110 protein-coding genes (2 of these 110 running past the window's edge) are annotated in these 114,163 nt (G+C 70.2%); 26 read left to right on the top strand and 84 right to left on the bottom strand.

The annotated features are described in order from the left end of the window. The 3 genes from MZC64_RS03635 to MZC64_RS03625 form a co-directional block, all read right to left on the bottom strand. A protein-coding gene (locus tag MZC64_RS03635; protein ID WP_086781717.1) for a response regulator transcription factor crosses the window boundary here: on the bottom strand, positions 1-546 show its 5' portion. It extends 51 nt beyond the left edge of the window; only the first 546 of its 597 coding nucleotides appear in the window; it begins with the start codon at positions 544-546; its stop codon lies off the left edge, out of view. Between the two features lie 81 nt (positions 547-627). Next, positions 628-1,548, bottom strand: coding sequence for a hypothetical protein (locus MZC64_RS03630; protein WP_247755618.1), 921 nt, complete (start codon positions 1,546-1,548; stop codon positions 628-630). Then, the gene (locus tag MZC64_RS03625) at positions 1,545-2,396 is read right to left on the bottom strand and encodes a MerR family transcriptional regulator (protein WP_247755617.1); all 852 of its coding nucleotides are present in this window, start codon (positions 2,394-2,396) and stop codon (positions 1,545-1,547) included. The genes MZC64_RS03630 and MZC64_RS03625 overlap by 4 nt, the downstream gene beginning before the upstream one ends. Positions 2,397-2,723: 327 nt before the next feature. Between MZC64_RS03625 and MZC64_RS03620 the strand changes: the two genes are divergently transcribed. Continuing rightward, complete coding sequence (locus MZC64_RS03620; RefSeq protein WP_185000300.1) at positions 2,724-3,032, top strand: WhiB family transcriptional regulator; 309 nt, start codon at positions 2,724-2,726, stop codon at positions 3,030-3,032. Between the two features lie 132 nt (positions 3,033-3,164). Here the strand turns inward: MZC64_RS03620 and groL are convergent, their stop codons facing one another. From groL to MZC64_RS03605, 3 genes are all read right to left on the bottom strand, one after another. Beyond that, entirely contained in the window at positions 3,165-4,784 is a 1,620-nt protein-coding gene (gene groL / locus MZC64_RS03615) for a chaperonin GroEL (RefSeq protein WP_247755616.1), read from the bottom strand. A 95-nt stretch (positions 4,785-4,879) separates the two neighbouring features. Next, on the bottom strand, positions 4,880-5,176 hold the full coding sequence (gene groES, locus MZC64_RS03610; RefSeq protein ID WP_247755615.1) for a co-chaperone GroES: 297 nt from the start codon (positions 5,174-5,176) through the stop codon (positions 4,880-4,882). Between the two features lie 132 nt (positions 5,177-5,308). Then, positions 5,309-6,667, bottom strand: coding sequence for a tetratricopeptide repeat protein (locus tag MZC64_RS03605; RefSeq protein WP_247755614.1), 1,359 nt, complete (start codon positions 6,665-6,667; stop codon positions 5,309-5,311). Positions 6,668-6,828: 161 nt separating this feature from the next. On the opposite strand from MZC64_RS03605, the gene MZC64_RS03600 reads away from it, so the two are divergent. Together MZC64_RS03600 and MZC64_RS03595 are read left to right on the top strand one after the other, a co-directional pair. Beyond that, positions 6,829-8,349 (top strand): alkaline phosphatase, encoded by a 1,521-nt coding sequence (locus MZC64_RS03600; RefSeq protein ID WP_247755613.1) that lies wholly within the window; start codon positions 6,829-6,831, stop codon positions 8,347-8,349. Between the two features lie 39 nt (positions 8,350-8,388). Next, positions 8,389-9,111, top strand: a complete 723-nt coding sequence (locus tag MZC64_RS03595) for a M50 family metallopeptidase (protein WP_247755612.1) — start codon at positions 8,389-8,391, stop codon at positions 9,109-9,111. On the opposite strand, the gene MZC64_RS03590 is transcribed toward MZC64_RS03595, so the two are convergent. Next, a complete protein-coding gene (locus tag MZC64_RS03590; RefSeq protein WP_247755611.1) occupies positions 9,017-9,955 on the bottom strand; it encodes a hypothetical protein in 939 nt (312 codons plus the stop codon). The genes MZC64_RS03595 and MZC64_RS03590 overlap by 95 nt on opposite strands. A gap of 54 nt (positions 9,956-10,009) precedes the next feature. Here MZC64_RS03590 and MZC64_RS03585 point away from each other — a divergent pair, with 54 nt between their 5' ends. Further along, positions 10,010-10,669 carry a MerR family transcriptional regulator gene (locus MZC64_RS03585; RefSeq protein WP_247755610.1) on the top strand — a complete coding sequence of 220 codons (660 nt, stop codon included), beginning with the start codon at positions 10,010-10,012 and terminating at the stop codon, positions 10,667-10,669. On the opposite strand, the gene tsaD is transcribed toward MZC64_RS03585, so the two are convergent. The 3 genes from tsaD to tsaB are packed head-to-tail and all read right to left on the bottom strand — an operon-like array spanning position 10,657 to position 12,859. Then, a complete protein-coding gene (gene tsaD / locus MZC64_RS03580) occupies positions 10,657-11,694 on the bottom strand; it encodes a tRNA (adenosine(37)-N6)-threonylcarbamoyltransferase complex transferase subunit TsaD (protein ID WP_247755609.1) in 1,038 nt (345 codons plus the stop codon). The genes MZC64_RS03585 and tsaD overlap by 13 nt on opposite strands. Then, positions 11,691-12,179: a ribosomal protein S18-alanine N-acetyltransferase gene (rimI, locus tag MZC64_RS03575; protein ID WP_247755608.1), complete on the bottom strand. Its 489-nt coding sequence runs from the start codon at positions 12,177-12,179 to the stop codon at positions 11,691-11,693. Before rimI ends, tsaD begins: the two co-directional genes overlap by 4 nt. Beyond that, positions 12,176-12,859 (bottom strand): tRNA (adenosine(37)-N6)-threonylcarbamoyltransferase complex dimerization subunit type 1 TsaB, encoded by a 684-nt coding sequence (tsaB, locus tag MZC64_RS03570; protein ID WP_247755607.1) that lies wholly within the window; start codon positions 12,857-12,859, stop codon positions 12,176-12,178. Before tsaB ends, rimI begins: the two co-directional genes overlap by 4 nt. 137 nt (positions 12,860-12,996) lie before the next feature. Between tsaB and MZC64_RS03565 the strand changes: the two genes are divergently transcribed. Next, positions 12,997-15,537, top strand: a complete 2,541-nt coding sequence (locus tag MZC64_RS03565) for a M14 family zinc carboxypeptidase (protein ID WP_247755606.1) — start codon at positions 12,997-12,999, stop codon at positions 15,535-15,537. Positions 15,538-15,559: 22 nt separating this feature from the next. Here MZC64_RS03565 and tsaE read toward each other — a convergent pair whose 3' ends face one another. The 6 genes from tsaE to aceB all read right to left on the bottom strand — a co-directional run bounded on the left by tsaE (position 15,560) and on the right by aceB (position 22,507). Beyond that, positions 15,560-16,033 carry a tRNA (adenosine(37)-N6)-threonylcarbamoyltransferase complex ATPase subunit type 1 TsaE gene (gene tsaE / locus MZC64_RS03560; protein WP_247755605.1) on the bottom strand — a complete coding sequence of 158 codons (474 nt, stop codon included), beginning with the start codon at positions 16,031-16,033 and terminating at the stop codon, positions 15,560-15,562. Continuing rightward, a complete protein-coding gene (locus MZC64_RS03555) occupies positions 16,030-17,136 on the bottom strand; it encodes an alpha/beta fold hydrolase (protein WP_247755604.1) in 1,107 nt (368 codons plus the stop codon). Before MZC64_RS03555 ends, tsaE begins: the two co-directional genes overlap by 4 nt. Next, positions 17,133-18,275: an alanine racemase gene (alr, locus tag MZC64_RS03550; RefSeq protein ID WP_247755603.1), complete on the bottom strand. Its 1,143-nt coding sequence runs from the start codon at positions 18,273-18,275 to the stop codon at positions 17,133-17,135. Before alr ends, MZC64_RS03555 begins: the two co-directional genes overlap by 4 nt. 16 nt (positions 18,276-18,291) lie before the next feature. After that, positions 18,292-19,596 carry a C4-dicarboxylate transporter DctA gene (gene dctA, locus MZC64_RS03545; RefSeq protein WP_247755602.1) on the bottom strand — a complete coding sequence of 435 codons (1,305 nt, stop codon included), beginning with the start codon at positions 19,594-19,596 and terminating at the stop codon, positions 18,292-18,294. A 71-nt stretch (positions 19,597-19,667) separates the two neighbouring features. Next, entirely contained in the window at positions 19,668-20,909 is a 1,242-nt protein-coding gene (locus MZC64_RS03540) for an aldolase/citrate lyase family protein (RefSeq protein ID WP_247755601.1), read from the bottom strand. Between the two features lie 14 nt (positions 20,910-20,923). Further along, a complete protein-coding gene (gene aceB, locus MZC64_RS03535; protein ID WP_247755600.1) occupies positions 20,924-22,507 on the bottom strand; it encodes a malate synthase A in 1,584 nt (527 codons plus the stop codon). 220 nt (positions 22,508-22,727) lie between these two features. Here aceB and MZC64_RS03530 point away from each other — a divergent pair, with 220 nt between their 5' ends. Then, the gene (locus MZC64_RS03530) at positions 22,728-23,459 is read left to right on the top strand and encodes an NYN domain-containing protein (protein WP_247755599.1); all 732 of its coding nucleotides are present in this window, start codon (positions 22,728-22,730) and stop codon (positions 23,457-23,459) included. Positions 23,460-23,544: 85 nt separating this feature from the next. On the opposite strand, the gene MZC64_RS03525 is transcribed toward MZC64_RS03530, so the two are convergent. Both MZC64_RS03525 and glmS read right to left on the bottom strand, forming a co-directional pair. Beyond that, positions 23,545-24,987 (bottom strand): NAD(P)H-hydrate dehydratase, encoded by a 1,443-nt coding sequence (locus MZC64_RS03525; RefSeq protein ID WP_247755598.1) that lies wholly within the window; start codon positions 24,985-24,987, stop codon positions 23,545-23,547. After that, positions 24,984-26,846, bottom strand: coding sequence for a glutamine--fructose-6-phosphate transaminase (isomerizing) (glmS, locus tag MZC64_RS03520; RefSeq protein ID WP_247755597.1), 1,863 nt, complete (start codon positions 26,844-26,846; stop codon positions 24,984-24,986). Before glmS ends, MZC64_RS03525 begins: the two co-directional genes overlap by 4 nt. A 97-nt stretch (positions 26,847-26,943) precedes the next feature. On the opposite strand from glmS, the gene MZC64_RS03515 reads away from it, so the two are divergent. Then, a complete protein-coding gene (locus MZC64_RS03515) occupies positions 26,944-27,780 on the top strand; it encodes a dienelactone hydrolase family protein (RefSeq protein WP_247755596.1) in 837 nt (278 codons plus the stop codon). 1 nt (position 27,781) lies between these two features. Here the strand turns inward: MZC64_RS03515 and MZC64_RS03510 are convergent, their stop codons facing one another. The 4 genes from MZC64_RS03510 to MZC64_RS03495 all read right to left on the bottom strand — a co-directional run bounded on the left by MZC64_RS03510 (position 27,782) and on the right by MZC64_RS03495 (position 32,107). Continuing rightward, positions 27,782-28,363: a hypothetical protein gene (locus MZC64_RS03510; protein WP_247755595.1), complete on the bottom strand. Its 582-nt coding sequence runs from the start codon at positions 28,361-28,363 to the stop codon at positions 27,782-27,784. Further along, positions 28,360-31,311: a WXG100 family type VII secretion target gene (locus MZC64_RS47560; RefSeq protein WP_282104638.1), complete on the bottom strand. Its 2,952-nt coding sequence runs from the start codon at positions 31,309-31,311 to the stop codon at positions 28,360-28,362. Before MZC64_RS47560 ends, MZC64_RS03510 begins: the two co-directional genes overlap by 4 nt. Beyond that, a complete protein-coding gene (locus MZC64_RS03500) occupies positions 31,311-31,589 on the bottom strand; it encodes a hypothetical protein (protein WP_247755594.1) in 279 nt (92 codons plus the stop codon). Before MZC64_RS03500 ends, MZC64_RS47560 begins: the two co-directional genes overlap by 1 nt. Positions 31,590-31,834: 245 nt before the next feature. Continuing rightward, positions 31,835-32,107: a hypothetical protein gene (locus MZC64_RS03495; protein ID WP_247755593.1), complete on the bottom strand. Its 273-nt coding sequence runs from the start codon at positions 32,105-32,107 to the stop codon at positions 31,835-31,837. A gap of 109 nt (positions 32,108-32,216) precedes the next feature. Between MZC64_RS03495 and MZC64_RS03490 the strand changes: the two genes are divergently transcribed. The 3 genes from MZC64_RS03490 to MZC64_RS03480 are packed head-to-tail and all read left to right on the top strand — an operon-like array spanning position 32,217 to position 34,611. Next, positions 32,217-32,456 (top strand): phosphopantetheine-binding protein, encoded by a 240-nt coding sequence (locus MZC64_RS03490; RefSeq protein ID WP_247755592.1) that lies wholly within the window; start codon positions 32,217-32,219, stop codon positions 32,454-32,456. Next, positions 32,453-33,664, top strand: coding sequence for a beta-ketoacyl-[acyl-carrier-protein] synthase family protein (locus MZC64_RS03485; protein WP_247755591.1), 1,212 nt, complete (start codon positions 32,453-32,455; stop codon positions 33,662-33,664). The genes MZC64_RS03490 and MZC64_RS03485 overlap by 4 nt, the downstream gene beginning before the upstream one ends. Then, a complete protein-coding gene (locus MZC64_RS03480) occupies positions 33,661-34,611 on the top strand; it encodes a beta-ketoacyl synthase N-terminal-like domain-containing protein (RefSeq protein WP_247755590.1) in 951 nt (316 codons plus the stop codon). The genes MZC64_RS03485 and MZC64_RS03480 overlap by 4 nt, the downstream gene beginning before the upstream one ends. A 16-nt stretch (positions 34,612-34,627) precedes the next feature. Here MZC64_RS03480 and MZC64_RS03475 read toward each other — a convergent pair whose 3' ends face one another. The 8 genes from MZC64_RS03475 to MZC64_RS03440 form a co-directional block, all read right to left on the bottom strand. Next, positions 34,628-35,056 carry a hypothetical protein gene (locus MZC64_RS03475; protein ID WP_247755589.1) on the bottom strand — a complete coding sequence of 143 codons (429 nt, stop codon included), beginning with the start codon at positions 35,054-35,056 and terminating at the stop codon, positions 34,628-34,630. Positions 35,057-35,125: 69 nt separating this feature from the next. After that, complete coding sequence (locus MZC64_RS03470) at positions 35,126-35,338, bottom strand: hypothetical protein (protein ID WP_247755588.1); 213 nt, start codon at positions 35,336-35,338, stop codon at positions 35,126-35,128. A 25-nt stretch (positions 35,339-35,363) separates the two neighbouring features. Then, positions 35,364-36,701 carry a phosphoglucosamine mutase gene (glmM, locus tag MZC64_RS03465; RefSeq protein ID WP_247755587.1) on the bottom strand — a complete coding sequence of 446 codons (1,338 nt, stop codon included), beginning with the start codon at positions 36,699-36,701 and terminating at the stop codon, positions 35,364-35,366. A 103-nt stretch (positions 36,702-36,804) separates the two neighbouring features. Further along, positions 36,805-37,272 (bottom strand): 30S ribosomal protein S9, encoded by a 468-nt coding sequence (gene rpsI, locus MZC64_RS48515; RefSeq protein ID WP_374205636.1) that lies wholly within the window; start codon positions 37,270-37,272, stop codon positions 36,805-36,807. Positions 37,273-37,415: 143 nt separating this feature from the next. Further along, positions 37,416-37,859, bottom strand: a complete 444-nt coding sequence (gene rplM, locus MZC64_RS03455) for a 50S ribosomal protein L13 (protein ID WP_185000358.1) — start codon at positions 37,857-37,859, stop codon at positions 37,416-37,418. A 289-nt stretch (positions 37,860-38,148) separates the two neighbouring features. Beyond that, on the bottom strand, positions 38,149-39,246 hold the full coding sequence (locus MZC64_RS03450; RefSeq protein ID WP_247755585.1) for an MAB_1171c family putative transporter: 1,098 nt from the start codon (positions 39,244-39,246) through the stop codon (positions 38,149-38,151). 17 nt (positions 39,247-39,263) lie between these two features. Continuing rightward, on the bottom strand, positions 39,264-39,782 hold the full coding sequence (locus MZC64_RS03445) for a hypothetical protein (RefSeq protein WP_185000362.1): 519 nt from the start codon (positions 39,780-39,782) through the stop codon (positions 39,264-39,266). Between the two features lie 13 nt (positions 39,783-39,795). Beyond that, positions 39,796-40,248 carry a helix-turn-helix domain-containing protein gene (locus tag MZC64_RS03440; protein ID WP_247755584.1) on the bottom strand — a complete coding sequence of 151 codons (453 nt, stop codon included), beginning with the start codon at positions 40,246-40,248 and terminating at the stop codon, positions 39,796-39,798. Between the two features lie 168 nt (positions 40,249-40,416). On the opposite strand from MZC64_RS03440, the gene MZC64_RS03435 reads away from it, so the two are divergent. Next, positions 40,417-41,034 carry a GGDEF domain-containing protein gene (locus tag MZC64_RS03435; protein WP_308300952.1) on the top strand — a complete coding sequence of 206 codons (618 nt, stop codon included), beginning with the start codon at positions 40,417-40,419 and terminating at the stop codon, positions 41,032-41,034. Between the two features lie 60 nt (positions 41,035-41,094). Further along, on the top strand, positions 41,095-44,304 hold the full coding sequence (locus tag MZC64_RS03430; protein WP_247755582.1) for a BTAD domain-containing putative transcriptional regulator: 3,210 nt from the start codon (positions 41,095-41,097) through the stop codon (positions 44,302-44,304). A gap of 66 nt (positions 44,305-44,370) precedes the next feature. Here MZC64_RS03430 and MZC64_RS03425 read toward each other — a convergent pair whose 3' ends face one another. The 5 genes from MZC64_RS03425 to eccCa all read right to left on the bottom strand — a co-directional run bounded on the left by MZC64_RS03425 (position 44,371) and on the right by eccCa (position 51,381). After that, positions 44,371-44,652, bottom strand: a complete 282-nt coding sequence (locus tag MZC64_RS03425; RefSeq protein ID WP_247755581.1) for a WXG100 family type VII secretion target — start codon at positions 44,650-44,652, stop codon at positions 44,371-44,373. Between the two features lie 64 nt (positions 44,653-44,716). Further along, complete coding sequence (locus MZC64_RS03420) at positions 44,717-45,070, bottom strand: WXG100 family type VII secretion target (protein WP_247755580.1); 354 nt, start codon at positions 45,068-45,070, stop codon at positions 44,717-44,719. A 95-nt stretch (positions 45,071-45,165) separates the two neighbouring features. Next, a complete protein-coding gene (locus MZC64_RS03415) occupies positions 45,166-45,579 on the bottom strand; it encodes a hypothetical protein (RefSeq protein ID WP_247755579.1) in 414 nt (137 codons plus the stop codon). Between the two features lie 26 nt (positions 45,580-45,605). Next, positions 45,606-47,351 carry a type VII secretion-associated protein gene (locus MZC64_RS03410; RefSeq protein ID WP_247755578.1) on the bottom strand — a complete coding sequence of 582 codons (1,746 nt, stop codon included), beginning with the start codon at positions 47,349-47,351 and terminating at the stop codon, positions 45,606-45,608. 13 nt (positions 47,352-47,364) lie between these two features. Then, the gene (gene eccCa, locus MZC64_RS03405; protein ID WP_247755577.1) at positions 47,365-51,381 is read right to left on the bottom strand and encodes a type VII secretion protein EccCa; all 4,017 of its coding nucleotides are present in this window, start codon (positions 51,379-51,381) and stop codon (positions 47,365-47,367) included. A gap of 243 nt (positions 51,382-51,624) precedes the next feature. Here eccCa and eccD point away from each other — a divergent pair, with 243 nt between their 5' ends. Together eccD and mycP are read left to right on the top strand one after the other, a co-directional pair. After that, complete coding sequence (eccD, locus tag MZC64_RS03400; protein WP_247755576.1) at positions 51,625-53,001, top strand: type VII secretion integral membrane protein EccD; 1,377 nt, start codon at positions 51,625-51,627, stop codon at positions 52,999-53,001. 11 nt (positions 53,002-53,012) lie between these two features. Then, positions 53,013-54,443 (top strand): type VII secretion-associated serine protease mycosin, encoded by a 1,431-nt coding sequence (mycP, locus tag MZC64_RS03395; protein WP_247755575.1) that lies wholly within the window; start codon positions 53,013-53,015, stop codon positions 54,441-54,443. A 97-nt stretch (positions 54,444-54,540) separates the two neighbouring features. Here the strand turns inward: mycP and MZC64_RS03390 are convergent, their stop codons facing one another. The 3 genes from MZC64_RS03390 to eccB all read right to left on the bottom strand — a co-directional run bounded on the left by MZC64_RS03390 (position 54,541) and on the right by eccB (position 57,609). Then, complete coding sequence (locus MZC64_RS03390; RefSeq protein WP_247755574.1) at positions 54,541-55,647, bottom strand: hypothetical protein; 1,107 nt, start codon at positions 55,645-55,647, stop codon at positions 54,541-54,543. Further along, entirely contained in the window at positions 55,644-55,964 is a 321-nt protein-coding gene (locus MZC64_RS03385; RefSeq protein WP_247755573.1) for a hypothetical protein, read from the bottom strand. Before MZC64_RS03385 ends, MZC64_RS03390 begins: the two co-directional genes overlap by 4 nt. A gap of 82 nt (positions 55,965-56,046) precedes the next feature. Further along, entirely contained in the window at positions 56,047-57,609 is a 1,563-nt protein-coding gene (eccB, locus tag MZC64_RS03380) for a type VII secretion protein EccB (RefSeq protein WP_282104634.1), read from the bottom strand. 328 nt (positions 57,610-57,937) lie between these two features. Here eccB and eccE point away from each other — a divergent pair, with 328 nt between their 5' ends. Then, positions 57,938-59,119, top strand: coding sequence for a type VII secretion protein EccE (gene eccE, locus MZC64_RS03375; RefSeq protein ID WP_247756244.1), 1,182 nt, complete (start codon positions 57,938-57,940; stop codon positions 59,117-59,119). Beyond that, positions 59,116-59,841 (top strand): hypothetical protein, encoded by a 726-nt coding sequence (locus tag MZC64_RS03370; RefSeq protein WP_247755571.1) that lies wholly within the window; start codon positions 59,116-59,118, stop codon positions 59,839-59,841. The genes eccE and MZC64_RS03370 overlap by 4 nt, the downstream gene beginning before the upstream one ends. A 27-nt stretch (positions 59,842-59,868) precedes the next feature. Here the strand turns inward: MZC64_RS03370 and truA are convergent, their stop codons facing one another. The 10 genes from truA to MZC64_RS03320 form a co-directional block, all read right to left on the bottom strand. After that, complete coding sequence (truA, locus tag MZC64_RS03365) at positions 59,869-60,729, bottom strand: tRNA pseudouridine(38-40) synthase TruA (RefSeq protein ID WP_247797657.1); 861 nt, start codon at positions 60,727-60,729, stop codon at positions 59,869-59,871. Beyond that, entirely contained in the window at positions 60,726-61,319 is a 594-nt protein-coding gene (gene rplQ / locus MZC64_RS03360) for a 50S ribosomal protein L17 (RefSeq protein ID WP_247755569.1), read from the bottom strand. Before rplQ ends, truA begins: the two co-directional genes overlap by 4 nt. Positions 61,320-61,382: 63 nt before the next feature. After that, the gene (locus MZC64_RS03355; RefSeq protein WP_185000394.1) at positions 61,383-62,435 is read right to left on the bottom strand and encodes a DNA-directed RNA polymerase subunit alpha; all 1,053 of its coding nucleotides are present in this window, start codon (positions 62,433-62,435) and stop codon (positions 61,383-61,385) included. A gap of 130 nt (positions 62,436-62,565) precedes the next feature. Continuing rightward, the gene (gene rpsD / locus MZC64_RS03350) at positions 62,566-63,171 is read right to left on the bottom strand and encodes a 30S ribosomal protein S4 (RefSeq protein ID WP_185000396.1); all 606 of its coding nucleotides are present in this window, start codon (positions 63,169-63,171) and stop codon (positions 62,566-62,568) included. A gap of 22 nt (positions 63,172-63,193) precedes the next feature. After that, complete coding sequence (gene rpsK / locus MZC64_RS03345) at positions 63,194-63,601, bottom strand: 30S ribosomal protein S11 (protein WP_185000398.1); 408 nt, start codon at positions 63,599-63,601, stop codon at positions 63,194-63,196. A gap of 29 nt (positions 63,602-63,630) precedes the next feature. After that, positions 63,631-64,011: a 30S ribosomal protein S13 gene (rpsM, locus tag MZC64_RS03340; RefSeq protein WP_185000400.1), complete on the bottom strand. Its 381-nt coding sequence runs from the start codon at positions 64,009-64,011 to the stop codon at positions 63,631-63,633. 183 nt (positions 64,012-64,194) lie between these two features. Next, a complete protein-coding gene (gene rpmJ / locus MZC64_RS03335; protein WP_010148647.1) occupies positions 64,195-64,308 on the bottom strand; it encodes a 50S ribosomal protein L36 in 114 nt (37 codons plus the stop codon). 55 nt (positions 64,309-64,363) lie between these two features. Further along, entirely contained in the window at positions 64,364-64,585 is a 222-nt protein-coding gene (gene infA, locus MZC64_RS03330; RefSeq protein ID WP_029136093.1) for a translation initiation factor IF-1, read from the bottom strand. A 257-nt stretch (positions 64,586-64,842) separates the two neighbouring features. Next, a complete protein-coding gene (locus tag MZC64_RS03325) occupies positions 64,843-65,022 on the bottom strand; it encodes a hypothetical protein (protein ID WP_247755568.1) in 180 nt (59 codons plus the stop codon). 88 nt (positions 65,023-65,110) lie between these two features. After that, a complete protein-coding gene (locus MZC64_RS03320; protein WP_247755567.1) occupies positions 65,111-65,539 on the bottom strand; it encodes a DUF1707 domain-containing protein in 429 nt (142 codons plus the stop codon). An 82-nt stretch (positions 65,540-65,621) separates the two neighbouring features. Here MZC64_RS03320 and MZC64_RS03315 point away from each other — a divergent pair, with 82 nt between their 5' ends. Continuing rightward, entirely contained in the window at positions 65,622-66,149 is a 528-nt protein-coding gene (locus tag MZC64_RS03315; RefSeq protein WP_247755566.1) for an RNA polymerase sigma factor, read from the top strand. Continuing rightward, a complete protein-coding gene (locus tag MZC64_RS03310; protein WP_247755565.1) occupies positions 66,146-67,150 on the top strand; it encodes a hypothetical protein in 1,005 nt (334 codons plus the stop codon). Before MZC64_RS03315 ends, MZC64_RS03310 begins: the two co-directional genes overlap by 4 nt. Positions 67,151-67,205: 55 nt before the next feature. On the opposite strand, the gene map is transcribed toward MZC64_RS03310, so the two are convergent. The 28 genes from map to rpsL form a co-directional block, all read right to left on the bottom strand. Then, positions 67,206-67,997 (bottom strand): type I methionyl aminopeptidase, encoded by a 792-nt coding sequence (map, locus tag MZC64_RS03305; protein ID WP_308300951.1) that lies wholly within the window; start codon positions 67,995-67,997, stop codon positions 67,206-67,208. A 13-nt stretch (positions 67,998-68,010) separates the two neighbouring features. Beyond that, the gene (locus MZC64_RS03300; RefSeq protein ID WP_247755564.1) at positions 68,011-68,562 is read right to left on the bottom strand and encodes an adenylate kinase; all 552 of its coding nucleotides are present in this window, start codon (positions 68,560-68,562) and stop codon (positions 68,011-68,013) included. Further along, positions 68,562-69,875: a preprotein translocase subunit SecY gene (gene secY, locus MZC64_RS03295; protein ID WP_247755563.1), complete on the bottom strand. Its 1,314-nt coding sequence runs from the start codon at positions 69,873-69,875 to the stop codon at positions 68,562-68,564. The genes MZC64_RS03300 and secY overlap by 1 nt, the downstream gene beginning before the upstream one ends. A 299-nt stretch (positions 69,876-70,174) precedes the next feature. Further along, complete coding sequence (gene rplO / locus MZC64_RS03290; protein WP_185009984.1) at positions 70,175-70,621, bottom strand: 50S ribosomal protein L15; 447 nt, start codon at positions 70,619-70,621, stop codon at positions 70,175-70,177. Continuing rightward, positions 70,618-70,803: a 50S ribosomal protein L30 gene (rpmD, locus tag MZC64_RS03285; protein ID WP_247755562.1), complete on the bottom strand. Its 186-nt coding sequence runs from the start codon at positions 70,801-70,803 to the stop codon at positions 70,618-70,620. Before rpmD ends, rplO begins: the two co-directional genes overlap by 4 nt. 5 nt (positions 70,804-70,808) lie before the next feature. Next, positions 70,809-71,450 (bottom strand): 30S ribosomal protein S5, encoded by a 642-nt coding sequence (gene rpsE / locus MZC64_RS03280; protein ID WP_247755561.1) that lies wholly within the window; start codon positions 71,448-71,450, stop codon positions 70,809-70,811. A 34-nt stretch (positions 71,451-71,484) separates the two neighbouring features. Continuing rightward, positions 71,485-71,892 carry a 50S ribosomal protein L18 gene (rplR, locus tag MZC64_RS03275; protein ID WP_247755560.1) on the bottom strand — a complete coding sequence of 136 codons (408 nt, stop codon included), beginning with the start codon at positions 71,890-71,892 and terminating at the stop codon, positions 71,485-71,487. After that, the gene (rplF, locus tag MZC64_RS03270; RefSeq protein WP_247755559.1) at positions 71,889-72,428 is read right to left on the bottom strand and encodes a 50S ribosomal protein L6; all 540 of its coding nucleotides are present in this window, start codon (positions 72,426-72,428) and stop codon (positions 71,889-71,891) included. The genes rplR and rplF overlap by 4 nt, the downstream gene beginning before the upstream one ends. A gap of 15 nt (positions 72,429-72,443) precedes the next feature. Continuing rightward, positions 72,444-72,842, bottom strand: a complete 399-nt coding sequence (rpsH, locus tag MZC64_RS03265; protein WP_247755558.1) for a 30S ribosomal protein S8 — start codon at positions 72,840-72,842, stop codon at positions 72,444-72,446. Between the two features lie 88 nt (positions 72,843-72,930). Further along, a complete protein-coding gene (locus tag MZC64_RS03260; protein ID WP_185000420.1) occupies positions 72,931-73,116 on the bottom strand; it encodes a type Z 30S ribosomal protein S14 in 186 nt (61 codons plus the stop codon). A 3-nt stretch (positions 73,117-73,119) separates the two neighbouring features. Further along, complete coding sequence (rplE, locus tag MZC64_RS03255; RefSeq protein WP_185000422.1) at positions 73,120-73,683, bottom strand: 50S ribosomal protein L5; 564 nt, start codon at positions 73,681-73,683, stop codon at positions 73,120-73,122. Positions 73,684-73,685: 2 nt separating this feature from the next. Next, positions 73,686-74,000 carry a 50S ribosomal protein L24 gene (gene rplX, locus MZC64_RS03250; protein ID WP_247755557.1) on the bottom strand — a complete coding sequence of 105 codons (315 nt, stop codon included), beginning with the start codon at positions 73,998-74,000 and terminating at the stop codon, positions 73,686-73,688. A gap of 1 nt (position 74,001) precedes the next feature. Beyond that, positions 74,002-74,370 carry a 50S ribosomal protein L14 gene (gene rplN, locus MZC64_RS03245; RefSeq protein ID WP_185000426.1) on the bottom strand — a complete coding sequence of 123 codons (369 nt, stop codon included), beginning with the start codon at positions 74,368-74,370 and terminating at the stop codon, positions 74,002-74,004. An 84-nt stretch (positions 74,371-74,454) separates the two neighbouring features. Beyond that, positions 74,455-74,733, bottom strand: coding sequence for a 30S ribosomal protein S17 (gene rpsQ, locus MZC64_RS03240; protein ID WP_247755556.1), 279 nt, complete (start codon positions 74,731-74,733; stop codon positions 74,455-74,457). After that, positions 74,730-74,987 carry a 50S ribosomal protein L29 gene (gene rpmC, locus MZC64_RS03235; RefSeq protein WP_185000428.1) on the bottom strand — a complete coding sequence of 86 codons (258 nt, stop codon included), beginning with the start codon at positions 74,985-74,987 and terminating at the stop codon, positions 74,730-74,732. Before rpmC ends, rpsQ begins: the two co-directional genes overlap by 4 nt. After that, positions 74,987-75,406 (bottom strand): 50S ribosomal protein L16, encoded by a 420-nt coding sequence (gene rplP / locus MZC64_RS03230; protein ID WP_185000430.1) that lies wholly within the window; start codon positions 75,404-75,406, stop codon positions 74,987-74,989. The genes rpmC and rplP overlap by 1 nt, the downstream gene beginning before the upstream one ends. Before the next feature lie 3 nt (positions 75,407-75,409). Further along, positions 75,410-76,246, bottom strand: coding sequence for a 30S ribosomal protein S3 (gene rpsC, locus MZC64_RS03225; protein ID WP_185000432.1), 837 nt, complete (start codon positions 76,244-76,246; stop codon positions 75,410-75,412). After that, positions 76,246-76,662 carry a 50S ribosomal protein L22 gene (gene rplV / locus MZC64_RS03220; RefSeq protein WP_185000434.1) on the bottom strand — a complete coding sequence of 139 codons (417 nt, stop codon included), beginning with the start codon at positions 76,660-76,662 and terminating at the stop codon, positions 76,246-76,248. The genes rpsC and rplV overlap by 1 nt, the downstream gene beginning before the upstream one ends. 41 nt (positions 76,663-76,703) lie before the next feature. Next, the gene (gene rpsS, locus MZC64_RS03215; RefSeq protein WP_086785072.1) at positions 76,704-76,985 is read right to left on the bottom strand and encodes a 30S ribosomal protein S19; all 282 of its coding nucleotides are present in this window, start codon (positions 76,983-76,985) and stop codon (positions 76,704-76,706) included. Between the two features lie 18 nt (positions 76,986-77,003). Then, entirely contained in the window at positions 77,004-77,837 is an 834-nt protein-coding gene (gene rplB / locus MZC64_RS03210; RefSeq protein ID WP_247755555.1) for a 50S ribosomal protein L2, read from the bottom strand. Positions 77,838-77,858: 21 nt separating this feature from the next. Further along, positions 77,859-78,158: a 50S ribosomal protein L23 gene (gene rplW, locus MZC64_RS03205; protein ID WP_185000438.1), complete on the bottom strand. Its 300-nt coding sequence runs from the start codon at positions 78,156-78,158 to the stop codon at positions 77,859-77,861. Continuing rightward, positions 78,155-78,847, bottom strand: a complete 693-nt coding sequence (gene rplD / locus MZC64_RS03200) for a 50S ribosomal protein L4 (RefSeq protein ID WP_185000440.1) — start codon at positions 78,845-78,847, stop codon at positions 78,155-78,157. The genes rplW and rplD overlap by 4 nt, the downstream gene beginning before the upstream one ends. Beyond that, positions 78,847-79,497 (bottom strand): 50S ribosomal protein L3, encoded by a 651-nt coding sequence (gene rplC / locus MZC64_RS03195; protein ID WP_185000442.1) that lies wholly within the window; start codon positions 79,495-79,497, stop codon positions 78,847-78,849. Before rplC ends, rplD begins: the two co-directional genes overlap by 1 nt. Before the next feature lie 48 nt (positions 79,498-79,545). Then, positions 79,546-79,851 carry a 30S ribosomal protein S10 gene (gene rpsJ, locus MZC64_RS03190; RefSeq protein WP_003938093.1) on the bottom strand — a complete coding sequence of 102 codons (306 nt, stop codon included), beginning with the start codon at positions 79,849-79,851 and terminating at the stop codon, positions 79,546-79,548. 397 nt (positions 79,852-80,248) lie between these two features. Beyond that, positions 80,249-81,442 carry an elongation factor Tu gene (gene tuf / locus MZC64_RS03185; protein WP_185000444.1) on the bottom strand — a complete coding sequence of 398 codons (1,194 nt, stop codon included), beginning with the start codon at positions 81,440-81,442 and terminating at the stop codon, positions 80,249-80,251. 179 nt (positions 81,443-81,621) lie between these two features. Continuing rightward, positions 81,622-83,721 (bottom strand): elongation factor G, encoded by a 2,100-nt coding sequence (gene fusA, locus MZC64_RS03180; protein WP_247755554.1) that lies wholly within the window; start codon positions 83,719-83,721, stop codon positions 81,622-81,624. A gap of 89 nt (positions 83,722-83,810) precedes the next feature. Then, positions 83,811-84,281: a 30S ribosomal protein S7 gene (rpsG, locus tag MZC64_RS03175; protein ID WP_185000447.1), complete on the bottom strand. Its 471-nt coding sequence runs from the start codon at positions 84,279-84,281 to the stop codon at positions 83,811-83,813. Beyond that, positions 84,281-84,655: a 30S ribosomal protein S12 gene (gene rpsL, locus MZC64_RS03170; protein ID WP_086785056.1), complete on the bottom strand. Its 375-nt coding sequence runs from the start codon at positions 84,653-84,655 to the stop codon at positions 84,281-84,283. The genes rpsG and rpsL overlap by 1 nt, the downstream gene beginning before the upstream one ends. Before the next feature lie 408 nt (positions 84,656-85,063). Between rpsL and MZC64_RS03165 the strand changes: the two genes are divergently transcribed. The 8 genes from MZC64_RS03165 to MZC64_RS03125 are packed head-to-tail and all read left to right on the top strand — an operon-like array spanning position 85,064 to position 99,094. Then, positions 85,064-85,582, top strand: coding sequence for a YbaB/EbfC family nucleoid-associated protein (locus MZC64_RS03165; RefSeq protein WP_247755553.1), 519 nt, complete (start codon positions 85,064-85,066; stop codon positions 85,580-85,582). Next, complete coding sequence (locus tag MZC64_RS03160; RefSeq protein WP_247755552.1) at positions 85,582-85,899, top strand: WXG100 family type VII secretion target; 318 nt, start codon at positions 85,582-85,584, stop codon at positions 85,897-85,899. The genes MZC64_RS03165 and MZC64_RS03160 overlap by 1 nt, the downstream gene beginning before the upstream one ends. A gap of 44 nt (positions 85,900-85,943) precedes the next feature. Further along, positions 85,944-93,746 carry a hypothetical protein gene (locus tag MZC64_RS47550; protein ID WP_282104632.1) on the top strand — a complete coding sequence of 2,601 codons (7,803 nt, stop codon included), beginning with the start codon at positions 85,944-85,946 and terminating at the stop codon, positions 93,744-93,746. Beyond that, entirely contained in the window at positions 93,743-94,042 is a 300-nt protein-coding gene (locus MZC64_RS03145) for a hypothetical protein (RefSeq protein ID WP_247755551.1), read from the top strand. The genes MZC64_RS47550 and MZC64_RS03145 overlap by 4 nt, the downstream gene beginning before the upstream one ends. 43 nt (positions 94,043-94,085) lie before the next feature. After that, positions 94,086-94,970, top strand: coding sequence for a nucleoside hydrolase (locus MZC64_RS03140; protein WP_247755550.1), 885 nt, complete (start codon positions 94,086-94,088; stop codon positions 94,968-94,970). A gap of 2 nt (positions 94,971-94,972) precedes the next feature. Further along, positions 94,973-95,953 carry a type VII secretion system-associated protein gene (locus MZC64_RS03135; protein WP_247755549.1) on the top strand — a complete coding sequence of 327 codons (981 nt, stop codon included), beginning with the start codon at positions 94,973-94,975 and terminating at the stop codon, positions 95,951-95,953. 4 nt (positions 95,954-95,957) lie between these two features. Continuing rightward, positions 95,958-97,982, top strand: coding sequence for a TNT domain-containing protein (locus tag MZC64_RS03130; protein ID WP_247755548.1), 2,025 nt, complete (start codon positions 95,958-95,960; stop codon positions 97,980-97,982). Beyond that, the gene (locus MZC64_RS03125; RefSeq protein ID WP_247755547.1) at positions 97,979-99,094 is read left to right on the top strand and encodes an ADP-ribosylglycohydrolase family protein; all 1,116 of its coding nucleotides are present in this window, start codon (positions 97,979-97,981) and stop codon (positions 99,092-99,094) included. The genes MZC64_RS03130 and MZC64_RS03125 overlap by 4 nt, the downstream gene beginning before the upstream one ends. Before the next feature lie 70 nt (positions 99,095-99,164). Here the strand turns inward: MZC64_RS03125 and MZC64_RS03120 are convergent, their stop codons facing one another. From MZC64_RS03120 to MZC64_RS03080, 8 genes are all read right to left on the bottom strand, one after another. After that, on the bottom strand, positions 99,165-103,076 hold the full coding sequence (locus tag MZC64_RS03120; RefSeq protein WP_247755546.1) for a DNA-directed RNA polymerase subunit beta': 3,912 nt from the start codon (positions 103,074-103,076) through the stop codon (positions 99,165-99,167). Between the two features lie 99 nt (positions 103,077-103,175). Beyond that, positions 103,176-106,661: a DNA-directed RNA polymerase subunit beta gene (rpoB, locus tag MZC64_RS03115; protein WP_247755545.1), complete on the bottom strand. Its 3,486-nt coding sequence runs from the start codon at positions 106,659-106,661 to the stop codon at positions 103,176-103,178. 865 nt (positions 106,662-107,526) lie between these two features. Then, positions 107,527-110,358 carry a helicase-associated domain-containing protein gene (locus MZC64_RS47545; RefSeq protein WP_282104631.1) on the bottom strand — a complete coding sequence of 944 codons (2,832 nt, stop codon included), beginning with the start codon at positions 110,356-110,358 and terminating at the stop codon, positions 107,527-107,529. A gap of 28 nt (positions 110,359-110,386) precedes the next feature. Then, positions 110,387-110,752 (bottom strand): hypothetical protein, encoded by a 366-nt coding sequence (locus MZC64_RS03105; RefSeq protein WP_247755544.1) that lies wholly within the window; start codon positions 110,750-110,752, stop codon positions 110,387-110,389. Positions 110,753-111,188: 436 nt separating this feature from the next. Next, positions 111,189-112,085, bottom strand: a complete 897-nt coding sequence (locus MZC64_RS47540) for a hypothetical protein (RefSeq protein ID WP_282104630.1) — start codon at positions 112,083-112,085, stop codon at positions 111,189-111,191. A 16-nt stretch (positions 112,086-112,101) separates the two neighbouring features. Beyond that, positions 112,102-112,665: a hypothetical protein gene (locus tag MZC64_RS03090; protein ID WP_247755542.1), complete on the bottom strand. Its 564-nt coding sequence runs from the start codon at positions 112,663-112,665 to the stop codon at positions 112,102-112,104. Between the two features lie 18 nt (positions 112,666-112,683). Then, positions 112,684-113,940 carry an MCE family protein gene (locus MZC64_RS03085; protein ID WP_247755541.1) on the bottom strand — a complete coding sequence of 419 codons (1,257 nt, stop codon included), beginning with the start codon at positions 113,938-113,940 and terminating at the stop codon, positions 112,684-112,686. Continuing rightward, positions 113,940-114,163 carry the 3' end of an MCE family protein gene (locus MZC64_RS03080; protein ID WP_247755540.1) on the bottom strand. It continues 958 nt past the right edge of the window, so 224 of the gene's 1,182 nt are visible here — the last part of the coding sequence; its start codon lies off the right edge, out of view; the stop codon is at positions 113,940-113,942. Before MZC64_RS03080 ends, MZC64_RS03085 begins: the two co-directional genes overlap by 1 nt.

The following is a 114,163-nucleotide window of genomic DNA, read 5'->3' as shown; positions in this document are numbered from 1 at the left end:
CCGGACGCCGAGCTTGCGGAAGAGCCGCCGTGCGTGCGTCTTCACCGTGTCCTCGGACAGGTACAGCTCGCGACCGATCTGTCCGTTGCTCTTGCCCTGGCTCATGCCCCGCAGCACCTGGAGTTCACGCTCGGTGAGCTGAACGCCGGGGTCGGAGGGCTGCCGGGGAGCGGGCACCGAGGTGCTCGCCAGGGTGTGCGCCAGCGCGGCGACAAGTTCGGGCCGCGAGGCGTCCCAGCGCAGGTAGCCGCGGGCGCCGCCGGCGATGGCCGCGGCGATGCTGCCCGCGTCGTCCGGAGCGCCGAACACGATCACGTTGGCCTGCGGGTGCGCCGAGACGAGACGCCGAGTGGCCTCCACCCCGGTCGGCACCGCGCGCTGGGTTCCCACCAGGACGACGTCGACCGCCTGCCGGGAGAAGCGCGCGAGCAGCTCGTCGCCGTGACCGACACAGTCGATGCGGCTGACCCCAGGGACGGCCGACATCACGCGAGTGAGACCCTCCCGGACGCTTCGCCGGTCATCACAGATCAAGACCGTCGTCACCGGGGACTCCTTCCTACAGCTGAGTGACGTTCCAACTCCCCTATCGGACGCTGACGGCGGAACCTTGACACGATCTGGTGCTTAATCCGTCAAGAAATTCATCCGGCTGGCCGCATCCCCCGGTTCACTAGAACGGAGCAACCACGAGGGTAACCACGCTGATCGGGCGGCCAACCGCCGTCCGGACGCGTCAGTCCGGCCTAACACCGTGGTCAGAGCCTCGCGAGCGCCATTCCGGTGATATCCGACCCGATCGGGTTCTGCCTCCGAGAGCAGTAACGCAGAGGGCCAGACGAGCGGCAGCAGGCCGTGCCGACCCCCGTTTTTGATCACCCTGCGTAGAAAATCCACTCCGGTGGGTAACCCGAGGACCTGCTGCGTCACGCCCAGGACCAGCCCTGACTTGGTTTGATGTCGCACCGAAGACGTGGTGTGAGCTAGGTCACATGCATGTTTACTCGCTGGTAGGGCCTGGTGCGGCGCCCCTTGGGCGAGGGCGATCTCGGCCGCCACCCACCCGATCCGGACCCGTGGCCGCCAGCCGGGGTCACTTCCGAGAGTCAAAACCGCTTCGCCGTGCAGCCGGGCCGCCGCGCTCAGTCGGCCGCGGCCGATCGCGTCGGCCGCCAGACCGAGCAGGACGTCCACCACCACCGAGCGCAGCGACTCGGGCGAGGGCGGCGCGATCGTGTCCTGGGTGAGCGGGTAGAGCCCCGCCTGGGCCAGCCTGCGCAGCGCCTCCCCGTCGTGGCCGGCGGCCGCGGTGTGCGCGCCGAGCTGGCGGCGGTGCGAGGCCAGCGCGGTCCAGGCGGCCGCGGCCAGCACCGGGTCCCGGCCCTGCCCCAGCCGGGTGAGCGTGGTCAGCGCGGCGGCGTAGTAGCCCTGGCCGCCGAGGGCGACCGCGGCGTACCAGGCGGCCCAGCCCCCGGCGGCGGCCTCGGCGAAGACGTTGTCGGCCGGGCGGTCGCCGAAGGCGGCCGCCCGCACCCGATCCAGGTTCACCCCAGCGATGCTGCCAGTCGTTGCACCGCGTCACCCGGGCCGCCCACCCGGCGCACCTGCGGCGGCAGATCGATCTCGGCCCAGCCCGGTCCGGCCGCGAACAGCGGGACCCGGCCCCTGGTCCGGTGGAAGAAACGGGGTTCGGCCTGCTCCGGGCAGCCGGCCCAGAACAGGATCGCGGCCGGGGACAGCCTGCGCACCAGCGCGGCCAGCGCCTCGGCCGGGAAGGCGGCCAGCAGCACCGTGCGCGGGATGCCGCGCTGGGCCAGCGCGGCGGCCAGCACCCGCGGCGGCAGCGCGCCGGGGTCGGCGCAGAACAGCAGCACCGGGTTGTCGGTGGCCGGCAGCGGGGAGCCCACCTCGGCGGCGGCCAGCGCGGCCCGCACGCACTGCCCGGCCAGGTGGCTCACCAGCGGCAGCCCGCGCTCGGCCAGCGCGGCCAGCACCGGCCCGGCCAGCAGCTCCCAGGTGCGGGTCACCCCGTCCTCGGCAATCGCCTCGGCCAGCACCTCCTGCGCGGCGGCGGCGTCCATGGCCAGCAGCGCCCGGCCCAGCCCGCGGGCCCGGCGGCTCGCTCCCGGCAGCCGCAGGCCGCGGCCGATCCGGTGCGCCGAACTCCGCGGCGGCTCGGCGGGTGGCTCGATGTCCTCGACGGTGCTGCGGGCGTAGCGGGCGGCCTCGGCCGGGGCGGCCCCGCGCAGCAGCGCGCGGTGCATCCGCTCCAGCCGGGCGATGTCGGCCGGGCCGTAGCGGCGGTGCCGTCCGGTGGTGTGCCCGCCGGGGCCGAGGCCGTAGCGGCGGTCCCAGGTGCGCAGGGTGGCCGGGGCCACGCCGAGCCTGGCGGCCATCGCGGCCACGGTCAGCCGGAGGGAGGACTCCTCGTCGCCAGTTCTCGGGACGAGTTCGGGCGACGTGGCATTTTGCCGCGTCGGCCGGGGTATACCCGGACCTGTCGATCTCGTCACGTGTTCAGTTTCAGGTCGGGGTCACCCGGTCGGCAACCTGAGTCAGGTGGCGCAGGCCGCTGACATGCCGTTTTGATCACCCGGCGTTGAACTAGGTCTGACGAGCCGAGCGATTGAACAAGTATTGGCGCGGTTCTACGGTTGATCAAGGTTAGATCCGGGCACCCCACGGCACGACGACACATCAACTCCGGCAAGAAGGTGGTCGCGATGGCTGACACCCGGCGACTCCCCGGCCCGAACGCGGACCTGTGGGACTGGCAATTGCGCGGCTCCTGCCGCGGTATGGACAGTGCGTTCTTCTTCCACCCCGACGGTGAGCGGGGACCAGCAAGGGCACGGCGCGAGGCCAAGGCCAAAGCGGTGTGCGAGGCGTGCCCAGTGCTCGCCCAGTGTCGTCGGCACGCCCTCGCCGTCCAGGAGCCGTATGGCATCTGGGGCGGCATGTCGGAGGCCGAACGAGAGTCGATCATCAGCAACCGCCGGCGCAAGCTGGCCCTGACCCCAGCTTCGGCCTGATACCGCCGAAGTCCGCCGCCGCAACCAGCGCAGCCACCGCTCAACCCCTCTTGACGACTTAGGGCGACACCCCCGGATCCGGGAGGTGCCGCCCTTGTCGTTTGTCAGCCGTGCTTCGTTACCCCGTGAAGGTCAGTGGCCGTGCCCGTGACCGTGGCCGTGGCCACCGGCGGGCTCGTCGTCCTTCTTCTCCACCACGGACGCCTCGGTGGTGAGCACCATCCGGGCGATGGAGGCGGCGTTGGCCACCGCGGAGCGGGTGACCTTGACCGGGTCGACCACACCGGCGGCGAGCAGGTCGCCGTAGGTGAGGGTGGCCGCGTTGAAGCCCTGGCCCCACTCGCCTTCCTGGACCTTGTGCACCACGACCGAGCCTTCCAGCCCGCCGTTGGCCGCGATCCAGTACAGCGGCGCGTTCAGCGCCTCGCGCACGATGGCCACACCGGTGGCCTCGTCGCCGGTCAGGCCGAGGTTGCCGGCCAGCTCCTTGGCCGCGTGCACCAGGGCGGAACCGCCGCCGGGCACGATGCCCTCCTCGACCGCGGCCTTGGTGGCGGCGACCGCGTCCTCGATGCGGTGCTTGCGCTCCTTCAGCTCGGTCTCGGTGGCCGCGCCGACCTTGATCACCGCGACGCCACCGGCCAGCTTGGCCAGCCGCTCTTCGAGCTTCTCGCGGTCCCAGTCGGAGTCGGATGCCTCGATCTCGCGGCGGATCTGCTCGACCCGCGCCTCGAGGTCAGCCTTCTCGCCACCACCGTCGACGATGGTGGTGGTGTCCTTGGTGACCACGACCCGGCGCACCTTGCCGAGCACCTCGAGACCGACCTCGGACAGCTTCAGGCCGACCTCGGGGGCCACGACCTGACCACCGGTGACGGCGGCGAGGTCGTCCAGGAACGCCTTGCGGCGGTCGCCGAAGTACGGCGCCTTGACCGCGGTGACCCGCAGCGTCTTGCGCAGGGAGTTGACCACCAGGGTGGACAGCGCCTCGCCCTCGACGTCCTCGGCCACGATCAGCAGCGGCTTGCCGGCCTCGACGGTCTTCTCCAGCACCGGCAGCAGATCGGCCAGCGCGGAGATCTTGTCGCGGTGCAGCAGGACGAAGGCGTCCTCCAGCACGGCCTCCTGCGCCTCCGGGTCGGTGGCGAAGTAGGCGGAGATGTAGCCCTTGTCGAACTGCACCCCCTCGGTGACCTCAAGCTCGGTGAGCAGGCTGGAGGACTCCTCGACGGTGATCACACCGTCCTCGCCGACCCGCTCGATGGCCTCGCCGAGCAGCGCGCCGATGGACTCGTCGCGGGAGGCGACGGTGCCGACCTGGGCGATGTTGTCGCGGCCCTTGACCGGGGTGGCGCGCGCCTTGAGCGCCTCCACCACGGCGTCGGAGGCGGCCTGGATGCCGCGGCCCAGCGAGGCCGGGTTCGCGCCAGCGGCCACGTTGCGCAGACCCACCCGGACCATGGCCTGGGCGAGCACGGTGGCGGTGGTGGTGCCGTCGCCAGCCACGTCGTTGGTCTTGGTGGCGACGGTCTTGGCCAGCTGCGCGCCCAGGTTCTCGAACGCGTCCGGCAGGTCGATCTCGCGCGCGATGGTCACGCCGTCGTTGGTGACGGTGGGCCCACCGAACTTCTTGTCCAGCACGACGTGCCTGCCACGCGGGCCAAGGGTGACCTTGACCGCGTCGGCCAGCTGGTTCACCCCGCGCTCGAGCGCGCGGCGAGCCTGCTCGTCGAAGCTGATGTGCTTAGCCATCTTCTTCCCATCTCCTTCTCGTGCCCTGCACGTAGAACCGCCCCGTGACCCCGGAAGGGGCCGCCGGGGCGGATCACATGCTCAGCAGCAGGTCGTCACTTCTGGATGACGGCCAGCACGTCGCGGGCGGAGAGGATCAGGTACTCCTCGCCGTTGTACTTGACCTCGGTGCCACCGTACTTGGAGTAGATGACGACATCACCGACCTCCACGTCCACCGGGACGCGGTTGCCCTTGTCGTCCACGCGACCCGGCCCAACGGCCAGGACGGAGCCCTCCTGGGGCTTCTCCTTGGCGGTGTCCGGGATGACGATGCCGGACGCGGTCGTCGTCTCGGCCTCGCTCGCCTGGACGAGGATCTTGTCCTCGAGCGGCTTGATGTTCACGCTCACCGGTTTGACCTCCGTAGGTCTTCGAAAGCGTTGGCAGGTAGTTGAGTTACGGCTCCTACCATCCCGTCGTCGCGGGTGCCGGGGCGGTGAAGCGCCGTTCGATTGGCACTCTACCCCTGAGAGTGCCAACGCTCAACGACGGCCCCTGGGAATGAGTGAGCGGTATCTCTCCGCCTCGGCTGCCAGCCCCATGGCCGTGGCGAGTTCCGCGAGGTCACGATACGCACCCGGCTCACCCGCCGTGACCAGACCCAGCAGTTCGGTCTCGGCCTCGGCCAGCCTGCCGTCGGCCCAGAGCAGGTGCGCCAGGTTGTACCGGGCCAGGTCGTCCCCGTCGGCGATGGCGGTGCGGTAGATCTCCTCGGCCGCGGCGGAGTCGCCGAGGTGCTCGCTGTAGTAGTTGCCGAGGGAGTTGACCGCCTCGCTCTCCCCGGCGGCGATGCCCGCGCGCAGCAGTTCCACCCCGGCGGGCTCGCGGCCGGTGTCGATGAGCTGGTCGGCCAGCTGCACCCGGGCCATGGCCAGGTCGCCGGGGTGGGTCAGCTCGGCCATCGCCCGCCACAGGATCTGCTCGGCCTCGGTGCGCCGGTCGTCCAGTTCGGCGATCTCGGCCGCCTCGAAGAAGGTCTCCGCGTCGCCCAGGCCCATGCCCAGGTCCAGGGCGGCGAACATCTCCTGGCGTTCGCCCAGGTCGCGGTGGGCGCGGGCGAGCTGGGCGTAGGCCTCGGACAGCCCGGCCGTGGCGGCCTCGGCGAAGACCGCGACCGCGTCCCTGGCCCGGTGGTTGCGGCGGAGCAGGCGGCCGAGCTTGAGCAGGGCCTGCCGCTCACCCAGGTCGATGGCCCGGCGGAAGGCGGGTTCGGCCCGGTCCGCGGCGTGCCAGTCCTCGTCCAGCAACAGCGCGTACTGGTAGGCGGAGTGCCGCTGGCCACGGGCAGCGCCTTCGGCGAGCAGGGTCTCGGCCTCGGCGGCGCGGGTGTCGAAGCGCAGCACGATGCCCAGTTCGGCGCGGGCGCAGTCGGCCAGCACCGGGTCCTCGTCGGCGAGCAGCTCGCGCAGCAGCCGCTCCTGCTCGCCGGGTTCGCCGTCGGCCTCGGCGAGCTGGGCCTGGCCCATCACCGCCCACTTGTCGCCGAGCCGGGCGGCCACGGCGAGCTGTTCGCGGGCCTCCTCGGTGTACTGGCCCAGTTCGATCAGCGCCATGCCCAGCGCCTGATGCGCCTCCAGGCAGCCGGCCACCACGGCCTTGCGGTAGCTGTGCACGGCCGCGCGCAGCAGGTCCCGGTCGCGGCCGGGCAGGTAGCGCTGGCGCAGCACGTTGCCGAGGTTGTAGTGGGCGTGCTCGCCACCGGCGGCGATGGCCCGGCGGAAGCAGTCCTCCGCGGCGGGCCAGCGCTTCTGGTCGGCCAGCGCCATGCCCAGCTCGTTCCACTGCATGGCGGTGGCCCCGTCGCGCTCTGCCCGGCGCAGCCGGTCATCCAGCCAGCTCATGGTTCAACCGTAGGCCCGGAGTTGCCGGAAATTAACCTCGCCGTGCCGATGTGGCTACCGATCGTGGCTGGCGGATGTCATCGGCACAGGCATGGGATCAAAGAGTTCCCTGCTGATTCATTGTCGACCCTGACAAGCAGGTCTCCGGAGAGGTTCCCACCATGCGAGTGACCCGACGCACCGCCCTGCTGGGCGGCGCGGCAACCCTGGCATTGACCACCGCCCTGCCCGCCGTCGCCGCCCCGTCCCGCAAGCTGATCGACCCGTTCACCCTGGGCATCGCCTCGGGCGATCCGACCCCTGACGGTGTGGTGCTGTGGACCCGGCTGGCGGTGTCCCCGCTCAACGAGGACGGGCTGGGCGGCATGCCGGACCGGGTGGTCCCGGTGCACTGGGAGGTGGCCGAGGACGAGCGGTTCCGCCGGATCGCCCGGCGCGGGGTGGCGCATGCCCGGCCGGAGTCCGCGCACACCGTGCACGTGGAGGTCGGCGGCCTGCGCGCGGGCCGGGAGTACTGGTACCGGTTCCGCACCGGCGGCGAGATCTCCCCGGTCGGCCGGACCCGCACCGCGCCCGGCCCCGAGGTGCTGCGCTCGGAGCTGACCATGTGCTTCGCCTCCTGCTCGCACTACGGCCAGGGCTACTTCACCGCCTACCGCCGCCTGGCCGAGGACCACCCGGACCTGATCCTGCACCTGGGCGACTACCAGTACGAGTACGCCGCCGGGGCCAACGAGGTGCGCAAGGTGCTCGGCCCGGAAACCCGCACCCTGGCCAACTACCGGCTGCGGCACGCCCAGTACAAGACCGACCCTGACCTCCAGCTCGCGCACGCCACCGCACCCTGGGCGGTCATCTGGGATGATCATGAAACAGAAAACAATTGGGCGGACGAGATCCCCGAGCAGCCGGACCCGGACTTCCTGGCCCGCCGCGCGGCCGCGTTCCAGGCCTACTACGAAAACATGCCGCTGCGCCGGACCTCCAAGCCCAACGGCATCGACCTCCAGCTCTACCGGCGGATCCGCTGGGGCGGGCTGGTCGACTTCCACCTGCTGGACACCCGCCAGTACCGCAGCGACCAGGCCTGCGGCGACGGGGTGAAGGCGGGCTGCGAGGCCCGGCTGGACCCGGCCCGCTCGATCACCGGCGCGGACCAGGAGCGCTGGCTGCTGGACGGCCTGCACCGGTCCAGGGCCCGCTGGAATGTGCTGGGCCAGCAGGTCTTCTTCGCCCAGATCGACCTCACCCCCGGCACCCCCGAGGGCTTCAACATGGACGCCTGGGACGGGTACAAGGTCAACCGGGACAAGATCGCCGCCGGGCTCGGCCAGACCCGCAACGCGGTGGTGCTCACCGGCGACGTGCACCGGCACTGGGCGGCCGACATCAAGGCCGCCTACGGGGACCCGGCCTCGAAGACGGTGGGCGTTGAGCTGGTCACCACCTCGATCACCAGCGGCCGGGACGGCAACGACGATCCGAACGCGGCGGTGCTCGCGGAGAACCCGCACGTGAAGTTCCACAAGAACCGGCGCGGGTACGTGCGGACCAAGTTCACCGCGGGTGAGCTGCGCGCGGACTACCGGACCCTGCCCTACGTGACCAGGCCGGACGCCCCGGCGGAGACCGCGGCCAGCTTCGTGGTCCAGGACCGGCAGCCGGGACTGCACCGCGCCTGATCACGGGATTTTTGGGTCGCGTCTGGTAGCAGTGGGGGCGTGGACTTCTGGGAACGGCTGATCAGCGTGCAACCGGCGCCGCCGCAGTGGGTCGTGCTGGTGACGGCGCTGGTGGCGCTGATCGTGGTGCTGGCCAACGGGCCGTGGCTGCTGGCGCGCAACGTGGTGACGATCGTGCACGAGGCCGGGCATGGGCTGATCGCGGTGCTGGTCGGACGGCGGTTGAGTGGCATCCGGCTGCACTCGGACACCTCGGGGGTGACCACCTCCCGGGGCAAGCCGACCGGCCTCGGCATGATCCTCACCGTCCTTGCCGGGTACATCGCGCCGTCTCTGCTCGGGCTTGGCCTGGCCGCACTGCTCGGCGCGGGCATGATCACGCTGCTGCTGTGGGTGTGCACCGCGTTGCTGCTGCTGGTGCTGATCATGATCCGCAATGTCTACGGCGCGCTGTTGCTGCTGGTCACCGGCGGTGCACTGGTGGCGGTCTCGGTACTGGCGGACAGTGCGGTGCAGGCCGGGTTCGCCTACCTGGTGACCTGGTTCCTGCTCATCGGCGGGGTGCGGCCGGTGCCGGAGCTGCAGCGCAAGCGGCGGCGGGGCCGGGCCAGGGACTCCGACGCGGACCAGCTCGCCCGGCTCACCGGCCTGCCCGGGATCCTCTGGGTCACCGTGTTCGGACTGGTGGCGCTGGGTGCGCTGGCGCTGGGCGGGAACTGGCTACTGGCCGAGGTGCTGGACGGCTGGTCGCTGCGGCCGTGACCGCAGCGGCGAGCACGCCGAGCACCAGCACCGCCAGCGCGGTCAGGGTCAGCGCGTCCGGGCGCAGCAGCGGCTGGCCGCGCAGGGCCTGCCAGGTCACCAGGGCGAGCAGGCCGAAGTAACCGGCCCCGGCGATGATCACCAGCCGGGCCCGCAGCAGCGCGGGCAGGCGCAGTGCGGTGAGCAGCAACAGGAACAGCGGCAGCACCTGCAGCGCGTGCATGCCGAGGAAGTGCGGGATGCGCAGGTCGCCGCCGGTGCTGCTCCAGCCGGTGAGCGCCAGCCCAGGGTCGCCGTCGGGCGCGCCGACGCTGTGCGCGCCGATCACCGGGCCAGGCACGGGCTGGCCCGCTGTGGGCAGCACCATCAGGCCGCCCAGGGCCAGGCCGAGCAGGGAGATGCCGGTGCCCAGCCGCAGTGCCCAGCGCCGCGCGGCATCGGCGATCGGCGTGCGCAGCACCCGCAGGGTCAGCGCGGCCGTGCCCAGCCACAGCACCACCACCGCGATCCCCATGGCCAGGTAGAGCACGGTGTCCAGCGGGGTGGCCAGGTTGAAGTGGCTGGGCCGCCCGCGCAGCGCCTGGCCGAGGATGATCGCGAAGTCGAAGACCATGATCACCGCGGCCAGCACGCACCAGCGATGCGCGCCCCTGCCCAGCAGCGAGGCCAGCCAGGCCCAGGTCACGCCGTAGAGCGCGTTGGACACCGCGAACTTGAACGGTTTGAGCCACAGCGGCGCGCCGAGCACGGTCCGCTCGTCCAGAGCCAGCCCGGCCAGGCAGACCAGCGCCAGCACCGCCATCGCGGCCGAGCAGATCAGTAACGGGCGATGCCAGTCGGTCATATCTCCTCCAAATGGAAAGTCATACTTTCCGTTTTGGAAAGCTACGCTATCCATATGGCGCTGACAAGTAGGTTGACCGGCATGCGGATGGCGGAGCTGAGCGCCGAATCGGGCGTCCCGGTCGGGACGATCAAGTTCTACCTGCGCGAACAGCTGCTGCCGCCGGGTGAGCGAACCAGCCCGAACCAGGCCCGCTACTCCGCCGATCATGTGCGGCGGCTCAAGCTGGTCCGGGCGCTGATGGAGACCGGTGGCTTCTCGGTGGCCGAGGTGCGCCGGGTGGTCGACTCGCTGGACAACCGCGCCGGGCTGTTCGACACCCTGGCGGTGACCCAGTACGGCCTGACCCACCCGGCCGCCGAGGACGCGGACTGGGCCTATGACCGGCTGCGCGCGGCAGCCGCCGACCGGGGCTGGGTGATCGATCCGGCCGATCCGGCCGGGCGCACCGCAGCCGGGCTGCTGAACACCTTCCGCGAACTCGGCCACGAGCGGTTGCTGGACAAGCTGGAGCGTTACGTCGAGCTGGCCGAGGGCGTGGCCAAGGCCGACCTGGACCAGCTGGACGGGCTGGCCAGTCCGGAGGCGGTGGTGGAGACCGCGGTGGTGGGCACTGTGCTCGGCGACGCGCTCTTCGCCGCGCTGCGCCGCCTCGCCCAGCAGCAGGAGGCGGCCAGGCGGTTCGGCTCAGGCGAGTCGGCTCAGGAGCCGTAGACCAGCGGCAGCGACGGGTCGGCGGACAGCGTCAGCGGCGAGGGGGCCGCGCCGGCGGCCACCACGTGCGCGCCGAGCGCGGCGATCATCGCGCCGTTGTCGGTGCACAGCCGGGGCCGGGGCACCCGCAGTTCGATACCCGCGGCGGCACAGCGTTCGCGGGCCAGTTCGCCGAGGCGGGAGTTGGCCGCGACACCACCGGAGATCACCAGCGTGCCCACGCCCAGTTCCTTGGCCGCACGCACCGCCTTCATGGTGAGCACGTCGGCGACCGCCTCCTGGAAGCTGGCCGCCACATCGGCCACCGGCACCGGCTCGCCCGCGCGCTCGCGCTTCTCCACCCAGCGGGCGACCGAGGTTTTGAGGCCGGAGAAGGAGAACCCGTGCCGGGCGTCCCGGGGTCCGGTGAGTCCGCGCGGGAAATCGATCGCCTTGGGGTTGCCGGTCCTGGCCAGCTTGTCGATGGGCGGACCGCCGGGGTAGGGCAGGTCGAGCAGCCGGGCCACCTTGTCGTAGGCCTCGCCCGCGGCGTCGTCGATGGTGGAGCCGATCTCGGTGATCTTGCGGACCAGGTCGTCCACCAGCAGCAGCTGGCTGTGTCCGCCGGAGACCAGCAGGGCCAGGCAGGAGCTGGGCAGCGGACCGTGGTCCAGGGTGTCCGCGGCCACGTGCCCGGCCAGGTGGTTGACGCCGTAGAGCGGTTTGCCCGCCGCGCTGGCGTAGGCCTTGGCCGCGGAGACGCCCACCATCAGCGCCCCGGCCAGGCCCGGCCCGGCGGTGACCGCGATGGCGTCCACATCGGACAGTGACAGCTTCGCGGTGTCCAGGGCCCGGCGCATGGTCGGCACCATGGCCTGCAGGTGCGCGCGGCTGGCGATCTCGGGCACCACACCGCCGAAGCGGGCGTGCTCCTCGACGCTGGAGGCGACCTCGTCGGCCAGCAGTTCCAGGTGACCGTCCGGACTCCGGCGCACGATGCCGACGCCGGTCTCGTCGCAGGAGGTCTCGATGCCGAGCACGATCATGCGGTCCTCCCTGCGCTGGTCCTGGTCTCGACGGGAGCCAGCCGCCGCATGGTGAAGGCGTCCGCGCCGGAGGGCTGGTAGTAGCGCCTGCGCACGCCGAGCTTCTCGAAGCCCTGCCGCTCATACAGCGCGATGGCCGGCTCGTTGTCGGTGCGCACCTCCAGGAACACGGTGGCGTTGACCTGCGCCACGTGTGCCAGCAGGTCCAGTAACAACGCCTTGCCGATGCCGTTGCCCTGCCAGTCCGGGTGCACCGCGATGGTGTGCACCTCGGCCTCGGCCTGCGGCGGGCCGACCAGCAGCGCGATGCCCGCGTAGCCGATCAGTTCGTCCCCGGCGTAGGCGCCGATGTAGTGGTGCCCGCCGTCGAGTTCGGTGGCGAAGGCGGCTGCCGACCAGGGGTCGTCCCCGGCGAACAGCTCCGCCTCCATTTCCGCGCAGCGCTTGAGATCCCGCTTGCGCAACGGTCCAATGTGGACGGTCATGCCGGGCTCACCCGCTTGCGCGCGGCGGGTTCCACCGCGTCGGGGCGGCGCAGGTAGAGCGGGATCAGCGGAGCTGGTTCACCGCCGAGCGCGGACTCGGCGGCACGGAGCAGTCCGAGCGGAGTCGGGTAGTCCGCGTCCAGGGGCTTGAGCCCGAACAGGTCCGCGTGCTGGGCGGCGACGTGCCCGGCGACCTGGGTGATGCCCAGTCCGGCCAGTTCCCCGGCGAGTAGTTCGGCGATCACGTCGGGGCGTTCCACCCGGGGGCCGGTGACGTTGCGGCCGTCGGCGTCGTAGGCGGAGAAGTACAGCTCGCGGCGGCGGGCGTCGGTGACCACCAGCAGCCCGGCCTCGGCCCGCACCCCGGCGGCGATCGCGTCCAGGGTGCTCACCGGGTGCACCGGCTTGTCCAGGGCGTGCCCGAACGCGGCCGCGGTGACCATGCCGGCCCGCAGGCTGGTGAACGGGCCGGGCCCGACCCCGGTGACGATCGCGGACAGCTCGCTCAGCGCGATCCCGGCGGCCTCGGCGGCCTGGTGGATCTGCGGGGTGAGCAGCTCCCCGGCGGCCCTCGGGTCGACGGTCACCCGCTCGGCGAGCAGCCGCGGACCGGAGCCGGTCAGCGCGAGCACCCCCGCGGTGATGGCGGGGGTGGCGGTGTCCAGGGCGAGCACGAGCACGCGAACAAGCCTACGACCACCTGGGTGCCACGGGTCGTCCGAGGTCTTGACCAGCCGATCGGCCAGCGGCTAAGCACGACCCGACATCCGGACTCTGGGGAGGCACACTCGTGCTGACAAGCCGTAGAAGACACCGTGTGACGGTGTTTGCCGCCGCGGTGCTCACCGCGGGCACCGCCCTTTTGGGCACACCTGCCGTCAACGCCGCCCCCGCCCAGCCGGAGCGGGTGACCAAGGGCGAGGACCCGGCCAACGGGCCGGAGCGCAACGAAATCGCGGCCACCGACACCGCGACCGGGCGCAGCGGGCTGCTGCGGGCCTTCGGCGAGAACAAGGTCACCAAGAAGGACGGGTACCCGCGGCAGACCCAGCTCCGGGTCTACCCCGAGGACCCCAGCGACTCCTCGATCAAGCTGGGCCTGGCCCCGTACCACGCGATCGCGCCCAAGCTGAACGAGATCCAGCAGCGCAGCGACCGGGTGTCGGTGGAGGTGATCGGCCAGTCCGGTCTCGGCCGGGACCTGTACCTGGTCACGCTGACCGCGCCGGAGCGCGCGCACGAGACCCGGCAGCAGGACGCCTGGCGCGAGGAGATCGAGAACAACCCGCGCTCGGCGGCCAGGGACAACCGGCTGCGCCGCGAGTACAAGGCGCCGGTGTGGATCAACGGAAATATTCACGGCGACGAGTACGAGGGCACCGACGGCGCCCTGCGGATGATCGACTACCTGGCCACCACCGGCGATCGCAAGGCCCTGGATCTGCTGAAGCAGCACCGGGTCTACTTCAACGTGACCGCGAACCCGGACGGCCGGGTGACCGGGGTGCGGCCGAACGCGAACAACTTCGACCTCAACCGCGACTTCGTCACCTCCGCCCAGCCCGAGGGCCGGGCCATGCGGGACATCGCGATCCGCACCCAGCCGGTGGCCATGCTGGACGAGCACGGCTACGTCGGCGGCACCCTGATCGAGCCGACCGGCCCGCCGCACGGCCAGAACTACGACTTCGACCTCTACATCAAGCACGGCTACGCCAACGGCCTGAAGATGGAGCAGGGCGTCAAGGCGCTCGGCCACGCCGAGGCGCAGAACGTGCAGATCCCGTTCCGGGACTACCCGGTCGGCGAGTGGGACGGCTGGGCGCCGGTGTTCACCGCGCAGTACGCCATGTTCCACGGCGCGGTCTCCTACACCATCGAGATCCCGTTGCAGGTCAACCGGGGCGCGTACCAGAGCCTGCCGGTGAGCGAGCTGCGCCGCCGGTCCTCGATCAACACCGACGTGGTCGAGTCGACCATCCGCAGCACCCTGGACTACGTCTCGGCCAACCGCGCCGACCTGGTGGCCAACCAGATCGAGATCTTCCGCCGCGGCGCGGCCGGTGAGGCACTGCGGCCCATCCCGGACGGGTTCGTGCCCGGCTTCGGCCCGGAGGACCGCTACAGCACCAAGTTCCCGCGCGCCTACGTCATCCCGGCCGGTGGCACCCAGCGCTCCGGCTCGGCCGCGGCCCGGCTGGTGGACCACCTGGTCGCGCACGACGTCAAGGTGACCAGGGCCGAGCGGGCCTTCCAGCTCAACGGCCGCGGCTACCCGGCGGGCTCCTACGTGGTGGACATGCACCAGCCGAAGCGGGCGCTGGCCAACGTGATGCTGGAGCAGGGCGGGGACGTCTCCGAACGCGCGCCGCTGATGTACGACATCTCCGGCTGGAGCCACCGCCTGCTCTGGGGCGCCTCGGTGGACGTGGCGGTCTCCGGCGACCTGCGGGTGCAGGGCAAGCCGGTGGTCGCGGCCGCGCCGACCGGTGGGGTGGACGCCGCGCCGGGCAAGGACCTCACGCTGACCGTGCGGGACGGCAAGGACGCCGGCGCGATCAACGATCTGCTCGGCCGGGGCATCGAACTGCGCCGCCGCGCGGACGGTTCGATCATCGTGCCCGCCGCCGCGCGGGTGGACGCGATCCAGGTGGCCGACCGTTACGGCGTGCGCTTCGGCCTGGCCGCCGCCGGTGAGCCGGGCAGCCCGCTGCGCAGGCTGACCATTGCCGCCGCGGTGGGTCCGGACGAGCTGTTCGCGTTGCGGGACATGGGCTTCGACGTGCGACCGGTGTCCACCACGGTGCTCAACAACGGCTTCGACCTGAGCCGGGTGGACGTGCTGTTCGCCTCCTCCGGCCTGTCCTTCACCGGCCTCAACCCGGCCGCGAAGACCGCGCTGCAGACGTTCCTGGTCAAGGGCGGCGTGGTCACCCGCGGCGCCACCGGCAGCGCGTTCAACACCCAGGCCGGGCTGCTGCCGGTCAAGGCGGTGCAGGGCAAGGGCGATGCCAACGGCGTGGTCACGGTGGCCAACAACGCGGCCGGCGTGGTCGGCGCCGAGGCGCTGCCCAACTCCTTCGTCTACTCGCCGCAGTGGTTCACCGAGATCGGCGCCGGAGTGACCGTGGAACAGCGCTACGGCACCGGGAACCCGCTCGCCTCGGGGCACTGGACGTCCAATGAGGACGGTTCGGGTGGCCCGTTGGCGGCCGGTGGCCAGGCCGCGGTGGTCTCGGGCACCGACGAGTCCGGCGCGCGGGTGGTGCTCTTCGGCACCGAGCCGCTGTTCCGGGCGCACCCGAAGGGCCTGTACAGCCAGGTCGCCAACGCCCTCTACTGGGCGGCGACCCGCTGAGTGATCCAGGCTCCGGTGGGGCTCAGCCCTGCCGGAGTCCGGCCAGCAGCCGGGGTGTGCCGGAGACGGTGGCCACCCGGGTCTCGTCCTCGCGCCGTTCCAGCCGGATGAGCAGGTGCTGCTCGGCCAGGCCCTCGGCCACGCCCTCGCCCCACTCGACCACGACCGCCGAGGTGCTCAGGTCGGTCTCCAGGTCGAGGTCCTCCATTTCGTCGAAACCGCTGAGCCGGTAGGCGTCCACGTGCACCAGCGGGATGCCGCGCTCGCCCGGCTTGTGCGCCCTGGCGATCACGAAGGTCGGCGAGCTGACCTGCCCGCGCACGCCGAGTCCGGCGCCGATTCCCCTGGTCAGCGCGGTTTTCCCGGCGCCGAGCGGCCCGGCCAGCAGCACCAGGTCGCCCGGGGTCAGCAGCGCGCCCAGCCGGGCGCCGAACGCCTCGGTATCGGCGACCTCCGGCAGCTCGATCGTCCACAGTGCACTGTCCACAGTGGTCATGCCCTTCGCCACCAACGCTTTCCGCCGCCGCTGCTGGCGCAGCGCCGGATGAGTTCGGTCAGTTTCCCGGTCACCAGGTCGGCCTGTTCCAGCATCACCATGTGCCCGGCCCCGGATGCCCGCACCAGTTCGGCGTCGGGCAGTTCGGCCGCGATGGCCTCGGAGTGCGAGAACGGGGTCAGCCGGTCCGCGTCGCCGCCCAGCACCAGCACCGTGCAGTGCCGCAGCCCGGCCAGTGCCGCGTACCGGTTGTGCGTTTCCAGGGTGGGCAGGAAGTCGGTCATCACCTCGACCGGGGTGTCGTCGATCATCCGGTCCATGAAGTCGACCAGCGAGGGGCTCACCGCGCGGTCGCCGAAGGCCAGCCTGCGCACCACGCTCCAGGTGATCTCGCCGCCCACCCGGCGCACCCACTCGACCATGCCGGGCAGCGTGCCGGCGATCTTGCCGACGCCCAGGGTCACCGGGTTGTACCGGGACAGCACCGGGCGGGGCAGGCCGGAGCTGCCGATCTTCCCGGCCGCGGTGCCGATCAGCGCGACCCCGCGCACCCGCTGCACGAACAGCTCCGGCTGCTGCTCGGCCAGCGCCATGATGGTCATGCCGCCCATGGAATGGCCGACAAGCACCAGCGGACCGCTCGGCGCGATCGCGCGCAGCACCGCGTCCAGGTCCTTGCCGAGCTGCTCGATGGTGGCCAGGTCCCGGCCGGACCGACCCGAGTGGCCGTGCGAACGCTGGTCGTACAGCACCAGCCGGACCCGTGGATCCACCAGTTCGGGCAGGTCGCGGCGCTGGAAGTGCCAGCAGCGGCGGTCCAGGGTGTAGCCGTGCACCAGCACCACGGTCAGCTCGGCCTTGCCGCCGTCGGCCGGGTCGATCTCCTCGACCACGATCGGCGTGCCGTCGTCGGCGGCCACCGTGGACTGCCGGTCCGGCCGCAACTCGCCCAGCGGCTCGTCGGCGAACGGGTCAGCCTCGGCGCCGTCCTCGCGCTGGGCCTTGATCCGGCGGGTCTGGGTGGCCGCGCCGACCGCGCCCGCGCCCACGGCCGCGCCGATCACGCCGCCCGCGATGCCGACGGCGCGCCAGATCCGGTTCATCCGCGGCCCCGGTAGCTGCGTTTCACCCGCGGCCGGTACATGCCGGTGACGATCTCGTAGTGGATGGTGCCGATCTTGTCCGCCCACTCCTGCGCGGTGGGTTCGCCCTGGTCGCCGGGGCCGAACAGGATGACCTCGTCGCCCTCGGCCACCTTGGCCTCCCCGCAGTCGACCACGATCTGGTCCATGCAGACCCGGCCCACCACCGGCAGCCGGCTGCCGTTGATCTGCACGTCCATCCGCCCGGACAGCGCCCTGGGCACGCCGTCGGCGTAACCCACCGGCACCAGGGCCAGGCTGGTCTCCACCGGCGCGGTCCAGGTCAGGCCGTAGGACACGCCGGTGCCCGCGGGCACCCGCTTCACCCTGGCCACGCTGGAGCGGAAGGTCATCGCCGGGCGCAGTTGTTCGCCGCCGTGGCCGGGCACCGGGTTGAGGCCGTAGCCCGCGATGCCCACCCGGACCAGGTCGAAGTGCAGGTCGTCGCGCAGCAGGGTGGCCGCGGAGTTGGCCAGGTGGCGCAGCGGGGTCAGGCCCAGCTCGACCGCGAGCCGGTAGGCGTGCAGGAAGATCTGGTACTGCGCACCGGTGGCCTCGCTGGCCGGTTCGTCCGCGCTGGCCAGGTGCGACCACAGGCCGATCACCTTGAGCACGCCGTCGGCCTGGGCCTTGGCCGCGGCCTCGAACAGGCCCCGCCAGCGGCCGGGCTCGGCCCCGTTGCGGGACAGGCCGGTGTCGACCTTGAGGTGGATCCGGGCGATCCGCCCGGTCGCCTCGGCGCCGGCCAGCACCCTGGTCAGCTCGGCCATCGAGGAGACCGACAGGTCGATGTCAGCGGCGATGGCCTCGGTGAAGTCCTGCTCGGCCGGGTACAGCCAGCACAGCAGCGGTGCGGTGATCCCGGCGGCCCGCAGTTCCAGGGCCTCCTCGATGGCGGCCGTGCCCAGCCAGGTGACCCCGGCGGTGAGCGCGACCCTGGCCACCTCGACCGCACCGTGCCCATAGCCGTCGGCCTTGACCACGGCCATGGTGGCCGCCTCGGACTCGGCGGCGAGCGCGGACAGGTAGGCGTAGTTGTGCCGCAGCGCGTCCGTGTCGATCACGGTCTCGGCGCGGGCGGCGCGCGTCTGGTCAGCCATAACACCCTCAATGGTGTCACAAGGAGCGGTCGGGCTTCCCGGCGAAGGCGGCCCGCGCGGCCTGGGTGTCGAGTCCGTCCTCCCATTTGGCGACGACGAAGGTGGCCACGCAGTTGCCGAGCAGGTTGGTCACCACCCGCATGGTGTCCATGATCCGGTCCGCGCCGAGCAGCAGTGCGACCGCGCCTGCCGGGATCACCCCGACCGAGGCGGCGGTGGCCGAGAGCGCCAGGAAGGCCGAGCCGGGGATGCCCGCCATGCCCTTGGAGGTCAGCATCAGCACCAGCAGCACGGTGAGCTGCTGTCCGATGGTCAGCTCGATGCCCACCGCCTGGGCCATGAACAGGGTGGCCAGGGAGAGGTAGATGGAGGCGCCGTCGAGGTTGAAGGAGTAGCCGGTGGGCAGCACCAGCCCGACCGCCTCCGGTTTGCAGCCCGCCGCGCGCAGTTTGTCCATCATCCGCGGCATCACCGACTCGCTGGAGGCGGTGCCGATGGCCAGCACGAACTCCGCGCGGGTGTAGCGCACGAAGGCCCACAGGCTCAGCCCGGTGAGCACCCGCAGCAGCAGCGCGAGCAGCACGATGAACAACGCGGCCGCGCCGTAGCTGACCCCGATCAGCTTGCCGTAGGTGACCAGCGAGGACAGCCCGTACTGGCCGATCAGGTAGGCCAGCGAGCCGAACACCGCGATCGGGGCCAGCCGCATCACGTAGCCGACGATCTTGAAGATCACTTCGCCGGCCTGCTCGACGAAGCCGAGCACCAGCGGCGCCCTGGCCGGCCCGAGGTGCACCAGCGCCGCGCCGAAGAGCACCGCGAACAGCAGCACCTGGAGCAGCTGGTTGTCCGCGAACGCGCCGATCACGCTCTCCGGCACCACGTGCAGCAGGAACCCGCCGACGCCGGGCAGTGCCGCGCCACCGGTCTTCTTCTCCACCGCCGCGGAGTCCAGGGTGGCCGGGTCCACGTTGAGGCCGTCACCTGGCCGGACCAGGTTGCCCAGCACCAGGCCGAGCACCAGGGCCAGGGTGCTGACCACCTCGAAGTAGATCAGCGCCTTGAGCCCGATCCGGCCCACCGAGCGCAGGTCGCCCGCCTTGGCGATCCCGGTGACCACCACGCAGAACACCAGCGGCGCGATGATCATCTTGATCGCCCGGATGAAGGCGTCGCCGAGCAGTTTCAGCGCCGCGCCGAACTCCGGCCACAGCACCCCGACCAGGATGCCCAGCACCGCGGCCACCAGCACCTGGAGGAATAACGAGGACAGGATCCGCTGAGTGCGGGAAGCGGTTTCCGGGCCGGTTTCAGTGACCATGGCGGGACCCTGCCTTCCCCACGTTGCGCCCAGGTTTCGACTGCGAGAACCAGCCGGTCGGCCGGAGTGGCTCAGCCCACCCGGCGGCGGGCCAGCGCGTCCAGCTCGGCCCGGTCCGCACCAACCGCCGCGGTCACCTCTGCGGCTTCCAGCGCCCCGCAGTCCAGGCCGCGGACCAGCGCGATCGCCATCGCCTGCGCGGTGGCGGGTTCGTCCAGCACGGTCCCGGCGATCCGCTCCCGGTAGCCGCGCAGCCGCGCGGCGGCGGCCGGGAATGCCTCCCGGTAGAAGGCGTAGGTGGCCAGGAACCGGGTCGGCAGCTGGTGCGGGTGCAGGTCCCAGCCCTGGTAGTAGGCGCTGTCCAGGGAACGGCGGATCAGCCGGGCGTGCAGCCGCCAGCCCGCGTGCACCTCGGCCGCCCCGCCCACCGGCAGGATGTTGGTGGATCCGTCCGAGAGCCGGACCCCGGTGCCCGCGGCGGCCAGCAGCATCACCATCTTGGCGTGGTCGGCCACCGGGTGCGCCATGCTCTGCAGCGCCGCGGTGACCCCGCAGGCCGCGCTGTAGTCGTAGGTGCCGTAGTGCAGACCGACGCAGCGGCGTTCGCTGGCGTGCACCATCTCCGCGACGGTGGCCCGCCCGTCCGGCCCGAGGATGGCCTGGGTGGTCTCGATCTGCAGCTCGAACTTCAGCTCGCCCTCAGCCAGCCCGAACTCGCGTTCCAGTCGCTCGCACAGCCACACCGCGGCCGAGACCTGGCTGACCGAGGTGACCTTGGGGAAGGTGATCACGAATCCGGGCAGTCCGGATCCGTCCAGCAGCTCGGTCAGGAACAACGCCAGGCTGCGCAGCCCGCGCCGGCGCAACGCCGGTTCCAGGCCCTTGGGCCGCACGCCGAAGAACGGCGGTGCGGTGCCCGCCGCCAGGTCCGCGCGCAGCGCCCGCCCGGCCGAGCGGGCCGCCGCGTCCTCCTCGGCCTCGCCGGGCGCGCCGAAGCCGTCCTCCAGGTCCACCCGCAGGTCCTCGACCGGCTCCGCGCTCAGCTTGGCCAGCACCCGGCCGCGCAGCTCCGCCGCGCCGTCCACGCCGGTGGCCGCGGCCAGCGCGGCCCCGTCCGGCGCGTGCTCGGCCAGCACCGCCCTGGCCTGGGCGCCCCAGGCGGCGGCGAGGCCGGGCCGGACCCGGTCGGCGGGCACGTAGACGGTGTGCACCGGCTGCCGCCCGCCGGGATCGCCGGGAAAGGCCAGTTCCCGCTCGTAGTCCACAGTGGACAGTTGCTGGTCCAGCTCGCCGGCGATCCCGTCCAGATCCACTGTGGACTCTCTCCCTAGCTGGTCACGATGCGCTGGTAGGCAGGCAAGGTCAGGAAGTCCGGGTAGTCCTTGGCCAGGGTGACCTGCTCGAACAGATCGGCCGCGGCGTCCAGGTTGGGCAGGTGCTCGCCGCGCAGGTGCGCGGTGATCTCGGCGAGCACCCGGCGCACCAGGTCCGCGGTGACCGGCTCGCCGGTGTCCAGGCCGACGTCGTTGTAGATCCACTGCCAGAGCTGGGACCGGGAGATCTCCGCGGTGGCCGCGTCCTCCATCAGGTTATGGATGGCCGCCGCGCCGTTGCCCGCCAGCCAGGAGGCGATGTAGCGCACCCCGACGTCCACCGCGCTGCGCAGCCCGGCCAGCGTCGCCGACCCCTCGGCCGAGGCCACGTCCAGCAGCTGCTCCGCCTTGACCTGCACATCGTCCCTGGTCCGGGCGAGCTGGTTGGGGGCATCGCCCAGCTTGGCGTCGAAGACCTCGCGGCAGACCGGCACCAGGTCCGGATGCGCCACCCAGGACCCGTCGAAGCCGTCCTCGGCCTCCCGCTGCTTGTCCTCCCGCACCTTGGCCAGCGCGGTCGCGGTGACCTCCGGATCGCGCCGGTTCGGGATGAACGCGGCCATCCCGCCCATGGCGAACGCACCGCGGCGGTGGCAGGTGCGCACCAGCAGTTCGGTGTAGGCGCGCATGAACGGCGCGGTCATGGTGACGCTGTTGCGGTCGGGCAGCACGAACTCGGGCCCGGCGTCCCGGAAGGTCTTGATGATGCTGAACAGGTAGTCCCAGCGGCCCGCGTTCAGCCCGGAGGCGTGGTCCCGCAGCTCGTAGAGGATCTCGTCCATCTCGAAGGCGGCCGGGATGGTCTCGATCAGCACGGTGGCCCGCACGGTGCCCAGCGGGATGTCCAGCTCGGCCTGGGCCTGGGTGAACACGTCATTCCACAGCCGGGCCTCGAGGTGGCTCTCCAGCTTGGGCAGATAGAAGTAGGGGCCGCTGCCACGGGCGATCAGCTCGGCGGCGTTGTGGAAGAAGTACAGCCCGAAGTCCACCAGCGCGCCGGCCACCGGCTCGTCGTCGACCAGCAGGTGCGCCTCGTCCAGGTGCCAGCCCCGCGGCCGCACCACGATCACCGCGTGCTCGACGTCCGGGCTCAGCGCGTACCGCTTGCCCTCCGGCGTGCTCAGCTCGATCTTCTTGCGCACCGCGTCGGCCAGGTTGACCTGCCCGGAGACCACGTTGCGCCAGTGCGGGGTGTTCGCGTCCTCCAGATCGGCCAGCCACACCTTGGCCCCGGAGTTGAGCGCGTTGATCGCCATCTTCCGCTCGGTCGGCCCGGTGATCTCCACCCGCCGGTCCCGCAGATCAGCGGGCGCCTCGGCGACCCGCCACTCCGACTCGCGGATCTCCCGCGTCTCCGGCAGGAAGTCCAGCCGCCGGTCCCCGGCGGCCAGCGCCCGCCGCTCGGCCCGCCGGGCGAGCAACTCGGCCCGCCGCGCCCCGAACGCCCGGTGCAACCCGGCCACGAACTCCAATGCGGCCGGGGTGAGCACCTCCTCGCCCCGCTCCACCGACTCGCCCAAGACGCGGACCTGACTCATCCACTCACCCCGCTGTGTCCGAAGCCGCACACCTGGGCTCACCCTATGGACATCGGGGGGCTGTCGGCACCCTCAAATGGTCATCGAACTGCCGGTTTTCTACCTGAATCCAGCCGCTACCCACGGCTTTCCGGGTGACAATTGCCAGCAGCCAGCTCTCGGTTGTGGATAAGTGGGCCAAACCCCGAAGAGGGCCTGGCCAGGTCGCTACGGTCGCCTGATGAGGGTGGGGATCTACGTCGACGGGTACAACCTCTACTACGGCGGCCGGAAACGCTGTGGCCGGGGAACCCCGGGCTGGCGCTGGCTGAACGTGCGCGGGCTGGCCCGCACCACGGTCGCCGAACAAGGGCAGCGGTGGCCGGCGGCGACGGTCACCCGGGTGGTCTACTGCACAGCCCGGATCGACGGCGCCACCAACCCCAGCGGCTCCGCTGACCAGGACGTGTATCTCAGAGCACTGCGTGCCTCCGGCAGTGTCGACCACATCGAGTACGGCAACTACATCAGCAAGGTCATCAAGCGCCCGCTGGCCGTCGCGGGCAACCGCAGGCGCCCGGTCCTGGTCGAGCCCGACTGGCCGGTGAAGATCCAGCGGCACGGTAGGCCGGTGCCTGACGCGAAGTTCATCGCCTCGGTGGCCACCTGGGAGGAGAAGGGTTCCGACGTCAACGTCGCCACCCACCTGCTGGTCGACGTCCTCTCCCAGGCCGTCGACGCCGCGGTCGTGATCAGCAATGACAGCGACCTACGCCTACCTGTCCGAGAAGCGTGGCATCGAGTGCCGGTCGGCGTCGTCAACCCCGGCAGCGGCTACACCGCGGGCGACCTGTCCGCCGACGCGAACATCGGCGTCGGCCGCCACTGGTGGCGCACTCTCACCGCGGCCGACTACACCTCGCACCAGCTCCCGGACCCCGTGCGTGCCTACCACCGGCCACCCGGCTGGTAGTCCAGTTGTCTCCCCCTCCGCCAGGGGGTACTGTGGCCTCATACCCGCCCGGCCCCTTGTGGGCCGGGTTTTTCTTTGGGCCAGATCACCTGAATCCAGCCGCTACCCGCAGGGTTCGAATAGCTTGCGGCAGCACCTCGACCAGCACCGAGGCCGAAGTGGGCGCATCGCGTGCGGCCAGCTGACCGGCCAGCTCGTGCGCGCGCACCGCGCAGCCCGCGGCCAGCCAGGGGTCCAGCCCGCTCGCCAGCAGCGCGCCGATCAGGCCGGAGAGCACGTCACCCGATCCGGCGGTGGCCAGCCAGGCCGAGCGGGCCGGGTTGACCAGCACCCGGCCGTCCGGGGCGGCGACGATGGTGGCGTGGCCCTTGAGCAGCACCACCGCGCCGGTCCGTTGGGCGGCGCGGCGGGCCGCGGCGATCCGGTCCGCGCCGACGGCGCCGGCGAAGCGGGCGAACTCGCGGTCGTGCGGGGTGAGCACCATGGGGGTGTCCGGATCGCGCTCGTCCCACCGCGACTCCTCGGCCGCCAGCAGGGTGATCGCGTCCGCGTCCGCGCACACCGGGACTCCGGCGGCCAGTACCCGGCGCAGCGCCTCGGCGCCCGCCTTGCCGGTGCCCAGGCCGGGACCGACCACCCAGGACTGCACCCGGCCGGCGTCGGTGACCGAGCCGGTGGCCACCACCTCGGGCCAGCGGTCGCGCACCGGGTCGGCGGCCTCGCCGGCGTAGCGGACCATGCCGGAGGTGGCCCGGATGGCCGCGCCGACGGCCAGCACCGCCGCGCCCGGGTAGACCGCGGAACCGGCCGCGATGCCGGTGACGCCCTGGGTGTACTTGTCGTCGGTGGGGCCGGGCACCGGCCAGCGGGCGCCGACCTCCGCGTCGGAGAGCACCACCAACTCGGGTTCGCCCAGGTCAGGGCCGATGCCGATATCGACCAGGTGGATCTCGCCGCAGTGCCCGGCGGCCAGCACGTGCACCGGCTTGAGACAGCCGAAGGTGACCGTGGCGGCCGCGTGCACCGCCGCTCCGGCGACCACGCCGGTGTCCGGGTCGACGCCGCTGGGCAGGTCCACGGCCAGGATCGGGGCCTCGACCTGCTCGACCAACTCGGCCGCGGCGGGGCGCAGCGGGCCGCGGGCGGACAGGCCGACGATGCCGTCGAGCACCAGGTCCGCCGAGCGCACCGCGGTCAGGTGATCAGCCGCGATCCGGCCGCCGGAGCGGCGCAGCGCGGCCAGTCCGGCCGGGTGCGCGCGATCCGGGTTGAGCAGCACGGCTTCCACCGCGACCCCGCGCCGCCGCAGGAAGTGCCCGGCCCACAACGCGTCCCCGCCGTTGTTGCCCGCGCCCACCAGCAGCGTCACCCGCCGCCCGGCCACCCCGCCGGTCAGCTCGGCCAGCATGGTCATGGCGTAGCCGGCCAGGCCGAAGGCGGCCCGGCGCATCAGCGCGCCCTCGGGGACCCGCTTGAACACCTCGTGCTCGGCCGCCCGGACCCGGTCGGCGCCCCAGACCCCGCTCACTCGACGGTGACCGACTTGGCCAGGTTGCGCGGCTTGTCCACGTCGTAGCCGCGGGCGCGGGCGATCTCGGCCGCCAGCACCTGCAGCGGGATGGTGGAGACCAGCGGCTGCAACAGGGTGGGCACCGCGGGCAGTTCGATCAGGTCGTTGGCGAAGGGCCGCACCGTCTCATCGCCCTCCTCGGCGATCACGATGGTGCGCGCGCCGCGGGCCCTGATCTCCTGGATGTTGGACAGCAGCTTGCTGTGCAGCACCGCCCGGCCCTTCGGCGAGGGCATGACCACCACGACCGGCAGCCCCTCCTCGATCAGCGCGATCGGCCCGTGCTTCAGCTCACCGGCGGCGAAGCCCTCGGCGTGCATGTAGGCCAGCTCCTTGAGCTTGAGCGCGCCCTCCAGCGCCACCGGGTAACCCACGTGGCGGCCAAGGAACAGCACCGCCTTGGAGTCGGCCAGCTCCCTGGCCAGCTCGCGCATCTTGTCCACAGTGGACAGAACCTGGGCGACCGCGGCCGGCATCGCCTCCAGCTCGTGGAACTCGCGCGCGACCTCGTCCGGGTACTTGGTGCCGCGGGCCTGCGCCAGGGCCAGGCCGACCAGGTAGTTGGCCGCGATCTGGGCCAGGAACGCCTTGGTGGAGGCGACCCCGATCTCCGGTCCGGCGTGGGTGTAGAGCACCGCGTCGGACTCGCGCGGGATCTGCGCGCCGTTGGTGTTGCAGACCGCCAGCACCCTGGCCTTCTGCTCGCGAGCGTGCCGCACCGCCTCCAGGGTGTCCGCGGTCTCGCCGGACTGGGAAACCGCCACCACCAGGGTGGAGCGGTCCAGCACCGCGTCCCGGTAGCGGAACTCGCTGGCCAGCTCGACCTCGACGGGCAGCCGGGTCCAGTGCTCGATGGCGTACTTGGCGACCAGCCCGGAGTGGTAGGCCGAACCGCAGGCCACCACGAACACCTTGTCCACGTCCCGCAGGTCCTGGTCGGACAGCCGCTGCTCGTCGAGCACGATCCGGCCGTCCTGGAAGTGCCCGCGCAGCGTGTTGGCCAGCGCGTCGGGCTGCTCCTCGATCTCCTTGAGCATGAAGTACTCGTGGCCGCCCTTCTCCGCGGCCGCGAGGTCCCAGTCCACGTGGAACGGCGTGCTCGGCGCGTCCTCGCCGTGGAAGTCGGTGACCCGGTACCCGGCGCGGGTCAGCTCGACCACCTGGTCCTGGCCCAGCTCGACCGCGTCGCGGGTGTGCTCGATAAAGGCGGCCACATCGGAGGCGACGAAGTTCTCCCCGTCGCCGACCCCGACCACCAGCGGCGAGGACCGGCGGGCGGCGATGATCAGGTCCGGGTGGTCGGCATGCGTGACGACCAGGGTGAAGGCGCCCTCCAGCCGGCGGCAGACCAGGCGCACCGAGGCGGCCAGGTCACCGGCGGCCGGGCCGTCGAGGTAGGCGGCGGCGATCAGGTGCGCCGCGGTCTCGCTGTCGGTGTCGCTGGCCGGTTCGATCCCGGCGGCCTCCAGCTCGGCGCGCAGCGCGATGAAGTTCTCGATGATGCCGTTGTGCACCACGGCGAGCCTGCCGCTGGTGTCCTGGTGCGGGTGCGCGTTGCGGTCGGTCGGCGCGCCGTGCGTGGCCCACCGGGTGTGGCCCATGCCACTGGTCCCGGCGAACCCGTCCCGGCCGACCTCGTCCAGCCTGGTCTCCAGGTTGACCAGCGGCCCGGCCTTGCGCTCCACGGCCAATCCGCCGTCGCCGTCGAGCACGGCCACGCCCGCCGAGTCATAACCCCGGTACTCCAGCCGCCGCAACCCGTCCAGCACGACGGTCAGGGCCGGCCGATGACCTACGTATCCCACGATCCCACACACTCGGGACAGGGTAGGCGCTGCTGCCGGAGGAGTCGGATTGGTCCAAACCTCGGGCCGACGCCAGCCCGGCGGGCCGGTATCCACTACCTTTCGGGGCATGGCACGCGCGGTCAAGGCCCTGACGGCCAAGCAGGCGCTGGTGACGTTGTCCCGCCCCGGTCCGCACAAGGTGCTACGCGGGGACCTCGGCCTGATCGGCCTGCCCGGCGTGATCGTCACCCCGGCGCGGGGACTCGGCCTGCCTGCCGTCGCCTTCGGCCACGGCTGGCTGCAGCCCACCCGCCGCTACCTCGGCCTGCTCAAACACCTGGCGAGCTGGGGCATCGTGGTCGCCGCCCCCGGCACGCACACCGGCGCGCTGCCCAGTCACCGCCTCTTCGCCGCCGACCTGCGCACCACGCTGGACGTCTGCACCGGCGTTCGCCTTGGCGAGGGCCAGATCAGCGTGCACCCGGAACGGCTGGCCCTGGCCGGTCACTCGATGGGCGCTGGCGCCGCGGTGCTGGCCGCGGCCGAGGACGAGCGGATCCGCGCCGTGGTCACCCTGGCGCTGGCCGAGACCCGGCCCTCCGCGCTGGACGCCGCGCACCAGTGCGCCATGCCCGGCCTGCACCTGTCCGCGGCGCAGGACCTGGTCGCCCCCACCGTCGGCCACGTGGAGCCGGTCGCCCAGGCCTGGGCCGGACCGGTGCAGCTGCGCGGCATCACCAAGGCCACCCACCTGGCCTTCACCGAGGGCAGACACTGGAGCGACCTGCTGTTGGACGGCCGCTCCCACCACACCACCCAGCGCCTGACCAAGGCCCTGGCCACCGCGTTCCTGCTGCGCATCCTCACCGGCACCCGCGCCTACAGCGCACTGCTGGAGGAGGAGGTCCGCGGCTGCACCATCGACTACACCCGCGGCCCGCTGCCCACGCCCGCGCGCCGCTGACTCAGCCCGGCGGCCGGCCCTGGTGGCCGCCCTGCTGCTGCGGCGGCGCGCCCCAGCCCGGCTGCCCGCCGAACTGCTGTGCCGGGAAGCCCATCGGCCGCGGCTTGCCCAGCGCCCGGTTCACCGGCGGCAGCAGGTACAGCAGCAGTCCGATCAGCCAGAACAGCACGAACCAGATCCGGGTGACCAGCTCCAGCACGTCCAGCCCGCGCGGCAGCATCTCGATCAGCCGCCACAGGTGCACACCCGCGAAGACCAGACAGGGCCCGAGCAGGACGAACCTGGCCCAGTTCTGCCGGAACAGGGTCAGCACCGCCAGGAGCACGGTCAGCAGCATCGCGCCAGGGATCGCGTAGTACCCCAGGATGTCGTTCTTGACCTGACCGACGCCGAGGTGGAACCCGCCCTGGCGGCTACCGCCGGCCGCGCTGAGCCCGAAGCCGACCTCGACCCCGGCGCTGACCAGCACCCAGACGAACGCGATCACCACCGCGACCAGCGACGGCTTCCGCGGGCCAGGGGCGAGGCCGGGCGGCGGATAACCGCCCGGCGCCTGTCCCCACTGCGGGGCCGGTCCGGTCACCGGTCGCGGAACCCGTCATCCCCGAGCACGGGGTTGACCCACTTCCGCTCGCCCTCCTCGTCAATGGAGAAGTACTGGCCCTGCGTGCGCCAGTTGCTGGCCTGCCGCTCCTGGTCGCCGCCCTGGCCGCCACCGGCGCCCGCGCCGCCGCCCATCGGCATGCCGCCACCCATCGGCGCACCGGCCGGGGGCTGACCGCCCATCTGCTGCTGGTTCCACGCGCCGCCGTCGGGCACCGAGGCCAGCCCGGCGCCACCGGAACCGGTGGCCTGCGGGCTGTTGGTGTCCGACAGGCCCGCGCCACCGGAGGCAGGCTGGCCCGGTCCGCCGCCGAAGGCACTGCCCGCGGACGGGCTGCCCGGGTTGCCGCCCGCCGAGGTCGTGGTGTGGCCCAGGTCGTAGCTGCCCGAGGCGGCCGAGGCCGTCCCGGTGCCGTCGATGAAGCCCTGCGGCGGCGGGAACGGCCCGCCGGCGAAGCCGGGCTGCGGCCCACCCCAGTTCGGCGGCGGCGGGGGCGGCGGCTGCCACCCCGGCGGAGGCGGCGGGCTGCCCTGCGGCGGCCCGCCCTGCCAGCCCTGCTCGTGGCCGAACTGCGGCGGCGGCATGTGCTGCGGTGGTGGCGGCGGCTGCCAGCCGGGCGGCGGAGGCGGCGGACCGCCGTGCTGCATCGACATCGGCTCCTGCTGCCAGTGCGGCATCCCTGGCGGCGGACCCATCGGCGGACCCTGCGGCGGGAACCCGGGCGGCGGACCGCCCTGCCAGCCAGGCGGGGGCCCACCCTGCCAACCGGGCGGCGGACCCTGCGGCGGGCCGCCCTGCCAGCCGGGCGGCGGACCGCCCTGGGCGCCCTGCGGCATCATCGGCTCGCCGCCACGCCCGAAGGCGGGCTCCGGCTGCATGTGCTGTCCCGGCGGCAGGTGCTGACCGGGCTCCATCCGCCCGAAGGCGGGTTCGGTCTGGTACGGCCCCTGCTGCTGGAACGGCATCGGCTCGGCCCGCATCGGCCCGCCCTGGCGGATGTCGCCAGGCTCGCCGCCGATCAACGGCATCGGCCGCGGCATCCCGCCCTGGCCACCCTGACCGCCGGGACCGCCCTGGCTGCCCGGCCCCTGGCCAGGCCCGCCCTTGGGACCCTCGTCCTCGAAGTTCACCGTGTACGTGGTCGGCGGCTTGCCGTCCATGTTGTCGATGGTGACCTTCATCTGGTCACTCGACCCCGGCACCAGCTGGGTGGTGATCAGCGAGTTGCCGTCCCGGAAGGAGGCGGTGCCATCCGGTCCGGGCTTGATCTGGGTCGGCTGCTCGCCACCGGGCTTGCCGGAGACGTCCAGCCGCTCGTGCGGCGCCCCAGGCATGCCACCCTGCTGACCGGGTCCGCCGGGCTGTCCGGGCATTCCCGGCTGACCGGGCTGGCCGGTCTTCTCACCCGGCAGCTGGAAGTCGATCTCGTATGGCTTGGGCTTGCCGTCCGGCCCGGTGACCATCAGCTTGACCTTGCCGTCATCGGTCGGCTCGGTCACCTGGATCTTGCGCCCGCTGCCGTCGTCGATGGTGACGGTCTGCTGGTCGTTGGGCACCGGCACCTTGGACGGGTCGGTCTGGTCCAGCAGCTTGGACGGATCCTGCGCGCCCGGGATCTCCGGCTTGGGCAGCTCCGGCATGGACGGCGGCTTGGGCATGCCGCCCCCACCGCCGGAACCCGTGCCGCCCCCACCGCCACCACCGGAGCCAGAGCCGCCACCGCCGTTGCCGCCGGTGTCACCCCCGCCGCCGGTGCCGTCCTTGGGGAACTTCGGCTCGTAGCCCTTGAGGAAGTTGTTGATCGAGTCCCACTGGGCGTTGACCGTGGTCAGCGCGGCGTTGCAGGAGTTCTCGAACTGGGTGATCTTGCCGCCGAACTCCTTGTCGAAGGGACCGTCGGCCCACTTCTTGCAGGTGTCGCGCACCATCGTCTTGGTGGATTCCTCAAGGTCTCCACAGTCGTCGTCGTCCAGCGCGCGCGAGGTGGCGCTGCCGGTCGTGCGGTCCAGCCAGCTCGCCACCTCCTTGATCTGGTTGCGCTGCGCGTCGTCGTCGCCGGTGAGGCCCTGCATCGCGATGGTGACGATCTTCTTGGCCATCTCCGGCGGCGCGCCGCCGATGTTCAGGGTGAAGGCGTTGGTCAGTTCCTCGCACTTGAGCTTGCACGCCCGGTAGATCTCGCCGACCGCCTTGGACAGCGTCTCGCCCGCGCCGCCGAGCTGCTTGACCAGCTGGTCCAGCTGCGGGCGCACCGCACCGCTGTAGTGCTGGCTGGAGGCGCTGGCGGCCTTGCCGTCCCAGGCGCCGTAGAGGCTGATCAGCTGGCCGTCGACATCGTCCATGTACTGGTCGACCGCGGCCTTGGCCTTGGTGAACTCATCGGCCTCGGTGAGGAACTTCTGGAAGTCGATGCCCTTCTGCTCTTCCCACCGGAGCTGGATCCCGGTCTGGAAGTCGACGTGCTTGACGCCGCGCATGTTCCAGGCGGGCAGGTAGCGCTTGAACATCTCCAGGTTGCTGGCCGCACCGTCGAACAGCTCGTTGGAGTTCTTGGTGCCGCCACCGCCGAGCGCGGGTGGCTGGGCCTTGCCGATCTTGTCCTTCGCCTGGTTGTTGGCGTCGTTGGCCTTCTTGTCGCTGCCCTCTTTGTTGTCAGCGTCAGAGGCTTCCTGCTTGCCCTTGGCGACGGCCTCGTCGAGTTCCTGTTCCTCGTCCTCGTCGTCATCGTCGCCGTCGAACTCGCCCTCGTCCTCATCGTCGAGGTCGTGGCCAGGCGAGTAATCCTTGATGTACTTCTTGTGCTCATCGTCAATCCGGTCGTCCTCGCGCGTGTCGAGGTATTCGTCGAGAATCTCGCGCTTGGTGTCCGGATTGACGTTGGGGTTGTCAAGGATCGCCTTGACTTCGTTCCAGTCAGCCTTGGCCATCACTTGCCCCCGGAGCTACGCACATTGCCCGCGTTGGTCGACTCGGAACCGCGATAGGTGCCCGCCGACTGCTTGACCTTGTTGGAGAAGGCGGTCATCGACTCGACCATGCCCTTGACCCCGTCGGCCAGCTTCTGCACGCCGTCGCGGTACGGGCCGCCCTTTTCCTGGTGCTTCGTGCCGAAGTCAGCCGGATTGGCCTGGCTGGCCACGAAGTCCTTGACCCCGTCACTGGTCTTGGTCGCGCCGTCTGCGATGGAGCCGGCGACCCTGTTCATCGTCGCCGGATCAGATCCGTAACCTGCCACGGTCCCTTCCTCCCCATTGGAGTGTTCACAACGCAGACGTCGCCGTTCCGCCCGCCGTTCCCGGCCGCGGTCAACGGTTTGCGCGCGCACACCGCACGCGGCGCCTGGCCCGCCTGGGGCCAACGCTCACTGTGGCACACCGGCCTGCCCGGCACACACGGTTCAACGGTTCCGCCGACCGGGCGAGTACTCCGGGTAGGGAGCCGGGGTTCGACTCAGCCCTGCGGCTGACCCCATCCGGGTGGGGGCTGCTGGCCGGGGTGGGCCTGCGGCTGCGGCGGGAAGGGCTGTCCCACCGGTCCGGGCGGCCCGGGCGGCGGCCCGAAGGACACGGGCGGCTGACCCACTCGCCCGGACTTGCCGAGCTTGACCAGCACCATGATCGAGATCACCAGCGCGGCCAGCGCGGCGGCCGTGGTCACCATCAGCAGCACATCCGACACGTCGGTGGGCAGCACCCTGGCCAGCACCTGCGTTGTCCTCGGCATCTCATCCCCACCCCGGTTGATGTCAGCGCGGGCACCCTACCGCGCGAACGCGTGGGTCGTAGTTGAATGGGCCCGGACGTCAGCGCATCGGAGGAAGGCGGCACACCCCGTGGAGGACCAGGTCGAACGCATCCGCGCGGTGATCAGCAGGGTGCTCGGGGTCGAACCGGAACGGGTCGGGCCGGACACCTCGTTCCTGGCCGAGCTGGGCGCGGACTCGATGATGCTGATCGAGCTGCTGGCCAACCTGGAGATCGAGTACGACATCGAGGTGGACGAGTCCGAGCTGGCGCACCTGGTCGACCTCCAGTCGGTGCTGGACGTGCTGGCCAGGGCGCGCCAGGCGTGACCGGGCGGCGGGTCGCGATCACCGGGATCGGCGTGGTCTCCAGCATCGGGATCGGCGCCGGGGCCTTCCGGGACGGCCTGCGGGCCGGCCGCAGCGGGGCCAGGCCGATCACCGCCTTCGACACCACCGGCTTCGACCGCACGATGGGCTGCGAGGTCACCGGCTTCGAGGCGGCGGACTGGCTGCGGGTGGTGGATCCGGCCGCGCTGGGCCGGGCCGGGCAGTTCGCCGCGGCCGCCGCGACCATGGCCGTGCGCGACGCGGGCGCGGACCTCGACCGGCTGCGCGCCGGGCACGGGCTGATCTCGATGGGCACCACCGACGGCGGCGCGCCCACCCTGGAACGGCTGGTGGCCGCGGACCTGGCGGCCGAGCACGGGCACCGGGACCCGCTGCTGGCGGCCCAGGTGCCCGCCGCCCGGCTGGGCCTGGACATCGCCACCGAACTCGGCCTGCGCGAGGTCGAACTGTGCACCCTGGGCACGGCCTGCTCGGCGGGCAACTACGCGATCGGCAACGGCTTCGACGCGATCCGCTCCGGCGAGGCGGACTTCGCGCTGTGCGGCGGCGCGGACGCGATGTGCCGGCTGACCTTCACCAGCTTCTACCGCCTTGGCACCATCTCTCCCGACGTGTGCCGCCCCTTCGACGCCGACCGCCAGGGCATCCTGACCGGCGAGGGCGCCGCGGTGCTGCTGCTGGAACCGTGGGAGTCCGCGGTGGCCAGGGGCGCGCGAATCTATGCCGAACTGCTCGGCTACGGCCTGAGCTGCGACGCCTACCACCAGGTCGCGCCGGAGCGCGCCGGCATCGCCCTCGGCATGACCCGCGCGCTGGCCAACGCGGGCATCGCGCCGGCCCAGGTCGACCTGATCTCCGCGCACGGCACCGGCACCAAGGCCAACGACGTCACCGAGACCGCCGCCATCCGCGAGGTCTTCGGCGAGCACCCGCCCCGCACCGTCTCGCTCAAGTCGATGCTCGGGCACACCATGGGCGCGGCCACCGCGTTGTCGGTGGCCGCCTGCGCGCTGGCCATCACCGAGGGCTTCATCCCGCCGACGATCAACCACCGGGTCACCGATCCGGAGTGCCCGATCGACTGCGTGCCCAACACCGCGGTGCCCGCCCGGCTGCGAGTGGTGCAGAGCAACGGACTCGCCTTCGGCGGCAACAACGCGATCGTGCTGCTCGGGGCCGCCGCGTGAGCGGCCTCGCGCTCACCGCGCACACCGCCGCCTCGGCCTACGGCCTGGCCACCGAGTCCCTGCTGGCCGGTCTGCGCACCGGCCGGGCGCCCGACGGCCGCGCCGTGCCGGACCTGGACATCCAGGCGTTGCTCGGACTCAAGGGCACCGCCTCGATGGACCGGGCCGCCGCACTGGCCGTGCTCACCGTCGGCGAACTGCTCGCCGCGCATCCGGACCTGGCCGATCCGGACACCGCGCTGGTGCTGGGCACCACCAGCGGCAGCGCGGGCACCCAGGCCAACGTGGTGCGCGGTTCGCTGACCCGGCGCAGGCCCTACTTCATCGAGCCCTCGCTGGTGCCGTTCGCGCTGATGAACGGACCCGCCTCGATCTGCGCCATCCGGCACGGGCTGCGCGGCCCGAACGCGACCGTGGCCGGCGGCCGGGCCGCGGTGCTCGGCGCGTTGCGCTACGCGAGCAGGCTGATCGGCGGCGGCCAATGCGCGCGGGCCCTGGTCGGCGGCACCGAGGAGCTGACCCCGGAACGCGAGTGGCTGGAAGGCCAGTACCCGGTGCAGGCCGGGCCGCTGGGCGAGGGTGCCGGAGTGCTGCTGCTGGAGCCGCCGGGTCCGCGGCCGGTGCTGGCCGAGGTGCTCGGCTTCGGCTCCCGGCTGGTGGCCGGGGACCAGGTCCAGGACGCGGTGACCGACTGCGTGCGCGGGCTGCTGACCCGGCACCGGATCAAGCCCGGCGAGGTCGGCCTGGTCAGCACACCGGTCGAGCTGTCCGGCCTGCTCAGCGCGGCCAGCGCGGTCAACCCGGCCGGGTTGCTCGGCGACACCGGCGCGGCGGCCGGGCTGTTCCAGCTGATCAGCGTGCTCACCGCCGGGATCAGCGGCGCGGCCGTGGTGGTCTCGGTCGATCAGGGCCACACGGTGGTCGCGGCCCTGCTCCGCCTGCCCTGACCCAGCCTGCCCTGGGTCAGCTCAGCCAGGACTGCTGTTCATAGTCGTCATCGTCGTCCGCGGGCCGCCGGGCGGGTGCCCGCCTGGCCACCGGCGGCGGGGCCACCGGCGGCGGGGGCGGAGGCGGCGGCGGTGTGGGCGCGGAGTAGGCAGGCGCGGGCCGGTAGCCCTCTTCCTCTTCCTCCCCGCCGAAGCGGAACTGACCGTCCCCGCGATCCATCACCGAACTGGTGGCCCAGCCGCCGCCCTTGCGCTGGCGCTTGGCCAGTTCGGTGATGTGCGCGGTGACCCGGTCGGTGACCTTGCCCTGCTGGTCCAGCTCCTCCTTGGCCGAGGCGGTGGCCTTGGCCACCTGCGACTCGCGCATGTCCCGGAGCAGCTCGTTCTCCCGGGTGGCCTCGTACTGCTGTCGCAGCGCGGCGGCCAGCCTGTCCTCAACACTCATCTCACGGCCCCCAGGGTCTTTCCACGTCTGGGAGAGAAATGTACCTGGCCACCGGTTGAGCGGGGGCCGCTACTGAGGTCCGGGGCCGTTGGGCGGGTACTGGCCGGGCGGCGGCTGGTGTCCGTTGGGCGGGTACTGACCAGGCTGCTGGTAGTAGCCAGGCGGCGGGTACCCGGTCGCCTGGCGCTTCTTCCGGCGCGCGGCCAGCACGGCCACCAGCACCACCGCGCCCATCACCAGCACGAAGAGCAGCACCATCATCTGCGGCACACCGATCATCACACCCGCACCCTAGCGCGGCGGCTGATCAGCGGACCGCGGAAACCACCCCGGCCAGCCGCTGGGCCGCGTCCTGGGCGGCGTCCTGGCTGGGCGCCTCCACCATCACCCGGACCAGCTGCTCGGTGCCGGAGGGGCGCAGCAGCACCCGGCCGTTGCCCGCCAGCTCGGCCTCGACCGCGGCCACCGCCTCGGCCACCGAGACAGCGTTGGCGACCGCGGCCTTGTCGGTGACCTTGACGTTGATCAGCACCTGCGGCAGCCGGCGCATCACGCCCGCCAGGTCGGCCAGGGACTTGCCGGTCAGGGCCATCCGGGCCATCAGGCGCAGCGCGGTGAGCAGGCCGTCGCCGGTGGTGGCGTGTCCGGGCAGCACCACGTGGCCGGACTGCTCGCCGCCCAGGGTGTAGCCGTTGGCGCGCAGCTCCTCCAGCACGTACCGGTCGCCGACCGCGGTGGTACGCAGGTGCACGCCGTGCTCGCGCATGGCCAGGTGCAGGCCCAGGTTGCTCATCACGGTGGCGACCAGGGTGTCCTCGGCCAGCTCGCCCGCGTCCTTCATGGCCAGTGCCAGCACGGCCAGGATCTGGTCGCCGTCGACGATGTTGCCGTCGGCGTCCACGGCCAGGCAGCGGTCGGCGTCGCCGTCGTGCGCGATGCCCAGGTCGGCGCCGTGCTCCAGCACGATCTTGCCGAGGCCGTCGATGTGGGTGGAGCCGCAGTTCTCGTTGATGTTGAGGCCGTCCGGGTCCGCGTGCACCGCGATGACCTCGGCGCCCGCCCGGCGGTAGGCGTCCGGGGCGACCGCGGCCGCGGCGCCGTTGGCGCAGTCCACCACGACCTTGATGCCTTCCAGCGGCTGACCGGTGGCCAGCAGCAGGTGGTCCACGTACCGCTGACCGGCGTCGGCGATGTCCCGCACCCGGCCGACCCCGGCGCCGGTGGGCCTGCCAGCCGTGGTGTCGGCGAGCTTGGCCTCGATCTCGTCCTCGACGGTGTCCGGCAGCTTCAGCCCGCCCGCGGCGAACAGCTTGATCCCGTTGTCCGGCATCGCGTTGTGCGAGGCGGAGATCATCACGCCCAGGTCCGCGCCCAGCTCGGCGATCAGGAAGGCCACCGCGGGGGTGGGCAGCACGCCGACCCGCAGCACGTCCGCGCCCGCCGCGGCCAGGCCCGCGGTGACCGCAGCCTCCAGCATCTCGCCGCTGGCCCTGGGGTCACGGCCGACCACCGCGATCGGGCGGTGCGAGCGGTCGTGTTCGGCCAGGACCTGCGCCGCCGCGGCGGCGATGGAGAGCGCTAGCTCCGGGGTCAGGTCAGCGTTGGCGAGTCCGCGAACGCCGTCGGTGCCGAACAGTCGAGCCATGACGGGGGGTCCTCCGGGAACTGGGGGCGGCGGATGACAAAAAAGCGGGAGCAGCTCTCCGTATACGGATAGCTGCTCCCGCTGGTTGCCTTGCGGCGGTAAATCAGCGCTTGCTGTACTGAGGCGCCTTACGGGCCTTCTTCAGACCGTACTTCTTGCGCTCCTTGACCCGCGGGTCACGAGTGAGGAAGCCGGCCTTCTTCAGCGGCGGGCGGTCCTCGCTGTCGACCTCGATCAGGGCGCGGGCGATCGCCAGGCGCAGCGCGCCTGCCTGGCCGGAGGGGCCACCGCCACGCAGGTTCCCGAAGATGTCGAAGGCCTCGACCTTCTCCAGGGTCACCAGCGGCTCCTTGATGAGCTGCTGGTGCACCTTGTTCGGGAAGTAGTCCTCAAGGGTCTTGCCGTTGAGGAGGAACTTGCCGCTGCCCGGCACCAGGCGGACCCGGACCACGGCTTCCTTGCGGCGGCCGACGGTCTGGACCGGCTTGGACAGCACGGGGATCGTGCGGACCGGTGCGGCGTCCTCGTCGGTGTCGCTCTCCTCGGCGGCAGCCTCGTCGGTGGCGGTCACCTCGGCGGCGACCTCCTCCGCGGACTCCTCGACCTCGGGCGCGACGGCGTCCTCGACGACCTCGGCGGCAGCGTCGAATTCCTCGACGGCTGCGGTCTCTTCAGTGCTCACGCTGGCTTCCTCGAAGTTCTCGTCGGCCGCGGTCACTGGGCGACCTTCTTGATCTCAAACGGCTGCGGCTGCTGGGCCGCGTGCGGGTGCTCCGGGCCGGCGTAGACCTTGAGCTTCTTGCCCATCGCGTTGCCGAGCTTGTTCTTCGGCAGCATGCCCTTGATGGTCTTCTCGACCAGCTTGGTGGGGTGCTTGTCGATCATCTCGCCGAACGAGCGCTTGCGCAGACCGCCCGGGTAACCGCTGTGGCGGTACACGAACTCCTGGTCGCGCTTCTGGCCGGTGAGGGCCACCTTGTCCGCGTTGATCACGATGACGAAGTCGCCGGTGTCGATGTGCGGAGCGAAAATGGGCTTGTGCTTGCCGCGCAGCAGAGTCGCGGCGTGGGTGGCGAGCCGGCCGAGCACCAGGTCCTGGGCGTCAATGACGTGCCAGGTGCGCTTCACCTCGCCGGGCTTCGGGCTGTACGTGCGCACGGGTCTACCTCGTCGTCCTCACATCACGGGATGTCACTGCGGTGATGCGTTTGAGCTGGAGGACCAACTCGAAAACGCGCGGCGGACCCTAGTCGCACCGTATACCGCACAACAGCGGATCAGGTTACCCGCTGGCCCTGCGTAGGGTCAAAACGGCCGCTAACGGGCGTCGTGATCCGGACTGCACAGGTGTGACCGGGCCCGACCAGTGTAGATGACGCCGGAGATGATCCTGACGGGTGGGGGCGCTCCGGCCGGTGAGCAGCGTCACCGGCCGTTCACCGCCGGTTCAGACGGTGGCGGGGGCCCGGCGCAGCTCGGTGGCGAGCGCGAGCAGCTCGCGCACGTCGTCGTCCAGCCCGTCCCCGGCCGGCAGCGCCAGCGACATCGCCTGCGGGGCCACCTCGGTGCCCTCGGCGTGCGCGCGCAACCCGGCCCGCAACGCCTCGGCCAGCGAGAGCGCCTCGGACTCGGCGCGCACGTGCGCGAGGTAGGGGCTGATCCGCACCAGCCCGTCCCGGCACTCGATGACCCGCCGGTAGTAGCGGCGGTGCACCCCGCGCAGGCTCAGCGCGTCCCGCACCGGCCGCACCGGGCCGCGGGTCAGCGAGTCCTGCGGGAAGGCCCGGTGCAGGGTGGTCCACAGCGGCCGGAGCTGGTGGTAGACGCGCAGGTGCTGCCACCACACCCGCAGCGCGGCCAGCCGCATCAGCACACCCGGGTAGCTCACGCCGATGATGAACATCAGGATGCCGGGGAAGAGGATGAAGGTGGACAGCGTGCGGGTCCAGTCCGGCATCGGCACGCCGGCCCACATCAGCGCGACGGTCAGGCAGGTGCCGCCTGCCGCGGCGATCAGCAGCACCTCGCCGATCGAGGTGATCAGCAACCCGGTGCGCAGCCTGCCGGTGGCGCCGCGGGCGTAGCGGCGGGTCCAGCGCAGCGCCACGGCCACGCCGTAGGCCAGGTAGGCGTCGGCGAAGAGGTAGAACCCGGCCACGGTGGCGATCGAGTAGCCGCCGGGCCCTGGGTCGGCCGGCGCGGAGAAGGTGACCGCGGCCAGCCCGGCCAGGCAGACCAGCAGCGGCAGCGCCTGCCACCAGGCCCGCACCCTGGCCCGCGCCGGGTCCAGCGCGGTGAACATGAAGAACAGCACCAGGGTGTAGATCACCGTCATCAGCAGGCTGTACTGCGCCCAGCTGTAGAAGATGACCGCGATGGTCGGTTCCGCGGTGCTGCCGGCGAGCAGGCCCAGTGGGTAGGCGAACCCGGCGGCGACCAGGCAGACCGTCACGATCCGCAGCGAGCGGTCGTGCGGGGCCCGGCTGAACTGGTAGAGCTTCCAGAACAGGGCGCCGTAGAGCAGCACGCCCTGGAGCACGGTCATGACGATGGTGGTCGGGTTCACAACCAGCCCAGCCGGTCGCCGAGCGCGTTCTCGATCCGCTTGGTTGGCACGTCGGCGGAGTCACCGGGCGCGACCCGGTCCAGCACCGAGGCCCATTCCAGGATGATCGTCGCGACGGTTTCCGCCTCGAGTTCCTGCGAGTCGTCATAGCTGGTGCGGCGCAGCGCCCTGCGCACCGCGTCCGGCTCGATGTCCGGGTAGAGCGCGGTCAGCATCGGGTCGTCATGCCCCTCACCACTGCGGTGACCGGCCAGGAGATGGCCGAGTTCGTGCAGGATGATGTGGTTCTGGTGCGATTTGGTGGTGCGCTCCTGGTACAGGATGTAGTCGGCCGTCTCGGTGGCGATCCACACCCCGAAGGGCCCCGGCACCGGGATCGGGTGCGCCACCAGCCGGATCGGTTTGCCGCGCCGCTCACCCACACGACGGCACAGCTCGGTGACGTCCAGCGGTGGGCGGATGTCCAGTTCGTTGAGCAACCGCCGGCACCGACGTCGTAGATCGCGTTCCCGCACGGGACCGCCCCTTTCACCCGCCCGCGTTCTCGCCCCGCTCGGCCTGTTCGAGCCGGTAGACGACGTCGAGCAGGTCCATGACCTGTCGGCGTCCCTGTGGAGAAAGTTCTCCAGCGCGCATGGCCATGAGCTGCGCCTCACTGCTGCCCGCGAGCTGGCGAAGCCTGGTCCGCTCTTCCTTCAGATCGGCCAACTGGCGATCGACCCTATCCGTAACCTCGTCATCAAAGAAGTAGCTGACAGGAACTCCGAAGAAACCTGCCAGAGCTTGCAGATGTTTGAAGGTCGGATTGTCCTTGTTTCCCTTGCGCAGCTGCCAGATGTAACTCTGCGAGATCGTCACACCACTGGCCGTGATGGCAGCAGCTACATGCTCGTTGCTGTACTCCTGCCCCGCCCTCGGCGCCGACACGGCGAAGAGGTGGTTCAGCTTGCCGGCCAGGCTCTGACCTGCCCGCTCAGCCATGGGGCCTCCCCTAGACCACTTCGAATATTTTACTGATAGAAAGGGCCATACGGGTGACGGCCTTTTCCTCAGTTGAAACCCTGGTACACCAACCATAGACTTCGGAAGTGACCAAGCTCAACCGTCATCCAGCAGGTTGACGACCGCAACAGGTGCCCGGCATACGAGATGAACTCGGTGGGGGTCGATCCGGCGATGTACTCAGGAACCACTGCTGACACAGCCCACGGCCTCAGCTGTCACGCCTGCGGCCAGCCCTACGGTTACTGGGCGACGGATCCGCTCACCGGTTTGCTCGACCGCAGGGGCTGGGCCGAGCAGGCGCCCGCCGCGTTGCACCACGCGGGACAACGGGAAAGCGTCCTGCTGGTGGTGGACCTGGACCGGTTCAAACTGGTCAACGACGAACACGGACACCTGGCCGGGGACTCGGTGCTCCAGGCAGTCGGTCAGGTCTTACGGTCTGTCGCCCACGACAGCGGTATCGCGGCGCGATACGGCGGTCACGGCGGCGATGAGTTCCTGGTCTTGTTCCCGGCGAGCGACCGGCAACGGGCGATAAGGGCAGCGCGCCGGATCCGGGCCAAGATCAGGGAAATGGCCGTCCCGGTGATCTCTACCGACGGGAGGCCGGTAGTGATCACTGGGATGGCCGCCTCAATAGGCGTCGCGGTACACACCCCCGACTCAGGCCACGACCTGATGTCCCTGGTCCGCCGCGCCGACGCCGCGGTCCTCCAGGCCAAACGCAGCGGCCGCGACCAGATCGCCCTGGCAGGCGACTGACCCAGGCCACCCGGCACCAACTCTGGTTAGCATCACAGCATCTCGACAGGGGGGCTGTTGATGAAGCCGATATTCGGCGTGCTCGGACCACTGCTGACCCCAGCCGGAACAATCGGCGCGGCCAAACACCGGATCCTGCTGGCCGGTCTGCTGCTCCGCACCGGCGAACCCGTCTCGGTCGAAGAACTGACCGGGCAACTCTGGGAGTTCGACCCGCCGGCACAGCCACGGGCGGCGATCCAGACCTACGTGCGTCGCCTGCGCCAGTCGCTCGGGGCGTCGGTGATCCGGACTTCAGGACGTGGGTACCTGGCGGAAGTGCCGCCGGAGTCGGTGGATGTGTTCCGGTTCCGGGAGCTGGTCCGGTCGGCGGAGGCGGCGGGCGCGGCGGAACGGTCGCGATTGCTCGGCGAGGCGCTGCGGTTGTGGCGGGGGCAGCCGCTCGCGGACGTGCCATCGCAGCTCCTGCGTGAGCGCCATGTCGCCCGGCTGACTGACGGACGAATCAGGGCCATGGAGCTGCGGTTCGCAGTGGAGCTGGAAACCAGCGGAAGCGGAGAACTGGTCGCCGGTCTGCGAGCGGCGACCGCAGAGTTCCCGCTGCACGAGGAGTTCTGGGCTCAGCTGATGACCGCGTTGTACCGCAGCGATCGCCAGGCGGAGGCCCTGGAGGCATTCGCCGAGGCCGCAGAGATCCTCAAGGTAGAACTGGGAGTCGGCACCGGCCCGCGGCTCCGCGAACTGCATCAAATGATCCTGACCCAGGATGGCTCGATTGGTTCACCTAGACCGCTCGCTCCTGCCCATCCCACGGTGCTCCCAGCTCAGCTACCTTTGGATATTCCGGACTTCGTCGGACGAACCGAGGCAAGCGCCAAGATCATCTCGTTGCTGCGCAAGTCCGTTCCAGTGATTATCTCCGGACCTCCGGGCGTAGGGAAGACCGCGCTGGCCATCCGGATCGGGCACACCCTGCGCCGAGACTTCCCCGACGGCCAGCTTCACGTGAATCTCCGTGGATTCGATGTCCGCGTGCCCATGTCACCGGCACAGGTACTTTCTCGTTTCCTCCGCGGCCTCGGTGTCGCCGCAGAGCAGATCCCGGTCGAACAGCAAGAGCTGGCAGCTCGCTACCAGGAGTGCGTGCGCAACCGCCGGATTCTGGTCGTCCTGGACAACGCTGCTTCCATCGAGCAGGTTCACGACCTCCTGCCTACCGGTCCAGGTTGCGGGGCGATCATCACCAGTCGCAACAAGCTGTCCGAGCTGACCGAGGCCCATCATCAGCAACTCGACGTGCTGACCCTCAGCGAATCAAAGACGTTGTTGTCCTCAACCCTTGGCTCTGCAGTGGTGGCGGCGGAGCCACAAAAAATCGACACACTCGCCAACCTGTGTTCCTTCCTGCCCCTCGCCCTTCGGATCGCTGCGGCCAACATCGCGAGTTCCCGGCGACCGAACCTGCACGGCTTCATAGCAGAGCTACAGAGCAGTAACCGGCTCAACAATCTGTCCATCAGCGGCGACGAGCAATCTGCAGTGCAAACCGCCTTTGATCTATCCTATCTAGCCCTTGGTTCCGAGGAACAAAAACTGTTCGCACGACTGAGCCTTGTCCCAGGAAGCGACTTCACCCTGGCGGAGGCCGCAGTACTGATGCAAATGTCGCCCGATCAGGTCGAACCTGCATTGAACCACCTTAGCTCCGCCCACCTGATACAGAAGCAGCACGAAAACCGTTACAGCCTACACGACCTGCTGCGCCTGTACTCATCCCACCAACTCCGCGAGTCCGCCCATGAGAATCAGTCCAGGGACCTCAAATCTGCCCTGTACGGCCACTATTTGACATCAGCAAGAGCAGCCTGCGCCACACTCTACCCAGGAATTTTTCACCTATATCCAGAGGAATTCCCCACCTCTTCGGGCAGCGTGTTCACCAGTGTCGAACTAGCGCGATCATGGCTGGAATCCGAGGTCGCTAACCTAGCGGCAGTAATCACCAGAGCACTCGAAGAACAGTTCACTGAAACCGCCTGGGGAATTGCCGACGCTATCCGCAGATACATTCAGTCAGCTGGGATGCACCTGGAGCAATTGGCCATCGGATCATCTTGCCTGGAATCGGCCCAGGAGGTTGGCAATCGCCCGGCCGAGGCATACATGTTGGCAACCATATCCCAGAGCTACTTCAAAAGCGCCAACTACGAGAAGTCCAGGAAAGCAGCACTCGAAGCCCAGGTGATCTACCGCGAATTGCGATCTGACACAGGAATGCTGCACACCTCAAACATGCTCGGCTTGATCGACAACAAGACAGGGGACATCGATTCGGCAATCAGACACTACGAGTCTTCACTTAGTCTGTCGAACGCCTCCGGCAACCGAGTCGGCGGGGCAATTGCACTGAACAACCTCAGCTCCGCATACTGGATGACTGCGCGACTGGACGACTTTTACACAGCAGCCGAGGCCACCGCAGAAAGCGCCCAGGAATTGGGGATTTCGGAGCTTCTTATGGTCGCCCAGGTGAACATGGCGGCCGCACTCAACAGTATTGGACAATTTTCCAAGGCAATCCCGGTGGCAGAGAAATCACTACTAGACTCCAAGAGAGTGGGCGCCAAAGAGAATCAGATCCTAGCCTACAACGAGGCCGCAATTGCCCATTATAATCTCGGACAGTATGCGGCCGCCCTCAAAGAAACCGAGGGAGCACTCGAAGTCTCCCACAGTATGACCCTATACTTCGCCGAAGCCTACAGCCTCTCGCTCAGGTCACTTATTCTCAACAAGGTCGACGATGCGGACGCGGCCATCGAGTTCAGCAATCGAGCAGTAAGACTGAGCGAAGAGAAAGGGCTTCCAGAGAATCTTTCCTTCGCCTTGAATTGCAGGAGCAATATCCGGCGGACAGGCGCGCTCGAGTCCGCGATCCAGGATGCGAGCCGGGCCGTCACCATCTCGCGTGAGCATGGCCATCTGCTTCGCGAACATCAGGGACTGACCACCCTGGCGTCCGCCTGCACGCTGGCGGGAGAACTCAAAACAGCGCAAGAAACCGCGACCGCGGCGCTCAACTGCCATGTAGCCACCGGCCATGTGCCGGGCCAGGCACACACACTCCACGTACTCGGCGACGTAGCGCAGAAAGCCGGCGAGACCACTGCCGCGCTGTCCTACTGGCAAGAGGCACACAAGCTTTTCTGCTCGATGCGAATGATGGAGGCTGCCGAGGTTGGCGCGAGTATCGCTGCCGCTCGCGATTAGATTGAACATGACTTGGCCCCGAGGCGATATCGCCTCGGGGCCAGAAGTCGTCAGGTCAGAGCCTGGTCACCAGGAGCCGGCGGACTTCGACTCGTTCTGCTGGTAGGCCTCGGTGGCGGTGCCCAGCGCGATGCCGATCTTGGCCAGGATCTCCTGCAGCTTGACCGCGGACTGGTCCCATGCCTTCTGGTGGACCTGGTACGCCTCGGCAGCGCCACCGGTCCAGGTCGAGATCAGCGGCTGGAGGTTGGACTTCAGGTCGTCGAGCTTGGTCTGCATGTTGCCCGCGGCACGCTGGCAGCCGGACTGACCCTCCTGGAGGGCACCGAAGTCAATGTTGATTTCCACGTTCAAACCCCTTTGGCAAGTCTTACGAAGAATGTGTGCGAATCAGCGAGACTGGAGCAGCAGGTCAGCCGTCGAGGCCAGCGGCAATGCCGGAGATGTTCGACGAGGCTTCCTCTTCCTGGAGCATGTAGCCGCCGGACTGCTCCTTCAGGGTGGAGGCAATGCCGCCGAGAGCCTGGTTCAGCTTCTCGGTCTCGGCGCCCCACTGCTCCATCAGCTTGCCGAAGGAGGTGGCGGCCGAGCCCTTCCAGATGCCGATCAGGGGCTCGAGGCCGCTGCGCAGCGAGCGGAGCTCGGAGGTGATCTCGTTGTTCACCTTGTCGACGTCGTTGGCAGCCTTCGCCATGCCTTCGGCGTCAAGACCGTATCCACTTGCCATTTTGAGGAACCCCCTAGTTGGGTCGTTCTTGTCGGACATCGTTGTGACGCTGACCCTGCCATGGTCGGTTCCATCGCGTTGTCAGGTTTCCGGAAGCCGTTGCGACAGTAAACGTCGCGGGGCGGAACCCGGGGTCAGTAGAGGATTTGCTCCTGGGAAAAGTCCTCGTCATCGCCGGTGCGGCGAGGGTTTTGCATTCGGGACGGCCAGGCGTTGGCGCCCTTTGTTTGCTTTTGCGTTCCCCGTTCGGGGGATGGTTCTGGGGGTGGGGCGAGTAATTGTTCGCCATCGGGAAGGTCTTCGACCGGGAGGCGCTGGGCGGTGCGGAAGTCGGTGGCCTGGGTGCGGGCTCCCGGCTTGGTGAGGTCCTCGCGGGCCGGGGTGAGCTGGCCCTTGCGGATCTGCTCGGTCAGGTCGCGGGTCTGGCCGCGGAAGGTGTCGCTGTGTTCCCTGGCCTCGGCGGCGGCGCGGCCGCCCCGGTCGACGGCGGCGTTCACCTCGGCCCGGAAGCGGGCGATGACGTCGTGCACCGGTACCTGATCCCCCATGACGCTGTTGCCCTTCCGAACCGCTCTCAACCTGTGATCGACAGGGTGGCGACCACCTGTTCGCAGCCGGCGCGCACCCGTTCCCGTCCTCCGGCCGAGGACTGGCAACCGACCGTGACCTGGGCCCTGCCCTGGAAGACCACGTAGAAGTCCACTGTCGCATCACCGGCGGTGCGCCGGTAGTAAACGACGTCCTTTCCCGCGAAGCGGTGACTCTGGTTGAACCCGGAGTAACCGTCGGCCTCGACCTTCTGGTACTCCGACCGGAGTTCGCTCAGCGCGCGGTTACGGTCCGTGGTGCTGTCGTAGGTCAGCGCGCGTTCCTCCACCGCCACCACGTCCGGGCCGGTGGTCTCGCCGTCCGGGCGGAGCTGGACCTTGCGGGTCGGGCCGTCGCCGCCTGCCTGGTACCAGCCCTCGGGCAGGCTGAACCGGTAGCTGTACTGGGCGATCTGCTGGCCGGACGGGGTCTGGCTGGTCGGGGTGGGGGTGCCGCTGGTGCTCGCATGGGGGTTGCCGGTGGTGGTCAGGGCGACGGTGATGGCCACCGCGGCCACCGCCGCGACCACCGCGCCGCCGATCAGCCAGGGGGTCTTGGACGTCTTGGCCGGTGCGGGAGGCGGGGGTGGGGGCGGGGTGTAGTGCGACGGTGGGGGCAGGCGTGGGGGTGGGGGTGGCTGGGGTGGGAGGTTGGCGGTGCGGTGCGGGTCGGCGGCCACGGCACGCAGGGCGCCGCGGGCGACCACGGTTTCCGGCTGGTCCAGGGTCGTGGGGACTATTCCGGTGGCTTCGTGTACCAGGCGGGCCACCAGCGGGATCCGGCTGGAGCCGCCGACCAGGAAGACCGCGCTGAGCTGGGCCGCGGTCAGGCCGGCGGTGTGCACCGTGGCCTGGACCAGTTCGGCGGCCCTGGCCAGCGGGGTGTGGATCAGGCGTTCCAGATCCGCCCTGGTGACGTGCGCGTCCGGGAACGGGGGCGGCAGCGGCACGTCGGTGTAGGCGTGCCGGGACAGGGTTTCCTTGGCGCCGCGGACGTCCTGGCGCAGCACCCGCCTGCGCCGCCGGTCGGCCAGCTCCCTGCCCTCGACCAGCGAGCGCCAGCCGTCCGGGTCGACCGCGCTGACCAGCACGCCGACGTGTTCGAGCAGCAGCTGGTCGATGTCCGCGCCGCCGAAACCGGGATCGCCCCTGGTGGCCAGCACCTGGAAGGACTCGCCCTGCCTGCGCACCACGCTGGCGTCCACCGTGCCGCCGCCCAGATCGAGCACGGCCAGCGCCGCGCCGTCGGAGAGCACGTGGCCCGCCGAGTGGAACACCGCCGCGGCCACCGGTTCCGGCACCAGCACCAGTTCGCTGGCCAGCCGGTTGCCCGCCTGGCGCAGCACCCTGGTGCGGATGGCGCCCCAGTCCGCGGGGTGGGTGAGCACCAGCAGGTCCACCGGGGCCCCGCCGGCCAGCCGCCTGGCCTCGGTGACCGCCCTGGCCAGCACCGCGCGCACCACGTCCAGCACCGGCAGCACCGCGCTGCCCAGCAGCAGCTCGCCCTCGTCGATCCGGCGCTTCGGGTTCGGCTCGTAGCGCGAAGGGTCGACCGCGGCCTGCCGTTCAGCCTCGTGACCGACGAACAGGGTGCCGTCCGCGGCGGCGTACACCGCGGACGGCATCACCGAGTCGGCGCCGTCCACCACCACGAGCTGCGGTTCCCGCCCGTCGACGGACACCGCGACACAGGTGCTGGACGTCCCGAAGTCGATCGCGACGCGCAGGCTCAACGAGCCCTCACTCTCAGTCTCCTGGCAGGTAGGCGACCTGAACGAGCGCCTGACCGGCCTTGCGGCTGACCAGGGTGCCGCGTCCCGGCGGCATCTGGGACGGTTTCACGTTGCCCAGCAGCGCGCCCTCGTCCCGGTTTCCGCTCATCACGATGCCCGGGCTGGCCTGCTCGCGCATCTTGCCGATGATCGGGTCGAACATCGCCCGGCTGGCGCCGCCGGAGTTGCGCGCCAGGATCACGTGCAGGCCGACATCCTTGGCCTGTGGCAGGAACTCCGAGAGCGGGGCCAGCGGGTTGTTGCCCTGCGGGGCGACCAGGTCGTAGTCGTCGACGATCAGGAACAGCTCCGGGCCGGTCCACCAGGACCGGTTCTTCAGCTGCTCCTGGGTGACGTCCGGACCGGGCAGTCGCTTGGTCATCGACGCCTTGATGTCGTTGACCATGCCGCCGAGCTGGTTGGACGAGGCCGCGTAGGCCAGCAGCAGCTCGTCCGGGACGAACCCGAGCATGGTGCGCCGGTAGTCGACCATGATGATCCGGGCCTGCTTGGGCGTGTACCGGTCGCAGATGCCCTTGGTGATCGCGCGCAGCAGCGCGGTCTTGCCGGTCTCCCGCTCGGCGAAGGCCAGGAAGTGCGGCTCCGCGTCGAAGTCCAGGTACATCGTGGCCAGCTCGTCCTCGTTGATGCCGATCGGCACCATGTGCCGCGGCAGCTCCGGGTTGACCTGGAGTTCCTCGTAGTGGAGCACGTCGGGCAGCATGCGCACCCGCGGTGCGACCGGACCCCGCCAGGCGGCGGTGACCTTCTGCGCCGCGTCCGCGATGCCGGCGCCGACATCCTCGGTGGAGGGCATCGCGTCGATCCGCGGCAGCGCCACCAGGAAGTGCAGCTTCTCCACGGACAGACCGCGGCCGGGCCGGTTCTGCGGGATGTTCACCGCGACCCGGCGGTCCACCTCGGACTCACTCGGGTCACCCAGGCGCAGCTCGAACCGGGTGCCGAGCAGGTCCTTGAGCGCGGGCCGGATCTCCGCCCAGCGGGTCGCGCCGATCACCACGTGCACGCCGAAGGACAGACCCTGGGAGGCGATGCTGACGACCTGCATCTCCAGGTTCTCGAACTCCTGCTTGAAGTTCAGCCAGCCGTCGATGACCAGGAAGACGTCGCCGTAGAGGTCGCCGGGGATCTCCCCGCGCCGCTTGCGGTTGCGGAACTCCACCATCGAGTCGATGCCGAGGTCGCGGAAGCGCTGCTCGCGCTCGTTCATCAGCGAGGTGACCTCGGCGATGGTCCGGCGCACCTTGTCCGGGTCCAGTCGCCCGGCCACGCCACCCACGTGCGGCAGGCCCTGCAGCGAACCCATGGTGCCGCCACCGAAGTCGAGGCAGTAGAACTGCGCCTCCTGCGGGGTGTGCGTGAGCGCCATGGACATCACCAGGGTGCGCAGCACCATCGACTTGCCCGACTGCGGGCCACCGGCCACCGCCATGTGTCCGGCGCCGCCGGACAGGTCGGCCCACAGCAGGTCCCGGCGCTGCTCGTACGGCTTGTCCACCACGCCGATCGGCACCGTCAGCCGCCCGTTGCCGAAGAAGCCGGGCGAGGTGAGCCCGCGGTCCTCGGTCGGGGCCAGCATCGGCAGCAACTGGTCCAGGGTGGGCGGTTCCACCAACGGCGGCAGCCACACCTGGTGCGGTTTGGGGCCCTGGTTCTTGGTGCGCTGCACCACGATGTCCAGTTCGGAGGGCTCCACCGGGGCGTCCGGCTTCTTCTCCTCCTTGGGCTTGTCCACCGTGACCGGCCGCACCGGCTCCTTCGGGATCTCCACGAAGTCCGGCACGAACAGCTTCGGCCTGCGGTCGCCGCCGACCGGTGCGGAGGTCTGCACGGCCTGCATGCCCGGCGGACGGTACGGGCCGGAGACGTAACAGGCCTTGAACCGGATCATCGGTTCGGTCGCGCCGTACTTGAGGTAGCCCGAGCCCGGGATGGACGGCAGCTCGTAGGCGTCCGGGACGCCGAGCACCGCGCGGGATTCGGAGGCGGAGAAGGTCTTGAGGCCGACCCGGTAGGACAGGTGGGTGTCCAGACCGCGCAGCTTGCCCTCCTCCAGCCGCTGCGAGGCGAGCAGCAGGTGGATCTGCAGCGAGCGGCCCAGCCGGCCGATCGCGACGAACAGGTCGATGAAGTCCGGCTTGGCCGAGAGCAGCTCGGAGAACTCGTCGATGACGATGAACAGCGCGGGCAGCGGGTCGAGGTCGGCGCCCTTCTCGCGGGCGGCCTCGTAGTCCCAGACGTTCTTGAAGTTGCCGCCGTTCTTCAGCGACTCCTGCCGCCGGTTCATCTCACCGGCGATGGCATCGCGCATCCGGTCGACCATGGTGAGGTCGTCCGCCAGGTTGGTGATGACCGCCGCGACGTGCGCCGCGCCGTCCAGGCCGGCGAAGGTCGCGCCACCCTTGAAGTCGATCAGGATCAGGTTGAGCTGCGCCGAGGAGTGCGTGGCCATCAGGCCCAGCACCAGCGTGCGCAGGAACTCCGACTTACCCGAACCGGTCGCGCCGATGCACAGGCCGTGCGGGCCCATGCCGCCGACCGCGGCCTCCTTGATGTCCAGCTCGACCGGCTGACCGAACTCGCCGACGCCGAAGGGCACCTTGAACCGGTCGCTGATCGGCTTGGGCCGCCAGGCCTGGGCGATGTCGAAGGTCATCGGGTCACGCAGGCCGAGCAGCTCGAACAGGCCAACGTTGGAGCTGAGCAACGGCTCGTCCTCGTTGGCCTCGCCGCCGCCGGTGGCGGTGCGGTACGGGGACAACCGCCGGGCCAGCGCCTCGGCCTCGGCCACGCTCAGCGCGTCCGGCGCGCCGAACCACTCCACCCCGCTGGCACTGCGCGCGCCGAGCCGGGTGGGCTCGACGACCAGGCGCAGGCCGCGCCGGGAGGCCAGCGAGCCGAGGCTGTCGGAAAGATCCAGCAGCGTGACGCCGGTGAACCCCTCCGTCATCAGGATGTTCTCTTCCCTGGTGACGTCGCCGTCGTCGATGACGATCACGATGTGCGGCTCGTCGGTGCTCGGCGGCGCGTTGCGGGTGAACCGCTGGCGGTCCCGCAGCGGCTGCTCGAGCTGGTCCAGCCACTCCTCGATCTGGGCCAGCGAGCCTGCCATCATGCGCAGCTGGCCGATGCCGTCGACCAGCTTGGGGTGCTGGGCGTGCGGCAGCCACTTCGCCCATTCCCACTCGGCCTTGGTCTTGCCCGCGGTGACCACCGCGATGAGCAGGTCCTCCGGGGTGTGGAAGGTGGCCAGCTGGGCCAGCATGGCCCTGGCCAGCGGCCGGGTCAGCTCCCGCTCCCCGTGCAGGCTGATCGCGGCGAACCCGCGCATGGTGATCGAGATCGGCAGGTCCGGCACCAGCGAGTGCGCGCGCACGAAGCGGCGCAGGGCCAGCGTGGAGATCGGCTCCAGCTCGTCGACCGGGCCGGTCTGCGGCGGGACCAGGCGGGTGGCCAGCCGCTGGGTGCCGACGCAGATGCGCACGTGCACGAAGTCCGGGTCGTTGGCCCGGCGCTCCCACATCCGGCGGCTCTTCTTGGCCGTGAGCGACCACAGCATCTTCGGGTCCGGGTGCACCCACTCGCGCTCGGCGCGCTGTTCGGCGATGGCCTCCCTGGCCCGCTGCCGCATCTGACCGAGGTAGCGCAGGTAGTCCTTGCGGTCCTCGTTCATCTCGGCCTTCTTCTGGCCCTTGCCGCCCCCGCCCATCCCGCCGCCGGCCATCATGCCGATGGTCGAGATCAGGAACATGCCGCCGAAGAGCAGCGACTGGGGGTTCTTGCCCCCGGTCTGGAACATGAAGATCATCATGCCGACCGAGGCGACGATCATCACGAACGGCAGCACCTTCATGAAGATGTTGCCGGGGATGACCCTGGGCACCTCGGGCGGCGGCTCCAGGTGGACCTCGCCGCCGGGGGGTCGCGGCGGGCTGAGCCGCGGCGAACGCTTGAACTGAAGCGTGCTCACCGAACGGATACCTCTTAGTCGCTCGTCATCGGCCAAACCGGTGCACCCGCCACCCAGACGGGGGCCCAGGGAGACTTTCCTACCCCATTCCGCCCGAACCCGGGGTGCCGGGAACATCGGTGCGGCCATACTAGGGGCGCTCACCGACCGCTAGGGCCAGTTCGGGCAATGCGCCCCGAACCGGGTACGAATGACGCGGCACGAGCCGAGACCGACCCAAGTACACGAGCAAGGGGGCGCCTGGTGGCGACCGGGACGACGGTGTTCAGCCGAGTGACCGTGGTGGCACCGCGAACGCGCATCGACGTCGCGCTTCCCGCGGATGTCGCGGTGGCCGACCTGCTGCCGATGCTGCTGGAGATGGCCCAGGAGAACAGCCCGGACGGTGGCGTGCGCCACGGTGGCTGGTGCCTGGCCAAGATCGGCCAGGATCCGCTGGAGCCGGGCCGCACACTGGCCTCGCTGGCCGTGGTCGACGGCGACATCCTGCAGCTGCGCCGGCGGGTGGAGAACCCGCCCAAGGCGCTCTACGACGACGTGGTCGACGCCATCGCCGACGCCGACCCGGACAGCTTCCGGGCCTGGGACGCCGACACCGCGCGCCGCCTCGGACACTGGGCCGGTGGCCTGGCCTTCATCGCCGCCGCGGCCACCGTGTGGCTGGCCGGCGGCGCCTTCTCGCTGGCCGCCGCGATCACCGCGGGCGTGGCCGCGGTGGTGTCGGTGATCGTCGGCGCGGTGGTCGTGCGCTCCTACGCCGCGCCCACCACCGGCATCATCATCGCCGCCACCGGCGGACTGCCGATGGCCTTCGTGGCCGGGCTCTACGCGGTGCCGGGGGTGCCCGGCGCGGCCAACCTGCTGCTGGCCTTCGCGCTGGTCGCGGTGGTCGGCGGCGCGGCGCTGATGGTGATCGGCGCGGGCGTGTCGGTGTTCATCGCCGCGGTCACCGTCGGCGTGATCGGCCTGCTGACCTCCACCGTGGCCATGTTCGTGGACTACCCGCCGCACGGCTTCGGCGCGGGCGCGGCGGCGGCCGCGCTGGTGGTGCTGTCCACGCTGCCGCAGATGACCATCAAGATGGCCAAGATCCCGCTGCCGCACGTGCCGAGCAACGCCGAGGACCTCAAGGAGGACCAGGGGTTCCCGGATTACGAGGTGATCGAGCGGCGCGCGGGCCTTGCCCACGAGTACATGACCGGCATGATCATCGGCTGCGGCCTGATCGCCGCCGGTGGCGCGACGCTGGCCAGCACGATGCCGAAGTTCTGGGGCCCGATCTTCGGCGCGGTGGTCACCGCGGTGCTGCTGCTGCGCGCCCGCACCTACGCCAATGGCAGCCAGGCGGTGGCGCTGCTGTCCACCGGCATCCTGTCCGCGGGCGGTCTGCTGGTCGGCTGGATGCTCACCGCCAGCCCGTTCGGCCAGCTGCTGTGGGTGTTCGGCACCCTGGTCGTGCTCGCCGCGCTGAGCCTGGTGCTCGGCGTGGTGTTCCCGACGCAGCGATTCTCGCCGCCGATGCGCCGCTCGGTCGACGTCGCCGAGGCGATCTTCATCGCCGCGGTGCTGCCGCTGGCGCTGGCCGTCATGGAGCTGTACTCCGCGATCCGGCACATGTGATGGCGCGGCGGATGCGTTGTGCCGCGGCGCTGACCGGCGTCACGGCCACCTTGCTCGCGCTCAGCCCGTTCTCGGTGGCGCAGGCCCAGCAGCCGACGACCTCGGCCGCGTCCCAGCCGGATGACGTGTTCCCGAAGCCCCCGCCTCCGGGCGCGCCCGCCGGACTCGCGCCCGCGGTGAAGGACATGCCGTACGAGCAGAAGCAGAACTGCATCGTGCCCGGCAACAACGGGCTGACCGTGGAACCCCGGCCGTGGGGCCAGATGGTGCTGCAGTTCGAGAAGGCCTGGCGCTTCGCCACCGGCAAGAAGCAGAAGGTCGCGGTCATCGACACCGGCGTCAACCCGCATCCGCGGCTCAAGGGGCGGCTTGAGGGCGGCGGCGACTACGTCCAGGACGGCAAGAACGGCACCGAGGACTGCAACGGTCACGGCACCCTGGTGGCCGGGATCATCGCCGCGGACAACGACGACAGCACCGAGGGCTTCAAGGGCGTCGCGCCGGACGCGAAGATCCTGGCCTTCCGGCAGACCGACCCGTTCTGGAAGGCCAAGGACACCAGGACCGGGCAGGAACGCTCCGCGGGCCGGCTGGACACGCTGGCCCAGGCCATCCGCCGGGCGGCCGACGACCCCGAGGTCACGGTGATCAACATCTCCGAGACCATCTGCGGCCCGGTCGGTTCACTGGCCGACCAGGCCACGCTGCGCGGCACCGTGCGGTACGCGGTGAAGACCAAGAACAAGGTCATCGTGGTCGCGGCCGGGAACACCTCCGAGGGCGACGAGTCCAGCAGCTGCAAGCAGAACAACTCGCCGGGCCGGGCGAACGTGGTGGCCAGCCCCGCCTTCTTCGACGACGACGTGCTCACCGTCGGCGCGGTCACCTTCGAGGGTGAGCGGGCCACCTTCTCCATCGGCGGCCCGTGGGTGGACATCGCCGGGCCGGGCACCAAGATCACCTCGCTGGACCCTGGCAGGGGCGCGACCAAGCTGGCCAACCGGATGCTGGACAACAGCGGCAAGCCCACCGAGATCCAGGGCACCAGCTTCGCCGCGCCGTACGTGGCAGGCGTGGCCGCGCTGGTCCGGGAGCGGTACCCGGACCTCAGCGCCTACCAGGTGATGTCTCGGTTGCAGCAGACCGCGCAGCACCCGGCGGGCAAGGGCGGCCGGGACTTCTACCTCGGCTACGGCATGGTCGACCCGATCGCGGCGCTGACCGCGGTGCTGCCGGAGGAGGCGGGCGTGACGCCCATGCCGCCGGTGCGGGACACCATGCCGCTGAGCCCGCCGGTGGAGAAGAACTGGACGCCCATCGTGGTCGCGCTCGCGGGCGCGGGCGGCGGGCTCGGGTTGCTGTTGCTGACGCTGTTCATCGTGCGCACGGTGCAGCGGGACAAGAGGGCCGAGGAGGAGTCCGCGCTGCGGCCTCTGCACTAGCCCCGGAAACGACAAATGACGGTGGCCGTCCCCCAGGTTCGCGGGGGACGGCCACCGTCGTGTGTGGACTGTGGTGTGTGGACTGTGGTGTGTGGACTCAGTCCTCGCCGATGACCGGCGGCGCGGCCTTCTTCGGCTTGCCGAACAGCTCGCTGGAGCTGGCCGTGACCCTGGTCTTGGACTTGTGCTCCTGGTCGCCGCCCTGACCGCCGCCACCGCCGCCCATCATGCCGCCCATCGGCATCATCCCGCCCATGCCACCGGCGGCAGGCGCGCCCGCGCCAGGACCGATCGGACCGGCCGCGGCCGCCGCGGCCATCGGACTGGCCGCCGGGCCCTGCACCGCCGCCGCGGCGCCACCGGGAGCCAGCGGCGCGGCGGGCGCGGCGCCGGCGCCACCGCCGACCGAACCTCCGCCGCCCAGGCCACCACCACCGCCGCCGAAGCCGCCGCCTCCACCGCCGGCCCCGCCGCCGCCCTTGGCAGCCTTGGTGCCGTCCTCGGTGCCGGTAGGCGGTTTCGGGGCCTCGAAGGACCAGTTGGCGGTCGGCATGGTGTGGCTGAGCTTGAGCGTGGCGAAGGCGTCCGCCTGCTCGAAGCCGTCGCACAGGCCGACCAGGGCGGAGAGCACCTGGCGGGCCGCCTCGAAGAGTTCCTTGGTCGGGCGCTGCTGGTCGTCCAGGTACTTCTTGGCCCTGGCCTCGCCCTGCACCGGCACGATCATCGCGCCCGAGATGTTCTCCGCGCTGTCGGCGAGCACCTCGACCAGGTCGCGCACGATCTGGCGCAGGCCGTCCGCGGTGGCGTCCAGCGCGTCGGCCAGCGCGACCATCGCGTCGGAGACGCCGGCGCCGGCCAGGCCAACCTTGCGCATGTGGTCCAGGAAGGCGTCGGAGTCCGCGCCGTCCCACACCGAGTCCAGCCCGCCCAGCGGCCCGGTCACCCGAGCCGAGACGTCCTCCAGGCCGCGGGCCGCGGTGCGCCAGCGGACGGCCTCGGCGTGCATGTCGTTCCACTGACCGACCACCGGGCCGAAATATTCCTCGACCGGGTCGGGCACGCCGAGCTGGCGGGCGGTGCTGGACAGGTAGTTCAGGTGGTCGTCCAGGCCACGGGCGACCGCCCGGCCGTCCGGCCCGCTGGTGGGCGCGGAGACGGTGAGCGGTTCGGGGTGCGCGCGCAACGAGTTGAAGTCCACGGTCACCGCCCGCCCTCGGTGCGGCGCAGGCCGGCGGTGCTGTCGAACTCGCCGCCCTTGTAGTGCGTGACCACCTCGCCCAGCTCGACCCCGGCCGAGCGCAGCACCTCGCCTGCCCGGTTGAGCTGACCGCGCAACAACTCCGCGGCCCTGGCGTAGGACTCCGCGCTGCCCACCTCCCGGCCCAGCTCGCCGAAGGCGGCCGGGCCGAGCGGGCTGGTGTTGAGCGAGCCTGCGGCCCGGCCCAGTTCGTCACCGGCCGCCGCGACCTGCTTGGCGTACCCGTTCAGCCAGTCGGTGTCGACCCTGACCTTGCCTGCCATTCCAGCCCCCATTCCCGGTGCTCGTCCGCACCGGTTCGGACGGCGCGCCCGCGTGCCCGGTTCCCGTCCGGGCGAAAGCGGCTCAGCCGCCCGAGGCCGGATTGGGCGTGGGAATCACCCGGCGCTTGCCGCCGGTCTCGTCCAGCTCCACCGCGTCGAACATCCGGGCGGCTTCCTTCGGGTCCAGGATGGGCCCGGTCGGCAGCGTGCGCAGGATGACCTCGGGCGCCGGCGCGTAGTTGGCGCCAAGGCCCAGGCCCTCCGCGGTCTTCTTGTCCGGGATGCCGAAGCGCACGCCGCGGTCGGAGACCAGGAAGATCGGGCCGGAGTTGAAGTTGTTCTCCGAGGTCGCGCTGCGCACCACCGCGGCCTTGCCCGGCGGCATGAAGAACTTGTCGACCTTGTCCCCGCTGCCATCGGCCTGGGCCAGTTCGACCGGCCTCAGGTTGGGATCCGAGGTGGGCGTGGCGTTGGCCAGGCCGACCCAGGTGACCGGCTTGTTGTTCTGCACGCCCCAGTTCAGGCAGGTGGTGGTCTGCTCGGAGATCGGCACGACAGTCGGGACGATCTTCGGGAAGTCCTTCATCTCGACCGGGTTCTGGGTGTTCGGCGCGTTGTTCACATCGGCCAGCGACACCGACGGCCAGCCGCCGCTGGCGCTGGAGGCGGTCTGCATGAGGTCGGCCACGGCCTGCTGGATCTGCTGCACGCCGTCCTTGAGCAGCAGGTAGTAGGCGTAGCTGGAATCCGCGCGCTGGGTGCGCACCACATCGCCGACCTTGCGGCCACCGGTCATGGTGTACGCGCTGATGCTGCTGCCCTTGTCCGGGACCTCCAGCGCCTTCAGCTCGTTCACCTCGGGGATCGAGTTGATCAGCGCGGTGGAGGCCAGTCGCGGCGTCGGGTTGCTGATCCGCAGCGCGCTGGTGATCACCTTGTTGGTCAGGTCGATCCTGGCGCGCACCGCGCCCGCGCCGGGCAGGCCCTTCTCCGGATCGCTGGCGAAGACCAGGTAGGTGTTCCCGTTGGGGGCCTTCAGCAGCAGCCCCTCGCTCTCCTTGAGCTTGCGGCCCAGGTTGGTCACGCCGCCGAAGACGGTGGTGTCCACCGCGGGCTTCTCGTCCCCGCGCACCGCGCTCTGGTCCACGGTCAGCTGATCGCAGACTCCCCAATCGGGTGAAACAATCTGCTCGCCGGTGGGCAGCAACTCGGGCGCGCCGGGGATGCCGGTGAAAGCGCCCCTGGAGATTCCGGTCAGCGCGGACTCATCCACCGTGCTGGGCGCGGCGCCCGCTCCGGCGCTGCCGCCCTTGGCCACCAGCAAGAGCTTGGCCGAGGCCAGGTTCGGCGTCGCGACCAGCATCCTCGTCGGGCTGTTCATCACCACATACACGGCGCCCGACTGCTTGCTGATCACGATGCCGTCCTCGTTCGGCAACGTGCCCTTGGGGCTGAGGAGACTGAATACGTAGAAACCCAGCATGCAGACCACGGCGAGGATCGCCCCGACCACGGTCGCGCGTGTCTGGGTTCGGGTGGGTTCGTGCAACATCACCGCGTCCTTGCGGACCAGCGCGGATTCCATCCTGCGAATCACGAACTGGTACGCGTGAACCTGGGACTTGGTGGTAGGTGTTGAGGGCATTCTCGGCCTGCTGCTCTCCCGGTCGCGGTACGGTTCGGCACGATAGCCGGTTCGGCGGGTCGCGTGGGTGCTGTTGGGGGAACCCGACACTCCTTCGGCGGAGCCCGGCGCACGTATATCGTCCACCGGCTGCCACATGCCAGGTCCATCAGGGGAGCGTTTTCGTGCCCACGAGGGGAACTACAGAGGGCGGATGTCCGTGACCACACCTCAGTCAGCCCAGCAGCGTCCGCCCGCGCCGCCGAACCCGGCGGCCATGGCCGGCGCCGTGCGCACCGTGATGCGGGCCCGGCGGCGCGAGGTCGGCGCCACCCTCGGGGCGCTGCCGGTGGCCAACCTCATCGTGCTCGAGGTCGGCGTCGCGCTCGGGCTGGTCGTGCTGGCCGTCAACACCAGTCTGCTGCCGGTGGGCGCGGGCGTGGCCGGGCTGGCGCTCATCCTCGCGCTGACCCGCTGGCGCGGGCGCTGGCTCACCCAGTGGATCAGACTCACCACCAGTTTCCGGTTCCGCTCGCACACCAGGGTCGCGCACCCGGTGCCGCCGGAGCGGGCCGTCTCGGCCGCCGACACCGACGCCAAGGTCACCGGCACCGAGGACGTCCGGGTCGGGCTGCTGCGGCTGGCCTTCCCGGACCTGGTGGTCGCGCACAGCAAGGACCACGAGGACCGGCCGATCGGGCTGGCCTGGCACGAGGGCACCTGGACCGCGCTGCTGCTGGTCGACCCGGCGCCGCAGATGGTCTCGCACGTGGGCGCCACCCCGCCGCTGCCGCTGAGCGCGCTCGCGCCCTGCCTGGAGGACCGGGGCGTGGTGCTGGACTCGATCCAGGTCATCACGCACTGCTACCCGGGCAGCGCGGCGCTGCCGCCGTCCTCGCCCGCGCTGGCCTCCTACCTGGAGGTGCTGGGCCCGCTGCCCGCGGCCGCCCGGCGCACCACCTGGATCGCGGTCCGGCTGGACCCCAAGCGCTGCCCCGCCGCGGTGCGGGAACGCGGTGGCGGCGTGGTCGGCGCGCACCGGGCGCTGATCGGCGCGGTCTCCCGGGTGCGCAACGCGCTGGAGTCGCGGGGCGTGCCGATCCGGCCACTGGACGCCGACGAGCTGCTGCGCTCGGCGACCTCCGCGGCCGAGCTGAGCAGTGCCACCGGCACCGGCAAGCCGGTCAGCCTGGTCGAGGGCTGGACCGGGGTCACCGCGGCCGGTATCGGGCACGCCAGCTACGCGATCACCAGCTGGTCCAACAAGGGTGTGGCGCAGAGCCTGAACGTGCTCACCGGCATCCGCGCGCTGTCCTCCACGGTGTCCGTGGCGATCGCGCCGAGCGGGGAGAGCGGTCAGGTCGGCCTGCGCGGGCTGGTGCGGGTCAGTGCCCGCAACCCCGCCGAACTGGAGACGGCCGACGCGCGGTTGCAGCAGGTCAGCAACCACATCGGCATCACCCTCACCCCGCTGCGGGGCCAGCAGCTGGACGCCTTCGCCGCCTCGTTGCCGCTGGGAGGGAACACATGAGCAGCCGCATGATGGAGAACAAGGCGGCCGACCTCGGGGTCGCGCCGGAGTTCCTGGTCGCCCCCGAGATGCTGGACGCGATCAGCCCCTCCGGCGACCGCGGCGGCATGGTGCTCGGCTCAGGCGTCAAGGGCGAGCCGCTGACCGTCTCGGTGCTGCGCAACCAGCCCACCCGGATCGTCTCGGTGGGCGGGCTCTACCTGGCCCGCCAGGTGGCGCTGCGGGCGATGGCGATCGGCGCCTGGGTGGTCATCGCCACCGGCCGTCCGCAGGCCTGGCAGATGCTCACCAGGGCCGCCGGACAGGGCCCGGAGGCACAGCAGATGCCGCTGGTGCAGATCCGCAGGCTGTCCCCGATCGAACTGCCGAGGGCCTCGGAGGACGGGCCGCTGCTGGTGGTGCACGACGGTGGCGCGGTGCCGCAGGAGATGTTCCCGCCCCGCTCGGCCTGGCAGACCACGCTCTACGTGCTGCCGTACCTGCACCCGCAGGCCTCGGCCACCGCGAACAACGCCGACCTGGTGCTCATGCAGCGCCTGCCGGTGGGTCAGGCCCAGCTGGCCGGGCGGATCTGGCGGCTGCCACCGCCGATGGTGAACCAGCTGACCCAGCTCAAGGACGACGGCGTGGTGGCGCTGGGCGCGAACCTGTGGCGTCCGCTGCGACTGGTGACCACCCCGAAGGAACAGCAGATCCTCGGCCCGGTCCGCCGCGGCGACTGACGTGGGAAGACCGGCTGCCGCGGGAACTCAGCGGCAGCCGGGCAGCACGCGCACGTTGCGGGTGATCTCGGCCCTGGCAGCCAGGTCGGCGTCGGCCGGGTAGTCGACCCGGACCAGCACCAGCCCATGCGCGGGGGCCACTGTGACGCCGTTGGCGCGTTCGGTGGACCGGAGCAGTTCGGCCGGCCAGCTCACCGGCTTGCGGCCCTCGCCGACCGCGAGCAGCGCGCCGACCAGGCTGCGCACCATGGAGTGGCAGAAGGCGTCCGCGGAGACGGCCGCGACCAGCACGTGCTCGCTCTCCACCCGCCATTCCAGCCGTTGCAGTTCCCGGACGGTGGTGGCGCCCTCGCGGCGCTTGCAGAAGGCGGCGAAATCGCGTTCGCCGAGCAGCAGCGCGGCGGCCTCGTTCATCGCGGCCAGGTCCAGCTGCCGCGGCACCGAGACGATCCGGCGAGCGTCCAGCGGCGGCACGCCGTAGGGCGCGGTGCCCACCCGGTACTCGTAGTGCCTGCGCAGCGCGGAGAACCGCGCGTCGAAGTCCGGGGTCAGCACCCTGGCGGCGAAGACCCGCACATCGGCCGGCAGCAACCTGGCCAGCCTGCGCGGCAGGCCGGGCACGTCGTACTCGGCGGGCAGGTCGAGGTGGGCCACCTGGCCGGTGGCGTGCACCCCGGCGTCGGTGCGCCCGGCCACGGTCAGCGTGATCTCCCGGCGCAGCACCCGGGAGATGGCCTCCTCCAGCACCCCGCACACGGTGCGGCGGGCGGGCTGCTTGGCCCAGCCGGAGAAGTCGGTGCCGTCGTAGCCCAGGTCGAGGCGGACGCGCACGAGCCCGCCATCCCCAGTGGGAATGGCGGGCTCGGCGGACTGAAGTTCAGTCGTCACTTCTCGGACTTGGCGTCCTTGGCCTCGGTGTCCTCAGCCTTGACCTCGGTGACATTTTCGGCCTTGGGGGCCTCCTCGGCCTCGGCCTTGGTGTCCTCGGTGGTCTCGGCCTTGGTCTCCGCGGCTTCCTCGGCCGTGGTGTCCACGACCTCGGCGCCGGTGGTGGCGTCGACCTTGGCGGCGTCCTTGGCGAACTTGGTGCCGCGGGCCTTCTCCGCCTCAGCGGTGACGGTCTTCTCCCCGACCAGTTCGATGATCGCCATCTGGGCGTTGTCGCCCTTGCGCGGCATCGACTTGATGATCCGGGTGTAGCCACCGGGACGCTCCGCGAAGTGCGGACCGATCTCGGCGAACAGCTTGTGCACAACGTCCTTGTCGCGGACGGTGCGCATGACCTCGCGGCGGTTGTGCAGGTCGCCGCGCTTGGCCTTGGTGATCAGCTTCTCGGCGAGCGGACGCAGCCGCCGCGCCTTGGCCTCGGTGGTGGTGATCCGACCGTGCTGGAACAGCTGAGTGGCCAGGTTGGCCAGCAGCAGCCGCTCGTGGGCCGGGGACCCACCGAGCCGGGCTCCCTTGGTGGGCGTGGGCATCGGTTACTCCTCTAGATCAAGCTCAACGCTGTGACGTGTCAGCGTCCACAGTGGACGGACAGCTCAGAGCTGTTCCGTCTCCGCGTAGTCCTGGCCATCGTCGTGGCCCGTGTCAACGTGCCCACTCGCCCAGCCCTCACCGGTGTACTCCGAGGCCGCCGCGGACGGGTCGAACCCAGGCGGGCTGTCCTTGAGCGCGAGCCCAAGGCCGGCCAGCTTCAGCTTGACCTCGTCGATCGACTTGGCACCGAAGTTGCGGATGTCGAGCAGGTCCGCCTCGCTGCGCGAGACCAGCTCGCCAACGGTGTGGATGCCCTCGCGCTTGAGGCAGTTGTAGGACCGGACGGTGAGGTCCAGGTCCTCGATCGGCATCGCGAAAGCCGCGATGGTGTCCGCCTCGGCTGGCGAGGGGCCGATCTCGATGCCTTCGGCGTCGACGTTGAGCTCACGGGCCAAGCCGAACAGCTCGACGAGGGTCTTACCGGCCGATGCCACCGCGTCGCGGGGGGTGATCGACGGCTTGGTCTCCACGTCCAGGATCAGCTTGTCGAAGTCCGTGCGCTGCTCGACACGGGTGGCCTCGACCTTGTACGTCACCTTCAGCACCGGCGAGTAGATCGAGTCGACCGGAATCCGGCCGATCTCGGCGCCGGCCTGCTTGTTCTGCATGGCCGGGACGTAGCCGCGACCGCGCTCGACAACGAGCTCGATCTCCAGCTTGCCCTTGCCATTCAGGGTGGCGATGTGCAGGTCGGGGTTGTGCACGGTGACACCGGCCGGCGGCACGATGTCGCCAGCGGTGACCTCACCGGGGCCCTGCTTGCGCAGGTACATGGTGACCGGCTCGTCCTCTTCGGAGCTGACGACCAGCTCCTTGAGGTTCAGGATGATGTCGGTGACATCCTCCTTCACGCCGGGCACCGTGGTGAACTCGTGGAGCACGCCGTCGATGCGGATGCTGGTCACGGCCGCCCCCGGAATGGAGGACAGCAGCGTGCGCCGCAGCGAGTTGCCGAGGGTGTAGCCGAAGCCCGGCTCCAGTGGTTCGATGACGAACCGGGAGCGGGTCTCATTGACCGTGTCCTCGGCCAGCGTGGGCCGCTGGGAGATAAGCACTGTGGAACTCCTTTACCTGTCGGCGCCCGCTATTTGACGCCGTACTGGGCTTGCACCGCAGGCACACCATTCGTGCCGACGGTCAGACGCAGTACCGGGGCGACCGTCGAAACGGTCGCCCCGGGTCACGTCACTTCGAGTAGAGCTCGACGATGAGCTGCTCCTGGACCGGCGTGTCAATCTGCGCGCGGACCGGGAGCGAGTGCACGAGCACACGCAGCGTCGACGGAACAACCTGGAGCCAGGCCGGCACCCCGCGGTCGCCGAGGGCTTCCTTCGCGGCCAGGAACGGCAGCGTCGGCAGCGACTTCGGCTTCACGTCGATGATGTCGTACTGGGACACCCGGAAGCTCGGGATGTTGACCTTCTTGCCGTTGACCAGGAAGTGGCCGTGGTTCACCAGCTGGCGCGCCTGGCGCCGGGTGCGAGCCAGGCCGGCCCGGTAAACGACGTTGTCCAGCCGCGACTCGAGGATGATCAGCAGGGCCTCACCGGTCTTGCCGGTGACGCGCCGAGCTTCCTCGAAGTAACGACGGAACTGCTTCTCCAGCACGCCGTAGGTGAAGCGAGCCTTCTGCTTCTCCTGCGACTGCAGCAGGTACTCGGACTCCTTGATGCGAGTCCGTCCGTGCTGACCCGGGGGGTACGGACGGCGCTCGAAGGAGCGGTCGCCGCCGATGAGGTCAACCTTGAGCCGACGAGACTTACGAGTCGCGGGACCGGTGTAACGAGCCATCGTGAATTACTCCTTCCCGCGCTTAGACCCGGCGCCGCTTGGGCGGGCGGCAGCCGTTGTGCGGCTGCGGGGTCACGTCCTGGATAGTGCCGACCTCAAGGCCGGCGGCCTGCAGCGAACGGATCGCGGTCTCCCGGCCGGAGCCAGGACCCTTCACGAACACGTCGACCTTGCGCATGCCGTGCTCGGCGGCCTTGCGGGCCGCGTTCTCGGCGGCCATCTGGGCGGCGAACGGCGTCGACTTCCGGGAGCCCTTGAAGCCGACGTGGCCTGCGGACGCCCAGCTGATCACGTTCCCGGCCGGGTCCGTGATCGAGACGATCGTGTTGTTGAACGTGCTCTTGATGTGGGCGAACCCATGAGAGACGTTCTTCTTTTCCTTGCGCCGGATTTTCTTGACCCCGGCGCCCGTACGGGACTTCGGTGGCATGTTGCGGTGATCTCCTAGCTAGCGCGAGGTTACTTCTTTCCGGCCTTCTTCTTGCCGGCGACCGTCTTCTTCGGGCCCTTGCGGGTGCGCGCGTTGGTCTTGGTGCGCTGGCCTCGCACGGGCAGGTTGCGGCGATGCCGCAGCCCCTCGTAGCAGCCGATCTCGATCTTCCGGCGAATGTCGGCCTGAACCTCGCGGCGGAGGTCACCCTCGACCTTGAAGTGGTTCTCGATGTACTCGCGCAGCTTGACGACGTCGTCGTCAGTCAGTTCGCGAACACGCAGGTCGGCGCTCAGGCCGGTGGCGCCCAGGATCTCCCGGGAGCGGGTCCGGCCAATACCGAAAATGTAGGTCAGCGCGATCTCCAACCGCTTCTCGCGGGGAAGATCGACGCCAGAGAGTCGTGCCATTCGGCGACTTTCTCCTTCGTCGTAGCTCCAGGTCTTCTCCCCGACCGCCCCGCGAGTCGACTCAACTGCTCGCGGGCCCCGGCCTGAAGTCCGGGGGTCAGTCGCGGTACCGCGGTACCGGACAGGTTCGGGAAGGCTTGTGGTTGCTTGTCGTCCGGGATCAGCGAACGAAAGTGCGGGTGATCAGCCCTGACGCTGCTTGTGACGCAGGTTCTCGCAAATCACCATGACCCGCCCGTGACGGCGGATCACCTTGCACTTGTCGCAGATCTTCTTGACGCTCGGCTGGACCTTCACGGTCGTGCACTCCTGCTTGGCCGCGTGTCCTGGGGGCACCAGGACACCGTGGAGGTCACTTGTAGCGGTAGACGATGCGGCCACGGGACAGGTCGTAGGGCGAAAGCTCCACGACTACCCGGTCCTCGGGCAGGATGCGGATGTAGTGCTGCCGCATCTTGCCGCTGATGTGTGCAAGGACCCTGTGGCCGTTCTCCAGCTCGACGCGAAACATCGCGTTGGGGAGCGGCTCGACTACGCGGCCCTCGACTTCAATGGCCCCGTCCTTCTTGCCCATGTCCTCCGCGTTTCGTGACGGTGATGATCTGGCAAACCCGACCAGGGCGGAAAAACCCCTGATCAGGCGGTTCACGGGCACCGGAGGAACCCGCTACCTTCGAGACCCTGGATGACCGCCGGATGCGCACTGAAGTGCGGAGAACCGGTCGCCAGGCGGCTGAAGAACAGCCACGGGCACGTCGGAACGGGCACAACCAGATGCGCCGTCGCTCCAGTGTAGGCGCAGTATGCGCTGGTCTCCAAACCGGGGCCGGTTCAGCCGGGCCGCCGGCCGTCCCGCTTGCTCATCCAGCTGAACAACTCGATGGCCCCCCAGATGCCGATCGGCCAGAGGAACCAGGGGTAGACCGCGGCGGCGGACAGCAGCGAGGTGCCCGCCCACACCGCGATCATGACCGCGCTGGCGATGAGCCAGACCCGCACTGATTCACTCACGCCGGCCAGCGTGCCAGCGTGATCGGTCCCCGGTCGTCATCCGCGATGCGGATTCGAGGGGGTCCCGTGGGCGTAGGCCACTCGCGCGTCAACGCCCGTCCGGCGGAGGTCGCCCGAGCAGGTACAGCGTGAGCACCACCACCCCGGGCGGCCCGGCCACCCAGAGGAACCACGGGTAGGCCAGCTCCAGCTCGGTCACGCTGACCAGGCCCCAGATCACCAGGTTGATCAGCACCGCGAACAGGTACACCCCGAGCACCGCCCGGAAGAACCGTCGCGGCCGGGGCTCCGGGGCCGGGACGGCGGGCACCGGGGACTGGGTGGCCAGGTCCGGCAGATCGCCGGTGACCGCGGCCAGCTCGCCGTAGGTGCGACTGGCCCAGACCAGCCGGACCCGTTCGTCGAACTCGCCGAGGGTGAGCCGCCCCTCGCCCTGGGCCTGGCGTAGCCGCCCGGCCACCGCCTCCCGGTCGGCGTCGGAGATCCGCATCCGCTCGTACGGCATCGGCTCACTCACACCGGTGATGTTCGCAGATCCGGTGGATGGGGTGTTATGGCCGGGGCCGGGCCGGACACAGACCGCGGTGAAAGGGGGTGCGATGAACGAGCCCGAACAACGCTTCACCGCGCTGTACCAGCTGCACTACGAGGACATCGCCCGGTACGTGCGCCGCCGGGCGCCGGAACTGGACTGCCGGGACACGGCGGCCGAGGTCTTCCTGACCGCCTGGCGCCGCTTCGCCGAGCTGGAACGCAGTCCGCTGCCGCTGCCCTGGTTGTACGGGGTGGCCCGGCGGGTGCTGGCCAACACCTTCCGCGGCGCCCAGCGAGCGAACGCGCTGGTAGAGCGGGTAGCCGCGCACGCCGGTCCGGGCCAGGCGCCGGACCACGCCGAGCAGACCGAGACCCGGCTGGCCGTGGCCCGGCTGTTCGACCAGCTGCCCGAACCCGACCGCGAGGCGGTGCGGCTGATCGCCTGGGAGGGCCTGACCAGCCGCGAGGCCGCGGCGGTGCTGGGCTGCAACCCGGCCGCGCTGGCCATGCGCCTTCTCCGGCTGCGGCGGCGGCTGCGCGCCCGGCACATCGAACTGATCCCGGCCCTGCCGGGGACTGGAGGAATCCGATGAGGGGCGTCGAGGACGAGCTGCGCCTGCACTACCAGGCACTGGACCCGGCAGCGGGGGACGGACTGCCCACGCTGGAACAGCGGGCGGCGGACCTGCGCCGCATCCTGGCCGAGCCGGCCGGCGTCACCCAGCTGCCCGTGCGGCCCGCGGCTCGCCCCAGGTCGTTGCCCCGGCGGCGGCTGCTGGCGGTGGGACTGGTTGCGGCGACCGTGGTCGCCGGGACCGCGATCGGGGTGACCCTGCTGGACTCCGGCCTCCAGTCCGCGGGGGGCCAGCAGTTCAACCCACTGGTGGTCGAGCCCATCGGGCCCGGTCAACCACCGGCCGCGGACCTGCTGCGCCAACTCGCCGCGAAGGTCGAGGCCATCCCGGACTCGGTGGGGCTGGGCGCCTGGGAGGAAGTGCGGTCGGTGACCTGGGTCCTGGACCGCCCGGTCGATCGCTCCACCGCGACCCAGCAGCGCACCATCGACTTGGAGGTGGTGACCGAACCGGATGGCACCCGCCTGCTCGGCCGCCCCCACGGCAGTGGCCCGCCCACGTTCGAGCACTACCGGCCGGGCGGCAAGGACGACAACTACCTGGGAGCCATTCCCCAGGACGAGGCCGCCTTCGGCCCGTGGCTGTGGCAAGGTCCGGTGCTGCGCGGCCACACCTTCTACCGGGTCGCCGAACTGTTCGGCACCCGGGCGCTCAACCCGCGCCAGCGGGCTTGGGTGCTGCGCCAGCTGGCGACCGTGACCGATCTGAACAGCCCCGGCCGGGCCACCGATCACGCCGGTCGGCGGGGCCTCGCGATCACCATCGACGACGTGGATGCCCCCGGTGGCTTCGGCAAGCCCGTCCGGATCACCCTGGTGCTCGACGAGACCGACGGCAGCCTGCTGGCCAGGGAGACGGTGCTGACCAAGGATCCCGGCCACTTCGACGACGTGCCGCTCCCGGCGGTCTGGGTCTACCAGGAGTTCCGGCCAGTGGTGCGCCGGATCCCCGCCAAGTGAACGACGAAGGGCGCCCCGGAGCCGAAGCTCCGGGGCGCCCTTCACGCGTGCTTGCTCAGTCCTCCAGGGCGGTGAGCACCCAGGGGCCGTTCTCGGTGACCGCGACGCTGTGCTCCCAGTGCGCGGCCCGGGAACCGTCGTCGGTGATGACGGTCCAGCCGTCCTCGAGTTCGACGGTGTCGTCGCTGCCCAGGGTGACCATCGGTTCGACCGCGATGGCCATGCCCACCTTGAGCTTGGGCCCCTTGCCCGGCTTGCCGCGGTTGGGCAGGAAGGGCTCCATGTGCATCTGGCTGCCGATGCCGTGGCCGCCGTAGTCGGCGACGATCGCGTAGTCCAGGCCGTCGCGCTTGGCCGCGGCCAGCACTGCGGTCTCGATGGCGTGGCTGATGTCGCTGAGCCGGTTGTCCGGGCGCACCGCGGCGATGCCGGCCAGCATCGACTCGCGGCAGGCGTTGGACAGCTTCACTTCCTGCTCGGTCACCGTGCCGATGGCCAGGGTCACCGCGGAGTCGCCGTGCCAGCCGTCCAGGATGGCGCCGCAGTCCACCGACAGCAGATCGCCCTCGGCCAGCACCTGCTCCCGGTTCGGGATGCCGTGCACGACCTGCTCGTTCACCGAGGCGCAGATCGAGGCCGGGAAGCCGTGGTAGCCCTTGAACGAGGGCACCGCGCCGGCGTCCCGGATGGTCTGCTCGGCCAGCTCGTCCAGCTCACCGGTGCTCACCCCGGCCTTGGCCGCCGTGGCGACCGCGGCCAGGGTGCGGGCCACCACCAGGCCGGCGGCCCGCATGGCCTCCAGCTCGGTGTGCGTCTTGATCTCGATTCCGCGTCCGCGCCTGAGCACGGGCCCCGCCCTTCTACCTACGGTTGTTGAGCGCGTCCAGCGCGCGGCCGGTGATCTCCTCGACCGTGCCCACCGCGTCCACCTTCAGCAGGATGTTGCTGTAGTAGTCGAGCAGCGGGGCGGTCTCCGAGCGGTACACCTGCTGGCGCCGCCGGATCACGTCCTCGTTGTCGTCGGACCGGCCGCGGGCGAGCAGGCGCTCGACCACGACGTCCTCCGGCACCGCGAACTCCAGCACCGCGTCCAGGCCCTCGTCGTTCTCCTTGAGGATCTGGCCCAGCACGTCGGCCTGCGCGGTGTTGCGCGGGAAGCCGTCGAGCAGGAAGCCGTTCACCGCGTCCGCCTCGGCCAGCCGCTCCCGGACCATGGAGTTGGTGACCGAGTCCGGCACCAGCTCACCGGCGTCCAGGTAGCGCTTGGCTTCCTTGCCCAGAGCGGTCTCCTGGCCGACGTTGTACCGGAACAGCTCGCCGGTGGAGATGTGCGGCACGCCGAGCTTCTGGCTGAGCACGGTGGCCTGGGTACCCTTGCCCGCTCCGGGCGGGCCGACAAGAACGAGTCGCACTAGCGGAGGAACCCTTCGTAGTTACGCTGCATGAGCTGGCTCTCGATCTGCTTCACCGTGTCCAGGCCGACGCCGACCATGATCAGCACCGCGGTGCCGCCGAACGGGAAGTTCTGGTTCTGCCCATCGCCGGTGACACCGAGGAAGAAGTTCGGCAACACGGCGATGATGCCCAGATAGAGCGAGCCCGGCAGGGTGATCCGGCTCAGTACGAACTGCAGGTACTCCGCCGTCGGACGGCCGGGGCGGATACCGGGGATGAAGCCGCCGAACTTCTTCATCTCGTCCGCGCGCTCGTCCGGGTTGAACGTGATCGCGACGTAGAAGTACGTGAAGAAGATGATCAGCATGAAGTACAGCGCGATGTGCACCCAGCTGCGCTGGTTGACCACCTGGTCGCGCAGGAAGATCTGCCACCAGCTCGGGTCACCGGTGGAGGCGGTGAGGCGGGTGATCAGGTCCGGCAGGTACAGCAGCGAGGAGGCGAAGATGACCGGGATGACACCGGCCTGGTTCACCTTCAGCGGCAGGTAGGTCGAGGTGCCGCCGTACATCCGGCGACCGATCATGCGCTTGGCGTACTGCACCGGGATCCGGCGCTGCGCCTGCTCCACGAAGATGACGCTGGCGATGATCACCAGGCCGAACACGCAGATGATGGTGAAGGTGACGCCACCCTGGCGCAGGATGTTGGCGCCCTCGGCCGGGATCCGGGCCGCGATCATGGTGAAGATCAGCAGGGACATGCCGTTGCCGATGCCGCGCTCGGTGATCAGCTCACCCAGCCACATGATCACTGCGGTGCCCGCGGTCATCGTGATCACGATGACGATCAGGCCGAAGATGCCCTTGTCCGGGATGATGTCCAGGGTGCAGTTCTGGAAGAGCTGACCCCGCACGGCGAGCGCGGTGAACGCGGTGGCCTGCAGGATGGCCAGCGCGATGGTGAGGTACCGGGTGTACTGGGTCAGCTTGCCCTGACCGGCCTGACCCTCCTTGCGCAGCTGCTCGAACCGCGGGATGACCACGGTGAGCAGCTGGATGATGATGCTCGCGGTGATGTACGGCATGATGCCCAGCGCGAAGATCGACAACTGCAACAGCGCACCACCGCTGAACAGGTTCAGCAGGGTGTAGATGTTGTTGGCGTTGTCACCCTCTGCCTCGCGGATGCACTGCTGGATGTTCGGGTACGACACCCCGGGCGAAGGCAGAGTCGCGCCAAGGCGGTAGACCGCGATGAGCGCGAGGGTGAAGAGGATCTTGCGGCGTAGGTCAGGCGTCGCAAGAGCCGAGCGGAAGGCGCTGAGCACGCAAGACCTCCTCGGCGTGGCCGGCCCGGTTGGCCGACTACTGACGGACCCGGCCTCGCTGGCCGGCTGTGCACCACCTGGCGAGCGAACTCGCGCAGTCCAGGGACGCATCGCACCACCACAGTACGAAGCGTGCTGACGACTCTAACAGCCGGGATCTCCGTGCCCACCCCTACCGTCGGATTGACCTTGGGAATGGGTGAAACGGAGTATCAACCGTCTATCCGCGAATCCGCTTGCCGTGTAAAGCAGGAACGGGCCGGCAGGTCGCCCTGCCGGCCCGTCCACGAGCTAACAGCTCACAGCTCGGTGACCGAGCCGCCAGCCGCGTTGATCTTGTCCATCGCGCTCTGCGAGAACTTGTGCGCGGTGATGTCGAGCTTCACCCCGCCGAGGTCCCCGTTGCCGAGCACCTTGACCAGCTTGCCCTTACGGACCAGACCGGCGTTGACGATGTCCTCGACGCCGATGCTGCCCCCCTCGGGGAACAGCCGGGCCAGGTCGGTCACGTTGACCGGCTGGTACTCGGTGCGGAAGGGGTTCTTGAAGCCCTTGAGCTTCGGCAGCCGCATGTGGATGGGCATCTGCCCACCCTCGAGGCGCGCGGGGACGTTCTTGCGCGCCTTGGTGCCCTTGGTACCACGACCGGCGGTCTTGCCCTTGGAACCCTCACCACGACCCACGCGGGTCTTCGGGGTGTTGGAGCCAGGGGCCGGACGCAGGTGGTGCAGCTTGATAGTCATCAGTCAGCGACCTCCTCGACCGCCACCAGGTGCCGCACGGTGTGGATGAGTCCACGAACCTGCGGAGTGTCCTCGCGGACCACCGACTGGCGGATCTTGCGCAGACCCAGGGTGCGAATGGTGTCGCGCTGGTTCTGCTTGCAGCCAATAATGCTGCGCAGCTGGGTGACCTTGAGCTTGGCCATGGGGATCAGGCCCCCTGTCCAGCACGGGCCCGCAGCATGCCGGCCGGAGCAACGTCCTCCAGCGGCAGGCCACGACGCGCGGCGACCTCTTCAGGGCGCTGCAGCATCTTCAGCGCGGCGACGGTGGCACGCACGATGTTGATCGCGTTGTCGCTACCCAGCGACTTGCTCAGCACATCGTGGATACCCACGCACTCCAGCACGGCGCGCACCGGACCACCGGCGATAACACCGGTACCGGGGCTCGCCGGACGCAGGAGGACGACGCCAGCGGCGTCCTCGCCCTGCACCGGGTGCGGGATGGTGCCGGCGATACGAGGGACGCGGAAGAAGCTCTTCTTCGCCTCCTCGACGCCCTTGGCGATGGCGGCCGGAACTTCCTTGGCCTTGCCGTAGCCGACGCCGACCATTCCGTCGCCGTCACCCACGATCACCAGCGCGGTGAAGCTGAAACGACGACCACCCTTGACCACCTTCGCGACGCGGTTGATCGCAACCACGCGCTCGATGTGCAGGCTCTTCTCCTGGGGAGCTCCGCCACGACCGGAGTCGCGACGGTCGCGGCGGTCACGCCGCTCGCCACGCTCGTTGCCCTGGCCACCCGGACCGCCCTGGCCGCCGCCGAATTGCCGTGTACGTCCCGGCATCAGGCGTTCCTTCCTTCAGTGCTCTGCATGACTCTCAGAACTCCAGCCCGTGCTCGCGCGCGGCGTCGGCCAGCGCGGCGATGCGGCCGTGGTAGTCGTAGCCACCCCGGTCGAAAACGACCTTGGCGACGCCGGCTTCCTTGGCCCTGGCCGCGACCAGCTCGCCCACCTTGGCGGCGCGAGCCTTCTTGTCGCCGTCCAGCGCACGGATGTCCGCTTCCAGCGTGGAGGCGGAGGCCAGGGTGTGACCGGCGAGGTCGTCGATGACCTGCGCGACAACGTGCCGCGAGGACCGGGTGACCACCAGACGCGGGCGCTCCGGGGTTCCGCTGATCTTCTTGCGGAGCCGGAAGTGCCGACGCGTACGGGCCACGCGACGCAGGGTGGAGACGTCCTTGCCTGCGCGCTTGCGCTTGACGGTTGCTGTCTCGCTCATGCTCACTTACCCGTCTTTCCGACCTTGCGGCGGATGATCTCGCCCGCGTAGCGCACGCCCTTACCCTTGTACGGGTCCGGCTTGCGCAGCTTGCGGATGTTCGCCGCAACCTCGCCGACCTGCTGCTTGTCGATGCCCGCGACCGAGAACCGGGTGGGCGACTCGACGACGAAGGTGATGCCCTCGGGCGGAGTCACCTTCACCGGGTGGCTGTAGCCGAGCGCGAACTCCAGCTCGGAGCCCTTCAGCGCCACGCGGTAACCGACGCCGTGGATCTCGAGCTTCTTCTCGTAGCCCGCGGTCACACCGACGACCATGTTGTGCACCAGGGTGCGCGACAGACCGTGCAGCGCGCGGCTGCGACGCTCGTCGTTCGGGCGCTTCACCTGGAGCACGCCGTCCTCGTCCCGCTCGACCAGGATCGGCTCGACGAGGGTGTGCGCGAGAGTGCCCTTGGGGCCCTTCACGGTGATGCTGGGGCCGTCGATCTTGACGTCCACACCGGCGGGCACGGGGATCGGGAGCTTACCGATACGCGACATGTGTACTCCCCTCCCTTACCAGACGTAGGCGAGGACTTCCCCGCCCACACCCTGCTTGTTGGCCTGCCGGTCGGTCAGCAGACCGGTCGACGTGGAGATGATGGCAACGCCCAGTCCGCCGAGCACCTTCGGCAGGTTGGTGGACTTGGCGTAAACCCGCAGACCGGGCTTGGAGACGCGCCGGAGGCCGGCGATGCTCCGCTCACGGTTGGGGCCGTACTTGAGCTCGACGACGAGATGCTGGCTCTTCTCGCCCTGCTCGGTCCGGTGGCCGGAGATGTAGCCCTCGCGCTGCAGGATGTCGGCGATCGACGCCTTCAGCTTCGAGTGCGGCATCACGACCTGGTCGTGGTACGCCGAGTTGGCGTTGCGCAGACGGGTGAGCATGTCTGCGATCGGATCGGTCATCGTCATGGTGACCTTGTCAACCTTTCTCGCCGGGGTTCCCGCACGGGCCTACGGCGAAGTGGAAATCAGCGGGGCGTGGGCCAGTAAGCCTGGATCACCAGGAGGACTTGCTCACGCCGGGAAGCTCGCCCCGGTGGGCCATCTCGCGGAGGCACACCCGGCACAAGCCGAACTTACGGAAGACCGAGTGCGGACGGCCGCAGCGCTGGCAGCGGGTGTAACCCCGAACCTTGAACTTCGGCTTGCGCGCGGCCTTCTGGACAAGCGCCTTCTTCGCCATGGATCAGTTCTCCTTGAACGGGAAGCCCAGGAGCTTCAGCAGCGCCCGGCCCTCCTCGTCGGTGCCGGCGGTGGTGACGACGGTGATGTCCATACCACGCGGGCGGTCGATCGAGTCGGGGTCGATCTCGTGGAACATCGACTGCTCGTTCAGACCGAACGTGTAGTTCCCGTTGCCGTCGAACTGCTTCGGGGACAGACCGCGGAAGTCACGGATACGCGGCAGCGCGATGGTCAGCAGCCGGTCCAGGAACTCCCACATGCGGTCGCCGCGGAGGGTGACCTTGGCGCCGATCGGCATGCCCTCGCGGAGCTTGAACTGCGCGATGGACTTGCGCGCCTTGCGCACCTCCGGCTTCTGGCCGGTGATGGTGGCCAGGTCGCGGATGGCGCCCTCGATCAGCTTTCCGTCGCGGGCGGCGTCGCCGACACCCATGTTCACGACGATCTTCACCAGACCGGGGATCTGCATCCGGTTGGCGTAGACGAACTGCTCCTGCAGCGCGCCCGTGATCTCCTCGCGGTAGCGGCCCTTGAGCCGCGGAGCGATCTTCTCTGCGGTCGTCATGATCAGATGTCCTTACCGTTCCGCCGCGAGATACGGACGCGACGACCCTCGTCGTTGGTGCGGTAACCAACGCGGGTGGGCTTGCCGTCGGAGTCCACGACCATCACGTTGCTCACGTGGATCGAGGCCTCCTGGGTCACGATGCCGCCGGTCTGGGCGCCACGCTGGGTCTGCGAGACCCGCGTGTGCTTCTTGATCCGGTTGACACCTTCGACGAGGATCCGGTCGGTGTCCGGGTAGGCCTGAATGACCTTGCCCTTGGCGCCCTTGTCCTTGCCGGCGATGACGACGACCGTGTCGCCCTTCTTGATCTTCATGTCAGAGCACCTCCGGCGCCAGCGAGATGATCTTCATGAACTTCTTGTCCCGCAGCTCACGGCCAACGGGCCCGAAGATGCGGGTCCCGCGGGGCTCGGTCTCGTTCTTGATCAGAACGGCCGCGTTCTCGTCGAACCGGATGTAGGAACCGTCCGGACGGCGGCGCTCCTTGACCGTGCGAACGATGACCGCCTTGACGACGTCACCCTTCTTCACGTTCGCGCCGGGGATCGCGTCCTTGACGGTGGCGACGATGACGTCACCGATACCCGCGTAGCGACGCGCTGAACCACCGAGAACGCGGATGCAGAGGATTTCCTTCGCACCCGTGTTGTCGGCGACGCGCAGTCGCGACTCCTGCTGAATCACTTACCTTCTCCTTGACCCATACTGGCGTGCCAGATTTCCGACCTGACACGCGCGGTCCCGCCCCGCTCGCGCCGGGCGGTGGTGTTACTTGGCCTTCTCCAGGACCTCGACGAGCCGCCAGCGCTTGGTGGCGGACAGCGGCCGGGTCTCCATCAGGAGAACACGGTCGCCCACACCAGCGGTGTTGGCCTCGTCGTGCGCCTTCACCTTGGTGGTGGTGCGCAGGACCTTGCCGTACAGCGGGTGCTTCTTGCGGTCCTCGAGCGCGACCACGATCGTCTTGTCCATCTTGTCCGCGACAACGTAGCCCTCGCGGGTCTTACGGTTGTTGCGGTCTTCCGTGCTCTCGACATTCTCGCTCATGCTGCACCTTCACCTTCAGCGGATGCCGCGACCTCGTCCGGCGAGACGGACAGGCCCAGCTCACGTTCCCGCATCACGGTGTAGATACGGGCGATCTCGTGCCGGATGGCACGCAGACGCCGGTTGTTGTCGAGCTGCCCGGTCGCCATCTGGAAGCGGAGGTTGAACAGCTCCTCCTTGGCCTCCCGAAGACGCAGCACGAGCTCCTCGTTGGTGAGCTCACGCAGCTCGGAAGCGGTGTTCGTCGCTGCCATCAGAACTCACCACCCTCACGCGTGACGATGCGGCACTTCATCGGAAGCTTGTGGATCGCGCGGCGGAGCGCCTCGCGGGCCACGGTCTCGTTCGGGAAGCTCATCTCGAAGACGACGCGACCCGGCTTGACGTTGGCCACCCAGTACTCCGGCGAACCCTTACCGGAACCCATGCGGGTCTCGGCAGGCTTCTTGGTGAGCGGACGGTCCGGGAAGATGTTGATCCAGACCTTGCCGCCACGGCGGATGTGCCGGGTGATGGCGATACGAGCGGACTCGATCTGCCGGTTGGTCACGTAGGCCGGCTCCAGAGCCTGGATGCCGAACTCGCCGAACGTGACCCTGGTGCCACCCTTGGCGGCGCCGGAGCGACCGGGGTGGTGCTGCTTGCGGTGCTTGACCCTGCGCGGGATGAGCACGACTCAGCCCTCCGTCTTCTCAGCCGCGCTGTTGCCAGCCTCGGCCGCGGCGGGGGTGGTGTCGACCGGCTCGGTCGCGGCCTCAGCCGCGGCGCGCCCGGCCTCGGTGCTGGTCGGCGTGGTGCCCGAGGCGCCGGAGCGACGACGGCTCGGACGCTCGCGCCGCGGGGCGCGGTTGTCCGGTGCCGCGGCGGCGACTGCCTCGCGACGGCCGCCGATGATGTCACCCTTGTAGATCCACACCTTCACGCCGATCCGGCCGAAGGTGGTGCGCGCCTCGTAGAGGCCGTAGTCGATGTCCGCGCGCAGCGTGTGCAGCGGGACGCGACCCTCGCGGTAGAACTCCGAGCGCGACATCTCGGCACCGCCGAGGCGGCCACCGCACTGCACCCGGATGCCCTTGACCTGCGGCGAGCGCATGGCGGACTGGATGCCCTTGCGCATCGCGCGCCGGAAGGACACGCGGTTGGACAGCTGCTCGGCGACCATCTGGGCGACCAGCTGGGCGTCCGACTCGGGGTTCTTGACCTCGAGGATGTTCAGCTGGACCTGCTTCTTGGTGAGCTTCTCCAGCGCACCGCGAATACGGTCGGCCTCAGCGCCACGGCGTCCGATGACGATGCCGGGACGAGCGGTGTGGATGTCGACGCGAACCCGGTCACGGGTGCGCTCGATCTCCACCTTCGAGATACCGGCACGCTCCATGCCGCGGGCGAACATCTTGCGGATCTTGACATCCTCCGCGACGTACTCCGCGTACTGCTTGTCTGCGTACCAGCGGGACTTCCAGTCGGTGGTGATCCCCAGCCGGAAGCCGTGCGGGTTGATTTTCTGGCCCACTACCGGCCACTCCCCTTCACGCTGGACTTACGAGCCTTGCTGACCACCTTCGGACGGGACTCCACCTCGACGGTGATGTGGCTGGACCGCTTGAGGATCCGGAACGTGCGCCCCTGGGCGCGCGGCTGGATCCGCTTCATGGTCGGGCCCTCGTCAACGAACGCCGCGCTCACCCAGAGGGTGTCGGGGTCGAGTTCGAGGTTGTTCTCGGCGTTGGCCATGGCACTGGCGAGCACCTTCGCCACCGGACCGCTTGCGGCCTGCGGCGCGAACTGGAGCACGGCCAGGGCGTCCTGGGCGTTACGGCCCTTGATCAGCTCGACCACGCGACGCACCTTCATGGGCGTCATGCGGACGTAGCGGGCCCGCGCCACTGCGCGCGGAAGCTGCTCCACGCCTGCGGCATCGTTACCCATTGCTGTTACCCCTTGCTCTTTGTTCGTGTCACTGGCCGCGGTCAGCGGCGACGCGACTTCCGGTCATCCTTGATGTGGCCCTTGAAGGTGCGGGTAGGGGCGAATTCGCCCAGCTTGTGCCCGACCATGGACTCGGTGACGAACACCGGGACGTGCTTGCGGCCGTCGTGCACCGCGATGGTGTGACCCAGCATGTCCGGGATGATCGTGCTACGACGGGACCACGTCTTGATCACCGTCTTCTTGTTGCCCTCGTTCTGCGCGTCCACCTTCTTGAGCAGGTGGTCGTCAACGAAGGGGCCCTTCTTCAGGCTGCGAGGCATCCTTCACTCCCTTCCTGCTCAGCGCTTCTTACCGGTGCGACGACGCCGGACGATGAGCTGGTCGCTTGCCTTGCGGCGGCGGGTCCGGCCTTCGGGCTTACCAGCGGGGTTCACCGGGTGGCGACCACCGGAGGTCTTGCCTTCACCACCACCGTGCGGGTGGTCGACCGGGTTCATGGCCACACCACGGACGGTCGGGCGCTTGCCCTTCCAGCGCATGCGGCCTGCCTTGCCCCAGTTGATGTTCTGGTGCTCGGCGTTGCCCACCTCGCCGACGGTGGCGCGGCAGCGCACGTCGACATTGCGGATTTCGCCCGAAGGCATCCGCAGCTGGGCGTACGGACCGTCCTTGGCCACCAGCTGAACGCTGGCGCCCGCGGAACGGGCGATCTTGGCGCCGCCACCCGGTCGCAGCTCGATCGCGTGGATCACGGTGCCGACCGGGATGTTGCGCAGCGGCAGGTTGTTGCCCGGCTTGATGTCGGCCTTCGGGCCGTTCTCAATCGGGTCGCCCTGGCGCAGGTTGTTCGGCGCGATGATGTAGCGCTTCTCGCCGTCCACGTAGTGCAGCAGCGCGATGCGTGCGGTGCGGTTGGGGTCGTACTCGATGTGCGCGACCTTGGCCGGCACGCCGTCCTTGTCCGCCCGGCGGAAGTCGATCAGCCGGTAAGCACGCTTGTGACCGCCGCCCTTGTGCCGCGTGGTGATCTTGCCGTGCGCGTTACGGCCGCCATGGCCGTGCAGCGGGCGGATCAGCGACTTTTCCGGGGTGGAACGAGTGATCTCGGCGAAGTCCGAGACGCTCGAGCCACGACGACCCGGGGTCGTAGGCTTGTATTTGCGGATGCCCATCTCTAACGCGTCCTCAATCCCTTAGGCGGCCGGGCCGCCGAAGATCTCGATGGCCTTGCTCTCGGCGGACAGCGTCACAATCGCGCGCTTGGTGTCCTTGCGCTTGCCATACCCGGTGCGGGTCCGCTTGCGCTTGCCCTGGCGGTTGATCGTGTTCACCGACACGACCTTCACACCGAAGACCTTCTCGACAGCAATCTTGATCTCGGTCTTGTTGGCGTCGGGAGACACGATGAAGGTGTACTTACCCTCTTCGAGCAGCCCGTAGCTCTTCTCCGAGATCACCGGAGCGAGCAGGATGTCGCGGTAATCGGGGATCACTTGTCACCCTCCTCTGCGACAACCTCGCTGGCGCGAGCGCTGGCCTTGACCGAGTGGCCCGAGGTCGGACCGGCGATGTAGAGCGCCAGTGCGTCCCTGGTGAACACCACGTCGTCGTTGACGAGCACGTCGTAGGTGTTCAGCTGGTCCTGCACGAGCACGTGCACGTTGTCCAGGTTGCGCAGGCTGACCCAGGTCAGCTCGTCCGCGCGAGTCACCACGACAAGCGTGCGCTTGCCGGTGCTGATGGACTCGATGATGCGGCGAGCGCCCTTGGTCGACGGGGTGTCACCCTCGACCAGGGAGGTCAGCACGTGCAGCCGGCCGTTGCGCACCCGGTCGGAGAGGGCGCCACGAAGAGCGGCGACCTTCATCTTCTTGGGCGTCCGCTGCGAGTAGTCCCGCGGCTTCGGGCCGTGCGAGACGCCACCACCGGAGAACTGCGGCGACCGGGTCGAACCCTGACGGGCGCGGCCGGTGCCCTTCTGCCGGTACGGCTTCTTGCCACCGCCGGAGACCTCGGCACGCGTCTTGGTGCTGTGCGTGCCCTGCCGCTTGGCGGCCAGCTGCGCGATCACGACCTGGTGCATCAGCGGGATGTTCGCCTGAACGTCGAACAGCTCCGCGGGCAGCTCGATGGTGCCGTCGGTCTTGCCGTCCGGAGTCCGGACGTCAACGCTCGTGGTCATCACGCACCACCCTTCGCGGCCGTCTTGACCAGCACCAGTCCACCCTTGGGGCCGGGAACGGCGCCCTTGATGAGCAGCAGGCCGGCCTCGGCCTCGATGCGGTGCACGGTCAGGTTCTGGGTGGTCACGCGAGCGCTGCCCATCCGGCCGGCCATGCGCACGCCCTTGAACACGCGACCCGGGGTGGCGCAGCCACCGATCGAGCCGGGCGAGCGGTGCTTGGCCTGAGTGCCGTGGGAAGCGCCGAGGCCAGCGAAGCCGTGCCGCTTCATGACACCCGCGTAGCCCTTGCCCTTGCTGGTGCCGACCACGTCGACCACGGCGCCGGCCTCGAACAGCTCAGCGGTGATCTCCTGGCCGACCTCGTACTCGGCGGCGTCCTGGGTGCGCACCTCGACCAGGTGGCGGCGCGGAGTCACGCCGGCCTTGCTGAAGTGGCCGCTCTCCGGCTTGTTGACCTTGCGAGGGTCAATCGCGCCGAATGCCAGCTGGACGGCCGAGTAGCCGTCATTCTCCTGCGTACGGACCTGAGTCACCACGCACGGCCCGGCCTTCACGACGGTAACCGGAACGATCCGGTTGTTCTCGTCGAAGACCTGGGTCATACCGAGCTTGGTGCCCAGAATCCCCTTGATCTGCCTGTCAGACATGGGTCTCGTTACTTCCTCGCCCCAAAAATCGAACGGTGCGTCCGGCTATTACTGGATGTTGACGTCGACGCTCGCCGGCAGGTCGATGCGCATGAGCGCGTCCACCGTCTTCGGCGTGGGGTCGAGGATGTCGATCAGACGCTTGTGGGTGCGCATCTCGAAGTGCTCCCGCGAGTCCTTGTACTTGTGCGGGGAGCGGATGACGCAGTAGACGTTTTTCTCCGTGGGCAGCGGCACCGGCCCGACCACGCGAGCGCCGGTGCGCGTCACGGTTTCCACGATCTTGCGTGCGGACGCGTCGATCGCCTCGTGGTCGTAGGCCTTGAGCCGGATGCGGATCTTTTGTCCCGCCATGGTGGCTTGCCGTTCCTCTTCTCGTACCGCTGCGGTGCTGGCCAGCTGTGCCTTGGCCCGCTCTGGGGTCTCGGCCGCGCCAGGCGCCGCCTCTGTTGAGATGTCACGGTTCCCGGTCCACGCGGTCGGGCGTGTCGCGCCGCGAGGCACAGACCGGTCCCACTGACTTGAACCTGTGGGATGGGCCCTGACGGGCCCGGGTCCTACTGTCCTGGCTACGTACGCAAAGCAGCTAAGCCTCACGAACGCGGGACTACTCGTGGTGGGGCGGCCAGACGATTTACCCTTGCCTGGCCGCCCCAACGAGCAACCCGTACAGAATGCCACACCGAGGTATGGCGATCCAAATCGGGGCCGTGACGGGGAGAGGCAGCTCACGCCACCTCTCCCCCGGACATCACTTGATGATCTTGGTAACCTGGCCGGCGCCGACGGTCCGGCCACCCTCGCGGATGGCGAAGCGCAGGCCCTCCTCCATGGCGATCGGCTGGATCAGCGCGACCGTCATGGAGGTGTTGTCGCCCGGCATGACCATCTCGGTGCCCTCGGGGAGGGTCACCACGCCGGTCACGTCCGTGGTCCGGAAGTAGAACTGCGGACGGTAGTTGTTGAAGAACGGCGTGTGCCGGCCACCCTCGTCCTTGGACAGGATGTAGGAGGTCGCCTCGAACTCGGTGTGCGGGGTGACCGAACCCGGCTTGCAGATGACCTGGCCGCGCTCGACGTCCTCGCGCTTGATGCCGCGGACGAGCAGACCGACGTTGTCACCGGCCTGGCCCTGGTCCAGCAGCTTGCGGAACATCTCGACACCGGTGACGGTGGTCTTCGCCGACTTCTCCTTGATGCCGACGATCTCCACCTCCTCGTTGACGTTGACGACGCCACGCTCAACACGACCGGTCACCACGGTGCCGCGGCCGGTGATGGTGAAGACGTCCTCGACGGGCATGAGGAACGGCTTGTCGATCTCGCGCTCCGGCTGCGGGATGGACTCGTCCACCGCGTCCATGAGCCCGATGAGCTTCTCGCCCCACTCCTTGTCGCCCTCCAGCGCCTTCAGCGCGGAGACGCGGACCACGGGGAGGTCGTCGCCCGGGAACTCGTACTCGGAGAGCAGCTCGCGCACCTCGAGCTCAACGAGCTCCAGGATCTCCTCGTCGTCCACCATGTCGGCCTTGTTCAGGGCGACCACGATGTACGGCACACCGACCTGGCGGGCCAGCAGCACGTGCTCCTTGGTCTGCGGCATCGGGCCGTCAGTCGCGGCCACCACCAGGATCGCGCCGTCCATCTGCGCGGCACCGGTGATCATGTTCTTGATGTAGTCCGCGTGACCCGGGCAGTCCACGTGCGCGTAGTGGCGCTTCTCGGTCTGGTACTCGATGTGCGCGATCGAGATGGTGATACCGCGCTGCTTCTCCTCCGGCGCCTTGTCGATCTGGTCGAACGGCGTGAAGGGGTTCAGGTCCGGGTACTTGTCGTGCAGAACCTTCGAGATGGCCGCGGTCAGCGTGGTCTTCCCGTGGTCAATGTGACCGATGGTTCCGATGTTGACGTGCGGCTTCGTCCGCTCGAACTTCGCCTTCGCCACTGGATTGTCCTCCTGGACTTCTTGTCTTGCCGCCGTGCCAACTGATCGTGGTCGGTCCGGCGATATCAGGGCCGGAGTGCGGACCCTGGGGAAGGCTCCCCGTTTTTGGCCCGCACGGGACGTGCGGTTCCGGCTGGAGCCCGCCCGGCCTCAGATCGAGGCCGGGCCGGCTCCCGGGGTCATTCCCCCGTCGCCTTCGCGATGATCTCCTTCGCCACGTTCTGCGGAACCTCGGCGTAGGAGTCGAACTGCATCGAGTAGTTGGCGCGACCCTGCGTCTTGGAACGCAGGTCGCTCACGTACCCGAACATCTCCGACAGCGGCACCAGCGCGTTGACCACGCGGACACCACTGCGCTCGCCCATGGACTGGATCTGCCCACGGCGGGAGTTCAGGTCGCCGATGACCTCACCCATGTAGTCCTCAGGGGTGGTCACCTCGACCGCCATGACCGGCTCAAGCAGCGCGGGGCTGGCCTGACGGGCAGCCTCCTTCAGCGCGATGGAGCCCGCCACCTTGAACGCCATTTCCGAGGAGTCGACCTCGTGGTAGGCGCCGTCCGTCAGGGTCACCTTCACACCGACGAGCGGGTAGCCCGCGAGCACGCCGTACTGCATGGCGTCCTGCGCGCCCTGGTCCACCGACGGGATGTACTCCCGCGGGATGCGACCACCGGTGACCTTGTTGTCGAACTCGTACATCGCGCCCTCGGAGGTGTCCAGGGGTTCGATGTTGATGATGACCTTGGCGAACTGGCCAGAGCCACCGGTCTGCTTCTTGTGCGTGTACGAGTACTTCTCCACCTTGCGGCGGATGGTCTCGCGGTAGGCGACCTGCGGCTTGCCGACGTTCGCCTCGACCTTGAAGTCGCTCTTCATCCGGTTGACCAGCACCTCGAGGTGCAGCTCACCCATGCCGGAGATGGTCGTCTGACCGGTCTCCTCGTCGAGCTTGACCTGGAAGGTCGGGTCTTCCTCGGCGAGCTTCTGGATCGCGATGCCCAGCTTTTCCTGGTCAGCCTTGGTCTTCGGCTCGATGGCGACCTTGATGACCGGGTCCGGGAAGGTCATCGACTCAAGGACGATCGGCTTCTGCGGGTCGGCCAGCGTGTCGCCGGTGGTGGTCTCCTTGAGACCGGTCACGGCGTAGATGTGGCCAACCGCGGCGTCGTCGACCGGGTTTTCCTTGTTCGCGTGCATCTGGAAGAGCTTGCCCAGACGCTCCTTGCGGTCCTTGGTCGCGTTGATGAGCTGCGCGCCCGCGGCCACCTTGCCCGAGTACACCCGGATGTAGGTCAGCTTGCCGAAGAACGGGTGCGTCATGATCTTGAACGCGAGCGCCGCGAACGGCTCGGAGGCGTCCGCGTTACGGACCGCCTCGGTGACGCCGTCCTGCAGCGTGCCCTTGACCGACGGCACGTCGAGCGGGGTCGGCAGGTAGTCCACCACCGCGTCCAGCATCGGCTGCACGCCCTTGTTCTTGAAGGCGGAGCCACACAGGACCGGGTAGGCCTGGCTGTTGATGGTGATGTGCCGGATGCCGGCCTTGATCTCCTCCACGGTGAACTCGCCACCGTCGAGGTACTTCTCCATCAACGCGTCATCGGTCTCGGCGACGGCCTCGACCAGCGCGAGGCGGTACTCCGCGGCGCGCTCGACCAGGTCGGCCGGGATCTCCTCGACCGCGTAGTCCTCACCCTTCTTGGTGTCGCCACGCCAGGTGAGGGCCTTCATCTGAACGAGGTCGACCACACCCTCGAACTCGCTCTCGGAGCCGATCGGCAGCTGGATGACCAGCGGCTTGGCGCCGAGACGCTCGATGATGGTCTTGACGGTGAAGTAGAAGTCCGCACCGAGCTTGTCCATCTTGTTGACGAAGCAGACACGGGGCACGTCGTACTTGTCGGCCTGGCGCCACACAGTCTCGGACTGGGGCTCGACGCCTTCCTTGCCGTCGAAGACCGCGACGGCGCCGTCCAGGACGCGCAGCGACCGCTCCACCTCGACGGTGAAGTCGACGTGACCCGGCGTGTCGATGATGTTGATCTGGTGGTCGTTCCAGAAGCAGGTGGTCGCGGCGGAGGTGATCGTGATGCCGCGCTTCTGCTCCTCCTCCATCCAGTCCATCGTCGCCGCACCGTCGTGCACTTCACCGATCTTGTAGTTCTCACCGGTGTAGTACAGGACGCGCTCGGTCGTGGTGGTCTTGCCCGCGTCGATGTGGGCCATGATCCCGATGTTGCGGACCTTGGCCAGGTCAGTCAGCACGTCGCGTGCCACGGGTCTTCCTCGTTTCCTGATTGCGTGAGGCGCGCGTTGTCAAGCGCGGGAAGGCGGATGGCGCCGAGTAGGCCCCATCCGCCACGTCATCACCAGCGGTAGTGCGCGAAGGCCTTGTTGGACTCGGCCATCTTGTGCGTGTCCTCGCGGCGCTTGACGCTCGCCCCGAGACCGTTGCTGGCGTCGAGCAGCTCGTTCATCAGGCGCTCGACCATGGTCTTCTCGCGGCGCTGGCGGGAGAAGCTCACCAGCCAGCGGAGCGCGAGAGTGGTGCTCCGGCCGGGCTTGACCTCGATCGGAACCTGGTAGGTGGCGCCACCCACCCGACGGCTCTTGACCTCGATCGTCGGCTTCACGTTGTCGAGCGCGCGCTTGAGCGTGACAACCGGGTCGGCGCTGTTCTTCTCGCGGGCGCCCTCGAGCGCCTTGTACACGATCTTCTCCGCGACCGACCGCTTGCCGTCGACAAGCACCTTGTTGATCAGCTGGGTGACCAGGGGGGAGCTGTAGACCGGGTCGGAGATCAGCGGCCGCTTGGGGGCAGGACCCTTGCGAGGCATTAGCTCTTCTCCTTCTTCGCGCCGTACCGGCTGCGAGCCTGCTTACGGTTCTTCACGCCCTGCGTGTCGAGCGAACCGCGCACGATCTTGTAGCGAACGCCGGGGAGGTCCTTCACACGACCGCCGCGCACGAGCACCATCGAGTGCTCCTGCAGGTTGTGGCCCTCACCAGGGATGTACGCCGTGACCTCGATCTGGCTGGACAGCTTGACGCGAGCGACCTTGCGCAGCGCCGAGTTCGGCTTCTTCGGGGTAGTGGTGTAGACGCGGGTGCACACACCGCGCCGCTGCGGGCTCCCCTTGAGCGCCGCGGTCTTGGTCTTCGTGACCTTGTCCTGCCGGCCCTTGCGGACCAGTTGCTGGATCGTGGGCATGGACCGTCTTTCTCTGTTCGCCTCTGATGTGTCCGGGGTTCTGCGGGGCTCCTCCGTAACCCGAGGTCGGGCGTGTCGCCCGATACCGCGCCCCATTTCCACCTGAGACGTCCCACTGGGATTGGGAGGATTCCGCGCGTGTCACCTGGAAGTCAGCCCGGCTGCGACACACGGGCTGCGCCTCTCAGGCACGCGGAGCGGCCCGACGCAAGTCGGGCACGAGTAGCAAAGATACCTGGCGTCCACCGGGAGGGTCAAAACGGGGGCCGCCCCGGCTGTGGATACTCCCCGCGCAGGTGGTGACGGGTGTGGATGGGATGGATCAGCGCACACCGTAACCGGCTTCACGGTAGCTTCCCTGTGACCACGCGGCCCACCCGCGCCAGGCCCGACCCCGGGAGCACCCGCATGTTCGACTTCGACGCCGAGAACGCCGAGCTGGAGTCGCGCAACGCCCAGCTGCGCGATCGCGTCGACGACATGATGCGTGACCTGCGGGAGAAGACCGACAACCTGCGCGAGGCGCAGGCCAGGATGGCCGCCGTGGTGGGCGAGGCCAGCTCACCCGATGGTGTGGTGACCGCCACGGTCGGGGCCAACGGCGTGCTGAACAAACTCACCCTCTCCGCGCGGGCGTTCGAGCGGGTCACCCCGGAGAGCCTGGCCCGGACCATCACCGGCGTGGTGCGCGAGGCCGCGGCCAGGGCGCAGGAGCAGATCCAGGAGGAGCTGGCCCCGCTGGCCACCGAGGACGAGCCCATGATCGACCTGCCGGACCTGCTGCCCGGCGCCCCCTCGCTGGCCGATCTGCTCCGGATCCCGCCGGTGGAAGAAGTGACGGAGAACACGAAACCGGCGCACCGCCGTCCAGAGTCCGAGGAGGACGAGGAGGGCTACGGCTCGGTGTTCCGGAAGGACGGTTGGTGATGTCGGGCAAGACAAGGCAGAACGCCGACGGCATCCGTGCCGGGGCGGGCAGGCTCGGCCGGGTCGGCGACGACCTGGCCAAGGCGGCCACCGCGCTGCAGTCCTCGCTCACCGGTGAAGGACCGTGCTGGGGCAACGACGAGTCCGGCCAGGCCTTCAGCAAGGACTACGTGCCCGCCGCGGACGCGGTGAGCAAGGGCATCGCCGATGTCGCCCAGGGCCTGATCAACGTGGCCAAGGGGCTCAACGACCAGGCGACCACCATGGAGCAGGCCGACACCGGCAACGCGGCCGAGCTGAAGGCAAGCGGCAGTTGAGCAGGGGCGCGCGCCGCTAGCGGCGGGATGGGGAGCACAGGCTCGTGGGAATCGAACTGCCCGGCTGGTTGCAGTGGCTGGCGCCGATCGTGGTGGGGTCGGAGTGGCCGGAAGGTGACGAGACCGCGCTGATGCGGCTCAGCCAGAGCTGGGAGAAGGCGTCGGGGGACGTCGAGACCGCGCTGCGCAACGCCGAGAACGCCGTCCGTGAGGCCCGCGCGAACATGGAGGGCGAGGCCGCCCAGAAGTTCGACGAGTTCTGGAAGAAGATCGCCCAGGGCGGCGAGGGTGCCCTGCCCAAGTTGCAGGAGCTGACCAAGACGCTCAGCTCGGCCTGCAAGAACTGCGCGTTGCAAGTCGAGTACGCGAAGTTGTCGATCATCGCGGCGCTGATCCTGCTGGCCGCGCAGATCGCGGCGATGATCGCGGCCGCCTTCGTCAGCTTCGGCGCGAGCACCGCGGGCATCCCGGTCGCCCAGATGGCCACCAGGGTGGTCGTGCAGGGCATCTTCCGCAGGCTGATCCAGACCATCATGCAGCGCTTCGGCACCAACCTGCTGCGCCGGCTGGTGATCAACGTGGGTGTCGAGGTGGCCGCGGGTGTGGCCATCGACGCCGGCGTGCAGCTGATCCAGATGGCCAAGGGCAGCCGCGACTCCTGGGACACCAGCCTGACCCTGGACGCGGCCAAGTCCGGCGCGATCTCCGGCCTGGTCGGCGGCGCGGTCAGCGGCGGCATGGGCAAGGCCTTCGGTGACGGCATCGGCGACGGCATCGGCAAGACCATGGGTAAGAACGCCCTGGAGGAGGGCGTCACCGGGGCGGTGTCGGCCGCCGCCGAGGGCGTCATGAGCGGCAACTTCAACCTCAAGGACGTCGCACTCGGCGGCACCTCGGGCGCGGCCTCCGGCGCGGTCGGCGGCGCCAAGGAGAACTTCGACGCCCGCAGCATGGCCAACCTGGCCTCGCTGGACACCAACCTGGGCAACGTCGGCGGCACCGGCGACGGCGGCGGCCGCTCGGCGCCGCCCGCCGCGCCACCGGCTCCGGACCTCTCGAGTGGGTCTTCTCACTCCGGCGGCTCCGCCGATTCCGGCAGCGCGCACACCGGCGGTCCGGGCGGCTCGGGCGCCGGCTCGGGCAGCACCGGCGGTCCGGGTGGTTCCGGTGGCGGTTCGGGCGGCTCGCACAGCGGTGGTTCGGGCAGTGGCGGGTCGGGCGGCGGTTCCGGCGACGGACCGGCGCCCCGCGGCAACCAGGACAGCACCGCGACCTCCGGCGTCGCCCCGCCGGAGGCCCCGCAGGTGCGCCCGCAGGCCGACGGCCCTCCGCAGGGCCAGCCACAGCAGGGCCCGGCGCAGCAGCAACAGCAACAGCAGTTCGGCCCGTCCGGCCAGCAGCAACAGGGCGCCCCGCCGCCCGGCGGTCAGCCACCGGCAGGCGGTGGCGGCGCACCCGCGCCGCGCGCGCCGATGGGTGGTGCGCCGCCGATGGGTGGTGGCGGCGGCCCGGTCGGCGGTGGACCGAGCCACAGCCCGGCGGGCGGCTCGACGCCGGCCGGGGCCGGGCCCGCGCACACACCGGGCGGCAGCTCCACGCCGAACACGGGTGGGCCGACGCCCGGCGGTAGCTCGCCGACCAGCCCCACCACCAGCAGCCCCGCACCGGGCGGCCCCACTCCGGGCAGCCCCGCACCGGGCGGCCCGACCCCGGGCGGCACCGGTCCGGCGCACGGCCCCGCGGGCGGTCCGCCGCCGGGCACGCCCGGTGGTCAGCCCAGCACGCCCGGCGGCCACCCCGGCACGCCTCCGCCCGGACAGCAGCCGCACGGCGGCCAGCCCGCCGGGCAGCCCCAGCAGACGCCGGGACAGCAGCCGGTCGGCGGGCAGCCGCGCGCCGGGTTCGGCCCTGGTTTCGGGCCCGGCTTCGGCCCCGGCGCCGGTGGCCCGCTGCCGGGCGGTGGTCCTGTGCCGCATCACGGCTCGCCGCCGCCCGCGTCGATGCCGCACCACCAGCAGGCTCCCCCGCCGCCGATGCCGATGCGCGCGGACGGCTCCCCCGCCATGACCCCGGACGTGGCGCTGGTGTCCACGCCCACGCCGGTGGACACCTCCGGCGGTCAGCAGCAGCCGGGGCACCGGCCAGCCGGTCCGCCGCAGCACGGTCCGGTCACCCAGCCCGAGGCGCCGCCCGCCCGGCCTGCCCCGGCCGCGGCCGCGCCGCCGCCCGCGCCGCGGCAGCCCGCGCCACTGCCCGAGCACCTGGCCGGGCTGGAGCCCAACATCCGGCGCTCGGACGCGGGCATCGTGCTGGACACCTTCGACCACAAGTTCCCCGCGCAGTCCAGCGCGGGCATGCGGGTAGCGCCCGACCCCGGCCGGTTCACCGTGGACATGCACGGCGCGGCCGACCGGGTGCGGGTCGGCGACCAGCGCCTCTCCGCCAAGGACCTGGCCGACATCATCCGGGCCAACCCGGACTGGGACGGCGAGCAGCCGATCCGGCTGATCTCCTGCCAGACCGGCCGCAACGACGACGGCTTCGCCGCCCAGCTCGCCCAGGAACTCGGCGTGGACGTGCTCGCGCCGACCAAGGACGCCTGGATCGACGCTGACGGCAACGTCTTCGCCAGCAGCGCCCACCTGGACGGCCGCGGCCAGGACTTCCGGCCGGGCTGGCCGCCCAACGGCGAGTGGGCCACCTTCCGCCCGGACGGCACCAGCACCGCGCACAACCAGTCCCACCCGCCTGGCCACACCCCGACCTGGGGCAGCGATCTGCCCGAGCGCGGACCGCGCGATGTGTGGCGGCGCGGCGAGCACGAGCCGCCGGACTCCTCCATGGATCCGCGGCGATTCCAGCCGCCGCAACCACATTCGGCCGCCCCGCCGGGCACCCCGCCCGCGTCCCCGACCCCATCTGTCCACAGTGGACAGTCCGAGTCGCGGCCGCCGCGCACGGGCGAAGCGCAGCGTCCGGCCGCGGCCGCCACGCCGCAGCAGCGGGTGCACGCGACAGTGGACCCACCTGCCGCTCGTGATCTGTCCACTTCGGACAGTCCGGCCGAGCAGACCGGCCCGCTGCCAACGGAATCCGGTCCGAGCGATCGCGGTACTGAGTCCACTGTGGACTTCCCGCGGGATCCGGACTACCTCGCCAACCCGGACCAGCGGGCCACCGAGGCCGATCTCGCGCACATGCAGAACTCGCCCTATGTGCAGTCGGGCGCCTTCGCCGAGGACCTCGCGACGCTGGAGGACGTGCTCCGCCGCAGGCCCGAGGTCGCGGCGGCGCTGGAGGGTGTGCCGAGGGAGCACCTGGCGGCGCTGGTCGGCTACGCGATGTCGCAGTCCGCGGACATCAACACCGCCCTGCGCACCAGCGATCCGGCCGGGCTCGCCGAGCGGGACGGGCAGATCCGCCTGATCGCCTCGGTGCTCAACGAGTTCCCCCGGCACGAGGGCACGGTCAACCGGGCGATCTACCTGCCGGACGCCGTCGACCTCGACGCCGCGCTGGACCGCTACGCCCCTGGCTCGACGGTCACCGAACGCAGCTTCACCTCCTCCGCCGCGGTGGAGGGACGCAAGCTCAAGGGCAACCTGAAGTTCGTCATCGAGTCGGTGTCCGGCCGGGACATCTCCTCGATCGCGCCGCGCAACGAGTCCGAGGTGCTGTTCCCGCCGGGGACCAGCTTCGAGATCACCGGCAGGCACCAGGACGCCAGCGGCACCTGGGTGATCGAGATGCGCGAGGTGCCGACGCCGCGCCTGCCCGACGGCAGCCTGGCCGACCCGCCGCTGAGCACGACGGAACGGCCTGCCCGCGCGCTCAGCACCGATCTGGGCGGCGGCGACCCGGTACCGGCGCCGGTGTCCCGGCTGGACGCCATGTCCAGGCTGGACAACCCGCCACCGCCACCCGCCCCGCCGGTGCGTCAGGACCCGCCGCCACCGCCGCAGGCCCCGCCCGCGCAGGGTCTGCCGGACCGCAGGCCCGACCAGCAGCAGGTGGACCCGAACGCGGCGACCCCGCCGCGCGGTCTGCCCCGGCAGGGCGAGCCGGGCCCGGTCCGCACCCCCGAACCACCGGCCCGGCCGGTGGACCCGAACGCGCCCACCCCACCGCAGGGCCTGCCCCGGCAGCAGCCGGGCGGGTTCCCGCCGGTGCGCGGCCCGCAGGACCTGCCGCCCGGGCCCGGCACCAGGCCGCAGGCGGATCCGGCGCTGGGCCAGCACCGGCCGCTGCCGGAGGCGGGCCCTGGCCGGCCGCAGTTCGACCCGGCCGCCGGTCAGCCGAACCGGCCGGGGCAGTTCCCGCCGCCCGGCCGAGGGCCGGATCCGGCCGCGGGCACCCAGCCCGGCAGGCCGCCGCAGGACGTGCCGCCCGGCCGGATTCCGCAGGACCCGAACCAGTTCCCGCCGCAGGGCAGGCCCCAGTTCGACCCTGGGCAGCAGTTCGACCCGTCCCGCGGCCGCACCCAGCCGAACCTGCCCGCCGCCGACTTCCAGGGCAGGCCGCCCCGGGTGGAACCACCGCCGGGTGGCGGTCGTCCGCCGCAGTTCGGCCAGGGCCAGCCGCCGATGGGCGCGCCGGTGCGCCGCCCCACCGGGCCGATGCCGCCACCGCCACCGCGGGGCTTCCCGCCGGGTGGGCCGAACCCGATGGGCGGCCGTCCCAGCGGCCCGAACCCGATGCCACCGCCCGGTGGCCGGCCGATGCGGCCAGCACCCGGACCGCGCTGGAACGGGCCGCCGCCCGGCGCCCCGCTGCGCCCGGCGCCCGCGCCGGAACCCGCCACCCCGCGGGACCCGCGGACCACCTGGGGTCAGACCGACGGCGTGCGCTTCGGTCCGACCGGTTCGGCCTTCCCCGAGGCGCAGACCCGGCCCGAACAGGCCCGGCCGGTCGAGTCCACCGCGGACTTCCGCAAGCGGATGGACGACCTGGAACTGCGCTACGAGAACGGCGAGGTGCTCGCCACCGGTGAGCACGTCGAACTCAACCGGCACCGCGCGGAGATGGAACAGCTCAAGGCCGAGCGCATGCGGGCCAACGAACAGCGCAGGCTGGGCGTCTCGCCGATGCCCGACCCCGGGCGCGGCCGGCCACTGGGCGAGCGACTCGGGCTGGACGACAACGATCCGCGGTCGGGACTGCGGCCGGGCGACCTCAGCCGGATGTACGCCACCCCGGCTGGCATGTCGGTCTTCCCGGACGCCGAGGGCGCGCACCGGGCCAGTGCCGCGCAGGTGCGGCCGGATCCGCACAGCTTCACCGTGGACCTGCACGGCTCGCCGAACGGGGTGATGTTCGGCGGCCACAACGGCGGCCGGGTCGACCCGCACACGCTGGCCTCGGTGATCAGGGCCAACCCGGACTGGGCGGCCAACCCGCGGCCGGTCCGGCTGCTGGCCTGCCAGACCGATCCGCACTTCGCCGCGCAGCTGGCCGCCGCACTCGGCCAGCCGGTGACCGCCAGCCGGTCCGACGTGTGGGTGGACAACAGCGGCAACGTCTTCGCCAGCAACACCACGGTCGACAACGGCATCCGCCGCCCAGGCTGGCCGCCCAACGGCGAGTGGGTCACGATCAACCCGGACGGCTCGCTCGCCCGGGTGCACGGGCCCTACCCGCCCGGCCCCGCGCCCACCTGGGGACCGCACCAGCCGGACTTCGCGCCGGAAGCGCACCAGCGCGGCGCGGAGGGTCCGCCGACCGGCGACAGCCCGGTGCCGCCGGACAGCCCGGCCGATCCGGGCGGCACCACCGACGACCCGGCGGTGCCCGGTCAGCAGGTCACCTTCGACGACGGGACGCCGTACCAGACCCAGTTCGCGGACAACCAGCTCGACGCCTCGACCGGATTCCCGGCCAACCTGGACCAGATCCTGGCCAACGCGGGGGTCTCCCGCGCGGACTTCGACCGGATGCGCGCGCAGTCCATCGAGGACTTCGTGGGCAACGACGCCGATATCCAGGCGATGACCCGGATCCGCGAGCAGGTGCAGGCCCAGCCGGGCGAGATGCTGCAGCGGGCGCTGACCGCGGAGGCGGCGGCGAACCTGCTCGGCAACTCCTGGGTGCCGGGACCGCCGTTCACCGACGACGGCGGCCGGTTCGGCAGGCCGGACCAGACCAGGGGCTTCACCGCCCGGTACGCCGACGTGGCACACCTGCAGACGCCGAGCCAGGTCATCGAGGGCCTGCGGCTGGACTACACCGACAACGGCTATATCGACCGCAACGGCAGGCCGCCGTACGACTTCGGCGACGAGTTCGTGGCCACGCTGCGCTTCCCGTTCGACCCTGGCTCGGTCAACCTCGGCCCGAACCACACCGGCGCGGTGACCCCGGATCAGGCGATGCCGATCGCCTACGGCAACCACGACGCGGCCGATCCGTTCCCGATGGGCGGCAACGGTCGCAGCAACCCGGCCCCGTTCGCCGGGCACGGGTTCACCGCGAGCCAGGACAACCCGGTGCCGGAGTTCGAGCTGCACCCGCACCGGTTCGACCAGGCCGAGATCTGGCTGACCGACCGCGCGGGCAACTCGGTGCTGCTGGGGGCCTACGACCCGAATCTGGACAACGGGGCTGGCAACCCGCCGGGCGGCTGGCGGCTGACCGATGACGGCCAGACCTACACCGGCGACCAGCAGCAGCGCGCCGCCGATCACGCGGCAGCCAAGGCCGCCGCGGCGGCAGCCAGCGCCAAGCCGGACAGCGGTGGGCCGGACACCGACCCGCCCGCCGCGGCGGCTCCGGCCGGACCGCCGCCGAGCGATCCGCCACCGCCAGCGCCCGCCGCGGCGGGCACCAGCGGTGGCCGGACCGAGCCACGGGACACCGTCCCGGCGGAGGCAGCCTCGGCCGGGACCGTGCCAGGCGAGACCGTGCAGGTCCCGCCCGACCAGTCGACGATGAACTTCGCCGCCGACCAGCCGACCGACGCCGTCCCGGACCAGGGCGACGAGGCGGCCGGGCCCAGGGACGAATCCCGCACGCTCGACCTCACCCCACCGGCCGAGGACTCCCCCGCGGACGCGGCCACGCCGCAGGCCGAGGGCCTGCCTGGCGCGGGCGCGGAGTTCCGGATGGACCCGGCCGAGGAGGGGCTCAGTGAGGCCGAGCGGGAACTCCGGTCCCGGCACGCCATCGGGTACGAGGAGTTCGGCGACACGAACCACGTGAACCCGGCCTTCGAGGTCTACTTCGACAACGACACCTCGGCGATGTACAAGCCCGCCGACGGCGTCCCCGAGGGGCTCCGGGAGGGCATCCCGCACACCGAGCTGGCCGAGCGAGAGGTTGCTGCTTCCCGGGTGGACGAGCTGCTCGGGTTCGGGCTGGTGCCGACCACCACGATGGTGACCGGTCCACTCGGCGACGGCTCACTCCAGGACTTCGTGGACGCCTTGCCCGGCCGGGCGGCCGGGGACTACCCCCTGGTCCAGCAGGAGCGGCTGGCGGTGCTCGACTACATCGCGGGCAACACCGACCGGCACCGCGGCAACTACCTGACCGACCGCGACGGCAACCTGGTCGCGATCGACCACAGGTACTCCTTCCCGGAGTCCCCCGATCCCGACTACGGAATCCGCTCCGACTTCACCGCTGCCCTGTTCCAGCTGCCGCTGAGCCCGGAGGTGCTGACCCAGGTGCGTGCGATCGAACCGGACGCGTTGCGGGCGGTGCTGCACCGGATGGGCCTGAGCGAGGACAGCGTCGAGGGCGCGGCGGGCAGGCTGGTCGAAGTCCAGGCGCACGGCATGATCAACGGCGAGGCGTGGCCGGGGCGGTTGCAGAACGCCGGGCTGCTGACGGTGCGGGGGTCGAGGCCGTGAGCGCTGACAGGACGCCGAGCCGGATTGCACTGCACATGCGGGCGCCCCGGGGCTGGACGAGGGTCGCCGAGTCCCTGTTGCTGGCCGACGGTTCGGTCGGGCTGACCGTGCTGGACGCCGAGCACGGCGAGATCGCCCGGCACTTCCACACCAACGGCGTCGACCTGCACGCCGAGCGCCGGATGGTGCGGCCCGACGAGCCCGCGGCCTACCTGGGCGCGCTGCTGAACCAGCCGAACCTGAGCTACTACCGCTTCACCGACGAGAGCGACACGCCGGAAGCCTCCGCGCCCTGACCGGGGGAACACGCTGAGGTGGTCCAAGCACGGAGGAGGTGACATGGGCCAGCACACCGCGACACCCGTCCTGCCCGTGGTCATCGACACCGACGCGGGCGGCGACCCGGACGACGCGCTGGCGCTGGTGGCCGCGGCCGGCCTGCCCGAGCTGGCGCTGGTGCTCACCGGCGACGAGCTGCCCGGCGGCTACCGGGCCCGGTTCGTCCGGCTGCTGCTGGACCTGCTCGGCCGCCCCGAGGTGCCGGTGGTGGCCGGCCGCGATCTCGGCAACACCCGGCTGAACTGCGTGCGCGACCTGGTGCCCGGCACCGTCCCTGCCCAGTCCGGCGACGTGCTCGCCGCGGTCGAGGCGGTCTGCGCGGGCCCGGTGCGCTGGGTGGGCCTCGGTCCGATGTCCAACCTCGCCGACGTGCTCACCGCCCGCCCCGGCCTAGCCGAGCGGATCCGGCTGACCCAGATGGGCGGCGCGCTGCACTACCGCGATCCGAGCCGGGCCGAGCACAACATCCGGGTGGATCCGGCCGCCGCGCACACCGTGCTGGCCAGGGCGCACCGGCCGCGGCTGGTGCTCTCCGACACCACGTTCACCCCCGAGCTGGAGATCCGGGTCGCCTCGGCCACCCACCGGCGGCTGGCCGATCCGGCCGCGCCAGCCTGGGCCGGGCTGCTCGCCGCGCACCTGGCACAGTGGTTCACCGACTTCCACCCCGGCACCATCCAGCACGACGCGCTCACCCTGTCCGCGGCGCTGGAACTGCCCTTCGTCGGCTTCACCGCCGAGCGGGTGGCGCTGGACGGACTCGGCCGGATGAGCCGGTCCGAACAGGGCACGCCGGTCGAGCTGAGTGGCCCCGCCGACCACCGCGCCTTCCTGGACTGGCTGCACCGGCTGCTGGACCCGGCGAGCAGGGCGGAGGTGGCCTGAGCGTGCTGCACACCATCGAGATCGCCGCCTTCCGGGCGGACACCGTCTTCCTGGACGCCGGGACCACCCAGGCCAGGGCGGAGTACCAGCGCGGGCAGGACGAGGACGCCCTGGTCCGCGTGCACGGCCCGTGGGGAATCGGCGAGGCGCGGGCGCACGATGTGTACGAGGCGCTGCTGCGGGTGCGCCGGGAGCTGGAGGAGCTGGGCTGGTTCCTCGCGGTGAACGGGGCCCGGCGGGACGTGGTCTGCCTCGGGCAGACCCGCAACTGGTCCGGCGGCACCGAGGTGCACCGGCCGGACACCGAGACGACGACCACGCTCGCCCTGTTCGGCCCGGCCGATCCGGCGCTGGTCGGTACGGTGGCCGAGCAGGAGGAGCTGACCAGGGAGCACAGCCCGGCAGCCGACGAGCCACCGGAGATCACCGAGGAGATGCGTGCGGTCGCCAGGCACCAGCCGAACAGCTGGATGTACTCGATCGACGCGGAGTTCGACCCCAGCAGCGTGGTGCCGCCGTGGGGCGTGCGCGGGGGCTACCGGGTGGACGAGCACGGGCACTTCGGCGAGTACGTGCCCAACCCCGGCTACCGGCCGGGCCCGCAGGCGCTGGGCTGGCCGCGGCCGACCAACCAGCTCGAACGCGATCTGGAGCTGGCGTTGAGCGGCTACGGACCACGGGAGACCGCGTTGCGCACCCTGCTCGACTGGGAACTGACCATGGCCGAGTACCCGGACCACCCCGGCGAGCTGTTCCTGTCCGAGGAGGCCGGTGGATCGGTGCTGGACGCGTGCACCTCGCCGGAGCGGCGGCCCGAGACGTGGACGAGTTGCCAGGCGGCCCAGGGCAAGGCGCTGCTCGGCTTCGGCGGAGTGCGGCTCCGCCTCAACGCGGGAGTGACCGGCGCGCTGTCGGCCACCATCCCGCTGCAGGACCTGATCGACTTCGCCGCAGGCGAGCAGCCCGTTCCAGGGGAGAACTGAGCACATGATCATCAATCAGCACCCGCACAACGGCGCCTGGGCGTACTGGCAGGACCAGCTCTTCCAGTACCGGTCCCAGCCTGGCAAGCCCGCCTACCTGGTGGCGCCGCCCGGGGTGGTCCCGACCGGTGACTTCGAGCAGTCCGGCGAGACCTTCCTCAAGCAGACCGGCCCCGGCGAGGCCGAATCGATCTTCACCAGCCAGGCATACGGCTTCGTCGGCGACGAGCCGTACGAGGTGACCTACGACGTCGAGGGGCTGGCCCCCGGCCTGGCCAGGGTGGTCTGGCCGCAGCAGGGCGGGCTCACCCAGGAGCAGGTGGCGCAGCGCGGCCTGCAGACCTACGACCGGCTCACCTTCGGCGGCGAGAAGCCGCTGGCCGAGGTCAGCAAGGTGATCCAGGTCCGCGGCACCCAGGTGCGCTCCCGGCCCGGCCTGGACGGGTTCCCCGCCCCGGCTGACGTGGGCCCGGCCACCCTCGACGAACCGGACTTCGCCGCGGTGCTCGGCGGCCTCGCCACCGAGGCGCTGGGCGGCCTCGCCGCCGCGGTGGCCGCGACCGCGCCCGAGGGCTGGCAGGGCGCCGGGATCCTCGCCCGCGCGCTCGGCGGCAGGCTTGAGCTGACCACGGTGGTCACCCTGGCCGACGGCCAGGAGTACTACTGGGCGCCGCCGCCACAGATCGGCCAGTGGGTGCACCGACTGCGCCTGGCCACCTACCGGCCGGAGACCGGCGCCTGGTTCACCGCCGACTTCAGGCTGGTGCCCGGCGGCGAGCCCACCATCGAGTTCGACTTCCAGACCGCGCCGGACTGGGCACTGGACTTCGCCGCCGGCGAAGCCGCGCTGACCGAGCTGGCCATCCTGCCCCGCTCGGCCGCGGCCACCCCGCCCTGGCTGTTCCAGCAGGCGTGGCAGGCCTACCAGGACCTGATCCACCACGACCGGATCCGCACCCAGCAGGCCGTGCAGCAGGGCGAGAACGCCAAGCCGGTGCCGCAGCCCGAGCTGGCGCTGGCCCGGTTGTTCGACAAGGTCGCCGAGGGCGAGCCGCCGGTGGCCTACCGCACCCGGCTCAGCCACACCGAATGGCTCGCGGTGCAGACCTACCTGCAGGCCGCCCCGGTGGTGCTGTCCTCCCGCGGTTACGCGCCCGACCTGCTGCACCCCGAGCAGGAAAGCCTGGTGCCGATGGCCTACCACACCGACGGGGTGTGGGTCTGGAGCGCGGCGCTGGCCTACTACCTGCGCGAACACGATGTGGTGCCGCCGCTGGAACTGCTCGACCACCTCCGCGGCCAGGACTACCGACCGCCGGTCGCCCTGCCCAAGCGGGTGCTCCAGCGGGCCACCTCCCTGGTGATGGACATGCCGGAGACCCATCCCGGCGCCAAGGACGACTGGGAGCGCGCGGTGTTCTCCGTGCGGGACTTCGCCATCCGGTTCAGCATCAGCCGCCGCTACCTCAGCTTCGGCGACTACGCCGACCAGGCGTGGTGCCTGTTCCGCGAGGCGGACGAGCGGTTCACCGTGTTCTGGTGGTGGGCCGACGACAAGCGCCGGGAGCTGGAGGCCCGCTTCGACGACGTGTCCCAGGCGGCCACCTACCTGATCGGCCAGCTCTACCTGAACTACCCGAACCTGCAGCGGGCCGACGACGAACCGCTGCTGCCGGAGGAGTCGCCGATCCAGGCGATGGGCAACGACCCGGCGATCTCACGCTACGACGAGATCGACTCGGTGATCGTGCCCGAGGGCCACCAGGTCGAGCGGTACGGCCCACCGGATGGCAACACCCTCTTCGACGCGGGCACCGGCTTCGAACGGACCACGCTGCCGCCGGAGTTCGCCCAGGGCCCCTACGGCCGGTTCCGGCTGGTCGGCGACTGGAAGATCATCGGCGCCCGCACCCGGCCGAGCGAGACCCAGCCAGGCGGCGCCCGGGTGTACCTGCTGCCGCAGCCGCTGTCGGACTACCTGGCCCGCGGCCTGCTGGTGGAGATCCCGCCAGGGGAGGTGCGGCAGTGAGCACGCCCGTGCGCCCGGCCGAGACCGGCATGCCGCTGGACCGCAAGTTCGGTCTGGCCAAGGACCGGCTGATCGGCTGCTACGTCGGCCAGGCCATCGGCGGCTCGATCGGCGCCGGGGTGCGGACCCTGGACCGGGCCGAGCTGTCCACGGCCGAGGGCGCGGCCTGGCCGGAGGAATATCCCCCGGTCTTCGGCGGCCACGGGCTGATCACCGGCGAGACCCAGGTGTCGCTGTTCGTGCTGGACGCGATCCTGCGCGCGGGCATCCGGCGCAGGCGCACCGGGGTCGCCGATCCACTCGGCGAGGTCCGGCTGGGCCTGCGCCGCTGGCTGCAGACCCAGGAACCGCGGCTGGACGGCCCGGCCGACGGCTGGTGGCCGACCCGGCCCGGGCTGGCGGCCAAGCGCTGGCCGGACCACAGCACGCTGACCCTGGTGCGCGCGGACACCCTCGGCACGCCCGAGCAGCCGGTCAACGACTCCCGCTCGGCCACCGTGCTGCCCAGGGCCGCCGCCGCGGCGCTGTGGAGCGCGGACCCGAAGCAGGTGTTCGACCTGGGCGCGCGGATCGCCGCGCTGACCCACGGCCACCCGATCGCCTGGCTGTCCGCCGGCGCCTACGCGGTCCTGGTGCACACCTTCCTGCGCGGGCTCAGCAACCCGTCCAGGGCCGTCTACGCGGCGCTGGACGAACTCGCCGGGCATCCCGGCCACGAGCCGGTCAGCGCGGCCCTGTCCGAGGCGCTGCGGCGCTTCGACGACGGGGACGGCGAACAGGTCACCGCGACCCAGGTGGCCGCCCTCGGCGCAGGCTGGGACGCGCACGAGGCGCTGGCGATGGCGGTGCACGCGGCCTTCTCCAGCCCGCGCTTCGACCTGGTGCTGGGCTGCGCGGTGGGTCACCCCGGCAACACCGGCACCGTGGGCTCGCTCGCGGCCAGCCTGCTGACCTCGGTCTACACCTTCACCTCGGTGGTCCCGGTGCCGCTGATGCGCGAGCTGGAACTGGGTGAGGAGATCGCCACCCTGGCCGATGGCGCGGCCACCGAGTTCGGCCCGGAGCCGTTCACCGGCTCGGACTGGTTCACCAACTTCCCGATCAAGGACTGACCCCGGCAACGGGAAAGGCCCCGCCAACCGGATTCCGGTGGCGGGGCCTTTCCGTGTGGTACTGGCTTCGTCAGCGGTAGTCGCGGCCGAAGTCGTAGTCGTCGAGCGGCACCGCCGCACCCGTGCCGGCGCCGAAGACGTCCGGGGTGTAGTAGCCGTCGTCGTAGGACGGGATCGCGTAAGCCGCGGCCCGTGCCTCCTCGGTCGGCTGCACCTGGATGTTGCGGTACTTGTTGATGCCCGTGCCAGCCGGGATCAACTTACCGATGATCACGTTCTCCTTCAGGCCGATCAGCTTGTCGCTCTTGCCGTTGATGGCGGCGTCGGTGAGGACACGCGTGGTCTCCTGGAAGGAGGCCGCGGACAGCCACGACTCGGTGGCCAGCGACGCCTTCGTGATGCCCATGAGCACCGGACGGCCCGAGGCCGGCTCGTTGCCCTCGGCCACCATCTGGCGGTTCTGGGTCTCGAAGTCGCTGCGCTCGACGGGTGCGCCCGGGAGGAACTCGGTGGCACCGGAGTCGATGATGATCACGCGGCGGAGCATCTGGCGCACGATGGTCTCGATGTGCTTGTCGTGGATCGACACGCTCTGCGTGCGGTACACGTTCTGCACCTCGCGGACCAGGTGGAGCTGAGCCTCACGGGGACCCATGACGCGCAGCACCTCGTGCGGGTCGACAGCACCTTCCAGCAGCTGCTGGCCGACGCTGACGTGGTCGCCGTCCTGCAGCGCCCGCTCGGAGTCGTCCACGCTGATCGTCGCGAGCCACTGCCGCTTGGACAGCTTGTCGTAGACGATCTCCTCACCACCGTCGTCCGGCACGATGGTGATCTTGCGGAACCGGTCGCCCTCTTCGATCTGCACGCGGCCGTCGGCGTCGGCGATAGGCGCCTTGCCCTTGGGCACGCGGGCCTCGAAGAGTTCCTGAACACGCGGCAGACCAGCGGTGATGTCATCGCCAGCCACACCACCGGTGTGGAAGGTACGCATCGTCAGCTGGGTGCCGGGCTCACCGATGGACTGCGCGGCCACGATGCCGACGGCCTCGCCGACGTCCACCAGCTGGCCGGTGGCCATCGAGCGGCCGTAGCAGGTCGCGCAGACACCGACCGCGGACTCGCAGGTCAGCACGGAGCGGACCTTGGCCTTGGGCACGCCTGCCCGGACCAGGGTCTCGATCGCCGGGTCGCCGAGGTCGGCGCCCTTGCCGATCAGCAGGTTGCCCTCGCTGTCGAAGATGTCCTCCGAGGCGTTGCGGGCGTACACGCTGGTCTGCACGTGGCGGTGCTTGACGTAACCGCCGTCGGCCGTGGGCTCGGTGAGCGGCATGATGACGCCCCGCTCGGTGCCACAGTCGATCTCACGCACGATGACGTCCTGCGAGACGTCCACCAGACGACGGGTCAGGTAACCCGAGTCGGCGGTGCGCAGCGCGGTGTCGGCCAGACCCTTGCGGGCGCCGTGCGTGGAGATGAAGTACTCCAGCACGGAGAAGCCCTCGCGGAAGTTCGCCTTGATCGGCCGCGGGATGTACTCGCCCTTGGTGTTGCTGACCAGACCCTTCATGCCCGCCAGCTGGCGGACCTGGGTCATGTTGCCGGCCGCACCCGACTTCACGATCACCGAGATCGGGTTGTCGTCGGGGAAGTTGTCCTCCATGACCTGGGCGATCTCGTTCGTCGCCTGGGTCCAGATCTGCACCAGCTCGTTGTTGCGCTCGGTCTTGGAGAGCAGACCGCGCTGGTACCGCTTCTCGACCTGGTCGGCCTTGGCCTCGTACCCGTCCAGCAGGTGCTGCTTGGTGTCGGGCACGACCACGTCGGAGATCGCCACGGTCACACCGGAACGGGTGGCCCAGTAGAAACCGGCGTCCTTCAGCTTGTCCAGCGTCTGGGCGACGGTGACCATCGGGTACCGCTCGGCGAGGTCGTTGATGATCTCGGCCTGGCTCTTCTTCGGCAGCTGCCGGTTGATGAAGGCGTAGTCCGCAGGCAGCAGGTCGTTGAACAGCACCCGGCCCAGAGTGGTCTCGGCCAGCCAGATCTGACCCGGCTCCCAGCCCTCCGGCTCGCTGCCACGGGTGGGCAGGCGGTCGGTCAGCCGGATCCGGATCTTGGCCTGCAGGTGCAGCGCGCCCAGGTCGTAGGCCATGATCGCCTCGGCCGGGGACGAGTACACGTTGCCCTCGCCCTTGGCGCCCTCACGCAGCTTGGTGAGGTGGAACAGCCCGGTGACCATGTCCAGACGCGGCATCGCCAGCGGCCGCCCGGAGGCGGGCGAGAGGATGTTGTTGCTGGACAGCATCAGGATGCGGGCCTCGGCCTGCGCCTCGGCGGACAGCGGCAGGTGGACTGCCATCTGGTCGCCGTCGAAGTCCGCGTTGAACGCCTCACACACCAGCGGGTGCAGCTGGATCGCCTTGCCCTCGACCAGCTGGGGCTCGAAGGCCTGGATGCCGAGGCGGTGCAGGGTGGGCGCGCGGTTCAGCAGCACGGGGTGCTCGGTGATGACCTCTTCGAGGACATCCCACACCTGCGAGCGCTGGCGCTCGACCATCCGCTTGGCGGACTTGATGTTCTGCGCGTGGTTGAGGTCGACCAGCCGCTTCATCACGAAGGGCTTGAACAGCTCCAGCGCCATCTGCTTGGGCAGACCGCACTGGTGCAGCTTCAGCTGCGGGCCGACCACGATGACCGAACGGCCGGAGTAGTCGACACGCTTGCCGAGCAGGTTCTGCCGGAACCGGCCCTGCTTGCCCTTGAGCAGGTCGGAGAGCGACTTGAGCGGGCGGTTGCCCGGCCCGGTCACCGGCCGGCCACGGCGGCCGTTGTCGAACAGCGCGTCGACGGCCTCCTGCAGCATCCGCTTCTCGTTGTTGACGATGATCTCGGGCGCGCCGAGGTCGATCAGTCGCTTGAGGCGGTTGTTGCGGTTGATCACGCGGCGGTACAGGTCGTTCAGGTCCGAGGTGGCGAAGCGGCCACCGTCGAGCTGCACCATCGGGCGCAGGTCCGGCGGGATGACCGGCACGCAGTCCAGGACCATGCCCTGCGGGTTGTTGCGGGTGGCCTGGAAGGCCGCCACAACCTTGAGCCGCTTGAGCGCGCGCAGCTTCTTCTGGCCCTTGCCGCTGCGAATGATCTCGCGCAGCTTGTCGGACTCGGCGTCCACGTCGAAGGTGCCCAGCAGCTGCTGGATGGCCTCCGCGCCCATGCCGCCGGTGAAGTACTCGCCGTAGCGGTCGATCAGCTCGCGGTAGAGCATCTCGTCCGCGATCAGCTGCTGGACGTCCAGCTTGACGAAGGTGTCCCAGATTTCGTCGAGGCGGTCGATCTCGCGCCCGGCCCGGTCCCGGAGCTGGCGCATCTCACGCTCGCCACCCTCCTTGACCTTGCGCCGCACATCGCTCTTGGCGCCCTCGGCCTCAAGCTCGGCGAGGTCGGTCTCCAGCTTCTGCGCGCGGGTCTCCAGGTCGGCGTCGCGCTTGTCTTCCATGCGCTTGCGCTCGACCTGGATCTCGTTCTCCAGGGTCGCCTGGTCGTTGTGCCGCATCTCCTTGTTCACCGACGTGATCACGTAGGCGGCGAAGTAGATGATCTTCTCGAGGTCCTTGGGAGCCAGGTCGAGCAGATAGCCCAACCGGCTCGGAACGCCCTTGAAGTACCAGATGTGCGTGACGGCCGCGGCCAGCTCGATGTGGCCCATCCGCTCACGACGCACCTTGGCGCGGGTGACCTCGACGCCACAGCGCTCGCAGATGATGCCCTTGAAGCGGACACGCTTGTACTTACCGCAGTAGCACTCCCAGTCCCGGGTGGGACCGAAGATCTTCTCGCAGAAGAGTCCGTCCTTCTCGGGCTTCAGGGTGCGGTAGTTGATGGTTTCAGGCTTCTTGACCTCGCCGAAGGACCACTGCCGGATGTCGTCCGCGGTAGCCAGTCCGATGCGGAGCTCGTCGAAGAAGTTGACGTCTAGCACGTCGGTTCTTCCCCTTGATAGTTCGGGTTCAGAGGCTGAGTCGGGTCGGGGTGGGACGGGCTGGGCTGATGCTCAGCCCGTCCCACGCCGACGGCGAGGTCAGTTGACGATGTCGTCGACCGAAGGCGACTCGGACCTGGACAAGTTGATGCCCAGGTTCGCGGCGGCGCGCTCCAGGTCCTCATCGTCGCCGTCGCGCATCTCGATGGCAGCGCCGTCGCTGGAGAGCACCTCGACGTTGAGGCACAGCGACTGCAGCTCCTTGAGCAGCACCTTGAACGACTCCGGGATACCCGGTTCGGGGATGTTCTCGCCCTTGACGATGGCCTCGTAGACCTTCACCCGGCCGATCACGTCGTCCGACTTGATGGTCAGCAGCTCCTGCAGCGTGTAGGCAGCGCCGTAGGCCTGCATGGCCCAGCACTCCATCTCGCCGAATCGCTGGCCACCGAACTGCGCCTTACCACCCAGCGGCTGCTGGGTGATCATCGAGTACGGGCCGGTGGACCGGGCGTGGATCTTGTCATCGACCAGGTGCAGCAGCTTGAGGATGTACATGTAGCCGACCGAGGTCGGGTACGGGTACGGCTCACCGCTGCGGCCGTCGAAGAGCTGAGCCTTGCCGTCGCCCTTGACCATCCGCTCACCATCGCGGTTGGGCTGGGTCGAGGAGAGCAGACCGGTGATCTCCTCCTCGCGGGCGCCGTCGAACACCGGGGTGGCGGTGTTCGTGCCGGGCTCGGCGTGGAACAGCTCCTCGGGCAGCTTGCGCGCCCAGTCCGGGTTGCCGTCGATGCTCCAGCCCTGTTTGGCGATCCACCCGAGGTGGGTCTCCAAGATCTGGCCGATGTTCATTCGACGAGGCACACCGTGGGTGTTCAGCACGATGTCGACCGGGGTGCCGTCCTCGAGGAACGGCATGTCCTCCACCGGCAGGATCTTGCCGATGACGCCCTTGTTGCCGTGCCGGCCGGCGAGCTTGTCGCCGTCCTGGATCTTGCGCTTCTGCGCCACGTAGACGCGGACCAGCTCGTTGACGCCCGGGGGCAGCTCGTCGTCGTCCTCGCGGGAGAAGACCCGGATGCCGATGACCTTGCCGGTCTCACCGTGCGGCACCTTCAGCGAGGTGTCGCGCACCTCGCGCGCCTTCTCACCGAAGATCGCGCGGAGCAGGCGCTCCTCGGGGGTCAGCTCGGTCTCGCCCTTGGGCGTGACCTTGCCGACCAGGATGTCGCCGTCGCGGACCTCGGCGCCGATGCGGATGATGCCGCGCTCGTCCAGGTCGGCCAGGACCTCCTCGGAGACGTTCGGGATGTCCCGGGTGATCTCCTCGGCGCCCAGCTTGGTGTCGCGGGCGTCGATCTCGTGCTCTTCGATGTGAATCGAGGTGAGCACGTCGTCCTGCACCAGGCGCTGGGACAGGATGATCGCGTCCTCGTAGTTGTGCCCCTCCCACGGCATGATCGCGACGAGCAAGTTCTTGCCCAGCGCCATCTCGCCGTTCTGGGTGCACGGACCGTCCGCGATGACCTGTCCGACCTCGACCCGGTCGCCCTCGTTGACGATCGGCTTCTGGTTGATGCAGGTGCCCTGGTTGGAGCGGCGGAACTTGTGCAGCCGGTAGGTCTGGCGGGTGCCGTCATCGGCCATCACGGTGATGTAGTCGGAGCACAGCTCCTCGATCACCCCGGCCTTGCTGACCACGACCACGTCGCCGGCGTCCACCGCGGCCCGCAGCTCCATCCCGGTGCCGACCAGCGGCGACTCGGAGCGGAGCAGCGGCACGGCCTGACGCTGCATGTTCGCGCCCATGAGCGCGCGGTTGGCGTCGTCGTGCTCGAGGAAGGGCACCATCGCGGTCGCCACGGACACCATCTGCCGAGGCGAGATGTCCATGTAGTCGACGTCGTTCGGCGGGATCAGGTCCAGTTCGCCGCCCTTACGGCGGACCATGACCTTGTCCTCGAGGAAGTTCCCGTCGGTGTCGATCGGCGTGTTGGCCTGGGCCTTCACGTACCGGTCTTCCTCGTCCGCGGTCAGGTAGTCGATGTTGTCGGTGACCCGACCCTCGATGACCTTGCGGTACGGGGTCTCGATGAACCCGAACGGGTTGACCCGGCCGAAGGAGGACAGCGAGCCGATCAGGCCGATGTTCGGGCCTTCCGGCGTCTCGATCGGACACATGCGGCCGTAGTGCGAGGGGTGCACGTCACGGACCTCAAGACCGGCCCGCTCACGGGAGAGACCACCGGGGCCGAGCGCGGACAGACGCCGCTTGTGCGTCAGGCCGGCCAGCGGGTTGGTCTGGTCCATGAACTGCGAGAGCTGGGAGGTTCCGAAGAACTCCTTGATCGCCGCGACCACCGGGCGGATGTTGATCAGGGTCTGCGGCGTGATCGCCTCGACGTCCTGAGTGGTCATCCGCTCGCGGACCACGCGCTCCATGCGGGAGAGGCCGACCCGGATCTGGTTCTGGATCAGCTCACCCACCGTGCGCAGGCGCCGGTTGCCGAAGTGGTCGATGTCGTCGACCTCGACCGGGACCTCCACGCCGCCGGGGGCGGTCATGGCGGTCTCACCCGCGTGCAGGCGCACCAGGTACTCGATCGCGCAGACGATGTCGTCCTCGGTGAGCACGCCGGTGGTGAACGGCTGGTCGAGGCCCAGCTTCTTGTTCACCTTGTACCGGCCGACCTTGGCCAGGTCGTAGCGCTTCTCCTTGAAGAACAGGTTCTCCAGGAGGGTCTGCGCGCTCTCCTTGGTGGGCGGTTCGCCAGGGCGCAGCTTGCGGTAGATGTCGAGCAGGGCCTCGTCCTGGCCGGCGGTGTGGTCCTTCTCCAGCGTGGCCATGAGGGTCTCGCTGAAGCCGAACCGCTCGCGGATCTGCTCCGCGGTCCAGCCGAATGCCTTCAGCAGGACGGTGACGGGCTGGCGGCGCTTGCGGTCGATGCGGACACCGACGGTGTCGCGCTTGTCGACGTCGAACTCCAGCCAGGCGCCCCGGCTCGGGATGATCCGGACGCTGAACACGTCCTTGTCGGTGGTCTTGTCGACGTTAGTGTCGAAGTAGACACCCGGGGACCGCACCAACTGCGACACCACGACTCGCTCGGTGCCGTTGATGATGTACGTGCCCTTGTCGGTCATCACGGGGAAGTCACCCATGAACACCGTCTGGCTCTTGATCTCGCCGGTGTTGTGGTTGGTGAACTCCGCGGTGACGAACAGTGGGGCCGCGTACGTCATGTCCTTGTCCTTGCACTCCTCGACCGAGGCCTTGACCTCGTCGAAGCGCGGATCGGAGAAGGAGAGGGACATGGATCCCGAGAAGTCCTCGATCGGCGAGATCTCGTTGAGGACCTCAGCGAGGCCGCCAATCGGATCCTCATCGCCGGCATCGATACGGCGCTGGAACCACTCGTCGGCGCCGACGAGCCATTCGAAGGACTGAATCTGCAGGTCAAGCAGATCGGGCACCGTGAGGGGTTCGCGGATCTTCGCGAACGAAACCCGCTTCGGCGCCCCAGGGATCCCCGACGTGGAGTTGGTCGCAGCAGTGGCCTTGGTCGCGCGGGAGACTGCCAAGATGCGTCCTTCCAGGGACTGTTGCTGGCTGGAAGCTGCCCCGACGCGCGAGCGCCGTGGCAGTTGTCAAGGGTGCGGCGCGGCCATCATCTCGGGACCCTGGGCAGGGTGAACAGAAAATGGACAGCGCAAAGTGGCAGTCTAGCCACACAGACGGCGGCTGTCGAGCGGGGTCCAGAGCGGACACCCGAACTCGTGCTTACGGACAGAGTGAACCCGCCAGCGCTCACAGTCAAGATGCCGCGCGGTGATCACTCCCATGGCGCAAGCCCAACTCACCTGGCGTAACCGTTTGACCAGGTCATCCTGTGGGCAGCACCCGAAGAGCGGGTTTTCTATACCCGATTCCGGCCTTGCCGAGAGGGGTTGAGGAACGTCACACTGGTCCGCTTGCCGACCAGAACGACCACTCACCGCATGAATTCCCCTGGTCACCGAGTGTTCCGACTTTGCAGCGAGGACACTTCGCCGTCATCAGCGACCGCTCGTCGCAGCCACGACCGGGTGACCACAGTCCGGCCAACTCCACAGACCTTGATCAACCTGTGACCCAGACCCCGGCAGAACGGGTCCGGCTCCGCGACCTTGCGGAGAACGAGCACTCCGCGTCGCCGAACGGCGACTCCCCGCGATCTCCCACACGGCTGGCACTGCGCTGTCCCCACCGCGGAAACCCGGGTCGCCGAACTTGATCAAGGATACCGGTTTCCGGCCCCGGCGGCCATGAGCCGATCGGCGCTGACCCGCGGTCCGGGATGGGCCGATCGGCCTCGACCCAGGTGGCCAAGGCGGCGGTGTGCCCGGCCGGATCGCTGTGTTCGGCCGGAACGCTCTTGCCCGACTGGATCGCTCTTGCCCGGCTGGGTCACTGTGGTCTCCCGCCCGCGGGCACGGGGCCGGCGATCGGGCGGGCCCGGGTGACGCGGTCGAGCAGGAAGTGCGCCTCGGTCTCGTGCCGGTGGCACCAGGCGAGCATGATCCCGCTCTCCAGGGTCAGGTCGCTGACCACGCGCGGGGCCGGGGCGCCCGCCGGACTCCGGTAGACGATCTCGACCGCCCCGCCGTCCCTGGCCGCCGCGGCCAGCCAGCCCCGGTCCGCCGCGGGCAGGTCGGGCGCCTGGACGCGCAGCTGGGTGTCCGGGTCGAGCGGCTCGTCGGCGCCGGTGGAGTCGGCCAGCACCTCGGCCAGCGTGGCCGGGGTGGTGACGTGGTCCTCGGGCCGCCACGGGGCGGGCTGGGCCCTGCCCCGCCGGGGTGTCTGGTCCTCGGGGACCTCGTTGCCGGTGAAGTCCTCGCCGACCGGGGTGAACCCGGCCCGCCGCAACAGCGCGAGCGTCTCCGGCCGAGGCCGGGGGCTGACCAGCACGGCGGGCGCCACCTGCCGCAACGCCAACCGCGCCAGCGGCCGCGAGTTCAGGATCTCCAGGGCCTGGATCTCGTCGGCGGTGTGCAGCACGCAACCGGCGTCGACCACCCGGATCGAGCCGTGCCGCCGGGACACGTCGCGGACCAGGTAGGCCAGCGGCTGCGGGACACCGTCCGGAGCCACCGCGGCCAGGTCGGCGAGCAGGTCCTCGGCGGTGGCCCCGGTGTCCAGGGCCCGGCGAACACTGGCCGGGGAGAACCGCCAGACCCGGGCGGCACTGCTGGACTCCAGATCGGCGACGGTGTCGAGCAGGCGGACCAGGTGCTGGGCCGGGTCACCGGTGACGACGGCGGTGAGGTCGGACTGGAGACGCGTGGTCTCGGCGGTGGCCGGGAGCAGGGCGGTCACCGCGGCGAGGAGCGCGGCCTCGGGGTCCTGGGGGACGGCTGGGGCATCCGGGACGGCAGCTGGCTCCGGGGTGGAGGTTGGGAGCGGGGCGGGAGTGCCGGTAGCGGCCACTGAGGCGGGGGCGGCGGCCGGGGCCGGGGCCGGGGCCGGGGCCGGGGCCGGGGCCGGGGTGACGGTTCCGGGTGTGGCGGCGCCAGTGGCCGGGGCACCGGCGGGGTCTGGGGCGGCGCTGGCGGAACTGGTGGGGAGTTGGGTGGTGTGCAGGAGAGCCGCGCCGGGTGGGGTCAGCTGGTCTTCGGCGAGGATGCCCAGGAGGTGGGCTTCGGTGATGGCGGCTCGGGTCAGGGCCACGTTGTGGTCGGAGGCGGTCAGCTGGGGGGCGTGCCAGGCGACGGCGTGCAGGACCGCGGCGGGGGTGGCTCGCCGGGTTGGCGAGAGGGTGGCGTAGGTCGACAGGACGGCCTGGCGCTGGGCTTGGGCGGGGCCGGGGTTGGGGACCGTGGGCGGGATGGGGCGGCCGTCGGGGGTGTGGCGGTGAGTGGGGGCTTCCTGGAGGGTCAGCCAGGTGCGGGCGAGGGTGGTCCAGCGCGGGGCCGCGGGTTGGGTGCGCCAGGTGTCGTAGGCGGCGGTGGGGGCGTAGCTGTCGACGTGGTGGCCCGCGTGGTGATGGCCCAGCAGACCCGCGGCGTGCACCAGGTCCAGCCAGAGCGCGGCCTGTTCCGGTGGGCAGGCGAGGGATCTGGCGAGGCGGCGCAGCTCTCTGGTGCCGATGCCGCCGGAGAGCAGAGCGGGGATAGGGTCCGCCTCCGCGTTCTCGAGCAGGGTGGTGGCGCTGCGAACCGCCTCGGCGGCGGCCACCGCGGCCTGGTTCTCGGCCAGTTCCGGGGTGGCGGGGCTGGTGGCGACCTGGGGTGGGCCGGTCAGGCGGTGGCGGTGATGGTGGAGCAGGGCCAGGCCGACCTCGCGGGGGATCTCGGCGGCGGACTTGCCGCGGCGCAGCAGGATGCCGAGGTCGAGCAGGGGGGCCGCGGCGGGGGCCAGGCCCTCGTCGGCGAGGTCCAGGCGGGGGGAACTGTCGCGCAGGGTGGTCAGCAGCTCGGTTGCCTCGGCCGGCAGGGAGTTCAGCAGGCGGGTCAGACGGGGGTGGTCGCCGAGGCGGGTGGCGAACTGCTGGGTCAGGACGGCTCGGGTGACCTCGGCGGGGAGTTTGTGCCGGGCGGCCAGGGTGCGGATCTCCGGGAGGGGGTACTGGGCCAGCAGGTCGGCCGCCGGGGCGCCCAGGCCGAGTGGGGTGGGCCACCAGGTGGCGAGGCGGGGTGGGTAGGCCAGGTGAGGCTCGGCGGCCTGGGGATCAGCGGTGTGGGGATCAGCGGTGTGGTTCGCAGGCGGGTGGTTCGCCGTGGCGCGGTTCGCTGCCGGGAGGTTCGCGGTGGTGCGGGTGGCGGCCGGGAGGTTCGCGGCGATGCGATTCGTGGCCGGGCTGGTCGCCGCGGTGCGGTTGGCAGCCGGATGGTTCGCGGGGATGCGGTTCGCAGGCGGGTGGCTCGGCGCGGTGCGGTTCGCGGTGGGGTGGGTCTTGGTGGTGGGGTTCGGCGGCTCGGGGGGTTGTGGGGTGGGCCAGGCCAGGGCGCGTTCGGTGAGGCGAGCGAGGGCGGCGTTGACCAGTGGTTGCGGGGAGTCGAGGGTGGTGGCCAGGGCGGTGGGGGTGGCGCCGGGGCCCAGGACCTGGAGGGCCTGGGTGAGGGTCAGGGCGTCCTGGTCGAGGTGTTGCAGGGCTTGGTCGAGGGAGGTTCGGGTGGTCAGGGCCTTGGCCAGGCCGTCCCAGTGCCGGGGCGCGGGTTCGACCAGGATGTCGGGCCGCAGCTCGAACAACCGCACCAGCGCTGTCCGATCGAGGCCACGCAAGTACTCCGTGAGCTTCATCCGCCTGACTACTCCCGCCGTATCGTGATCACTCCTCCCCTGCCCTGCGCATGTAGTCACCGGCAACCGAGCTGAGTTCCACGGCGCTGTCGACGTCGTCCCTGGCGAAGGCCCGGCCCGACTCGGCGATCAACGCCAGTCCGGTGAGCAGGTCGGTGAAGGACTCCTTGGCCTCCTCGCTCGGCTGATCGCCAAGCTCCGCCTGCATGTCGCCGACCAGCTCGTCCAGCCGATCGGCGAAGCGTTTGCCGTCCTCGCGAAGCGCCACCAGCGCGGCTCGCCGGGCATGCCACCAGTCGAGCAACTCGTGCCTGCGCTCCGAGGGCAGGTCGGCGAGGAACGCCACCTGCTCCTCGGTCAGCTCGGTGATCCCGTCGGGCTCGGAGTCACGCATGGGCGACGACTATGCCACAGCCACCGTTAGCGTTTCGTGACCGATTGGGACTTCACAAAACCGAGCTGGCACTACCAGGCACGACTGCGAGGAACTCACCCAGTTGTCGTAGCGCGGCGGGGGTCTGGCGGTTGTGGTGGCGCGGGGTGTGGTGGTGCGGGGTGGCTGCACGGGGTCTCCCTGGGGTGGTGGTTCGACATCACGAGAGTGCGCTGTGCCGGGTTGGCACAGCCACTGCAGCGGGTGACACGAACGAATGAACCGGCGGGGAGAGCCGTGACCTGCGGGAATGTGGTGGCGGGGGTGGGTTTGGCGGGTGGTGGCGAGGAAACCGGTGCTGTGGGTGCGGGGTTTGGGGTCGCGTGATTGTGCCCTGTGACCGGGTGGCAAACAGGGGTGGCGGCTCACACGATGGGAGGCAATTGGGCGGGGTGGGTCAGCGGGGCTGGATCTCGGTGATCTTCCACTTGCCGTCGACCTGCTGGAGGTTCACCACGACCTGCAGCGCGGTGTCGCCGCGGTAGCCGTCGCTGGCGCGTTCGCTGTGCTGGTCGGCGAAGACCAGGACCATGGCGCGATCGCCCTCCAGCACCCGCACCGCGGCGGAGCGGACAATGGTGCTGTACACCAGTTTCTGCTCAGGGCCGCTCTTGCGCAGGCCGGTCAGGATGGTGTCGTAGTCCTGGGTGGCCTTGCCCATCAGCACGGCCTTGGCGGCGTCCTCGTTCTTCTGCGGCTCGGCGAAGTTGTAGGACAGCACGGTCTGGATCGCGCTGGTCACCTGGCCGACCACCTCACTGGTGCGGGCATTGTCGACCAGGGCCTGGTTGCTGCCACCGCTTTCGGCCTGGAGCGACTCACCGCGGAACCAGAAGCCCAGCACGGTCAGCACGGCGGCGACCAGGACCAGCGCCGCGGGCAGCAACCAGCCGGCAGACCGTTGCGGGACAACGGTTTCCGCGACTGGCTCCGGCTCGGGGGCGGGTTGGGGCTTGGCCGCGGACTTCGCGCGGGCGGCGGCCCGGGGACGTGGTTCGTCCGCGGGCGATTCCGGCGCAGGGGCCGGTTTTGGCTTGGCTGCGGGCTTTGCCGCCCTCGCCGGGGCCGGTTCCGGGGTGGCGGGGGCTTCGGGTTCCAGGACGCCCTGCGAGGACAGCTCGGCAGCGGTGTCCTCAGCAGCGCCGGTGTCCTCGGCGGGGGCGGCGTCCGCGAAATCGGCGGGGGCGGCAGTGGGGTCCTCGAACCGGTCGGTGGCCGGGCGGGTCCGGGTGCCCGCGACCTTCGGGTGGCGGACCGGGCCGCCCGCGGGGCGGTGACGACGGATGGGGGGCACGGGGTGTGTCTCCTCCTCAGACGGCCGGGGCGGGGCGAACGGCGTCCAGCGCGGACAGCCGCCAGCCGTCGGGGGTCCTGGTCAGTTCCACGGCGACCCGGCCGGTGGACACCTGCGGCTGCTCCTCGCCGGACTTGCCGGTCAGCTCGACGATGGCCAGCATCTTCGCCTTGCCCGCGCGCAGGTCCAACTCGGTCAGCGCGCTCTCCCTGGCCTTGGCGGTGGTCACCAGCTTGCGGTCGTTGAGGTACTTCTTGGTGGCCTCCTTGTCGGCGGCCAGCGCCTCGCTGAGCGGGCTCGTGGTGGCCGACTTCAGCTGCTCGAAGATCTCGTCGTACTTGCGGTAGTCCTGGTGCAGCAGGTTGACCACGTGCTGCTGACCGACCAGCACCACCTCGTCCCGCTCCCTGGCGAAGTCCAGTCCGTCATCCGACCCGGCCACCGCCCACGACACCCCGTACCAGCCGGCGAACAGGGTCGCGAGCACGACGAGCACCGTGGCGCCCAGCACGAGCACGCGACGCGGATCCGCGCCCTGCGGTGGATCCGTGCTGAAGTCAGTGGTCGATCGATCGGTCATGACGCTCCAAAAACTCGCTCAGCCGGGCAGGCCGAGCATCTGGGCCAGACTGCGCGGCGCCTGGCCTCCTGGCAACTGCAACAGCGCGAGCAGGCCGGAGGCGGCGCCGGCCTGGGGCTGCCGGGCCGGGCCGACCAGCCTGGTCGATGGCGGCGGGGTCATCGGCTTGCCGCCGTAGGGCGCGTTCTGCGCGCCGCGCACCTCGATCGGGCTACCCGGCCCCTCGGCGCAGTACGCCTGGCTGTTCAGCGCGATCGGCCCGGTGACATCGCCCGGCCTGCGCTTGGTCTTCTCATAGCCCTTGGTGCACGGCGGCGGGTCGAACAGGTTGATCGCCAGCCCGAAGTGCGCGGTGCCGTCGCCGGGGGCCACGGTGAACGCGCCGCCGACGACCATCGGGTAGGTCACCATGGCCTGTTCCAGCCCGTCCTTGCGCGGCAGCGCGACATCCACCGTGGTGAGCAGGTTCGCGGTCAGCTCGGAGATGCCCTGGCCGGACTCCCGCAGCAGCCCACTGACCTGCCCGGCGGCCTTCGGCGCTTGCTCGATCAGCTTGCGCAGGTCCGGATCGGACTTGCCGAGCTGTTCGGCGATCAGCTTCAGGTCCCGGCTGAACGAGGTGATCGAGGATGCCTGCTGGTTCTGCGTGCCCAGCACGGTGCGCGCCTTACGCAGCAGCTCCAGGGTCTGCGGCAGGTTCTTCACCGCGTCCTTGGTGAACACCGAGGTGGTGTCCAGCAACCGCTGCAACTGCGGGCCGGTGCCGTCGAAGGCGGTGCCCAGCTCGTCCACCACGGTGCGCAGCGAGTCGAGCGGCACCGAGGTGGCCAGCCCGTCCAGGTTGGCCAGCAGCGTCTCCACCGGCGGCGGGGTCGCGGTGCGGTCCACGCTGATCACCGAGCCACCCGCCAGGTACGGCCCGGTGTCGATGTTGGGCCGCAGGTCCACGTACTGCTCGCCGACCGCGGACCGGTTGGTCACCACGGCCTTGGTGTCCGCCGGGATCCGGTCGTGGCCCTGCTCGATGTCCAGTTCGACCTCGAGCCCGGTCTCGGTCAGCCGCAACTGCCCGACCCGGCCCACGGTGACCCCACGGTAGGTGACCTCGGCGTTGGTGAAGATGCCGCCGGAGTCGGCCAGCTTCATGGTCACCAGGTAGCCGCGCGGGCCGAAGAGCCGGTCCAGCCCGGCGTAGCGGGCCCCGGCGTAGCTCACCCCGACCAGCGCGATCACCACGAAGGCGATGATCTGGAGACGGATCCTTCGGGTCATCATCAGCGACCACCGCCCAGCAGCGAGCCGATCAGGCCGCCGAGTCCGCCCTGCTGCCCGCCACCGCCCGGCCGGTTCGGCGTCGGCGGCGAGGGCAGGCCGGGCAGACCTGGCAGCAGCGGTGGCGTGGCGCCGGGCTGCGGGTTACCCGGCGGCGGGCCGAGCAGGCCCTGCCGGGAGCTGCCCAGGTTGTCCAGGATGCGGCTCAGGTCCAGGTCGATCTTGG

It is taken from the genome of Crossiella sp. S99.2 (assembly GCF_023094165.1).
Lineage (GTDB): Bacteria > Actinomycetota > Actinomycetes > Mycobacteriales > Pseudonocardiaceae > Crossiella.
The sequence above is the reverse complement of the archived record's forward strand: the minus strand, read 5'-3'. Positions and strand labels throughout refer to the sequence as shown.

What these genes read in the sequence shown, in the direction of transcription:
- MZC64_RS03625 (WP_247755617.1), bottom strand. Translation starts at nt 2,396, where the DNA reads ATGGCCGCCAGGCTCGGCGTGGCCCCGGCCACCCTGCGCACCTGGGAC.
- MZC64_RS03620 (WP_185000300.1), top strand. Translation starts at nt 2,724, where the DNA reads ATGGCTGACACCCGGCGACTCCCCGGCCCGAACGCGGACCTGTGGGAC.
- groL (WP_247755616.1), bottom strand. Translation starts at nt 4,784, where the DNA reads ATGGCTAAGCACATCAGCTTCGACGAGCAGGCTCGCCGCGCGCTCGAG.
- MZC64_RS03605 (WP_247755614.1), bottom strand. Translation starts at nt 6,667, where the DNA reads ATGAGCTGGCTGGATGACCGGCTGCGCCGGGCAGAGCGCGACGGGGCC.
- MZC64_RS03600 (WP_247755613.1), top strand. Translation starts at nt 6,829, where the DNA reads ATGCGAGTGACCCGACGCACCGCCCTGCTGGGCGGCGCGGCAACCCTG.
- MZC64_RS03590 (WP_247755611.1), bottom strand. Translation starts at nt 9,955, where the DNA reads ATGACCGACTGGCATCGCCCGTTACTGATCTGCTCGGCCGCGATGGCG.
- MZC64_RS03585 (WP_247755610.1), top strand. Translation starts at nt 10,010, where the DNA reads ATGGCGCTGACAAGTAGGTTGACCGGCATGCGGATGGCGGAGCTGAGC.
- tsaD (WP_247755609.1), bottom strand. Translation starts at nt 11,694, where the DNA reads ATGATCGTGCTCGGCATCGAGACCTCCTGCGACGAGACCGGCGTCGGC.
- rimI (WP_247755608.1), bottom strand. Translation starts at nt 12,179, where the DNA reads ATGACCGTCCACATTGGACCGTTGCGCAAGCGGGATCTCAAGCGCTGC.
- tsaE (WP_247755605.1), bottom strand. Translation starts at nt 16,033, where the DNA reads ATGACCACTGTGGACAGTGCACTGTGGACGATCGAGCTGCCGGAGGTC.
- MZC64_RS03555 (WP_247755604.1), bottom strand. Translation starts at nt 17,136, where the DNA reads ATGAACCGGATCTGGCGCGCCGTCGGCATCGCGGGCGGCGTGATCGGC.
- alr (WP_247755603.1), bottom strand. Translation starts at nt 18,275, where the DNA reads ATGGCTGACCAGACGCGCGCCGCCCGCGCCGAGACCGTGATCGACACG.
- dctA (WP_247755602.1), bottom strand. Translation starts at nt 19,596, where the DNA reads ATGGTCACTGAAACCGGCCCGGAAACCGCTTCCCGCACTCAGCGGATC.
- aceB (WP_247755600.1), bottom strand. Translation starts at nt 22,507, where the DNA reads ATGAGTCAGGTCCGCGTCTTGGGCGAGTCGGTGGAGCGGGGCGAGGAG.
- MZC64_RS03530 (WP_247755599.1), top strand. Translation starts at nt 22,728, where the DNA reads ATGAGGGTGGGGATCTACGTCGACGGGTACAACCTCTACTACGGCGGC.
- MZC64_RS03515 (WP_247755596.1), top strand. Translation starts at nt 26,944, where the DNA reads ATGGCACGCGCGGTCAAGGCCCTGACGGCCAAGCAGGCGCTGGTGACG.
- MZC64_RS47560 (WP_282104638.1), bottom strand. Translation starts at nt 31,311, where the DNA reads ATGGCCAAGGCTGACTGGAACGAAGTCAAGGCGATCCTTGACAACCCC.
- MZC64_RS03500 (WP_247755594.1), bottom strand. Translation starts at nt 31,589, where the DNA reads ATGAACAGGGTCGCCGGCTCCATCGCAGACGGCGCGACCAAGACCAGT.
- MZC64_RS03495 (WP_247755593.1), bottom strand. Translation starts at nt 32,107, where the DNA reads ATGCCGAGGACAACGCAGGTGCTGGCCAGGGTGCTGCCCACCGACGTG.
- MZC64_RS03475 (WP_247755589.1), bottom strand. Translation starts at nt 35,056, where the DNA reads ATGAGTGTTGAGGACAGGCTGGCCGCCGCGCTGCGACAGCAGTACGAG.
- glmM (WP_247755587.1), bottom strand. Translation starts at nt 36,701, where the DNA reads ATGGCTCGACTGTTCGGCACCGACGGCGTTCGCGGACTCGCCAACGCT.
- MZC64_RS03450 (WP_247755585.1), bottom strand. Translation starts at nt 39,246, where the DNA reads ATGACCGTGCTCCAGGGCGTGCTGCTCTACGGCGCCCTGTTCTGGAAG.
- MZC64_RS03440 (WP_247755584.1), bottom strand. Translation starts at nt 40,248, where the DNA reads ATGGCTGAGCGGGCAGGTCAGAGCCTGGCCGGCAAGCTGAACCACCTC.
- MZC64_RS03435 (WP_308300952.1), top strand. Translation starts at nt 40,417, where the DNA reads ATGAACTCGGTGGGGGTCGATCCGGCGATGTACTCAGGAACCACTGCT.
- MZC64_RS03430 (WP_247755582.1), top strand. Translation starts at nt 41,095, where the DNA reads ATGAAGCCGATATTCGGCGTGCTCGGACCACTGCTGACCCCAGCCGGA.
- MZC64_RS03420 (WP_247755580.1), bottom strand. Translation starts at nt 45,070, where the DNA reads ATGTCCGACAAGAACGACCCAACTAGGGGGTTCCTCAAAATGGCAAGT.
- MZC64_RS03415 (WP_247755579.1), bottom strand. Translation starts at nt 45,579, where the DNA reads ATGGGGGATCAGGTACCGGTGCACGACGTCATCGCCCGCTTCCGGGCC.
- mycP (WP_247755575.1), top strand. Translation starts at nt 53,013, where the DNA reads ATGCGTTGTGCCGCGGCGCTGACCGGCGTCACGGCCACCTTGCTCGCG.
- MZC64_RS03385 (WP_247755573.1), bottom strand. Translation starts at nt 55,964, where the DNA reads ATGGCAGGCAAGGTCAGGGTCGACACCGACTGGCTGAACGGGTACGCC.
- eccB (WP_282104634.1), bottom strand. Translation starts at nt 57,609, where the DNA reads ATGCCCTCAACACCTACCACCAAGTCCCAGGTTCACGCGTACCAGTTC.
- MZC64_RS03370 (WP_247755571.1), top strand. Translation starts at nt 59,116, where the DNA reads ATGAGCAGCCGCATGATGGAGAACAAGGCGGCCGACCTCGGGGTCGCG.
- rplQ (WP_247755569.1), bottom strand. Translation starts at nt 61,319, where the DNA reads ATGCCCACGCCCACCAAGGGAGCCCGGCTCGGTGGGTCCCCGGCCCAC.
- rpsD (WP_185000396.1), bottom strand. Translation starts at nt 63,171, where the DNA reads ATGGCTCGTTACACCGGTCCCGCGACTCGTAAGTCTCGTCGGCTCAAG.
- rpsK (WP_185000398.1), bottom strand. Translation starts at nt 63,601, where the DNA reads ATGCCACCGAAGTCCCGTACGGGCGCCGGGGTCAAGAAAATCCGGCGC.
- rpsM (WP_185000400.1), bottom strand. Translation starts at nt 64,011, where the DNA reads ATGGCACGACTCTCTGGCGTCGATCTTCCCCGCGAGAAGCGGTTGGAG.
- infA (WP_029136093.1), bottom strand. Translation starts at nt 64,585, where the DNA reads ATGGGCAAGAAGGACGGGGCCATTGAAGTCGAGGGCCGCGTAGTCGAG.
- MZC64_RS03315 (WP_247755566.1), top strand. Translation starts at nt 65,622, where the DNA reads ATGAACGAGCCCGAACAACGCTTCACCGCGCTGTACCAGCTGCACTAC.
- MZC64_RS03310 (WP_247755565.1), top strand. Translation starts at nt 66,146, where the DNA reads ATGAGGGGCGTCGAGGACGAGCTGCGCCTGCACTACCAGGCACTGGAC.
- rpmD (WP_247755562.1), bottom strand. Translation starts at nt 70,803, where the DNA reads ATGGCCAAGCTCAAGGTCACCCAGCTGCGCAGCATTATTGGCTGCAAG.
- rpsE (WP_247755561.1), bottom strand. Translation starts at nt 71,450, where the DNA reads ATGCCGGGACGTACACGGCAATTCGGCGGCGGCCAGGGCGGTCCGGGT.
- rplF (WP_247755559.1), bottom strand. Translation starts at nt 72,428, where the DNA reads ATGTCGCGTATCGGTAAGCTCCCGATCCCCGTGCCCGCCGGTGTGGAC.
- rpsH (WP_247755558.1), bottom strand. Translation starts at nt 72,842, where the DNA reads ATGACGATGACCGATCCGATCGCAGACATGCTCACCCGTCTGCGCAAC.
- MZC64_RS03260 (WP_185000420.1), bottom strand. Translation starts at nt 73,116, where the DNA reads ATGGCGAAGAAGGCGCTTGTCCAGAAGGCCGCGCGCAAGCCGAAGTTC.
- rplE (WP_185000422.1), bottom strand. Translation starts at nt 73,683, where the DNA reads ATGACGACCGCAGAGAAGATCGCTCCGCGGCTCAAGGGCCGCTACCGC.
- rplX (WP_247755557.1), bottom strand. Translation starts at nt 74,000, where the DNA reads ATGAAGATCAAGAAGGGCGACACGGTCGTCGTCATCGCCGGCAAGGAC.
- rpsQ (WP_247755556.1), bottom strand. Translation starts at nt 74,733, where the DNA reads ATGAGCGAGAATGTCGAGAGCACGGAAGACCGCAACAACCGTAAGACC.
- rpmC (WP_185000428.1), bottom strand. Translation starts at nt 74,987, where the DNA reads ATGGCAGCGACGAACACCGCTTCCGAGCTGCGTGAGCTCACCAACGAG.
- rplV (WP_185000434.1), bottom strand. Translation starts at nt 76,662, where the DNA reads ATGGGTAACGATGCCGCAGGCGTGGAGCAGCTTCCGCGCGCAGTGGCG.
- rpsS (WP_086785072.1), bottom strand. Translation starts at nt 76,985, where the DNA reads ATGCCTCGCAGCCTGAAGAAGGGCCCCTTCGTTGACGACCACCTGCTC.
- rplB (WP_247755555.1), bottom strand. Translation starts at nt 77,837, where the DNA reads ATGGGCATCCGCAAATACAAGCCTACGACCCCGGGTCGTCGTGGCTCG.
- rplD (WP_185000440.1), bottom strand. Translation starts at nt 78,847, where the DNA reads ATGACCACGAGCGTTGACGTCCGGACTCCGGACGGCAAGACCGACGGC.
- rplC (WP_185000442.1), bottom strand. Translation starts at nt 79,497, where the DNA reads ATGTCTGACAGGCAGATCAAGGGGATTCTGGGCACCAAGCTCGGTATG.
- rpsJ (WP_003938093.1), bottom strand. Translation starts at nt 79,851, where the DNA reads ATGGCGGGACAAAAGATCCGCATCCGGCTCAAGGCCTACGACCACGAG.
- rpsG (WP_185000447.1), bottom strand. Translation starts at nt 84,281, where the DNA reads ATGCCTCGCAAGGGTCCTGCCCCCAAGCGGCCGCTGATCTCCGACCCG.
- rpsL (WP_086785056.1), bottom strand. Translation starts at nt 84,655, where the DNA reads ATGCCCACGATCCAGCAACTGGTCCGCAAGGGCCGGCAGGACAAGGTC.
- MZC64_RS03165 (WP_247755553.1), top strand. Translation starts at nt 85,064, where the DNA reads ATGTTCGACTTCGACGCCGAGAACGCCGAGCTGGAGTCGCGCAACGCC.
- MZC64_RS03160 (WP_247755552.1), top strand. Translation starts at nt 85,582, where the DNA reads ATGTCGGGCAAGACAAGGCAGAACGCCGACGGCATCCGTGCCGGGGCG.
- MZC64_RS03140 (WP_247755550.1), top strand. Translation starts at nt 94,086, where the DNA reads ATGGGCCAGCACACCGCGACACCCGTCCTGCCCGTGGTCATCGACACC.
- MZC64_RS03130 (WP_247755548.1), top strand. Translation starts at nt 95,958, where the DNA reads ATGATCATCAATCAGCACCCGCACAACGGCGCCTGGGCGTACTGGCAG.
- MZC64_RS47545 (WP_282104631.1), bottom strand. Translation starts at nt 110,358, where the DNA reads ATGAAGCTCACGGAGTACTTGCGTGGCCTCGATCGGACAGCGCTGGTG.
- MZC64_RS03105 (WP_247755544.1), bottom strand. Translation starts at nt 110,752, where the DNA reads ATGCGTGACTCCGAGCCCGACGGGATCACCGAGCTGACCGAGGAGCAG.
- MZC64_RS03090 (WP_247755542.1), bottom strand. Translation starts at nt 112,665, where the DNA reads ATGACCGATCGATCGACCACTGACTTCAGCACGGATCCACCGCAGGGC.
- MZC64_RS03085 (WP_247755541.1), bottom strand. Translation starts at nt 113,940, where the DNA reads ATGATGACCCGAAGGATCCGTCTCCAGATCATCGCCTTCGTGGTGATC.